Annotated in this window: 91 protein-coding genes, 10 tRNA genes, 3 other RNA genes, 19 pseudogenes and 1 riboswitch (2 of these 124 cut by a window edge); of the genes and pseudogenes, 73 read left to right on the top strand and 50 right to left on the bottom strand. The window is 51.9% G+C overall.

The annotated features are described in order from the left end of the window. Nucleotides 1-267: the start of an amino acid ABC transporter substrate-binding protein gene (locus KQP84_RS16575; protein WP_215847355.1), read on the bottom strand. 630 nt of this gene lie to the left of the window's left edge; the window shows 267 of its 897 coding nt (coding positions 1-267); the start codon lies at nt 265-267; the stop codon falls past the left edge of the window. Between the two features lie 139 nt (nt 268-406). Here KQP84_RS16575 and KQP84_RS16570 point away from each other — a divergent pair, with 139 nt between their 5' ends. Beyond that, nucleotides 407-706, top strand: coding sequence for a hypothetical protein (locus KQP84_RS16570; protein WP_215847354.1), 300 nt, complete (start codon nt 407-409; stop codon nt 704-706). Between the two features lie 7 nt (nt 707-713). Here the strand turns inward: KQP84_RS16570 and lnt are convergent. The 5 genes and pseudogenes from lnt to miaB form a co-directional block, all read right to left on the bottom strand. Further along, a pseudogene (gene lnt / locus KQP84_RS16565) lies at nt 714-2,236 on the bottom strand (apolipoprotein N-acyltransferase). A gap of 4 nt (nt 2,237-2,240) precedes the next feature. Further along, nucleotides 2,241-3,120 (bottom strand): annotated as a pseudogene (corC, locus tag KQP84_RS16560) (CNNM family magnesium/cobalt transport protein CorC). Between the two features lie 81 nt (nt 3,121-3,201). Further along, a complete protein-coding gene (ybeY, locus tag KQP84_RS16555; RefSeq protein WP_215847353.1) occupies nt 3,202-3,675 on the bottom strand; it encodes an rRNA maturation RNase YbeY in 474 nt (157 codons plus the stop codon). Then, the gene (locus KQP84_RS16550) at nt 3,672-4,733 is read right to left on the bottom strand and encodes a PhoH family protein (RefSeq protein ID WP_215847352.1); all 1,062 of its coding nucleotides are present in this window, start codon (nt 4,731-4,733) and stop codon (nt 3,672-3,674) included. The genes ybeY and KQP84_RS16550 overlap by 4 nt, the downstream gene beginning before the upstream one ends. A 209-nt stretch (nt 4,734-4,942) precedes the next feature. Next, entirely contained in the window at nt 4,943-6,367 is a 1,425-nt protein-coding gene (miaB, locus tag KQP84_RS16545; RefSeq protein WP_215847351.1) for a tRNA (N6-isopentenyl adenosine(37)-C2)-methylthiotransferase MiaB, read from the bottom strand. A 175-nt stretch (nt 6,368-6,542) separates the two neighbouring features. Between miaB and ubiF the strand changes: the two genes are divergently transcribed. Next, on the top strand, nt 6,543-7,715 hold the full coding sequence (gene ubiF, locus KQP84_RS16540) for a 3-demethoxyubiquinol 3-hydroxylase (protein WP_215847350.1): 1,173 nt from the start codon (nt 6,543-6,545) through the stop codon (nt 7,713-7,715). Between the two features lie 222 nt (nt 7,716-7,937). Here ubiF and KQP84_RS16535 read toward each other — a convergent pair. The 12 genes and pseudogenes from KQP84_RS16535 to nagB form a co-directional block, all read right to left on the bottom strand. Then, a tRNA-Gln gene (locus KQP84_RS16535) sits at nt 7,938-8,012 on the bottom strand. Nucleotides 8,013-8,038: 26 nt separating this feature from the next. Beyond that, nucleotides 8,039-8,113, bottom strand: a tRNA-Gln gene (locus tag KQP84_RS16530). 6 nt (nt 8,114-8,119) lie between these two features. Beyond that, a tRNA-Met gene (locus KQP84_RS16525) sits at nt 8,120-8,196 on the bottom strand. 37 nt (nt 8,197-8,233) lie between these two features. Next, nucleotides 8,234-8,308 (bottom strand) — tRNA-Gln (locus KQP84_RS16520). A gap of 35 nt (nt 8,309-8,343) precedes the next feature. Then, nucleotides 8,344-8,418: transfer RNA gene (locus tag KQP84_RS16515), tRNA-Gln, on the bottom strand. A 23-nt stretch (nt 8,419-8,441) separates the two neighbouring features. Beyond that, nucleotides 8,442-8,526 (bottom strand) — tRNA-Leu (locus KQP84_RS16510). 8 nt (nt 8,527-8,534) lie between these two features. Continuing rightward, a tRNA-Met gene (locus KQP84_RS16505) sits at nt 8,535-8,611 on the bottom strand. A gap of 216 nt (nt 8,612-8,827) precedes the next feature. Next, nucleotides 8,828-10,494, bottom strand: a pseudogene (asnB, locus tag KQP84_RS16500) (asparagine synthase B). Nucleotides 10,495-10,798: 304 nt separating this feature from the next. Continuing rightward, a complete protein-coding gene (locus KQP84_RS16495; RefSeq protein WP_215847349.1) occupies nt 10,799-11,551 on the bottom strand; it encodes an HAD-IIA family hydrolase in 753 nt (250 codons plus the stop codon). Between the two features lie 41 nt (nt 11,552-11,592). Continuing rightward, nucleotides 11,593-12,813 carry a DNA-binding transcriptional regulator NagC gene (gene nagC, locus KQP84_RS16490; protein WP_215847348.1) on the bottom strand — a complete coding sequence of 407 codons (1,221 nt, stop codon included), beginning with the start codon at nt 12,811-12,813 and terminating at the stop codon, nt 11,593-11,595. Between the two features lie 7 nt (nt 12,814-12,820). After that, entirely contained in the window at nt 12,821-13,969 is a 1,149-nt protein-coding gene (gene nagA / locus KQP84_RS16485) for an N-acetylglucosamine-6-phosphate deacetylase (protein ID WP_215847347.1), read from the bottom strand. A gap of 63 nt (nt 13,970-14,032) precedes the next feature. Next, on the bottom strand, nt 14,033-14,833 hold the full coding sequence (gene nagB / locus KQP84_RS16480; protein ID WP_215847346.1) for a glucosamine-6-phosphate deaminase: 801 nt from the start codon (nt 14,831-14,833) through the stop codon (nt 14,033-14,035). Between the two features lie 334 nt (nt 14,834-15,167). Between nagB and nagE the strand changes: the two genes are divergently transcribed. The 3 genes from nagE to KQP84_RS16465 all read left to right on the top strand — a co-directional run bounded on the left by nagE (nt 15,168) and on the right by KQP84_RS16465 (nt 19,649). After that, entirely contained in the window at nt 15,168-17,198 is a 2,031-nt protein-coding gene (gene nagE, locus KQP84_RS16475) for an N-acetylglucosamine-specific PTS transporter subunit IIBC (protein ID WP_215847345.1), read from the top strand. 153 nt (nt 17,199-17,351) lie between these two features. Next, nucleotides 17,352-19,019 carry a glutamine--tRNA ligase gene (gene glnS, locus KQP84_RS16470; RefSeq protein ID WP_215847344.1) on the top strand — a complete coding sequence of 556 codons (1,668 nt, stop codon included), beginning with the start codon at nt 17,352-17,354 and terminating at the stop codon, nt 19,017-19,019. Nucleotides 19,020-19,253: 234 nt separating this feature from the next. Next, a complete protein-coding gene (locus KQP84_RS16465; protein WP_215847343.1) occupies nt 19,254-19,649 on the top strand; it encodes a hypothetical protein in 396 nt (131 codons plus the stop codon). Between the two features lie 58 nt (nt 19,650-19,707). Here the strand turns inward: KQP84_RS16465 and fur are convergent, their stop codons facing one another. From fur to ybfF, 4 genes are all read right to left on the bottom strand, one after another. After that, nucleotides 19,708-20,151 (bottom strand): ferric iron uptake transcriptional regulator, encoded by a 444-nt coding sequence (fur, locus tag KQP84_RS16460; RefSeq protein ID WP_215847342.1) that lies wholly within the window; start codon nt 20,149-20,151, stop codon nt 19,708-19,710. 349 nt (nt 20,152-20,500) lie between these two features. Further along, nucleotides 20,501-21,031: a flavodoxin FldA gene (fldA, locus tag KQP84_RS16455; RefSeq protein WP_215847341.1), complete on the bottom strand. Its 531-nt coding sequence runs from the start codon at nt 21,029-21,031 to the stop codon at nt 20,501-20,503. A 135-nt stretch (nt 21,032-21,166) separates the two neighbouring features. Beyond that, nucleotides 21,167-21,442, bottom strand: a complete 276-nt coding sequence (gene ybfE, locus KQP84_RS16450; protein ID WP_215847340.1) for a LexA regulated protein — start codon at nt 21,440-21,442, stop codon at nt 21,167-21,169. 138 nt (nt 21,443-21,580) lie between these two features. Then, the gene (ybfF, locus tag KQP84_RS16445) at nt 21,581-22,372 is read right to left on the bottom strand and encodes an esterase (RefSeq protein ID WP_215847339.1); all 792 of its coding nucleotides are present in this window, start codon (nt 22,370-22,372) and stop codon (nt 21,581-21,583) included. Between the two features lie 251 nt (nt 22,373-22,623). Here ybfF and seqA point away from each other — a divergent pair, with 251 nt between their 5' ends. Continuing rightward, entirely contained in the window at nt 22,624-23,172 is a 549-nt protein-coding gene (gene seqA / locus KQP84_RS16440) for a replication initiation negative regulator SeqA (RefSeq protein ID WP_215847338.1), read from the top strand. A gap of 25 nt (nt 23,173-23,197) precedes the next feature. Beyond that, nucleotides 23,198-24,838, top strand: a complete 1,641-nt coding sequence (gene pgm, locus KQP84_RS16435) for a phosphoglucomutase (alpha-D-glucose-1,6-bisphosphate-dependent) (RefSeq protein ID WP_215847337.1) — start codon at nt 23,198-23,200, stop codon at nt 24,836-24,838. 38 nt (nt 24,839-24,876) lie between these two features. On the opposite strand, the gene kdpE is transcribed toward pgm, so the two are convergent. After that, nucleotides 24,877-25,551: a two-component system response regulator KdpE gene (gene kdpE / locus KQP84_RS16430; RefSeq protein WP_215847336.1), complete on the bottom strand. Its 675-nt coding sequence runs from the start codon at nt 25,549-25,551 to the stop codon at nt 24,877-24,879. A 260-nt stretch (nt 25,552-25,811) separates the two neighbouring features. Between kdpE and KQP84_RS16425 the strand changes: the two genes are divergently transcribed. The 11 genes and pseudogenes from KQP84_RS16425 (at nt 25,812) to nei (ending at nt 35,045) form a co-directional block, all read left to right on the top strand. Further along, nucleotides 25,812-26,012 carry a YbfA family protein gene (locus KQP84_RS16425; protein ID WP_215847335.1) on the top strand — a complete coding sequence of 67 codons (201 nt, stop codon included), beginning with the start codon at nt 25,812-25,814 and terminating at the stop codon, nt 26,010-26,012. A gap of 154 nt (nt 26,013-26,166) precedes the next feature. Next, a complete protein-coding gene (locus tag KQP84_RS16420; RefSeq protein WP_215847334.1) occupies nt 26,167-27,123 on the top strand; it encodes a YbgA family protein in 957 nt (318 codons plus the stop codon). Between the two features lie 12 nt (nt 27,124-27,135). Further along, a pseudogene (gene phrB, locus KQP84_RS16415) lies at nt 27,136-28,561 on the top strand (deoxyribodipyrimidine photo-lyase). Nucleotides 28,562-28,579: 18 nt separating this feature from the next. Further along, entirely contained in the window at nt 28,580-29,323 is a 744-nt protein-coding gene (locus KQP84_RS16410) for a type 2 GTP cyclohydrolase I (protein WP_215847333.1), read from the top strand. 158 nt (nt 29,324-29,481) lie between these two features. Continuing rightward, nucleotides 29,482-30,137 (top strand): annotated as a pseudogene (gene pxpB, locus KQP84_RS16405) (5-oxoprolinase subunit PxpB). Further along, the gene (gene pxpC, locus KQP84_RS16400; RefSeq protein ID WP_215847332.1) at nt 30,131-31,063 is read left to right on the top strand and encodes a 5-oxoprolinase subunit PxpC; all 933 of its coding nucleotides are present in this window, start codon (nt 30,131-30,133) and stop codon (nt 31,061-31,063) included. Before pxpB ends, pxpC begins: the two are co-directional and overlap by 7 nt. Then, nucleotides 31,053-31,790, top strand: coding sequence for a 5-oxoprolinase subunit PxpA (gene pxpA / locus KQP84_RS16395; RefSeq protein ID WP_215847331.1), 738 nt, complete (start codon nt 31,053-31,055; stop codon nt 31,788-31,790). The genes pxpC and pxpA overlap by 11 nt, the downstream gene beginning before the upstream one ends. A gap of 56 nt (nt 31,791-31,846) precedes the next feature. After that, nucleotides 31,847-32,575, top strand: a complete 729-nt coding sequence (locus KQP84_RS16390; RefSeq protein ID WP_215847330.1) for a DUF969 domain-containing protein — start codon at nt 31,847-31,849, stop codon at nt 32,573-32,575. Then, a pseudogene (locus KQP84_RS16385) lies at nt 32,575-33,524 on the top strand (DUF979 domain-containing protein); the annotation flags it as partial. The gene KQP84_RS16390 and the pseudogene KQP84_RS16385, both read left to right, overlap by 1 nt. Nucleotides 33,525-33,597: 73 nt before the next feature. Further along, on the top strand, nt 33,598-34,245 hold the full coding sequence (gene pcp, locus KQP84_RS16380; protein ID WP_215847329.1) for a pyroglutamyl-peptidase I: 648 nt from the start codon (nt 33,598-33,600) through the stop codon (nt 34,243-34,245). 11 nt (nt 34,246-34,256) lie between these two features. After that, nucleotides 34,257-35,045, top strand: a complete 789-nt coding sequence (gene nei, locus KQP84_RS16375) for an endonuclease VIII (RefSeq protein WP_215847328.1) — start codon at nt 34,257-34,259, stop codon at nt 35,043-35,045. 58 nt (nt 35,046-35,103) lie between these two features. On the opposite strand, the gene KQP84_RS16370 is transcribed toward nei, so the two are convergent. Continuing rightward, on the bottom strand, nt 35,104-36,387 hold the full coding sequence (locus KQP84_RS16370) for a citrate synthase (protein ID WP_215847327.1): 1,284 nt from the start codon (nt 36,385-36,387) through the stop codon (nt 35,104-35,106). Nucleotides 36,388-37,019: 632 nt separating this feature from the next. On the opposite strand from KQP84_RS16370, the gene sdhC reads away from it, so the two are divergent. The 26 genes and pseudogenes from sdhC (at nt 37,020) to KQP84_RS16245 (ending at nt 57,257) form a co-directional block, all read left to right on the top strand. Further along, on the top strand, nt 37,020-37,409 hold the full coding sequence (gene sdhC, locus KQP84_RS16365) for a succinate dehydrogenase cytochrome b556 subunit (protein WP_215847326.1): 390 nt from the start codon (nt 37,020-37,022) through the stop codon (nt 37,407-37,409). Beyond that, complete coding sequence (sdhD, locus tag KQP84_RS16360; protein ID WP_215847325.1) at nt 37,403-37,750, top strand: succinate dehydrogenase membrane anchor subunit; 348 nt, start codon at nt 37,403-37,405, stop codon at nt 37,748-37,750. The genes sdhC and sdhD overlap by 7 nt, the downstream gene beginning before the upstream one ends. Next, nucleotides 37,751-39,517 (top strand): succinate dehydrogenase flavoprotein subunit, encoded by a 1,767-nt coding sequence (gene sdhA, locus KQP84_RS16355; RefSeq protein ID WP_215847324.1) that lies wholly within the window; start codon nt 37,751-37,753, stop codon nt 39,515-39,517. 17 nt (nt 39,518-39,534) lie between these two features. Next, a complete protein-coding gene (locus KQP84_RS16350; protein WP_215847323.1) occupies nt 39,535-40,251 on the top strand; it encodes a succinate dehydrogenase iron-sulfur subunit in 717 nt (238 codons plus the stop codon). A 206-nt stretch (nt 40,252-40,457) separates the two neighbouring features. Continuing rightward, nucleotides 40,458-43,264 (top strand): annotated as a pseudogene (gene sucA, locus KQP84_RS16345) (2-oxoglutarate dehydrogenase E1 component). Between the two features lie 15 nt (nt 43,265-43,279). Further along, nucleotides 43,280-44,500 carry a 2-oxoglutarate dehydrogenase complex dihydrolipoyllysine-residue succinyltransferase gene (gene odhB, locus KQP84_RS16340; RefSeq protein WP_215847322.1) on the top strand — a complete coding sequence of 407 codons (1,221 nt, stop codon included), beginning with the start codon at nt 43,280-43,282 and terminating at the stop codon, nt 44,498-44,500. Nucleotides 44,501-44,568: 68 nt separating this feature from the next. Continuing rightward, nucleotides 44,569-45,735, top strand: a complete 1,167-nt coding sequence (gene sucC, locus KQP84_RS16335; protein WP_215847321.1) for an ADP-forming succinate--CoA ligase subunit beta — start codon at nt 44,569-44,571, stop codon at nt 45,733-45,735. Continuing rightward, nucleotides 45,735-46,610 (top strand): succinate--CoA ligase subunit alpha, encoded by an 876-nt coding sequence (sucD, locus tag KQP84_RS16330; protein ID WP_215847320.1) that lies wholly within the window; start codon nt 45,735-45,737, stop codon nt 46,608-46,610. The genes sucC and sucD overlap by 1 nt, the downstream gene beginning before the upstream one ends. Before the next feature lie 612 nt (nt 46,611-47,222). Continuing rightward, nucleotides 47,223-48,794, top strand: a complete 1,572-nt coding sequence (gene cydA, locus KQP84_RS16325; RefSeq protein WP_215847319.1) for a cytochrome ubiquinol oxidase subunit I — start codon at nt 47,223-47,225, stop codon at nt 48,792-48,794. Nucleotides 48,795-48,805: 11 nt separating this feature from the next. Next, a pseudogene (gene cydB, locus KQP84_RS16320) lies at nt 48,806-49,880 on the top strand (cytochrome d ubiquinol oxidase subunit II); the annotation flags it as partial. A 78-nt stretch (nt 49,881-49,958) separates the two neighbouring features. Continuing rightward, a complete protein-coding gene (gene cydX / locus KQP84_RS16315; RefSeq protein WP_215847318.1) occupies nt 49,959-50,072 on the top strand; it encodes a cytochrome bd-I oxidase subunit CydX in 114 nt (37 codons plus the stop codon). A 32-nt stretch (nt 50,073-50,104) separates the two neighbouring features. Beyond that, a pseudogene (locus KQP84_RS16310) lies at nt 50,105-50,342 on the top strand (cyd operon YbgE family protein). Further along, nucleotides 50,285-50,413: a hypothetical protein gene (locus KQP84_RS25810; protein WP_256449298.1), complete on the top strand. Its 129-nt coding sequence runs from the start codon at nt 50,285-50,287 to the stop codon at nt 50,411-50,413. The pseudogene KQP84_RS16310 and the gene KQP84_RS25810 overlap by 58 nt, the downstream one beginning before the upstream one ends. Before the next feature lie 125 nt (nt 50,414-50,538). After that, a complete protein-coding gene (gene ybgC, locus KQP84_RS16305; RefSeq protein WP_215847317.1) occupies nt 50,539-50,943 on the top strand; it encodes a tol-pal system-associated acyl-CoA thioesterase in 405 nt (134 codons plus the stop codon). Next, the gene (tolQ, locus tag KQP84_RS16300; RefSeq protein ID WP_215847316.1) at nt 50,940-51,626 is read left to right on the top strand and encodes a Tol-Pal system protein TolQ; all 687 of its coding nucleotides are present in this window, start codon (nt 50,940-50,942) and stop codon (nt 51,624-51,626) included. The genes ybgC and tolQ overlap by 4 nt, the downstream gene beginning before the upstream one ends. Before the next feature lie 13 nt (nt 51,627-51,639). Further along, nucleotides 51,640-52,071, top strand: a complete 432-nt coding sequence (gene tolR / locus KQP84_RS16295) for a colicin uptake protein TolR (RefSeq protein WP_215848318.1) — start codon at nt 51,640-51,642, stop codon at nt 52,069-52,071. 27 nt (nt 52,072-52,098) lie between these two features. After that, nucleotides 52,099-53,400, top strand: coding sequence for a cell envelope integrity protein TolA (gene tolA, locus KQP84_RS16290; protein WP_215847315.1), 1,302 nt, complete (start codon nt 52,099-52,101; stop codon nt 53,398-53,400). Nucleotides 53,401-53,515: 115 nt separating this feature from the next. After that, nucleotides 53,516-54,811, top strand: a complete 1,296-nt coding sequence (gene tolB / locus KQP84_RS16285) for a Tol-Pal system beta propeller repeat protein TolB (RefSeq protein WP_215847314.1) — start codon at nt 53,516-53,518, stop codon at nt 54,809-54,811. A gap of 51 nt (nt 54,812-54,862) precedes the next feature. Then, a complete protein-coding gene (pal, locus tag KQP84_RS16280; protein ID WP_215847313.1) occupies nt 54,863-55,384 on the top strand; it encodes a peptidoglycan-associated lipoprotein Pal in 522 nt (173 codons plus the stop codon). Between the two features lie 9 nt (nt 55,385-55,393). Next, nucleotides 55,394-56,194 (top strand): cell division protein CpoB, encoded by an 801-nt coding sequence (gene cpoB / locus KQP84_RS16275; protein ID WP_215847312.1) that lies wholly within the window; start codon nt 55,394-55,396, stop codon nt 56,192-56,194. Nucleotides 56,195-56,358: 164 nt separating this feature from the next. Beyond that, nucleotides 56,359-56,434: transfer RNA gene (locus tag KQP84_RS16270), tRNA-Lys, on the top strand. Between the two features lie 57 nt (nt 56,435-56,491). Next, nucleotides 56,492-56,567 (top strand) — tRNA-Lys (locus KQP84_RS16265). A 72-nt stretch (nt 56,568-56,639) separates the two neighbouring features. Next, nucleotides 56,640-56,715: transfer RNA gene (locus KQP84_RS16260), tRNA-Lys, on the top strand. A 44-nt stretch (nt 56,716-56,759) separates the two neighbouring features. After that, nucleotides 56,760-56,896, top strand: a non-coding RNA gene (locus KQP84_RS16255) — RtT sRNA. A gap of 44 nt (nt 56,897-56,940) precedes the next feature. Next, nucleotides 56,941-57,077: non-coding RNA, RtT sRNA (locus KQP84_RS16250), on the top strand. A 43-nt stretch (nt 57,078-57,120) separates the two neighbouring features. Further along, nucleotides 57,121-57,257, top strand: a non-coding RNA gene (locus KQP84_RS16245) — RtT sRNA. Nucleotides 57,258-57,339: 82 nt separating this feature from the next. Here the strand turns inward: KQP84_RS16245 and KQP84_RS16240 are convergent. Continuing rightward, nucleotides 57,340-58,788 (bottom strand): AlkA N-terminal domain-containing protein, encoded by a 1,449-nt coding sequence (locus KQP84_RS16240; RefSeq protein ID WP_215847311.1) that lies wholly within the window; start codon nt 58,786-58,788, stop codon nt 57,340-57,342. 159 nt (nt 58,789-58,947) lie between these two features. On the opposite strand from KQP84_RS16240, the gene KQP84_RS16235 reads away from it, so the two are divergent. The 3 genes from KQP84_RS16235 (at nt 58,948) to pnuC (ending at nt 61,397) form a co-directional block, all read left to right on the top strand. After that, a complete protein-coding gene (locus tag KQP84_RS16235) occupies nt 58,948-59,433 on the top strand; it encodes a methylated-DNA--[protein]-cysteine S-methyltransferase (RefSeq protein ID WP_215847310.1) in 486 nt (161 codons plus the stop codon). 154 nt (nt 59,434-59,587) lie between these two features. Next, entirely contained in the window at nt 59,588-60,649 is a 1,062-nt protein-coding gene (gene nadA, locus KQP84_RS16230) for a quinolinate synthase NadA (RefSeq protein WP_215847309.1), read from the top strand. 25 nt (nt 60,650-60,674) lie between these two features. Continuing rightward, the gene (gene pnuC, locus KQP84_RS16225; protein ID WP_215847308.1) at nt 60,675-61,397 is read left to right on the top strand and encodes a nicotinamide riboside transporter PnuC; all 723 of its coding nucleotides are present in this window, start codon (nt 60,675-60,677) and stop codon (nt 61,395-61,397) included. On the opposite strand, the gene zitB is transcribed toward pnuC, so the two are convergent. From zitB to KQP84_RS16205, 4 genes and pseudogenes are all read right to left on the bottom strand, one after another. After that, nucleotides 61,391-62,350 (bottom strand): CDF family zinc transporter ZitB, encoded by a 960-nt coding sequence (gene zitB / locus KQP84_RS16220; protein ID WP_215847307.1) that lies wholly within the window; start codon nt 62,348-62,350, stop codon nt 61,391-61,393. The genes pnuC and zitB overlap by 7 nt on opposite strands. Further along, nucleotides 62,328-65,400, bottom strand: a pseudogene (locus tag KQP84_RS16215) (ATP-binding protein). The gene zitB and the pseudogene KQP84_RS16215 overlap by 23 nt, the downstream one beginning before the upstream one ends. Further along, complete coding sequence (locus KQP84_RS16210) at nt 65,382-65,963, bottom strand: response regulator transcription factor (RefSeq protein WP_215847306.1); 582 nt, start codon at nt 65,961-65,963, stop codon at nt 65,382-65,384. The pseudogene KQP84_RS16215 and the gene KQP84_RS16210 overlap by 19 nt, the downstream one beginning before the upstream one ends. 92 nt (nt 65,964-66,055) lie before the next feature. After that, nucleotides 66,056-66,418, bottom strand: coding sequence for a YbgS-like family protein (locus KQP84_RS16205; RefSeq protein WP_215847305.1), 363 nt, complete (start codon nt 66,416-66,418; stop codon nt 66,056-66,058). Nucleotides 66,419-66,711: 293 nt separating this feature from the next. Here KQP84_RS16205 and aroG point away from each other — a divergent pair, with 293 nt between their 5' ends. Continuing rightward, nucleotides 66,712-67,764: a 3-deoxy-7-phosphoheptulonate synthase AroG gene (gene aroG, locus KQP84_RS16200; RefSeq protein WP_215847304.1), complete on the top strand. Its 1,053-nt coding sequence runs from the start codon at nt 66,712-66,714 to the stop codon at nt 67,762-67,764. 62 nt (nt 67,765-67,826) lie between these two features. Here the strand turns inward: aroG and gpmA are convergent, their stop codons facing one another. From gpmA to modE, 6 genes are all read right to left on the bottom strand, one after another. After that, on the bottom strand, nt 67,827-68,579 hold the full coding sequence (gpmA, locus tag KQP84_RS16195; RefSeq protein ID WP_215847303.1) for a 2,3-diphosphoglycerate-dependent phosphoglycerate mutase: 753 nt from the start codon (nt 68,577-68,579) through the stop codon (nt 67,827-67,829). Nucleotides 68,580-68,732: 153 nt separating this feature from the next. Continuing rightward, nucleotides 68,733-69,767, bottom strand: a complete 1,035-nt coding sequence (gene galM / locus KQP84_RS16190; RefSeq protein WP_215847302.1) for a galactose-1-epimerase — start codon at nt 69,765-69,767, stop codon at nt 68,733-68,735. Then, on the bottom strand, nt 69,761-70,933 hold the full coding sequence (gene galK, locus KQP84_RS16185) for a galactokinase (RefSeq protein ID WP_215847301.1): 1,173 nt from the start codon (nt 70,931-70,933) through the stop codon (nt 69,761-69,763). Before galK ends, galM begins: the two co-directional genes overlap by 7 nt. Further along, on the bottom strand, nt 70,905-71,951 hold the full coding sequence (gene galT / locus KQP84_RS16180; RefSeq protein ID WP_215847300.1) for a galactose-1-phosphate uridylyltransferase: 1,047 nt from the start codon (nt 71,949-71,951) through the stop codon (nt 70,905-70,907). Before galT ends, galK begins: the two co-directional genes overlap by 29 nt. A 249-nt stretch (nt 71,952-72,200) precedes the next feature. After that, nucleotides 72,201-73,673: a molybdate ABC transporter ATP-binding protein ModF gene (gene modF, locus KQP84_RS16175; protein ID WP_215847299.1), complete on the bottom strand. Its 1,473-nt coding sequence runs from the start codon at nt 73,671-73,673 to the stop codon at nt 72,201-72,203. 91 nt (nt 73,674-73,764) lie between these two features. Next, nucleotides 73,765-74,547 carry a molybdenum-dependent transcriptional regulator gene (gene modE, locus KQP84_RS16170; RefSeq protein WP_215847298.1) on the bottom strand — a complete coding sequence of 261 codons (783 nt, stop codon included), beginning with the start codon at nt 74,545-74,547 and terminating at the stop codon, nt 73,765-73,767. Nucleotides 74,548-74,686: 139 nt separating this feature from the next. Between modE and KQP84_RS16165 the strand changes: the two genes are divergently transcribed. The 4 genes and pseudogenes from KQP84_RS16165 (at nt 74,687) to modC (ending at nt 77,500) form a co-directional block, all read left to right on the top strand. Continuing rightward, on the top strand, nt 74,687-74,842 hold the full coding sequence (locus KQP84_RS16165; protein WP_215847297.1) for an AcrZ family multidrug efflux pump-associated protein: 156 nt from the start codon (nt 74,687-74,689) through the stop codon (nt 74,840-74,842). 81 nt (nt 74,843-74,923) lie between these two features. Then, nucleotides 74,924-75,756, top strand: a pseudogene (modA, locus tag KQP84_RS16160) (molybdate ABC transporter substrate-binding protein). Next, on the top strand, nt 75,753-76,442 hold the full coding sequence (gene modB / locus KQP84_RS16155) for a molybdate ABC transporter permease subunit (protein ID WP_215847296.1): 690 nt from the start codon (nt 75,753-75,755) through the stop codon (nt 76,440-76,442). The pseudogene modA and the gene modB overlap by 4 nt, the downstream one beginning before the upstream one ends. Next, a complete protein-coding gene (gene modC, locus KQP84_RS16150) occupies nt 76,442-77,500 on the top strand; it encodes a molybdenum ABC transporter ATP-binding protein ModC (RefSeq protein ID WP_215847295.1) in 1,059 nt (352 codons plus the stop codon). The genes modB and modC overlap by 1 nt, the downstream gene beginning before the upstream one ends. Here the strand turns inward: modC and KQP84_RS16145 are convergent, their stop codons facing one another. Next, nucleotides 77,501-78,319, bottom strand: coding sequence for a pyridoxal phosphatase (locus tag KQP84_RS16145; protein WP_215847294.1), 819 nt, complete (start codon nt 78,317-78,319; stop codon nt 77,501-77,503). Between the two features lie 152 nt (nt 78,320-78,471). Between KQP84_RS16145 and pgl the strand changes: the two are divergent. After that, nucleotides 78,472-79,472 (top strand): annotated as a pseudogene (gene pgl, locus KQP84_RS16140) (6-phosphogluconolactonase). 181 nt (nt 79,473-79,653) lie between these two features. Here the strand turns inward: pgl and KQP84_RS16135 are convergent. Together KQP84_RS16135 and bioA are read right to left on the bottom strand one after the other, a co-directional pair. Beyond that, nucleotides 79,654-80,130 carry a kinase inhibitor gene (locus KQP84_RS16135; protein WP_215847293.1) on the bottom strand — a complete coding sequence of 159 codons (477 nt, stop codon included), beginning with the start codon at nt 80,128-80,130 and terminating at the stop codon, nt 79,654-79,656. A 75-nt stretch (nt 80,131-80,205) separates the two neighbouring features. Next, nucleotides 80,206-81,496: pseudogene (gene bioA, locus KQP84_RS16130) on the bottom strand (adenosylmethionine--8-amino-7-oxononanoate transaminase). 85 nt (nt 81,497-81,581) lie between these two features. On the opposite strand from bioA, the gene bioB reads away from it, so the two are divergent. From bioB to bioD, 4 genes and pseudogenes are all read left to right on the top strand, one after another. Next, on the top strand, nt 81,582-82,613 hold the full coding sequence (gene bioB, locus KQP84_RS16125) for a biotin synthase BioB (protein WP_215847292.1): 1,032 nt from the start codon (nt 81,582-81,584) through the stop codon (nt 82,611-82,613). Beyond that, nucleotides 82,613-83,765, top strand: a pseudogene (gene bioF / locus KQP84_RS16120) (8-amino-7-oxononanoate synthase). The gene bioB and the pseudogene bioF overlap by 1 nt, the downstream one beginning before the upstream one ends. Further along, the gene (bioC, locus tag KQP84_RS16115) at nt 83,746-84,501 is read left to right on the top strand and encodes a malonyl-ACP O-methyltransferase BioC (RefSeq protein ID WP_215847291.1); all 756 of its coding nucleotides are present in this window, start codon (nt 83,746-83,748) and stop codon (nt 84,499-84,501) included. The pseudogene bioF and the gene bioC overlap by 20 nt, the downstream one beginning before the upstream one ends. Then, nucleotides 84,498-85,169: a dethiobiotin synthase gene (bioD, locus tag KQP84_RS16110; RefSeq protein WP_215847290.1), complete on the top strand. Its 672-nt coding sequence runs from the start codon at nt 84,498-84,500 to the stop codon at nt 85,167-85,169. The genes bioC and bioD overlap by 4 nt, the downstream gene beginning before the upstream one ends. Before the next feature lies 1 nt (nt 85,170). Here bioD and KQP84_RS16105 read toward each other — a convergent pair whose 3' ends face one another. Further along, nucleotides 85,171-85,893, bottom strand: a complete 723-nt coding sequence (locus tag KQP84_RS16105) for an ABC transporter ATP-binding protein (RefSeq protein ID WP_215847289.1) — start codon at nt 85,891-85,893, stop codon at nt 85,171-85,173. 897 nt (nt 85,894-86,790) lie between these two features. On the opposite strand from KQP84_RS16105, the gene uvrB reads away from it, so the two are divergent. Beyond that, nucleotides 86,791-88,812, top strand: coding sequence for an excinuclease ABC subunit UvrB (uvrB, locus tag KQP84_RS16100; protein WP_215847288.1), 2,022 nt, complete (start codon nt 86,791-86,793; stop codon nt 88,810-88,812). A gap of 1 nt (nt 88,813) precedes the next feature. Here uvrB and KQP84_RS16095 read toward each other — a convergent pair whose 3' ends face one another. Then, nucleotides 88,814-89,719 carry a gluconeogenesis factor YvcK family protein gene (locus KQP84_RS16095; RefSeq protein ID WP_215847287.1) on the bottom strand — a complete coding sequence of 302 codons (906 nt, stop codon included), beginning with the start codon at nt 89,717-89,719 and terminating at the stop codon, nt 88,814-88,816. A gap of 206 nt (nt 89,720-89,925) precedes the next feature. After that, nucleotides 89,926-90,060: riboswitch (molybdenum cofactor riboswitch) on the top strand. Between KQP84_RS16095 and moaA the strand changes: the two are divergent. From moaA to moaE, 5 genes and pseudogenes are all read left to right on the top strand, one after another. Further along, nucleotides 90,050-91,035, top strand: a pseudogene (gene moaA, locus KQP84_RS16090) (GTP 3',8-cyclase MoaA). It overlaps the preceding riboswitch by 11 nt. Before the next feature lie 13 nt (nt 91,036-91,048). Continuing rightward, nucleotides 91,049-91,564: a molybdenum cofactor biosynthesis protein B gene (gene moaB / locus KQP84_RS16085; protein ID WP_215847285.1), complete on the top strand. Its 516-nt coding sequence runs from the start codon at nt 91,049-91,051 to the stop codon at nt 91,562-91,564. 2 nt (nt 91,565-91,566) lie between these two features. Further along, entirely contained in the window at nt 91,567-92,049 is a 483-nt protein-coding gene (gene moaC / locus KQP84_RS16080; protein WP_215847284.1) for a cyclic pyranopterin monophosphate synthase MoaC, read from the top strand. Beyond that, nucleotides 92,046-92,291, top strand: a complete 246-nt coding sequence (gene moaD, locus KQP84_RS16075) for a molybdopterin synthase sulfur carrier subunit (protein WP_215847283.1) — start codon at nt 92,046-92,048, stop codon at nt 92,289-92,291. The genes moaC and moaD overlap by 4 nt, the downstream gene beginning before the upstream one ends. Continuing rightward, a complete protein-coding gene (gene moaE, locus KQP84_RS16070) occupies nt 92,292-92,744 on the top strand; it encodes a molybdopterin synthase catalytic subunit MoaE (protein WP_215847282.1) in 453 nt (150 codons plus the stop codon). It begins immediately after the preceding gene. 10 nt (nt 92,745-92,754) lie between these two features. On the opposite strand, the pseudogene KQP84_RS16065 reads toward moaE, so the two are convergent. Beyond that, nucleotides 92,755-93,522, bottom strand: a pseudogene (locus KQP84_RS16065) (OBAP family protein); the annotation flags it as partial. Between the two features lie 111 nt (nt 93,523-93,633). Here KQP84_RS16065 and KQP84_RS16060 point away from each other — a divergent pair. Further along, nucleotides 93,634-94,728, top strand: coding sequence for a DUF1615 domain-containing protein (locus tag KQP84_RS16060; RefSeq protein ID WP_215847281.1), 1,095 nt, complete (start codon nt 93,634-93,636; stop codon nt 94,726-94,728). Nucleotides 94,729-94,824: 96 nt separating this feature from the next. Beyond that, the gene (locus tag KQP84_RS16055; RefSeq protein WP_215847280.1) at nt 94,825-95,532 is read left to right on the top strand and encodes a Bax inhibitor-1/YccA family protein; all 708 of its coding nucleotides are present in this window, start codon (nt 94,825-94,827) and stop codon (nt 95,530-95,532) included. Between the two features lie 194 nt (nt 95,533-95,726). On the opposite strand, the pseudogene KQP84_RS16050 reads toward KQP84_RS16055, so the two are convergent. The 3 genes and pseudogenes from KQP84_RS16050 to KQP84_RS16040 all read right to left on the bottom strand — a co-directional run bounded on the left by KQP84_RS16050 (nt 95,727) and on the right by KQP84_RS16040 (nt 98,696). Continuing rightward, nucleotides 95,727-96,694, bottom strand: a pseudogene (locus KQP84_RS16050) (lysylphosphatidylglycerol synthase domain-containing protein). Beyond that, the gene (gene clsB / locus KQP84_RS16045; protein WP_215847279.1) at nt 96,694-97,938 is read right to left on the bottom strand and encodes a cardiolipin synthase ClsB; all 1,245 of its coding nucleotides are present in this window, start codon (nt 97,936-97,938) and stop codon (nt 96,694-96,696) included. The pseudogene KQP84_RS16050 and the gene clsB overlap by 1 nt, the downstream one beginning before the upstream one ends. Beyond that, a complete protein-coding gene (locus tag KQP84_RS16040; RefSeq protein WP_215847278.1) occupies nt 97,935-98,696 on the bottom strand; it encodes an endonuclease/exonuclease/phosphatase family protein in 762 nt (253 codons plus the stop codon). Before KQP84_RS16040 ends, clsB begins: the two co-directional genes overlap by 4 nt. Before the next feature lie 180 nt (nt 98,697-98,876). Between KQP84_RS16040 and KQP84_RS16035 the strand changes: the two genes are divergently transcribed. The 4 genes from KQP84_RS16035 (at nt 98,877) to KQP84_RS16020 (ending at nt 103,134) form a co-directional block, all read left to right on the top strand. Beyond that, entirely contained in the window at nt 98,877-99,269 is a 393-nt protein-coding gene (locus tag KQP84_RS16035) for a YbhQ family protein (protein ID WP_215847277.1), read from the top strand. A gap of 279 nt (nt 99,270-99,548) precedes the next feature. Next, nucleotides 99,549-100,916, top strand: coding sequence for an ATP-dependent RNA helicase RhlE (rhlE, locus tag KQP84_RS16030; protein ID WP_215847276.1), 1,368 nt, complete (start codon nt 99,549-99,551; stop codon nt 100,914-100,916). Nucleotides 100,917-100,919: 3 nt separating this feature from the next. Beyond that, entirely contained in the window at nt 100,920-101,870 is a 951-nt protein-coding gene (gene dusC / locus KQP84_RS16025) for a tRNA dihydrouridine(16) synthase DusC (RefSeq protein ID WP_215847275.1), read from the top strand. 73 nt (nt 101,871-101,943) lie between these two features. Then, a complete protein-coding gene (locus KQP84_RS16020; protein WP_215847274.1) occupies nt 101,944-103,134 on the top strand; it encodes an MFS transporter in 1,191 nt (396 codons plus the stop codon). 36 nt (nt 103,135-103,170) lie between these two features. On the opposite strand, the pseudogene KQP84_RS16015 reads toward KQP84_RS16020, so the two are convergent. The 5 genes and pseudogenes from KQP84_RS16015 to KQP84_RS15995 form a co-directional block, all read right to left on the bottom strand. Further along, nucleotides 103,171-104,770 (bottom strand): annotated as a pseudogene (locus KQP84_RS16015) (inorganic phosphate transporter). 119 nt (nt 104,771-104,889) lie between these two features. Further along, the gene (locus tag KQP84_RS16010; RefSeq protein WP_215848317.1) at nt 104,890-107,001 is read right to left on the bottom strand and encodes a peptidase domain-containing ABC transporter; all 2,112 of its coding nucleotides are present in this window, start codon (nt 106,999-107,001) and stop codon (nt 104,890-104,892) included. After that, nucleotides 107,001-108,263, bottom strand: a complete 1,263-nt coding sequence (locus KQP84_RS16005) for an HlyD family secretion protein (RefSeq protein ID WP_215847273.1) — start codon at nt 108,261-108,263, stop codon at nt 107,001-107,003. The genes KQP84_RS16010 and KQP84_RS16005 overlap by 1 nt, the downstream gene beginning before the upstream one ends. A gap of 149 nt (nt 108,264-108,412) precedes the next feature. Beyond that, a complete protein-coding gene (locus KQP84_RS16000; protein WP_215847272.1) occupies nt 108,413-109,504 on the bottom strand; it encodes a L,D-transpeptidase family protein in 1,092 nt (363 codons plus the stop codon). A 197-nt stretch (nt 109,505-109,701) separates the two neighbouring features. Continuing rightward, nucleotides 109,702-111,516: a glycoside hydrolase family 15 protein gene (locus KQP84_RS15995; protein ID WP_215847271.1), complete on the bottom strand. Its 1,815-nt coding sequence runs from the start codon at nt 111,514-111,516 to the stop codon at nt 109,702-109,704. 116 nt (nt 111,517-111,632) lie between these two features. Between KQP84_RS15995 and KQP84_RS15990 the strand changes: the two genes are divergently transcribed. Further along, nucleotides 111,633-112,406, top strand: a complete 774-nt coding sequence (locus KQP84_RS15990) for an SDR family oxidoreductase (RefSeq protein WP_215847270.1) — start codon at nt 111,633-111,635, stop codon at nt 112,404-112,406. Here KQP84_RS15990 and KQP84_RS15985 read toward each other — a convergent pair. Further along, nucleotides 112,400-112,984 carry a DedA family protein gene (locus tag KQP84_RS15985; protein ID WP_215847269.1) on the bottom strand — a complete coding sequence of 195 codons (585 nt, stop codon included), beginning with the start codon at nt 112,982-112,984 and terminating at the stop codon, nt 112,400-112,402. The two genes, KQP84_RS15990 and KQP84_RS15985, sit on opposite strands and share 7 nt — an antisense overlap. A gap of 212 nt (nt 112,985-113,196) precedes the next feature. Between KQP84_RS15985 and KQP84_RS15980 the strand changes: the two genes are divergently transcribed. From KQP84_RS15980 to KQP84_RS15970, 3 genes and pseudogenes are all read left to right on the top strand, one after another. Then, nucleotides 113,197-113,784, top strand: coding sequence for a Yip1 family protein (locus KQP84_RS15980; protein WP_215847268.1), 588 nt, complete (start codon nt 113,197-113,199; stop codon nt 113,782-113,784). Between the two features lie 177 nt (nt 113,785-113,961). Continuing rightward, nucleotides 113,962-114,908: pseudogene (gene pbpG, locus KQP84_RS15975) on the top strand (D-alanyl-D-alanine endopeptidase). 136 nt (nt 114,909-115,044) lie between these two features. Further along, on the top strand, nt 115,045-115,343 hold the 5' portion of the coding sequence (locus tag KQP84_RS15970; protein ID WP_215847267.1) for a DUF3772 domain-containing protein. It continues 2,143 nt past the right edge of the window; 299 of the gene's 2,442 nt are visible here — the first part of the coding sequence; it begins with the start codon at nt 115,045-115,047; the stop codon falls past the right edge of the window.

The raw sequence follows: 115,343 nt of genomic DNA, 5'->3' as shown, positions 1-115,343 counted from the left end.
GATAGGGATCATTTTGACCTGCAGGTCAGGCTTGTTCAGCTTCGCTTTGATGGCTTCTACAATGGCGTTGGAATAAGCCTGAGAATAACCGACGACTTTTTGCTGGTTGTCATAGTAAGAAAAGGGAACTGATGATTCACGGTGCCCGACGACAATGACATCATTGTCATTAATCTTTTTCAGGGTGCCGCTGAGATCTTCCGCTTGGGCCGCTCCAGCTGCTGCGCTTAACAGCAGAAGAGATAATGCCACTTTGCGTATCTGCATGTTCCAACTCCTTCGTATGGAAATTGCACAGAATTTATCCTGTGCTGATTATGATGTTGTGTGTATTTTCTGCTGCTTTTCTGGTCATCCCACAGCGCAAGCGCGCTCAGAATAGTCACTAACATAGCGGATTGTTAACGTGATGAAACAAAAAAGTTTCTTTTTTGCGAGGCGATTCGCACCAAAAAAGGCAAAAACACATCCGTGCGCGATAGCGGTGCGCGGGATTGATTTCTTTTGGTGCAGACGGCCTGACAACGCGTCATCAAATGGTATGTCTGCGAAAACTCCTGAGTTAAATAGCAATCATCGTGCCAGAAAGCGCGATCGAGTAGATGAGGATGCAGAGATGTTGGTAGCGGAGGGTGACGAAAAGAGGTGGGATACAGAGATTATGAGAAGAAAAAACGGCGAAGGAGCCTTCGCCGTTTTGCGTTGAGATAAACCTAACGCCGACGGCGGATAACAGCAATAAGCGCCGCTAAGGCCGTTAATATCCAGACTGGCCAAACGCCAGCGCGTGCATAAGGTGTTTCACCGGTAGTGGGCGTGACTTTTTCAGTTAATACGCCGCGGGTAAACTGCGACAGCATCTTCTCAACATCGCCATTGGCATTCACTACTGCGGTCACGCCATTATTGGTGCTACGTAACAGCGGGCGGCCTAATTCCAATGCACGCATTCGCGCCATCTGGAAATGCTGCCACGGGCCTATTGAGTGCCCAAACCATGCGTCATTGGATACCGTTAACAGGAAATCAGTATCGGGACGTAAATTGGCGCGTACCTGTTCGCCCAGCACAATTTCATAGCAAATCGCGCTAGTAAGGTGGTAGCCCGCCACGCTCAGTTGCGGTTGAATATAGGCACCGCGACTGAAAGAGGACATTGGCAGATCAAAGAACGGCGCCAGCGGGCGGAGTAAATCAGCCAGCGGCACGAATTCGCCAAAGGGAACCAAATGGTTTTTTGATAACGATTGGCGCTGAAGTAGTTATAAGGCTGTTCTCCACCCAACGCGATTACTGTGTTGTAGTCGTGGTAGCGGTTCTGCTCCAGACGTGAATCAACGATGCCGGTAATCAATGCGCTGCCACGCTGGTGTAATTCATCATCAAGTGAACGCAAAAACGCTTGCTGGTTGCTTTCTAAATCAGTGATAGCAGACTCAGGCCAAATAATGATCGGCGCTTTGCCCATCAGCGGCTGACTCAGGCTGGTATAAACGCGTAGCGTATTCAGTAATTGCTGAGGATCCCACTTCATCGACTGCGGGATATTACCTTGTACTAAAGCCACTTCAACGCTGCGCTGAGGCATCGGTTGAACCCACTGGATGTAGCGTAGAGGCCAAGGCAGTGCCAGTAATATCAAGCCGGCGATCAGGCTTTTACCGCTGCGTTGTTGCAGAGCATGCACCAGCAGGCCAGCAATAATCATCAGCAGGAAGGTCAGCGTTTCTACCCCCGCCAGCGGAGCAAGCCCTTTCAGCGGACCATCAATCTGGCTGTAACCAAATTGCAGCCAAGGGAAGCCAGTTAGCACCCAACCGCGTAAGAACTCAGTGATTTGCCACAATGCTGGTGCGGCTAGCGCCAGACGCCACAATGTAGCGCGCGGCCAAAATCGATTGAGCAAACCTGCAAATAATGCGGGGTAGATAGCTAAATAGGCGGCCAGCAGAACCACCAAGAAAATATTCACCGGTCCTGGCATGCCACCAAAGGTCGCGATGCTGACGTAAACCCAGTTTATGCCGCTACCAAACAGACCAAAACCCCAAACGAAGCCGATGACTGTAGCCTGCGGGCTGGTTCGATTGAGCGTCAGGAGCTGCAGGCCACACAGCGAAAGCAGCGCAGCAGGCCAAAAATCATAAGGGGAAAAGGCGAGGGTGCCAAAGGCACCCATAATTAAAGCCAGCAGAAGGCGTACCCGCTGACGCGAGTAGAGAGAGGCTAAAACCATAAACTTATTCGTCATCCAAGTGAGGTAGCGGCGAATTTTCCGGAATTGTTACGTGAACCTGGATGATACGGCGGCTGTCAGCCATCGCGACTTTGAAATGGTAACCATCAATGTCAATACTTTCCCCACGTGCGGGAAGGTGGCCGAATCCCTGCATCACCAGTCCACCGATGGTGTCGACTTCATCATCGCTGAACTGCGTGGCAAACACCTCGTTAAAATCTTCTATTGGCGTCAATGCACGCACAGTGAAGGTTTGACGGTTTAGCTGGCGAATATCACGATCTTCTTCTTCGTCATACTCGTCTTCAATCTCACCCACGATCAACTCAAGAATGTCTTCAATGGTGACTAAACCTGAAACACCACCAAACTCATCGATGACAATCGCCATGTGATAACGCTGCGAGCGAAATTCTTTCAGCATGCGGTCAACGCGCTTACTCTCAGGCACCACAACCGCAGGACGCAGCACTTTTTCCATGCTGAACGGTTCTGATTCACTGCTCATAAATGGCAGCAAATCTTTTGCCATTAAGATGCCTTCGACATGATCTTTGTCTTCGCTGATTACTGGAAAACGCGAATGCGCGGATTCGATAATAAGCTCAAGGCACTCTTCGAGGTTCTGATTGCGTTTGAGAGTGATCATTTGCGAGCGTGGAATCATGATGTCACGCACGCGCTGTTCTGCAATGTCCAATACACCTTCGAGCATGTCGCGGGTATCCTGATCGATCAGGTCTTTATGATTAGAATCGCGGATCAGCTCCAGCAGTTCGTCACGGCTTTTTGGTTCACCGTGAAACAGTTGGTTGATCAACAGGGAAAAAATCCCTTTTACTACTGGGTGCATCGCTGTTTTGAGAATGGTCATCGCTCATGGCGGTTTTTGTCGATCTCTCTGATAAGAAAATAAAACTGTCAGCGTTAGTGCTAACAGCAGGATGACCTGAACCAAAGGCTCAAGCGTCTTCTTTCTCCGAAATGTACGGATCGGGATACCCAAGAGCAAGCATTATCTCGGTCTCGATTCCTTCCATTTCTTCGGCTTCTTCGTCTTCAATGTGGTCATAGCCCAACAAATGCAGCGTACCGTGTACCACCATATGCGCCCAATGCGCTTCAACAGTTTTGCCTTGTTCAGCAGCCTCTTGCTCGACAACCTGACGACAAATAATCAGATCGCCAAGCAGCGGCAATTCAATACCAGGTGGGGCTTCAAACGGAAATGACAGCACATTGGTCGGCTTATCTTTACCGCGATAAGTCAGATTAAGCTCATGACTTTCTGCTTCATCAACCAGACGAATAGTGACTTCACTTTCTGGTTGAAAGGGCATAACCGCCGCTTCCAGCCAACGCTGGAACTGTGCTTCTTCCGGCAAGCCCGTGGTGTGCTCGCAGGCGAGTTGAAGATCAAGGATTACCGAACTCATTTGCTCTCCTGCGCGGCAACATGCGCCGCCAGCGCTTCACGTTTACGCTCTTCAGCCTGTTGATCGCGACGTTTTTGATCGGCTTCTTCCCAGGCTTCATAGGCGACAACGATGCGTGCGACCACGGGATGACGGACAACGTCTTCGCTATGGAAGAAGTTGAAACTGATCTCTTCCACTTCTGAAAGCACCTCAATTGCGTGGCGCAGGCCAGATTTGGTGTGACGCGGCAAGTCTATCTGCGTGACGTCGCCGGTAATCACCGCTTTTGAATTAAAGCCGATACGCGTCAGGAACATTTTCATCTGTTCGATGGTGGTGTTCTGGCTCTCATCCAGGATGATGAACGCATCATTGAGCGTACGGCCACGCATGTAAGCCAGCGGCGCGACTTCGATAACGTTGCGCTCCATCAGCTTTTCAACGCGTTCAAAGCCCAGCATCTCAAACAGCGCGTCATAAAGAGGGCGCAGGTAAGGATCAACTTTCTGGCTGAGATCGCCTGGCAGGAAACCCAGTTTTTCACCCGCTTCCACGGCGGGGCGCGTCAGCAGAATACGACGGATTTCCTGACGCTCCAGCGCGTCAACTGCCGCAGCCACCGCCAGATAGGTTTTACCGGTACCCGCCGGGCCGACACCGAAGGTGATGTCATGGTCGAGGATATTCGCGATGTACTGCGCCTGATTAGGCGTACGCGGCTTAATGACGCCACGTTTCGTTTTGATGTTCACCGCTTTGCCAAAATCAGGCACGCTTTCTGCGGTTTGTTCCAGTACACGACTCTCTTTGATCGCCAGGTGAATTTTTTCTGGCTCGATATCGGGGATATCACCGCGAACGGGGGCCGTGTCAACGTAGAGCGTTTTAAGGATATCTGCCGCCGCGTTCACGCACAGCGCGCGTCCAACTAACTTGAAGGCATTGTCACGGCGATTGATTTCGATGCCCAAACGACGTTCCAGTTGTTTAATATTGTCATCAAATGGACCACACAGGCTCATCAGACGGCGGTTATCGGCCGGTTCAAGGGCGATTTCACGAGTTTCGATATTCAAACGAATCCTTTGGGTCACTGAGGGCCAGTTGAAATGGGTGTTTGACGCACCGTTTGGCTTAAACGAATGCACCATAACGAAATTATTTATGTCGTAAAGCCTGGACGCAAGCTTCAGAAAAGATATTTGGGCGGCTCTTTCAGAAACCAAGTGCAACAAACTGAATTTGGCGGCAGCACTGCGCGCGCTGCCGCAAAGTAAAGCAGGGATCAAGGCTGGAAAGTACCTACGCCGATTTCGTTCTCTTTACGCGTACGCGCAATGACCGACGCCGGGCTTTCAACAACGCGTAGACCCATCTCATCCTCAGTGCGGACCAGTTTGCCACGCAGCGAATTGGTATAGACGTCGACAATCTCGACATCGACAAATTTGCCTATCATCTCTGGCGAGCATTCGAAGTTAACCACGCGGTTGTTTTCAGTGCGTCCCGTCAGTTCCATCACGTTCTTACGCGAGATGCCTTCAACCAGAATGCGTTGCACGCTGCCCAGCATACGGCGGCTAATGGCCAGTGCCTGCTGGTTAATACGATCTTGCAGAATCCACAGACGCTGCTTTTTCTCTTCTTCGCTGACGTCATCGGGCAAGTCCGCTGCTGGCGTGCCGGGACGTGCAGAATAAATAAAGCTATAGCTCATGTCGAAGTTGATGTCGCCAATCAGCTTCATGGTCTGCTCGAAGTCCTGCTGCGTTTCGCCAGGGAAGCCGATGATAAAGTCAGAGCTAATCTCAATCTCCGGGCGTGCCGCGCGCAGCTTACGGATAATCGCTTTGTACTCCAGTGCGGTATGCGCACGTTTCATCAGTGTCAGAATACGATCAGCACCGCTTTGCACCGGCAAATGCAGGAAGCTCACCAGTTCCGGTGTATCGCGATAAACCTCGATGATGTCATCGGTAAATTCGATGGGATGGCTGGTGGTGAAGCGAATACGGTCAATGCCGTCGATAGCAGCAACCAGACGCAATAACTCTGCAAAAGTGCAGACATCACCATCAAAGGCTGCGCCACGATAGGCGTTAACATTTTGACCCAGCAGGTTGACCTCGCGAACACCTTGCGCAGCCAGTTGGGCAATTTCCAACAAAATGTCGTCGCTCGGACGGCTTACTTCCTCGCCGCGGGTATAAGGCACCACACAGAAAGTACAATATTTATTGCAGCCTTCCATGATGGAAACGAAGGCGGTTGGGCCTTCTGCACGCGGTTCTGGCAGACGATCAAATTTCTCAATTTCAGGAAAGCTGATATCAACAACCGGGCTTTTGCTTCCGCGTACGGTGTTAATCATTTCCGGCAGGCGATGCAGGGTTTGTGGACCAAATACGATATCCACGCAAGGCGCACGCTGGCGAATATGATCCCCTTCCTGCGACGCTACGCAACCGCCGACGCCGATGATCAAATCAGGGTTGCGCTCTTTTAATTTTTTCCAGCGGCCCAACTGGTGGAAAACCTTCTCCTGCGCTTTCTCTCGGATAGAGCAGGTGTTAAGCAGCAGGATATCCGCCTCTTCAGCTTCCTCAGTCAGCGTGTAGCCATGCGTACTGTTCAGCAGGTCAGACATCTTAGATGAATCGTACTCATTCATCTGACATCCCCAGGTTTTGATATGCAGTTTTTTTGTCATCGAACTAGCCATTGATTCAGAGCAGTGAAGTGCAGGGCGCGTATTGTAATGCTTTGATGCTGTTGTGACCAGCCTAAGGGCTTTTCTGATCGTGCCGGATTTTTTCCGGTACACTTTGCTTAATCGGTCCCGCTCGCTGCTGAAGCTGGCGGAGAAAAGTAAAAGGATATGAGCAATGCAGGATAATCAGTTTGATGTCGTGGTGGTCGGCGGTGGCATGGTCGGAGCAGCACTGGCTTGCGGATTGGCGCTGGAAAAATTTCGCGTAGCAGTGATTGAGCGCGCGGAGCCGGCACCGTTTGTGGCTGACAGCGAGCCTGATATTCGTATTTCTGCTATTGGTTCTTCTTCTGTAGCCATGCTAAAGCAGCTTGATGTCTGGTCACGTATTGAGGCCATGCGCTGTGCGCCGTATCGCAAGTTAGAAACCTGGGAATGGCAAACCGCGCAGGTCAATTTTGATGCGGTGTCGCTGGGATTGCCAGAATTAGGTTTTATGGTGGAAAACGGTGTTTTGCAGCGGGCTTTATGGGAGCGGATGCAGCAGCTGGAGGTTACGCTGATCTCACCGGCAACGTTAGAACATCTACAAGAAGAAAATGGTGGCTGGCGGCTGAATCTCGATAATAGCCAAACTTTGCATGCGCGTTTGGTGGTGGGCGCAGATGGTGCCAATTCGCAGGTGCGGCAGATGTCGGGCATTGGTATTCATGGCTGGAGTTATGCGCAGTCATGTTTATTGATTGGTGTAACTTGTGAACACCCAGCAGGCGATACAACATGGCAGCACTTTACTCCACAAGGCCCACGTGCTTTTTTGCCGCTCTATGGTAATCATGCTTCGCTGGTTTGGTATGACTCGCCAACGCGCATTCGTCAATTACAGACGATGGCACTGCCACAGCTAGAAAAAGAGATTGCTGCCCATTTCCCTGCGCGTTTAGGCCGCTTTAAAGCGCACGCTGCAGGCGGTTTTCCGCTGGTACGCCGTCATGCTTCTCGCTATGTTCTACCGGGGTTAGCGTTGGTAGGTGATGCAGCACATACCATTAATCCGCTAGCAGGACAGGGCGTAAACCTTGGTTATCGCGATATTGACGCCTTAATTGATGTGTTGAGCGAATCGCGCAGTCAGGCAGAAGATTGGGCCTCTGAACGTGTGCTGTTACGTTATCAACGACAACGACGCAACGATAATTTGTTGATGCAAAGCGGCATGGATCTGTTCTATTTCGCCTTTAGCAATCACCTGCCACCGCTTAAATTTATACGTAACCTTGGGTTGATCGCTGCAGAGCATTCTGGCGTGTTAAAACGTCAGGCGCTGCGTTATGCATTAGGGCTGTAATGACAACGAAATAATGGGTGGATCTGCGTAGAGGATGAAACGCGTTGAAATCTGGCGCCTCTGGATATACGAACATTACACTTCTGAATTTTAATGTTCAGGGTGTAGAGGCGTTTTTTGATATGTCGATGCTGTGCGGTAAGTGTGCGCGGGGCTATTGAAAGGTGAACTGCAACAGACAGAAACAATAAAGCCCGCAAAAGCGGGCTTTATTATGCAATTTGGCTGGGGTGCAGGGATTCGAACCCCGGAATGCTGGTATCAGAAACCAGTGCCTTACCGCTTGGCGACACCCCAATTATGGGAATCAAATTGTCTTTATATGGCTGGGGTGCAGGGATTCGAACCCCGGAATGCTGGTATCAGAAACCAGTGCCTTACCGCTTGGCGACACCCCAATAAAATGGTGGCTACGACGGGAATCGAACCTGTGACCCCAGCATTATGAGTGCTGTGCTCTAACCAGCTGAGCTACGTAGCCTAATTTTATTGCGTTTATTGCTTTGCTTTTTCGAAGATGGCTGGGATACCTGGATTCGAACCAGGGAATGCCGGTATCAAAAACCGGTGCCTTACCGCTTGGCGATATCCCATTCGTCGACTCGCAACCACGAGAAACTTCGAAAATTGGCTGGGGTACCTGGATTCGAACCAGGGAATGCCGGCATCAAAAGCCGGTGCCTTACCGCTTGGCGATACCCCATCCACGCTTGCCGAATCATGAAATGGTGCGGGAGGCGAGACTTGAACTCGCACACCTTGCGGCGCCAGAACCTAAATCTGGTGCGTCTACCAATTTCGCCACTCCCGCAAAAAAGATGGTGGCTACGACGGGAATCGAACCTGTGACCCCAGCATTATGAGTGCTGTGCTCTAACCAGCTGAGCTACGTAGCCATCTTTTTTCGCGCAACCTTCATCGGCGTTGCGGGGCGCATTATGCGGAGTTGACCAGACAGCGTCAACAATTTTTTTGTCGTTTTTTACCTTAAAGCGCCTGTTTGTTTGGCTTATAACCAGGCTGATGGTTTATTCGGCAATTATTCAGTATTTACAAGGCGAATGGCAAAAAAATGGGCCACAAAGGGCCCATTTTCAAATCAATTATCTTGCTTATTTATAAGCAGATTGATGCACACCAACCGCACGACCTGAAGGATCGTCCATTGATTTAAACGCTTCATCCCACTCAATCGCTTTTGCAGAAGAGCAGGCTACAGAAGGTCCGCCTGGTACACATTCAGCAGCGCTTGGCAGCGGGAACAGCTCTTCGAAGATTTCACGATAGAGATAGGCTTCTTTAGAGTTTGGCGTGTTATAAGGGAAACGGAAGTGCGCCGTCGCCAGCTGCTGATCGCTGATTTGCTTCGCAGCAACTTCTTTCAAACTGTCAATCCAGCTGTAGCCCACGCCATCTGAGAACTGCTCTTTCTGGCGCCACGCCACGCTTTCCGGCAAGTAAGAAGAGAAGCATTCACGCAAAATGTGTTTTTCCATCTTACCGTTGCTGCCACACAGCTTATCTTTCGGGTTGATGCGCATGGCGACATCAAGGAATTTCTTATCCAGGAAGGGGACACGCGCTTCCACGCCCCATGCAGACATGGCTTTGTTAGCACGTGCGCAGTCGAACATATGCAGTGCCAGCAATTTGCGGACGTTCTCTTCATGGAACTCTTTCGCGTTCGGCGCTTTATGGAAGTAGAGATAACCGCCAAAGACTTCATCCGCACCTTCACCCGACAGCACCATTTTAATGCCCATCGCTTTGATCTTACGTGACATCAGATACATCGGCGTAGACGCGCGGATAGTGGTGACATCGTAAGTTTCAATGTGGTAAATCACATCGCGGATAGCATCCAAACCTTCCTGCACGGTGAAATGAATTTCATGGTGCACGGTACCCAGATGTTCGGCCACAGCTTTCGCTGCTTTCAGATCCGGTGAACCTTCAAGACCCACGGCAAAAGAGTGCAGCTGTGGCCACCACGCATCGCTCTTATCCTGATCTTCAACACGTTTTGCTGCATAACGTTTGGTCACTGCAGAAATAATGGAAGAGTCGAGGCCACCAGAAAGCAACACGCCGTAAGGAACGTCAGACATCAAATGGCTTTTCACTGACTCTTCCAGTGCGTGTTTCAGGCCCGCAGCATCGGTTTCGTTATGCTCAACGTTTTTATATTCCATCCAGTCACGCTGCCAGTAACGGCGGATTTCTCCGTCAGTGCTGGAAAGATAGCTTCCCGGCGGGAATTCTTTGATAGAGCGACAAACCGGCACCAGCGCTTTCATTTCAGACGCGACATACAGGTTGCCGTGCTCATCATTACCCATATACAGCGGAATGATACCGATGTGATCGCGGCCAATCAGGTAGGTGTTTTTAACGCTGTCATACAGGATGAATGCGAACATGCCTTCCAAATCATCCAGGAAGTCGACGCCTTTTTCCTGATAAAGCGCCAGGATCACTTCACAGTCAGACCCGGTCTGGAACTGATAGCGATCGCTTAATTCTGCACGCAGCGCCTGATGGTTATAGATTTCACCGTTAACAGCCAGCACGTGAGTGTGGTCGGCGTTATACAGCGGCTGTGCGCCGTTATTGACGTCGACAATTGAGAGGCGTTCATGCGAAAGAATCGCGTGGTCATCCGCATAGACACCTGACCAATCTGGTCCGCGATGACGCATTAAACGTGAACATTCCAGCGCTTTTTGCGCAGCTCAACAGGATCGGTTTTAAGATCCAGCACACCAAAAATTGAACACATAACTGACTCCTGAGCTTACCTAACGGCGATGTTATCTTTTGTGTTTGCAGCAGCCTGTCGCTGCCTGATGCATAAGAAAATGCGCTATTTCATGCATCCAATGCAAGAGGAATCATGATTTACTGATAAAAAGATTGTTGGTAATGCGATATATTTGATGATTCATCAATAAAATCACCATTTAATTGATGAATCGATAATTAAATAACGTAATTGGTCGTTATTTAATCACGGGTGTGGCGGTTTTCAGCAAGAAAAGATGACGCACCGCACATTCTTATCGCTGCGTCATAAGAAGAATGAATCAGAACAGGTCGATATCGGCCACAGAAGGATAAATCCAGTCTGGACGGAAAGGCATGGCATCAATATCACTCAAGGTTGAAACACCAGAAAGCACCAGTATCGTTTCAAGTCCCGCCTGAAAGCCTGCCAGAATATCGGTACGCAAATTATCTCCGACAATCACCGTCTCTTCGGAGTGAGCCTGCATTTTATTAAGTGCAGCACGCATGATATAGGGGCTTGGCTTACCCACGTAGAAAGGGCGGCGGCCAGAAATCTTCTCAATGCCTGCGCAAAGCGCGCCACAGGCCGGGACAAATCCTCGTGCATGCGTATCTGGATTGGTTGCAATAAAGCGTGCGCCACTGGCAACAAAAAAAGCGGCTTTATGCATCATATCCCAGTTGAACGAACGGGTTTCACCCACGATAACAAAATCGGGATTGACGTCAGTGATCGTGAATCCCGCTTTATAAAGCTCATGAATCAACGCACCTTCACCGATAACGTAGGCTTTTTTGCCTTCCTGACGACGCAAGAAATCTGCAGTGGCCATTGCTGAGGTATAAAAAACCGAATCCGGTACATCAATACCTGCCGAGGCAAAGCGGTTAGCCAAATCCTGACCGGTTTGTGAGGGATAATTGGTGAGTACCACCAGCGGCATCTCTTTTTGCACGATGCGTTGTAAAAACTCTTTAGCGCCGGGCACAGCGGTATTGTCGTGCATCAGCACGCCGTCGATATCACAGATTACGTTTTTAATTGTCATAGTTTCGTTCCGATGCAGCCCGCCAGATTGGCAGGCTCGACTTAGTCTTCGAGAAGATGTTGCAGCAGGATGCCATTGAGCATGGCACGTTTTGCCAGCGCAAAAGCGCCAATGGCAGATTGGTGATCCAACTGTGAGCGCACCACCGGTAAATTTTTGCGAAACGCTTTAAGTGCTTGAGTATTGATACACCCCTCAATCGCGGGCAGCAGCACTTTCTCCGCATCGGTGATTTCACCTGCCAGCACCACTTTTTGCGGATTAAACAGGTTAATCGCAATCGCGATAGCTTTGCCTAAATAGCGGCCGACATATTCGATCACTTCACATGCCAGCGCATCACCCTGATTTGCAGCTTTGCAAATCTGAGGCATGCAGCAATCATCTTGCGTCAATACGCTGGGATAGCCTTGACTCAATAAATGGCGTACGCGATTTTCGATCGCGCCATTTGCAGCAATGGTTTCCAGACAGCCGAAATTACCGCAATGGCAGCGCTCGCCCAAAGGATCGACCTGAATATGGCCAATCTCGCCGACATTGCCATTGCTACCCAGAAAGATGTGTCCATTAGCGATGATGCCTGCGCCAGTGCCACGGTGTAAACGCACCAGAATAGAGTCAGCACAATCACGACTTGCACCGAAATAGTGCTCAGCAAGCGCCAGGCTACGAATATCGTGGCCGACAAAACTGGTCACGTTGAAGCGTTTTTTCAGGCTGGCAACCAGAGGCCAATGGCTGACTGAAATATGCGGCATATAGCGAATCACGCCGTTTATAGGATCAACTAAGCCGGGGAGAATCACCGATATTGCAATCAGCTCACGGATTTTACGCTGGTGGAGTTCAATAAAGGCGGCGACGGCATTCAGCAGCGCGTGCTCCAACGTTTCTTGTGTACGTTCCGGCAACGCATAATCTTCTTGAGCCAGTGATTTCCCGCTGAGATCAAACAGCGTTAGCGTGGCGTCGTTACGGCCCAAACGCACGCCAATGGTATGAAAGTTGCGGGTTTCAGTGATGATGGAAATCGCGCGGCGCCCGCCGGTGGACGCCTGTTGGTCCACCTCTTTAATCAGGCCGCGCTCAATCAGTTGGCGGGTAATTTTTGTGACGCTGGCGGGCGCAAGCTGACTCAATTCGGCAATTTGAATGCGCGAAATCGGCCCTTGTTGATCGATTAGCCGATAAACGGCCGCGCTATTGAGTTGTTTGACAAGATCGACATTTCCTATTTGTGTCTGGCCGCCAGTGGTCATTCAGTGCTTACTCGCTCAGGACGTCGTCTCCATTGACAAACGTCTTAGTGATTTTAAAGTCGCGTGTAAACACAGTCAGGTTTGCGATTTTTCCTGCTTCGATCGTGCCCAACTGTTTTTCCACGCCCATTGCCCGTGCAGGATAAAGTGTCGCCATACGCAACGCCTCATCCAATGCAATGCCGACATGTTCGACGCTATTTCGCACGGCATCAATCATGGTTAATGCTGAACCACTCAGCGTGCCATTCTCATCCACGCACAGGCCGTTACGATAGTATATTGTTTTACCTGCAAAAATAAATTTATCGATGTCTGCGCCAGCCGGTGCGGTGGCATCGGACACTAACACCAGTTTGTCGCCTTTAATCCGTTTTGCATTACGCACATTAGCGTAATGAACATGTAAACCATCGGCAATAATGCCGCAGTATACATCAGGCGAATCAAACAGCGCACCGATAAGACCAGGCTCACGACCAGCAAAAGCAGGCATGGCATTATAGAGATGCGTCGCAAAGGTCACACCCGCTGAAAAACCTGTTTTGGCTTCTTCATAGGTCGCGTTTGAGTGGCCAGCAGAGACAATAATACCCGCATCAGTCAGTTGACGAATGACATCGCTACCGGCGTTTTCTGGTGCCAAAGTCACTTTGGTGATGACGTCTGCGTTATCACACAGGAATTGCACCATTTCAGGATCGGGCAAACGGATCAGCGCAGGATTATGGGTGCCTTTTTTCGCCGTGCTTAACCACGGACCTTCAAGATGCAATCCCAGCGCCTGATGCTGATGCTTGTTTAGATAAGCACGCATGGTTTCAATGGCGCGCTTCATCAACGCATCGCTGCTGGTAATCAAGGTAGGAAGGTAGCTGGTACAACCCGATTTTTCATTGGCGCGCTGCATAATTTCCAGCGTTTGAATGCTGAGCGCATCAATGTCGTCATTAAACTGCACGCCGCCGCAACCATTCAGTTGTAGATCGATAAAACCGGGAGCGATGATGGCACCTGAGACATCGCGCTGCTCAATATCTGCGGGCAGCGCCTCGTGAGAGCAAACACGCTCAATCTTACCCTCAGCAATAACCACTGCGTGGTTGTCCAAAATCTCATGGCCGCTGTAAATACGACCGTTAACTAATGCATACATCTTTCTTCTCCCGGCTAGGCCTGCTTTGATTTAAGGGCAACAGCAGACATCTACAACGTAGTCTTAAACACCTTTCATATTTTCCGCTTCCATCTCGCGGAAATATTTAACCGTTTTCACTTTTAATTCCATCGTGGAGGGCTCATCACAAACCACAACGGATTTTGCATGCAGTTGCAGACAGCTAATGGTCCACATGTGGTTAACGTTGCCTTCAACTGCCGCTTGCAGCGCCTGCGCTTTGACATGGCCCGTCACTAAAATCATGACTTCTTCGGCATCCAGTAACGTGCCAACACCAACAGTCAGGGCGTATTTTGGCACCTGATCAACATCGCCGTTGAAGAAGCGTGAATTGGCAACGCGCGTATCGTGTGTCAGCGTTTTGATACGCGTGCGGGAAGTCAAAGAAGAGGCTGGTTCGTTAAAGGCAATGTGTCCGTCGTTGCCGACGCCGCCCATAAACAGATGAATTTTACCCAGCGCACGAATTTTCTCTTCATACTGGCGACATTCTGCGTCAATGTCAGGCGCATTGCCATTCAGAAGGTTGATGTTTTCTGTTTGTATATCAACGTGATCGAAAAAGTTACGGTACATGAAACTGTGATAGCTTTCTGGGTGCTCTTTCGGTAAGCCAACATATTCGTCCATGTTGAACGTCACTACGTGCTTGAAACTAACCTGGCCCGATTTATGCATCTCAATAAGATGTTTATACGCTTCTAGCGGCGTTCCGCCGGTAGGTAAGCCGAGAACGAAAGGGCGATCGGCGCTTGGATTAAAGGCATTGATGCGGTTGACGATATGACGTGCAGCCCACTTGCCTACTTGAGTCGGCGTGGCTAAAGGAATCAGTCTCATGTTTCACCTCAATATTAAAGAATTGGGAAAGGTTAGACGCTGTACCGTTGTGCTAATAATCAGCCTAAACTGATTACGCGTTATCGCCATGGTAATTCTGCGCCTTGATATTTTGGATCATAAAATAAGTTTGGCGTGATAGCCAGACGCAGCTGCATCGAGAGACGTTTTTTGGTGATAAAAATCACAGAAAGCGCGGTTTTAATTTGCGAGGCGAATTAATTTATCATTACACTCGCAGCGTGACCAAAAGTGTTATTACAGATCTTTGTTGCTGACAAAAAAGAGTAAGTGGCAACAAAGCAATAAGCGTGTCTCATAGGGGGAAGGGCAAATGTTAGGTTATTTACAGAAGGTTGGCCGCGCACTCATGGTGCCGGTAGCAACCCTGCCAGCGGCAGCGATATTAATGGGGGTTGGTTACTGGCTTGATCCTGACAGCTGGGGCGCAAGTAATGCGCTAGCAGCGTTGTTGATCAAATCGGGTGCTGCCATTATCGAAAATATGTCTGTGCTGTTCGCGATTGGTGTGGCGTACGGCATGTCGAAAGATAAAGATGGTGCAGCCGCTCTGACCGGTTTTGTCGGTTTCCTCGTCGTTACCACGCTTTGTTCACCCGCTGCGGTAGCAATGATTCAGAAAATGCCCGTGGAACAAGTTCCCGCTGCATTTGGCAAAATAAATAACCAGTTTGTCGGCATTCTTGTCGGTATCTTATCGGCCGAAGTCTATAACCGCTTCAGCCATGTTGAGTTGCCTAAAGCCCTTTCTTTCTTCAGCGGTCGTCGTCTGGTGCCCATTCTGGTCTCCTTCCTGATGATTCTGGTCGCGTTCATTTTAATGTACATCTGGCCGATTATTTTTGGTGGCCTGGTCAGCTTTGGTGAGCACATACAAAAACTTGGCTCGATCGGTGCAGGGGTTTACGCCTTCTTTAACCGCTTATTGATTCCGGTTGGCCTGCATCACGCATTGAACTCGGTTTTCTGGTTTGATGTTGCAGGCATTAACGATATCCCTAAATTCCTTGGCGGTGCGCAATCTCTGGCTGATGGCAGCGCAACAGTGGGTATCACAGGTCGCTATCAAGCGGGCTTCTTCCCGATCATGATGTTCGGCTTGCCGGGCGCCGCGCTGGCAATTTTTCACTGTGCACGCCCAGAGAACCGCGCCAAAGTTGGCGGGATCATGCTGGCAGCTGCGTTTGCAGCCTTCTTTACCGGAATTACCGAACCGTTGGAATTCTCCTTCATGTTTGTGGCGCCGGTACTGTTTTTCATCCATGCCGTATTAACCGGTATTTCTGTTTTCATCGCCGCGAGCATGCATTGGATTGCGGGCTTTGGTTTCAGTGCCGGTTTAGTGGATATGGTGCTTTCAACCCGTAACCCATTAGCCACTCACTGGTACATGCTGATCCCACAAGGCCTGGTCTTCTTTGCCCTTTACTACGTGGTATTCCGCTTCACTATCCTGAAGTTCAACCTGATGACGCCTGGCCGTGAATTAGCCGTTGCGGGTGATGAGACGGATGGCTACGACGTTAACGTTGATAAAACGGGCGATGGCGAAAACGCGACGGAGTCTCTGGCACGCCGCTATATCGGTGCGATCGGCGGTTCTGAAAACCTGACAGCTATCGATGCGTGTATTACGCGTCTACGTTTAAATGTGAAAGATTCTGCACAAATTAATGAAGGTGTGGCTAAACGTCTTGGCGCATCGGGCGTGATTCGTTTGAATAAGCAAAGCGTACAAATCATTGTAGGGACGCAAGCTGAAAGCATTGCTTCTGCGATGAAACGCGTGCTGACCAAAGGTCCGGTGGCTGCCGCAGCGAGTAATAGTAGTGCGCCAGCGGCAACAGAGGCTAAGCCGCAAGCCGTATTGAACAGCGATAAAAAAGTCATTGCCACACTGGTCTCACCAGTCAGCGGTGAGGTTGTGGCTCTGGATGCAGTGCCGGATGAAGCTTTCGCTAGCAAAGCCGTTGGCGAAGGTTTAGCGATCAAGCCTACCGATAAGCGGGTGGTTGCGCCGATTGCGGGAACCATTGTGAAGATCTTCACCACCAATCATGCGTTCTGCCTTGAAACGGATAATGGCGTTGAAATCGTGGTGCATATGGGCCTGGACACCGTGGCATTAGGTGGTAAAGGTTTCACACGCTTAGTCGAAGAGGGCGCAACGGTCGTTGCTGGCCAGCCGGTGCTGGAAATGGATCTTGAATTCCTTAATGCCAATGCACGATCCATGATCAGTCCTGTTGTGGTAAGCAACAGTGATGATTTTGGCGGTTTGAATCTGTTAGCCAGCGGACAGGTGATTGCCGGCGAAACCCGACTGTATGAAGTAATAGGTTAATTACTCCGCGACACAACCCCAAAGGCAGGAAGCGATTCCTGCCTTTTTGTTTTAAACGCTTAACAAACGGTTGTTTCCCTACGACGCTTTGTGGATCATACTCCGATACTTCGTGGTACAAATCACCCGCTATTCGTATTGAGGATTTTTGTAATGAGTGAGGCTGAAGCCCGCCCAACTAACTTTATTCGTCAAATCATTGACGAAGATTTGGCGAGCGGCAAGCACAGCAGCGTGCATACCCGTTTTCCGCCAGAGCCTAATGGTTATCTGCATATTGGTCATGCAAAATCGATTTGTCTGAACTTCGGTATTGCTCAAGATTACCAGGGTCAATGCAACCTGCGTTTCGACGACACCAATCCGGTCAAAGAGGATGTGGAGTTCGTTGAATCCATCATGCGTGATGTGCAATGGCTGGGCTTTGAGTGGAGTGGCGAAGTTTGTTATTCCTCAAACTATTTTGATCAGCTTTATCACTATGCGGTCGAACTCATCAATAAAGGCCTGGCCTATGTGGATGAACTCACGCCTGAAGAGATTCGTGAGTACCGTGGCACCTTAACGGCGCCGGGTAAAAACAGTCCTTACCGCGATCGTACCCCAGAAGAGAACCTGGCACTGTTTGAAAAAATGCGTGCGGGTGGATTTGAGGAAGGTAAAGCCTGCCTGCGCGCTAAAATCGATATGGCATCTAACTTCATTGTGATGCGCGATCCTGTGCTGTATCGCATTAAGTTTGCTGAACATCATCAGACGGGCAATAAGTGGTGCATCTATCCGATGTATGACTTTACCCACTGCATTTCCGATGCGCTGGAAGGCATTACCCATTCGCTGTGTACGCTGGAATTCCAGGATAACCGTCGTTTGTATGACTGGGTTTTGGATAACATTACTATTCCAGTTCATCCACGTCAGTACGAGTTTTCACGTCTGAATCTGGAATATGCAGTGATGTCGAAGCGTAAGCTGACGCAATTAGTCAGTGAAAAGCATGTAGAAGGCTGGGACGATCCGCGCATGCTGACCGTTTCAGGCCTGCGTCGTCGCGGTTACACGGCGGGCTCTATTCGTGAGTTCTGCCGTCGTATTGGCGTGACCAAACAAGACAATATCGTTGAGATGGCTTCGCTGGAATCGTGTATTCGTGACGATCTGAATGAAAATGCACCTCGTGCTATGGCGGTGTTGGATCCTTTAAAAGTGGTGATTGAGAATTTGCCTGCGGGCCATAACGAAATTATCACTATGCCAAATCATCCAAACAAGCCAGAAATGGGCACGCGCGAAGCTCCGTTTAGCCGTGAAATTTGGATCGATCGTGCTGACTTCCGAGAAGAGGCGAACAAGCAGTACAAGCGTTTGGTGCTGGGTAAAGAAGTACGCCTGCGTAATGCTTATGTGATTCGCGCTGAGCGTGTAGCAAAGGATGAAGACGGCAATATCACTTGCATTTATTGCACGTGCGATGTGGACACGTTAAGTAAAGATCCTGCTGATGGCCGCAAAGTTAAAGGCGTGATTCATTGGGTTTCTGCTGAGCATGCGCTACCTGCCGAATTCCGACTTTACGACCGTTTGTTCAGCGTACCGAATCCTGGTGCAGCAGAAGATTTTCTTGCTGCCATCAACCCAAATTCGTTGGAAATAAAACACGGTTTTGTCGAACCAGGCCTACGAAATGCTGAAGTGACCTCACCTTATCAGTTTGAGCGTGAAGGATATTTCTGTGCTGACAGCGTGTACTCAAAGCCTTCACAGCTAGTGTTTAACCGCACTGTGGGATTGCGTGATACCTGGGCAAAAATCGGCGATTAAAAATTTCGATTACCGACACGATAAAAAAACAAAAGGGCGATTAATCGCCCTTTTTTATTACTGCGATTCCTGTCAATACAACCAGATATGCTGCTTTACATCAAATTGACCCTGCAAGCATATCTGGGAGAAATCTTAGTTTAGTAAAATTAATCAATTACAAGGTGTGAATTGATTTTTTCAGGTAGGCTAAGCGCTCTCAAGCGTTGCTATGCGGGTTACAAAAGGAAAAAAATGACCGTTCTCGCCCAGGAAGCTAAACACAGTGTCGTAGTTTTACATCAACTAATTGAACGTATTTTCAATAATACAGCGACAGCGGATGATAGCTTTCATCTTCTGCTTTCGCACTTTCATCCCGACTTTTGTATGGTGACGCCGCAAGGAAGGCAGCTGAATTTAAACGAAACTGAAGCGCTTTTTCTTCAACTACAAGGTCAGCGTGAAGGGATGCGTATTGCGACCAGTGAACATGTGGTGATTTCTGAGCAAGAAAATGAAGTCATCATTCAATATCGAGAACTGCAAATGATGAACGGTCAAAATCAGAGCCGTATTTCACTGGCGATTTTAGATTGCAGCACCTCTATTCCGCGTTGGCGCTACTTGCAGGAAACGCTCGTAGCCTGAGATCCAGACGCAAAAAAGCCGGTTATAAACCGGCTTTTTCATATCAGTGCATAGCAACTTACTTGTCGTGAAGCGTTTCGTCTTCGCGACAATCACCCAGTGAGCAGTGACCGTAAAGATACAAGCTATGGTTGGATAATTTAATGCCATGGCGGGTAGCGATTTCATGCTGGCGCGTTTCAATCGACTCATCGCTGAACTCAATCACTTTGCCACAATCCAGGCAAATCAGGTGATCGTGGTGATGCTGTTGCGTCAATTCAAAAACAGACTTGCCGCCTTCAAAGTTATGACGGGTTACAATGCCAGCATCATCAAACTGGTTTAATACGCGATAAACCGTTGCCAGACCAATCTCTTCGCCCATATCAATCAGGCGTTTGTATAAATCTTCCGCGCTGACGTGATGGCATTCAGGTTCCTGAAGCACTTCCAGAATTTTAAGTCTGGGCAGCGTGACTTTCAGGCCAGCCTTCTTTAATGCGGTATTGTTGTCAGTCATGCGGATTTTGTCCTGTTACTTTAATCACTTTTGTGGCGCTTGGCCTTGAATGTCGATCTACACCCATTCTCATTTGCGTCTCATTATAGAACCGAAGCAACGAAATGAAAACCGAGTGAAATGCTGGAAATCACCATTAGCTGTGAGGAATTTACCGAGCCGGGGAGGATTTCTACAGAGGTCTGTTAACATTTCGTTCAGCCTCATCTCATATCCAGAGAAATAAGCGGATGACCGATAGGGGTATTCTACAGATTAAACGAAGAAAGTTAAAAAAATGTGGCTATTATTTCTATAGGAATTTCCACTGATTCGATGTGAGCCAGCGCCCACATCGAATCAGTAAGCATTAAGCTTCGATAATCTCTTTGAGCTGTAGCTCATCAAAAATCTGCTTAACCCATTTTTCAACGCGTTCGTTGGTCAATTCTGGCTGGCGATCTTCATCAATCGCTAAACCCAAGAAGTTTTTATCATCGGCCAAGCCTTTGGAGGCTTCAAAGTGATAGCCTTCAGTCGGCCAGTGTCCAACAATCACTGCGCCATTAGGTTCGATAATGTCACGAATGGTGCCCATCGCGTCACAGAAATACTCTGCGTAATCTTCCTGATCGCCACAACCAAACAACGCGACTAATTTGCCGTTGAAGTCGATCTCTTCCAGCGTTGGGAAGAAATCATCCCAGTCGCACTGCGCTTCGCCGTAATACCAGGTTGGGATGCCCAGCAGCAAGATATCAAACGCTGCCAGATCTTCTTTGGTGCTTTTCGCGATGTCATGCACTTCCGCAACGTCTTTACCCAGCTGTTTCTGGATCATTTTTGCAATGTTTTCGGTGTTGCCGGTATCGCTGCCAAAGAAGATGCCTACGAGTGCCATGGGTAAAATAACCTCTTAAATCCTGATGATGAGATGTGTGCTAAAACAGCACATTTCTGCGAATAATAGCAGACGTGACAAAAGCGCGGAACTTGTAAAGCCGTGACATTTGTTTTTGCGTGCGTTTTGCTCGTGTCAGTCTAGTTTGAGTTGTTGCAGCAACATTTGTTCAATCAATTCGCTGCGACTGAGATTGCGCTGTTCCGCCAGCGTATTAAGTGCTTCAACGGCTTCACTGTTCATTTTAAGCTCGACACGGCGTAACCCGCGCCCTTTGTCACGTTTCAGTTGATTGCGTTTATTTATACGCAGCTGTTCATCGCGCGAAAGCGGACTGGTTTTAGGGCGACCGGGACGACGCTCCTCAGCAAACAGATCAAGCGTGGTGCGGTCAGTGTGTTCTTTTGCCATGGCTTAGTGAAACTGAATGGGCGCGAGCGGCGTTTACGCTGCGCAGATTATAAATTATTGGCCCTTACCGCGGCAGAAATAGCCGTCGGCAAATTTTTAGCGCGCCATCATACTCCACGCTAACCGCGTACGCCAATCCTAAACTTTCACCGCCAGGTAATTGCTTTTAAAGCGCAAAAACCGACGAACACTGCGTAAAACGGCATCAGGTTTCTCAGCATGCACCCAATGTCCCGCTCCGCTAATCACATGTGCATGAGCTGCCGGGAACTGTTTCAGTAAAGCATCGCGATACTGATTATCCAGATAGGCAGAATCACCGCCGCGAATGAATAACGCAGGATGTGGCCAAGCCGGAATATCTTTCCAGCCAGAAATGGTCGCGTAATTGTCCCACAGTACCGGCACGTTAAAACGCCATTCTCCATCCTGAAAAGATTTGAGAATGAACTGAATCACGCCTTCTTCATTGATCACGTTGCGCATAACATTAGCCGCTGCACTGCGCAGCTTAACGCCAGATTCTGTGACCGCCCGGATAGCAGCAAAAATTTCATCGTGACGACGGGTTTGATAATCAACCGGAGCGATATCAATCATAACTAACTGTTCAATGCGTTCGGGAGCCAGTGCGCTCATCGTCATGGCTATTTTGCCGCCCATAGAGTGACCTATGACAGAAACGCGATCGATACCATGCGCATCCAGCGTGTCAAACATATCCTGCGCCATTACAGCGTAGTTCATCTCCTCAGAGCGCGGCGACATGCCATGATTACGGACATCAACCTGGATGAGAGGACGATCATCCTTTAATCCACGCGCCAGCACGCCAAGGTTATCAAGGCTGCCAAAAAGTCCATGAATAAGCAGGATGGGCCGGGAATCAACAGTAGATTGTTCAGTTTGCAGACGGGCGTTCAAAATCATGGCAAAGTTCTTAAGTTTGAGACCTAAGCTTAGGTTATCATGGATTCACCTTTTCAGGCGCGCCGGTTCCAGCGGCATTAGGACATATTCTGACTTTTGCCCATAAACCGTTTGAATGCTAACAGCCCGCCTGAATTTAACTTTATAATCCTGATGTTAGAATCCGCTCACATTTCGAATTGCCAAACTTTGCTAAGGGCTTTTCAGGTAATGCATGGTTCTGTCATGAGTAAAAAACCGTACGGAATAAGATGAAAACGATCGAAGTTGACGAAGAGCTCTACCGTTATATTGCCAGCCATACGCAACATATTGGCGAAAGCGCATCAGATATTCTGCGTCGCATGCTGAAGTTTACTGCCGGTCAAACGGCACCTGCAGCGGCTGCGCCAAACGCGGCGAAGCCAGACGTGCATGACGCGCAAGCTGCGCGTGTAGAATCGCGCCCGCAAGATCGCGTGCGCGCCATGCGTGAGCTAATGCTTTCTGATGAGTATGCGGAGCAGAAGCGAGCGGTTAATCGCTTTATGCTGATTTTGTCAACACTCTATCGTCTTGATACCGAAGCGTTTGCCGAGGCAACTGCCTCGCTGCAAGGCCGTACTCGCGTTTACTTTGCGGGCGATGAGCACACGCTGTTGCAGAATGGCACCCACACGAAGCCAAAGCACGTTCCTGGCACGCCGTACTGGGTGATCACCAATACCAATACTGGTCGCAAATGCAGCATGGTCGAACACATCATGCTATCAATGCAGTTCCCGCCGGAACTGACAGAGAAAGTTTGCGGCACCATTTAAACTGAAGCGTCAGGGAGAAGCGCCAATGGCCAATCACCCCCGTGCCGGGCAGCCTGCCCAGCAGAGCGATTTGATTAACGTTGCACAATTAACATCACAGTATTATGTCCTGAAGCCTGATGTGGCGAACCCGGAACATGCGGTGAAATTTGGCACATCTGGCCATCGCGGTAGCGCAGGGCGTCAAAGCTTCAATGAGCTGCACATTTTGGCTATCGCGCAGGCGATTGCTGAAGAGCGCAAAAAGAATGGCATTACTGGCCCATGCTACGTAGGTAAAGATACCCACGCGCTGTCAGAACCCGCTATTTTGTCGGTGCTGGAAGTGCTGGCGGCCAACGGCGTTGACGTTATTGTTCAGCAGGATAATGGCTATACGCCAACGCCTGCGATCTCCAACGCAATTCTTGAACATAATAAGTCTGGCGGCGCGCTGGCTGATGGCATTGTTATTACGCCATCCCATAACCCGCCTGAAGATGGCGGCATCAAGTACAACCCACCAAACGGTGGACCAGCTGATACCAATGTCACCAAAGTGGTGGAAGATCGTGCAAATCAGCTGATCAAAAATGGCTTGAAAGAAGTCAAACGTCTGCCGCTGGATGAAGCGCTGGCAAGCGGCCATATTGTAGAAAAAGATCTGATCCAGCCATACGTCGAAGGGTTAGCGCAGGTTATCGACTTTGCCGCAATCCAGAAAGCAGGATTGAAAATTGGTGTCGATCCACTTGGCGGCTCCGGTATGGCTTACTGGCAGCGCATTGCAGAGCACTACAAGTTAGATCTTACCATCGTTAACGATGCTATCGATCAAACCTTCCGCTTTATGCATCTTGATAAAGATGGCGTGGTGCGTATGGATTGCTCGTCCGAGTGCGCAATGGCGGGCCTGTTGGCTTACCGCGACAAATTCGATTTAGCATTTGGTAACGATCCTGATTACGATCGCCACGGTATCGTTACGCCTGCGGGCTTGATGAATCCAAACCATTATCTGGCGGTAGCGATTAACTATTTGTTCCAGAATCGTCCGCAATGGGGCAAAGAAGTTGCCGTAGGCAAAACGCTGGTTTCCAGTGCGATGATCGACCGTGTTGTTAATGACATTGGTCGTAAACTGGTAGAAGTACCGGTTGGTTTCAAATGGTTTGTGGATGGTCTTTTCGACGGCAGCTTCGGTTTTGGCGGCGAAGAGAGCGCGGGTGCATCCTTCCTGCGCTTCGATGGTACGCCATGGTCAACGGACAAAGACGGCATCATTATGTGCTTGCTGGCCGCTGAAATTACGGCTGTGACCGGTAAGAACCCGCAGCAACATTATGATGAGCTGGCTCAGCGCTTTGGTGCGCCAAGCTACAACCGCTTGCAGGCTTCTGCTACATCGGCACAGAAAGCGGCGCTCTCTAAGCTGTCGCCAGAAATGGTGAGTGCAGACACGCTGGCGGGTGATCCGATCACCGCACGGTTGACTGCAGCGCCTGGTAACGGTGCCTCAATTGGTGGTCTGAAAGTGATGACGGAAAACGGCTGGTTTGCAGCGCGTCCTTCTGGCACTGAAGACGCCTATAAAATCTACTGTGAAAGCTTCCTTGGTGCCGAACATCGCGCACAGATCGAGAAAGAAGCAGTAGAAATCGTCAGCGAAGTGCTGAAAAACGCCTGATAAAGGTGTAATGAAAAAGGCGCCGCTGGCGCCTTTTTTTATGGCATAAATCGATAACCAATCCCGGTTTCGGTGAGCAAATGCAGCGGCTGAGTCGGGTTGCCCTCCAGCTTTTGCCGCAGATGTCCCATATAGATACGCAAATAATGGCTGTGTTCGACCGCGTTCGGCCCCCATACCTGACTAAGCAATTGACGCTGAGTCATCACCTTGCCCGCGTTGTTCAGCAAAACGCCCAGTAAACGAAACTCTATCGGAGTGAGATGAATCTCTTCGCCTGCACGAATCACGCGACGTGCAGCAAGGTCAACGGTCACGTCTGCAAACGCCACTTTAGGCTCAGGATTAATGCCGCTAAAACGACGTAAGGCCACCCGCACTCGCGCCTGTAACTCGCCAATCCCAAAGGGCTTGGTCAGGTAATCATCCGCACCGGCATCCAGCGCATCGATTTTATCTTGTTCATCACTGCGCGCCGATAGCACAATCACCGGAATGGTGCTCCATTGCCGTAGTTCACGGATAAACGTGTTCCCATCACCATCAGGCAAACCCAAATCGAGAATCACCACATCCGGCTTGCGTGTGGCGGCCTCAATCAGGCCACGTTGCAGGGTGTCCGCATCAAACACTTTTAAGGCTTCGCCTTCTAATGCCAGTCGAACGAAACGACGTATTTCTTTTTCATCTTCAATGATCAAAACCGTAGCCACGTGCAACCTGCCATCAAATCAACATTTACTCGCTACTTTAACAACAAATGATCAGCGCGTCCGTGAATGTTCAATTGAGAAAATAACCACTAAAGAAACAACGCCATTACAAGTGTGTAACTTACTTACGGCGTGCATTCTTAAAAGCGATAAATTTGGTCTGGAGGGTGGTCGGATGAGTAGTAAAATTACACAGCTGGGCGTAATATTAGAGTCAGATCACATTTACTCACTTATTACGCTTAAAAAGGAGGCAAACGATGTATCCCGCTTATTCACGCAACAAAATTATTTTGCGTCGTGCCTTGGTGATTTTACTCGGCGTTATGGCGTTACCGATCATGCTTTTCCGTAAAGATCGCGCCCGTTTTTACAGTTATCTGCATCGCGTGTGGTGTAAAACCAGCGCTAAACCCGTTTGGTTGGCGCAGTCAGAAGCGGCAGGAGGAATTTTTTGGTAATTTACCCATCCAAATAGTCAGCCCGGTCATTTTACCGGGCTTTTTTTAAGCATTATCCTCTCAGAATTTCTCTAAACTTAACCTTCAATCCCTTACAGCCAAATAATTTTCAGCTACACTTAAACCTCTACAAGATTTCAGAGGTTGTACAAGTATGAGTGAGAAAATTCCAGTTGGGATCAGTGCTTGCCTGCTTGGCGATACCGTCAGATTTGATGGTGGTCACAAGCGATTAACCTTCGCAACGGAACAGCTCACGCCGTTTGTGCGCTTCGAACCTGTTTGTCCAGAAATGGCGATTGGTCTTCCCACGCCACGTCCAGCATTACGTTTAGTAAAGCAAGAAGACGATGATCTGCATCTCTGCTTCAGCAAAGATGGGGGAGAAGAGGTTACGCAGGAAATGCGCACATGGTCTGAACAGCGGGTGAAAGCAATGCATCATCTGTGTGGCTACATTCTGTGTGCTAAGTCCCCGAGTTGTGGCATGGAACGCGTGCGCGTTTACGAGCCTGAATCCAACAACAACCGCAAAGCGGGAACCGGCATTTTTACCGAGTTTCTGCGTAGAGAGATGCCTTGGCTGCCACTTGAAGAGGATGGACGTCTACACGATCCTGCATTGCGCGAAAACTTTGTAGGACGTATTTGTGCGTTGCACGAATTCAATCAAATGTGGAAGTCAGGTTTGACGCGTGCGCGTCTCATTGCGTACCACAGCCGTTATAAACTGCTGCTTTTAGCGCATTCTCAAGAAAAGTATCGCGAGCTAGGGCCTTTTGTCGCGTCAATGAGCCAGTGGGATTCGCTGGAAGCGTTCGCTTTTGAGTATCGCAATCGCCTGATGGAACTGATGTCGCATCCTGCATCACGGCGTAATCACACCAACGTATTAATGCATGCTCAAGGCTATTTCCGTCGCCAGCTCAGCTCGCCACAGCGGCAGGAACTGGCAACCTTGATTGACCATTATCGTCAGGGCACACAGCCGTTGCTGGTTCCTATCACCATTCTTAAGCACTACATGGCGGAATATCCGCATCCATGGCTGGCTCAACAGCGCTACTTTGATCCCTATCCCGAAGCGCTGCGCCTGCGTTATGGGCAATAATTCGGACCTGATATGACCACCCATTTAGTTTGGCTGCGTAATGATTTGCGCATTAACGATAATCTGGCTTTGCACGCGGCATGTCGCGACAGCAAAGCCAAGGTGATTGCGCTGTACATTGCTACACCGAAACAGTGGCAGCAGCATGATATGGCACCGAAGCAGGCTGCTTTTATTTATCAAAGCTTGCTGCTGCTACAAGAGACATTAGCCGATCGCGGTATCGAACTTTATTATCATCAATGTACTGACTTCAATGCGTCTGTTGACTACCTCACAACATTCTGTGAGCAACATAAAATTGATAACCTTTTCTATAACTACCAATACGAATTCAATGAGCGGCAGCGTGATGCGAAAGTTGAAAAACAGTTAGATGAGAACGGCGTAATTTGTCAGGGTTTTGATGACAGCGTGCTGTTGGCACCCGGCAGCGTTCAAACCGGTGATCGCAGCATGTACAAGGTATTTACGCCGTTTAGCAAAGCTTTTGTCCGTCGGCTGCATCAAGGCTTGCCGGAATGTGTTCCAGCGCCGAGAGCACGTGACGGCGCGCCATTAAGAATTCACAAAAAATCCCCCCTTTAGTTATCAAGCAGCTGACTTTGATCAGGCTCTTTTCCCTCCCGGTGAAGCCGCTGCGCTGAGGCAGTTACGCCATTTCGCCACTCAACCGATTCTGGATTATTCATCCGCACGGGATATGCCTGCCGTTGATGGCACAAGCCGCTTGTCGGTTTATCTGGCAACCGGCGTGCTTTCGCCGCGTCAGTGTTTACATCGGGTTCTGAAAGAACATCCTGCGGCATTGGATGATAATCGCGTTTTTGTCTGGCTTAATGAGTTGATCTGGCGTGATTTTTATCGGCACTTGATGGTGGCTTATCCCGCGTTGTGCAAGCATCAGCCCTTTATTCAGTGGACACATAACGTTGAATGGCAGCAAAACGATGAACACTTCACTGCATGGAAAGAGGGCAGAACAGGATATCCGATTGTTGATGCTGCTATGCGGCAAATGAATGATATTGGGTGGATGCACAATCGTTTACGCATGATCACCGCCAGCTTCCTGGTAAAAGATTTGCTTCTCCACTGGCATGGCGGTGAGCGTTATTTCATGCAGCAGTTAATTGACGGTGATTTGGCTGCCAATAACGGCGGTTGGCAATGGGCGGCGTCAACCGGCACCGATGCTGCACCCTATTTTCGTATATTTAATCCGACAACGCAGGGCGAGCGCTTCGATAAGCAAGGTGAATTTATTCGCCACTACTTGCCTGAGCTCAGTGACGTGCCAGACAGCGATATTCACCAACCGCACGCTTGGGCGAAGAAACACAACAAGGTACTCGATTATCCGGCACCAATCGTGGAACATAAGGAGGCACGTAAAAAGACATTAGACGCCTTTGAGCGCGCAAAAAATGCGGCTTGAGGCGGCAAGGGAGCCGAAATGAATCACTACGAATTAGAGCAAATCGTCAATCAGCAGCTGGATACACACAGCTTCAGCGATTACGCACCCAACGGATTACAGGTTGAAGGCCGCGCCGAAGTCAAAACCATCGTTACCGGGGTTACTGCCTGTCAGGCATTAGTGGATGAAGCCGTAAAGCGTAACGCCGATGCGATTCTGGTTCATCACGGTTATTTTTGGAAAAATGAACCGGCGGTAATTAAAGGCATGAAGCGTAATCGCCTGCGTGCGCTGCTGGCTAACGATATTAATTTATATGGCTGGCATCTGCCGCTGGATGCGCATGCAACGCTGGGTAACAACGCACAGCTGGCGCAGTTACTGGATATTGATGTACGCGGTGAAGTGATGCCACTGGTGTTTTGGGGCGAATTAAAAACGCCGCTGACCGGGGAAGAACTGACTCAGCGCATTGCCCAGAAACTGGGGCGTGAACCGCTGCACTGTGGCGATAACGCACCCGCGAAAATCCGTCGTGTTGCGTGGTGCAGCGGCGGCGGCCAAGGCTTTATCGACAGCGCCGCCGACTTCGGCGTTGATGCCTATATCACCGGTGAAGTCTCCGAGCAGACTATTCACAGCGCCCGTGAGCAAGGTTTGCATTTCTTTGCAGCAGGCCATCACGCGACTGAACGCGCGGGCATTAAAGCGTTGGGCGAATGGCTGGCTGAAAACCACGGCCTCGACGTCACTTTCATCGATATTCCTAATCCCGCCTAAGCACTTCACGGGTCCTGCACTTTCGCGCAGGACCTAAATCTATTGACACATCTCTGTCACTTTCGCATAACTGTCTGCTTTATACCGATAAGCAAATGCCTGCAACGCGCGCCTGAAGATTTCTGCGCGCGTAATTTTAGGTGAAATGGAGGTGGGTGTTGCAACGAGCACGTTGTTATTTGTTGGGCGAACGCGCGGCTGTGCTGGAACTGGAGCCGCCGATTTCATTGGTTAGCCAACAGCGCATTTGGGGATTGAATCAACGGCTGCAAGCGCATGAAGAAGTGCTTGAAGTGATACCTGGGATGAACAACATCACCATTTTGTTACGCGATCCACAACATAAAGCGCTGGATGCTATTGAGCGCTTACAGCGCTGGTGGGAAGAGAGTGAAGCGCAGTTGCCAGAATCACGTCAGGTTGACATTCCGGTGATCTATGGCGGTGAAAGCGGGCCCGATCTCAACGTGGTGGCTGAACAGGCCAACATGACGCCGCAGCAAGTGGTTGAGCTGCACAGCAGCAGTGATTACGTGGTCTATTTTATCGGCTTCCAGCCTGGCTTTCCCTATTTGGGCGGATTAGATCAGCGTTTGCACACGCCACGTCGTGCAGAACCGCGCGTGCTGGTTCCGGCAGGATCGGTGGGCATTGGCGGTAGCCAAACTGGCGTTTATCCGCTCGCCAGCCCCGGTGGCTGGCAACTGATTGGACAAACACGCGTTGCGCTGTTTGATCCAAAAATCAACCACCAACCTTGTTACGTCCCGGCGATACGGTACGGTTTGTGCCGCAAAAGGAGGGCGTATGCTAAGAATTCTTCGTGCCGGGCTGGCAACCAGCATTCAAGACAGCGGTCGTAACGGCTGGCGACAATATGGTATCAGCGTCAGCGGCGTGCTCGACCATCCAGCGATGGTCACCGCGAACCTGCTGGTGGGTAATGCGCCTGACAGCGCGGTGCTGGAAATTGTGCTCGGTCAGTTCAAAGCTGAATTCACGCGTGAGGGCTGGTTTGCCTTAACGGGCGCAGGTTGTCATGCTGAACTGGATGGCAAAGCGGTGTGGACCGGCTGGCGTTTGCCAGTGAAGAAGGGCCAGGTTTTATCACTGTCGATGCCGGTTCGCGGCATGCGCAGCTATTTGTCTGTTAATGGCGGTTTTGAGCTACCGGAAGTATTAGGTTCAAGCAGCACCGATCTCAAGGCGGGGTTTGGCGGTTGGCAAGGGCGTAAACTGGAAGATGGTGACCGCCTGCCGCTGGGCAAACCAACTCGCCAGTTTGATAAGAAAGCCGGTGTGCGCCAAATCTTATGGGGTAATCGTATTCGCGCCTTGCCGGGGCCGGAGTATCATGAGTTCAGCCGCGAGGCGCAGCAGGCTTTTTGGCGTACCGCATGGAAACTCAGTCCGCAAAGTAACCGCATGGGTTATCGCCTGCAGGGCCGACAGCTCAACCGCGAAACCCCACGTGAGCTGTTATCGCACGGTTTGGTACCCGGTGTGATTCAAGTACCGCCTAATGGTCAGCCGATCGTTCTAATGGCAGATGCACAAACTACGGGCGGTTATCCGCGCATCGCCTGCGTGATTGAAGCCGATCTTTATCATCTGGCACAGATTCGTTTAGGTGATCCAATCCACTTCATTCACTGCACTTTGCCAGAAGCAATACAGGCGCGTGAACATCAGCAACGCGCGTTAGACCAAATGGTGTGGGGACTCGCTCATGAAAATTGATTTAAACGCCGATTTGGGTGAAGGCAGCGGCAGCGATCGCGCACTGCTGCAATTAGTCAGTTCAGCCAATATCGCCTGCGGCTTTCACGCGGGTGATGCACAAACCATGCTGCAGTCAGTGCGCTGGGCAAAAGAGTTTGGCGTCGCCATTGGCGCACATCCCAGCTTTCCCGATCGCGAAAACTTTGGTCGCACCGCGATGCAGCTTCCACCTGAAACGGTCTATGCCCAGATGATTTATCAAATTGGCGCATTGAAAAGCCTGGCGGAGAGCGAAGGGCAAAAATTGGTGCACGTTAAACCGCACGGCATGCTCTACAACCAAGCCGCAGCGGATGCTGTGTTGGCAAAGGCTATAGCGCAGGCGATTAAAGCGGTGGATGCTAATTTGATCGTCGTTGGTCTTGCCAATAGCGAATTAATTCGCGCAGGCCTTGATTGCGGATTACGTACCCGTGAAGAAGTTTTTGCCGATCGCGGCTATCTCAATAGCGGTGCATTAGTGCCACGCGGTCAACCGGGCGCGCTGATCGAAGATGAAACCCAGGCGATTGAACAAACGCTGGCAATGGTGCAACAAGGCAAAGTGAAAAGCATCAGCGGCGAATGGGTTGCGGTGAATGCACAAACCGTTTGTCTGCACGGCGATGGCGCGCATGCGTTGCAGTTTGCTCAGCGCCTGCGTGATGTTTTTGCGACACATCAGGTTGCCGTGAATAGCCTTTAAATTGTTGACTGTTAGCCCGGCAATGCGCCGGGTTTTTTATCTCATAAGGGGAAAATATGGACAGCGTGGTGAACCTTTGGCCGCTGCTCGGCATTGCCGCCATCGTGGTAGGCTTTTTATTACGTTTTAATCCGGTGTTGGTGGTGATTGTTGCGGGTTTCGTGACCGGTATCGCTGCGATGATGCCGATTGCTGACATCCTGGAAAAGCTGGGCGCAGGCTTTTTAAATACGCGAAATCTGCCGCTGATTCTGTTGTTACCGCTGGCAGTGATCGGCCTGCTGGAGCGCCACGGTTTGAAAGAGCGCGCGCAAGCGTGGATTGCTCAGATCAAAACCGCGACCGCCGGTCGCTTGCTGATCGTCTATCTGCTGGTGCGTGAAATCACCGCCGCGCTGGGATTAACCAGCCTGGGTGGCCATCCACAGATGGTGCGTCCGCTATTAGCACCAATGGCTGAAGGCGCTACCGAGAACCGTTATGGTGAGGTTTCACCTGAGGTTCGTCATCGTCTGCGCGCGATGTCAGCGGCAACGGATAACGTAGGTTTATTCTTTGGCGAAGATATTTTTGTGGCTTTCGGTGCCATTATCTTCATGCACAACTTCATGCAAGAGTCGGCAGGCATTCAGACCGAGCCCTTGCACATTGCGCTGTGGGGTATTCCAACAGCGATTGCTGCCTTCCTAATCCACTCAGCACGTCTGGTTCGCTTGGATCGCAAACTGTCACGTGAATTACAGACGCTGAATAGCCAGGCATTGAAAGCCAAGGAGGGCCAATAATGTTTCAGCAACAATATTTGATGTGGCTGGCAGGCATTATCCTGCTGGTTGTGGCGGTACTTTCCTGGCGTGACAGCGCCAACCCGCGTCGTTTTACCACCGGTTTGTTCTGGGCGCTGTACGGCTTGATTTTTCTGGTCGGTGATTGGACCACGCATTTAATGACGCAATTGATGGGAACGCCGGAAGTCGGCACACGTACGCTGCATATTGTAGTGGGTGTTGCGGTGGTGGTGATGGCGCTCATCGCAGGTTTAGGCGGTGTAAAATTAGGCCGCTATCATCAACGTAGTGACGAAGAAAAAAGGTCAGCGCAAAACGTTTGCACAACAAACTGTTTCTGCCTGCGCTAGCCATTCCGGTAATCACCGTGGTCGGTGTCTTAGCGTTTAACCATATCCCGGGTTTGCAAGACGCGGTATTTGGTCCCGGCAATCATTCCACTCTGGTGACGCTGTTTTCAATGATGGTTGGGTGTTTGGTGGGGTGGCTGGTGGCGTTGAAAATGACCCACGAGAAACCTGTGCAGTCGATGCAGGAAACGCGCCGACTGCTTGATGCCATCGGCTGGGCATTCATCCTGCCGCAAATATTGGCGACGCTGGGATTATTGTTCACTACGGCAGGCGTCGGCAGCGCGATTTCACACCTTACGGAAACCTATTTAGCGGTCGATAATCGCTTTATTGCGGTTGCGGTTTATGCTGTCGGCATGGCGCTGTTGACCATGATCATGGGCAACGCGTTTGCTGCCTTCCCGATTATTACCGCAGGCGTAGGGATCCCCATTCTTGTCTTGCAGCATGGCGGTAATCCAGCAGTGATGGCGGCGATTGGCATGTTCTCTGGCTATTGCGGTACGTTGATGACACCGATGGCCGCTAACTTCAACATCGTGCCTGCGGCATTGCTTGAGCTACCAGACCGTAACGCGGTCATCAAGGCTCAGGTGCCAACCGGTGTGCTACTGTTAATCGTTAACGTCTTTTTGCTCTATTTTCTGATGTTCCTGTGAGGAAAGAATGAAAACTGTATTGATGACCGCGTTCGAACCTTTTGGTGGGGAAGATGTTAATCCTTCATGGGAAGCGGTACGGGCGCTGGAAGGCAAGCAAATTGCTGGCGCAACCATTGTTACGCGCCAATTGCCGGTAGTGTTCAGCGAAGTGTTGAACGTACTTAATCAGGCGCTGGACGAGATTAAACCTGACGCGATTATTTCGGTAGGGCAGGCGGGCGGACGTAGCGACATTACCGTCGAGCGGATTGGCATTAATGTGGATGATGCGCGCATTCCCGATAACGCCGGTAAACAACCGGTGGATGAAGCGATTGTGCAGGATGGCCCAGCGGCCTATTTCTCACGCTTGCCGATCAAAGCCATTGTCGCGGCGGTGCGTGAAGCGGGCATTCCCGCGTCGGTATCACAAACTGCGGGCACCTTTACCTGTAACCGGGTGATGTATGGTTTGCTGCATTGGCTGCAAACCCAAGGCAGTTCAGCGCGGGGCGGTTTTATTCATATCCCTTATCTGCCAGAGCAGGCGGCACAGCATCCTGGCGCACCGAGTATGTCTTCGGCTAACGTGATTCAGGCGCTGGAAATTGCCGTTCGCGTCACGTTAGAGATAAAAGAGGATTTGAAAGTCGTGGGTGGAGCAACGCACTAATAGGCGGATAAATGCCAGAAGGACCGGAGATCCGCCGTGTGGCGGATCAGCTTGAAACAGCCATTGTCGGGCAACCGTTAACGGATGTCTGGTTTGCCTTTCCTGAGCTGAAAACCTACGAACCGTCGCTGCTCGGTGAGCAGGTACAGGCGATTGAAACGCGGGGTAAAGCGCTGCTGACGCATTTCAGCAATGGCTTAACGCTTTACAGTCACAATCAGCTTTATGGCGTCTGGCGTATTGTCTTACCTGAAAGCCAGCCAGAAACGAAACGGCAACTGCGGGTTCGATTGGCTACCGCCGAGCATGCGATTTTGCTCTATAGCGCGTCAGATATTGAACTGCTAAATGCGGATATGCTCGCCAGCCATCCCTTTTTGAATCGCATTGGCCCGGATGTGCTCGACAGCACGTTGACGGTGGAAGAAGTCAAACAACGGCTACTTTCACCGCGCTTCAGCCGCCGACAGTTCAGTGGATTGTTACTGGATCAAGCCTTTCTTGCCGGGTTAGGTAACTACCTTCGGGTTGAAGTTTTGTGGTTAGCAGAACTGTTGCCGCAGCATCGGGCACAATCGTTAAGCGAAGCACAGCTGACAGCATTCAGCGAGGCGCTGTTATCGGTACCACGGCACGCTTATCGCATGCGAGGAACGATGAAAAAATATCACTCTGAAGCGGCTTTTCGCTTCGAAGTGTTTCATCGGCAGGGCAAGAAATGTCGGCGTTGCGGAACACTGATTGAAAAGGGAACGCTCTCGTCCAGACCCTTTTACTGGTGTCCGGGCTGTCAGGTTTAGCCTGAACGCGTCATAAAAAAAGCGGGGAAATCCCCGCTTTTTTACTGTTTAAAAGAAATTATTTTTCCAGCTGCGAGTTAAATTCGCGTTCAGTGTAACCGGTGTAAAGCTGACGCGGACGCGCAATTTTCATGCCTTCGTCGTGCATCTCTTTCCAGTGAGCAATCCAGCCAACAGTACGCGCCATGGCGAAGATCACGGTAAACATTGAAGATGGAATACCCATCGCTTTCAGAATAATACCGGAGTAGAAGTCCACGTTTGGATAGAGTTTGCGCTCGATAAAGTACGGGTCGTTCAGCGCAATGTGCTCCAGCTCCATCGCCACTTCCAGCAGATCATCTTTCATACCCAGTTCATTCAAGACTTCATGACAGGTTTCACGCATCACAGTTGCGCGTGGGTCATAGTTTTTGTAAACACGATGACCAAAGCCCATCAGACGGAAAGAGTCATTCTTATCTTTCGCACGACGAACGAACTCAGGAATATGCTCAACGGTGCTGATCTCTTCCAGCATACGCAGACACGCTTCGTTAGCCCCGCCATGAGCAGGCCCCCACAACGATGCGATACCCGCCGCGATACAGGCAAAGGGGTTAGCGCCAGACGAACCGGCAGTACGCACGGTGGACGTTGAGGCGTTTTGCTCATGATCAGCATGCAGAATGAGAATGCGGTCCATTGCGCGTTCCAGTACAGGATTGACCTTGTACTCTTCGCATGGCGTTGCAAACATCATATGCAGGAAGTTCCCAGCATATGACAGGTCATTGCGTGGATAAACAAACGGTTGGCCGATCGAATATTTGTAGCACATCGCTGCCATGGTCGGCATTTTCGACAGCAGACGGAAAGCGGCAATTTCACGATGACGCTCAATATTAACATCCAGTGAATCGTGATAAAACGCGGCCAGCGCGCCAGTCACACCGCACATTACCGCCATCGGATGCGAATCGCGACGGAAGCCGTGGAACAGGCGGTTAATTTGTTCGTGAATCATGGTGTGGCGAGTAACCGTGGTGCGGAACTCGTCAAACTGCTGCTTCGTCGGTGCTTCGCCATTCAACAGGATGTAGCACACTTCCAGATAATTCGAATGGGTAGCCAACTGATCAATCGGGAAACCACGGTGCAGCAGAATACCTTCGTCACCATCGATAAAGGTAATTTTGGATTCGCATGACGCTGTAGAAGTGAAACCCGGATCGAAGGTGAATAAGCCGTTTGAGCCAAGGGTACGGACATCAACGACATCCTGGCCTAAGGTGCCTTCCAGCACGTCCAGTTCAAAAGACGTATCATCTTGTAGGGTTAGCGTCACTTTTTTATCTGTCATTTTCGTCTCCATAGCGCCTTATGTAGGTAAGGATCTTTAGACACCTGAAAAGCGTTCATGTTGCGGGTGGCAAAACTTCACAATTTCACTCTGCGTTCATAAGTCTGGTGCAGGGTACAGAGTGAGAGGCATGTTCCCGTCAGGAACCGTAAAGCCATGACATGCTGCATATCGAGGTTGTTAAAGATCCGGTCTGGACATAACTTCTTGGTAACCAATAACCTGATGCTTGTTGTGGCTCACGCTCGCAATGTTACATAACTTGAGCTTAGGGGAAAGTGTATCCCCATAACTTTTGTGCATCATAGGAGTTTATTGGGTTAGTTTGTAACTGAATTGTTTAACTATTGTCAAATCAGATAATTAAATTTGTATCAAATGTGAAAATCGTGAGTAAGATCACTGTTCAACCGAAATGTTCCCAAAGTGTTTGTAGGGGAATTGTAATCAGATTGTGATCCTCCTATACTTCGCCGAGGTCTCCGGAATTCCCTGACACCAGGAGCCACCCAGCGTTTCTACCGCGTCATTTAACACTGGATGTTGCTTTTTTGGTGACGGTTAAAGTCTGAACACGTCGCGTGATCCGACTCCGCCTCAGGACCGGAGGAAGCAAAATAAAAAAGAGCTGTGTGGGCAAAACCGTGAAAAAACAAAGACCTGTCAACTTGGATCTCTCGACGATCCGGTTTCCCGTTACTGCAATATCGTCTATTCTCCACCGCGTTACTGGCGTAATTACCTTGGTTGCGCTTGCCATTCTGCTGTGGTTACTGGGCTTGTCTCTCTCCTCTCCGGAAGGTTTCCAACACGCTGCAACCATCATGGATGGCTTCTTCGCGAAGTTCATTATGTGGGGCATTTTAACGGCGTTGGCTTACCATGCGGTGAGCGGGATTCGTCATATGTTGATGGATTTTGGTTATCTGGCTGAGACCCTGCAAGCAGGCTCGCGCTCGGCTGAGGTGGCAATTGGTATTACTGTCGTGCTTTCAATTTTGGCTGGAGTCCTCGTATGGTAAGCAATGCATCCGCGTTGGGTCGCAACGGCATTCAGGACTGGCTGCTGCTGCGGGCTTCTGCAATTCTCATTACGCTTTACATCCTCTATATACTCGGCTTTGTAGTGATGACAGACACGCTGACTTATGACATCTGGCGTGGATTCTTCGCTTCGGCCTTTACCAAAGTATTCACCCTGCTGACGCTGTTTTCCATTCTGATCCACGGTTGGATTGGCATGTGGCAAGTGTTAACTGATTACGTTAAATCAGTAGCGCAGCGTCTGGTGTTGCAATTGGTGGTCGTGGTGACGTTGTTGTCCTATGCGATTTATGGGTTTGTTGTGGTGTGGGGTGTGTAAATGAGTTTGCCAATCAGAGAGTTTGATGCCGTGGTGATCGGTGCAGGCGGCGCAGGAATGCGAGCCGCATTGCAAATCTCCCAAGCAGGCCAGAGCTGTGCCTTGCTATCTAAAGTTTTCCCGACCCGTTCCCATACCGTATCTGCGCAAGGCGGCATCACCGTCGCGCTGGGTAACACCCATGAAGATAACTGGGAATGGCATATGTACGACACCGTCAAAGGTTCCGATTATATCGGTGACCAGGACGCGATTGAATATATGTGTAAAACCGGACCTGAAGCGATTCTGGAACTGGAACACATGGGTTTACCGTTCTCGCGTCTTGAAGATGGTCGTGTCTATCAACGTCCGTTTGGCGGCCAGTCGAAGAATTTCGGTGGCGAACAAGCGGCACGTACTGCTGCCGCCGCTGACCGTACCGGTCATGCGCTGCTGCACACGCTTTACCAACAGAACCTGAAAAACAAAACCACCATCTTCTCTGAGTGGTATGCACTGGATTTGGTTAAAAATGAAGATGGCGCAGTTGTCGGTTGTACCGCAATCTGCATTGAAACGGGTGAAACCGTTTACTTCAAAGCCAAAGCTACTGTGCTGGCAACCGGTGGCGCGGGCCGTATTTATCAGTCAACCACCAATGCCCACATCAACACTGGCGACGGTGTCGGCATGGCGCTGCGCGCAGGCGTGCCGGTTCAGGATATGGAAATGTGGCAGTTCCACCCAACCGGTATTGCCGGTGCGGGTGTATTAGTGACAGAAGGTTGTCGTGGTGAAGGCGGATATCTGCTGAACAAACACGGCGAACGCTTTATGGAACGTTATGCACCTAACGCCAAAGACCTTGCGGGTCGTGATGTAGTGGCACGTTCGATGATGATTGAAATTCGTGAAGGCCGCGGCTGTGATGGTCCTTGGGGCCCACACCTTAAGCTAAAACTCGATCATTTAGGTAAAGACGTTCTTGAATCACGTCTGCCAGGCATTCTTGAGCTGTCTCGTACGTTTGCTCACGCGGATCCGGTTAAAGAACCGATCCCAGTGATCCCAACTTGCCACTATATGATGGGCGGTATTCCGACCAAAGTAACGGGCCAGGCGCTGCGCGTGAACGAGCAGGGCGAAGATGTGGTCATTCCAGGCCTGTTTGCCGTGGGTGAAATCGCCTGCGTATCCGTGCATGGCGCTAACCGCCTCGGTGGAAACTCACTGCTCGACTTAGTGGTATTTGGTCGCGCAGCCGGTTTGCATCTGCTGGAGTCGATTGCCGAGCAGGGCGAGCTGCGTGATGCCTCTTTGGAAGAGATTGATGCAGCTATGGCGCGCTTCAATCGTTGGGAAAACAACACCACTGGCGAAGATCCGGTTGAGATTCGCAAGGCGCTGCAGCGCTGCATGCAGAACAATTTCTCGGTGTTCCGCGAAGGTGATGCGATGAAAGAAGGGCTTGCTGAGCTGAAAGTGATCCGTGAACGCCTGAAATCAGCGCGTTTGGATGACCGCTCACCAGACTTTAATACTCAACGTATTGAGTGCCTGGAGCTGGATAACCTGATGGAAACCGCTTACGCCACCGCAGTGGCAGCAAACTATCGCACCGAAAGTCGCGGTGCGCACAGTCGCTTCGACTACCCGGATCGTGATGATGAAAACTGGCTGTGCCACAGTCTTTATATCCCGCAAACCGAGAGCATGACGCGCCGTGAGGTGAACATGCAGCCGAAACTGCGCGCGGCGTTCCCGCCGAAAGTGCGTACTTATTAATTTGCGGAGAGACGATCATGAGACTCGAATTTTCAATTTATCGCTACAATCCAGATGTCGATGACAAGCCGCGCATGCAGGAATACAGCCTCGAAGCGGAAGATGGTCGCGACATGATGCTGTTGGACGCGTTAATCCGTTTGAAAGAAAAAGATCCTACTCTGGCTTTTCGCCGCTCATGCCGTGAAGGCGTGTGTGGTTCTGACGGCCTGAACATGAACGGCAAAAATGGCCTGGCTTGCATCACGCCGGTATCGGCGTTGGGCAACGGTAAAAAAACCATTGTTATTCGCCCACTGCCGGGTCTGCCGGTTGTCCGCGACCTGGTTGTGGACATGAGTCAGTTTTATGCGCAATATGAGAAAATTAAACCTTTCTTATTGAATAATGGGGAAAATCCGCCGGCGCGTGAGCATTTACAGTCGCCGGCAGAACGTGAGCATCTGGATGGATTATACGAATGTATTCTCTGCGCCTGCTGCTCAACGTCTTGCCCATCATTCTGGTGGAATCCAGACAAATTTATTGGACCTGCCGGCCTGTTGGCAGCCTACCGCTTCCTGATTGACAGCCGCGACACCGAAACCGATGCGCGTCTCGACAATCTTAATGATGCTTTCAGTGTTTTCCGCTGTCACAGCATCATGAACTGTGTGAGCGTATGTCCTAAAGGATTGAACCCGACACGCGCTATCGGCCATATAAAGTCGATGCTGCTGCAACGCGGAGCATAAGTATTTTTATCGTCCGGGAACCTCAGGTTCCCGGCGATTTACGGAAGCCTCTGTAAACGTGGTCGTGTACTACGTTTACAAAGGTTCCCTTACGGGCCGGGCGCGCGCTGCGCACAGTGCTCGTATCGCTGAACTCACTACGGCAAACCGCGTAAGCGGCAACAAATGAAACCTCAAAAAAGCATAACAATGCTTAAGGGATCACAATGCAGAACAGCGCGATGAAACCCTGGCTGGACTCTTCCTGGCTGGCCGGCGCGAATCAGTCTTACATAGAGCAGCTCTATGAGGATTTCCTGACCGATCCTGACTCTGTCGATGCAGTGTGGCGCACGATGTTCCAACAGCTCCCAGGCACCGGCGTGAAACCAGAACAGTTTCACTCCACCACGCGCGAGTATTTCCGTCGCCTGGCGAAAGATGCATCTCGTTACACCTCCTCAGTTTCCGATCCAGCAACAAACTCCAAACAAGTGAAAGTGTTGCAGTTGATAAACGCGTTTCGTTTTCGCGGTCATCAGCATGCTAATCTTGATCCGCTCGGCCTGTGGAAACAGGATCGTGTCTCCGATCTCGATCCCGCTTTTCACGATCTGACCGACGCCGATTTTCAGGAAAGCTTTAACGTAGGTTCTTTTGCCGGTGGCAAAGAAACCATGAAGCTGGCCGATCTGTTCGACGCGCTGAACCAGACCTATTGCGGCTCCATTGGTGCAGAATATATGCACATCAATAACACCGACGAGAAACGCTGGATTCAGCAGCGTCTTGAGTCAGTGGTGGGCCAGGCCTCCTTCAGCAACGAAGAGAAAAAGGTTTCCTGAAAGAGCTGACTGCGGCAGAGGGGATGGAAAAATACCTCGGCGCAAAATTCCCAGGTGCTAAACGCTTCTCGCTAGAAGGCGGCGATGCGTTAGTTCCGATGCTGCGCGAGATGATTCGTCACGCGGGCAAAAGCGGCACGCGTGAAGTGGTGCTGGGTATGGCGCACCGTGGTCGTCTCAACGTACTGATTAACGTACTGGGTAAGAAGCCGCAGGATCTGTTTGACGAATTCGCGGGTAAACACAAAGAACACCTCGGCACCGGTGATGTGAAGTACCACATGGGCTTCTCATCAGACGTTGAAACCGAAGGCGGCTTAGTGCACCTGGCGTTGGCGTTTAACCCATCTCACCTTGAGATCGTGAGTCCTGTGGTGATGGGTTCAGTTCGTGCGCGTCTGGATCGTCTCTCCGAGCCAAGCAGCAATAAAGTGTTGCCAATCACTATTCATGGCGATGCGGCAATTATCGGCCAAGGCGTGGTGCAGGAAACCCTGAACATGTCTCAGGCGCGTGGCTACGAAGTGGGCGGTACCGTTCGCATCGTGATCAACAACCAGGTTGGCTTCACCACCTCCAATCCGAAAGATGCCCGCTCAACGCCTTATTGCACCGACATCGGTAAAATGGTGTTGGCCCCGATTTTCCACGTCAATGCTGATGATCCAGAAGCCGTCGCCTTTATTACGCGTCTGGCGTTGGATTATCGCAATACCTTCAAACGTGATGTCTTCATTGATCTGGTGTGCTATCGCCGTCATGGTCACAACGAAGCGGATGAGCCAAGCGCCACGCAGCCGTTGATGTACCAGAAAATCAAAAAGCATCCGACCCCGCGTAAAATTTATGCCGATCGCCTTGAAAGCGAAGGCGTTGCTACGCAAGAAGATGCCACCGAAATGGTGAATCTTTACCGTGATGCGCTGGATGAAGGTGAATGCGTGGTGCCGGAATGGCGTCCAATGAGCCTGCACTCCTTTACCTGGTCGCCGTATCTTAACCACGAGTGGGATGAAGCTTATCCGGCACAGGTGGATAAGAAACGCCTGCAAGAACTGGCGCGTCGTATCAGCCAGATCCCAGAAGAAGTGGAAGTTCAGTCGCGCGTTACCAAGATCTACAACGATCGCAAAGAGATGGCCGAAGGCAATAAAGCCTTTGACTGGGGCGGCGCTGAGAACCTGGCTTACGCCACGCTGGTTGATGAAGGCATTCCGGTTCGCTTATCTGGTGAAGATACTGGCCGCGGCACTTTCTTCCATCGCCATGCGGTAATTCATAACCAAGCTAACGGCTCAACCTATACGCCGCTGCATCATGTGCACAGCGGTCAGGGACAGTTCAAAGTTTGGGATTCAGTGTTATCCGAAGAAGCGGTATTGGCCTTTGAATATGGTTATGCCACCGCTGAGCCACGCATCCTGACCATTTGGGAAGCGCAGTTCGGTGACTTCGCCAACGGCGCACAGGTTGTTATCGATCAGTTCATTAGCTCCGGCGAGCAGAAATGGGGCCGCATGTGTGGTCTGGTGATGCTGTTGCCGCACGGCTATGAAGGTCAAGGCCCGGAACACTCATCTGCCCGACTGGAACGTTATCTGCAACTCTGTGCTGAGCAGAACATGCAGGTTTGCGTTCCGTCAACGCCTGCGCAGGTTTACCACATGCTGCGTCGTCAGGCGCTGCGCGGTATGCGCCGTCCGCTGATCGTTATGTCACCGAAATCGCTGCTGCGTCATCCGCTGGCTATTTCAACACTGGATGAATTAGCAGAAGGCAGCTTCCAACCGGCAATTGGCGAAATCGATGCGCTCGATCCGAAAGGCGTTAAACGCGTCGTGATGTGTGCCGGTAAAGTTTATTACGATCTGCTGGAGCAGCGTCGTAAAAACGAGCAGACCGATGTCGCGATTCTGCGTATCGAGCAGCTTTATCCGTTCCCGCATCAGGCAGTACAAGAAATTTTGAAAGCGTATTCCCATGTGCAGGATTTTGTCTGGTGTCAGGAGGAGCCCCTGAACCAAGGCGCTTGGTATTGCAGTCAGCATCATTTCCGCGAAGTCGTACCCTTTGGTGCAACTCTGCGTTATGCAGGCCGCCCGGCATCCGCTTCACCGGCCGTGGGTTACATGTCCGTACACCAAAAACAGCAGCAAGACCTGGTTAATGACGCGCTGAACGTTGATTAATTAAAAGGAAAGATAATGAGTAGCGTAGATATTCTCGTTCCCGACCTGCCTGAATCCGTTGCCGATGCCTCCGTGGCAACCTGGCACAAGAAACCAGGCGATGCCGTCACTCGTGATGAAGTGCTGGTAGAGATCGAAACTGACAAAGTGGTACTGGAAGTGCCTGCTTCCGCCGATGGCGTTCTCGAAGCTGTACTGGAAGACGAAGGCGCAACCGTGACCTCGCGCCAGATTCTGGGGCGTTTGAAAGAGGGCAACAGTGCCGGTAAAGAAACCAGTGCCAAAGCTGACAGCAAAGAGTCCACACCGGCTCAGCGTCAGACCGCCTCACTGGAAGAAGAGAGCAATGACGCGCTCAGCCCGGCGATTCGTCGCCTGATCGCGGAACACAATTTAGATGCCTCGCAGATCAAAGGCAGCGGTGTGGGTGGTCGTCTGACACGTGAAGATGTTGAAAAACATCTGGCGAAGAAACCGGAAACCGCAAAAGCTGCTGCACCTGCTGCTGAAGCGGCCCCGCAGCAAGCTGTGGCTAATCGCAGCGAAAAACGCGTTCCGATGACGCGTCTGCGTAAGCGTGTTGCAGAGCGTCTGCTGGAAGCGAAAAACAGCACCGCGATGCTGACAACGTTCAACGAAGTGAACATGAAGCCGATCATGGATCTGCGCAAGCAGTACGGCGACGCCTTCGAGAAACGCCACGGTGTGCGTCTGGGCTTCATGTCCTTCTACATCAAAGCGGTTGTTGAAGCGCTGAAACGCTATCCAGAAGTAAATGCTTCAATTGATGGCGAAGATGTGGTTTACCACAATTACTTCGACGTCAGCATTGCGGTATCTACGCCGCGTGGTCTGGTAACGCCAGTACTGCGTGATGTTGATGCATTGAGCATGGCTGACATCGAGAAGAAAATTAAAGAGCTGGCTGTAAAAGGCCGTGACGGCAAGCTGACTGTAGATGATCTGACTGGCGGTAACTTTACCATTACCAACGGCGGCGTCTTCGGCTCGCTGATGTCCACCCCGATCATCAACCCACCACAGAGCGCGATTTTGGGCATGCATGCCATCAAAGATCGTCCGATGGCGGTAAATGGTCAGGTTGTGGTATTGCCAATGATGTATCTGGCGCTCTCCTACGATCACCGTCTGATTGATGGCCGCGAATCTGTTGGCTATCTGGTTGCGGTGAAAGAGATGCTGGAAGATCCGGCACGTCTGCTGCTGGACGTCTGATTTTCATCGGGCGCGCTACGGCGCGCCCAACCTTATTACTCTTTTCAGACCTGAATGGATAGAACATCATGAACTTACACGAATACCAGGCGAAACAGCTGTTTGCACGGTATGGCATGCCGGCACCAACGGGTTACGCCTGTACTACACCACGTGAAGCGGAAGAAGCAGCGTCTAAAATTGGCGCAGGACCGTGGGTAGTTAAATGTCAGGTTCATGCCGGTGGCCGCGGTAAAGCGGGCGGTGTGAAGTTGGTTAACAGTAAAGAAGAGATTCGTGCGTTTGCTGAACATTGGCTCGGCAAGCGTCTGGTAACTTACCAAACTGACGCTCACGGTCAGCCGGTAAACCAGATTTTGGTTGAAGCAGCAACAGACATTGATCAAGAGCTTTATTTGGGTGCCGTGGTTGACCGCGCAACCCGCAGCGTGATCTTCATGGCATCGACTGAAGGTGGCGTGGAAATCGAGAAAGTGGCGGAAGAAACCCCACACTTGATTCACAAAATGGCGCTTGATCCGTTAACCGGGCCACTGCCATATCAAGGTCGTGAGCTGGCGTTCAAACTGGGTTTGAGCGGCAAGCAAGTGAGCCAGTTCACCAAAATCTTTATGGGTCTGGCGAATCTGTTCCTGGAACGCGATCTGGCGATGGTTGAGATCAACCCACTGGTGATCACCAAACAAGGCGATCTGATCTGCCTGGATGGTAAATTGGGCGCTGATGGCAATGCACTGTTCCGTCAGCCTGAGCTGCGCGAAATGCGTGACCCAAGTCAGGAAGATCCACGTGAAGCACATGCTACGCAGTGGGAACTGAACTATGTTGCGCTGGAAGGTAACATCGGCTGTATGGTTAACGGTGCGGGCCTGGCAATGGGCACCATGGACATCGTTAAACACCACGGCGGTCAACCTGCTAACTTCCTTGATGTTGGCGGCGGCGCAACCAAAGAACGCGTTACCGAAGCCTTCAAAATCATCCTGTCTGACGATGCGGTTAAAGCCGTGTTCGTTAATATCTTCGGCGGCATTGTGCGCTGTGACCTGATTGCCGACGGCATCATTGGCGCAGTGGCTGAAGTGGGTGTGAACGTGCCAGTGGTGGTACGTCTGGAAGGTAACAACGCCGAGCTGGGCGCGCAGAAACTGGCGGACAGCGGTCTGAACATCATTGCAGCAACCAGCCTGACAGACGCGGCACAGCGTGTTGTTGCTGCTGCGGAGGGTAAATAATGTCCATTTTGATCGACAAAAACACCAAAGTTATCTGCCAGGGATTCACCGGCGGACAGGGCACATTCCACTCTGAGCAGGCGTTGGCTTATGGTACGCAACTGGTTGGCGGCGTAACGCCAGGCAAAGGCGGCACCACGCATCTCGGTTTACCGGTGTTTAACACTGTACGCGAAGCGGTTGAAGCCACGGGCGCAACTGCCACCGTGATCTACGTTCCAGCTCCGTTCTGTAAAGACGGTATCCTGGAAGCGATCGACGCGGGCATCAAACTGATCATCACCATCACTGAAGGTATCCCAACGCTGGATATGCTGACCGTGAAAGTGAAGCTGGATCAAGCTGGCGTACGCATGATCGGACCAAACTGTCCGGGCGTGATTACTCCAGGCGAATGTAAGATCGGTATCATGCCTGGCCACATTCATCAGCCAGGCCGCGTGGGCATTGTTTCACGTTCCGGTACGCTGACTTATGAAGCGGTTAAGCAGACCACCGACATCGGTTATGGCCAGTCGACTTGCGTCGGTATCGGCGGTGACCCAATCCCAGGTTCTAACTTCATCGACATCTTGAAAATGTTCCAGGATGATCCGCAGACTGAAGCGATCGTGATGATCGGTGAAATCGGCGGCAGTGCAGAAGAAGAAGCGGCTGCATTTATCAAAGAGCATATCACCAAGCCAGTTGTAGGTTATATCGCGGGTGTGACAGCGCCTAAAGGTAAACGTATGGGCCACGCAGGTGCCATCATTGCTGGCGGTAAAGGAACGGCGGATGAGAAATTTGCCGCGCTGGAAGCAGCTGGCGTGAAAACCGTTCGCAGCCTGGCTGACATCGGCGACGCCGTCAAAGCGGTTCTGCCAGCGAAATAAACTTTAATTTTCGCGACATCAAGCCACCTTCGGGTGGCTTTTTTTGCCTTTTTAAGTTGCCCGTCAAAACAGGCGCTTGATAAATGCAACCGCATGTTATTCACCTTTCCTATTTCAATGCGCCATTAATTTTGTGCGGTTTTCATAGAGAAAACGGGCGTTAATAAAAAGGGTTAAAAGTAATACGTTTCCAAATAAATCCAATAATTACTGACACTTTTTTAACAACCAGATTACCTGACACTATTCGGAAATGTAATGCGTTAATCCAGATCAATTATTGGCGACTTATAAAAAAGTTTATTGCTGGAAAAGCGCAACGTTAAAGGCTTAAATTGCGCTGCATCAATCCAGCCTTTTATAAAAAGATTCAAACATTTGCTGAAATATGGGGTGCTATCAAATTCCCCCACTTTTCTCACATCCGTTTAAATAATCGGCCTGTATTGACGCTTTTCAGGGTTTATAAGTCTCGTTATTCGCCTTTATCAGGCAGCACTTTTACCTGTTCTGCCAATTACAAAACTGGAATTAATAATCAGTCGTTCCTGACTCTTATTTAGTGCCTTTTTACGCGGCTAAAAAGGGGTATGCGAGGAGCAAGGAGTCATTATGCTAGATATCGTCGAGCTGTCGCGTTTACAGTTTGCTTTGACGGCGATGTACCATTTCTTGTTTGTCCCTTTAACGCTGGGTATGGCGTTTCTGCTGGCAATCATGGAAACGGTCTACGTTCTCAGTGGTAAACAAATCTATAAAGATATGACCAAGTTCTGGGGCAAGTTGTTTGGTATCAACTTTGCGCTCGGGGTGGCGACCGGTCTGACCATGGAGTTTCAGTTCGGGACTAACTGGTCCTACTATTCACACTATGTTGGCGATATTTTCAGGGCGCCGCTGGCCATTGAAGGTTTGATGGCATTCTTTCTGGAATCTACTTTCGTCGGCTTGTTCTTCTTTGGCTGGGATCGGCTAAGCAAAGTGCAACATCTGGCGGTCACCTGGCTCGTGGCGCTGGGATCAAACATGTCCGCCCTGTGGATCCTCGTCGCGAATGGCTGGATGCAGAATCCAATCGCCTCCGAGTTTAATTTTGAAACCATGCGCATGGAGATGCTGAGCTTCTCTGAGCTGGTATTGAATCCGGTTGCGCAGGTGAAATTCGTACATACCGTGGCGGCAGGCTATACCGCAGGCGCGATGTTCATTATGGGGATCAGCGCATGGTATCTGCTGAAAGGGCGCGATACGGCTTTTGCTAAGCGATCGTTCGCTATTGCGGCGAGCTTTGGTATGGCGGCGATATTATCCGTGATCGTATTGGGTGATGAGTCCGGGTACGAAATGGGTGACGTACAGAAAACCAAACTGGCGGCCATTGAAGCAGAATGGGAAACCCAGCCAGCGCCAGCAGCCTTTACACTGTTTGGCTTGCCTGATCAGGAAACGCAAGAAAACAAATACGCGATTCAAATTCCCTATTTGCTTGGGCTTATCGCTACACGTTCGGTGGACACGCCGGTAACCGGCCTGAAAGAGTTGCTGGTGCAACATGAAGTCCGCATTCGCAACGGCATGAAAGCCTACGCCTTGCTGAATGAGCTACGCGGCGGAAGTCAGGACCCAGCAGTACGCGAAGCCTTCAATAACAGTAAACAGGATCTGGGTTATGGCCTGCTGCTGAAGCGCTATACCGAAAACGTCGCGAATGCGACAGAAGCGCAAATTCAGAAAGCGACGCAAGATTCGATTCCACGCGTTGCGCCACTCTATTTCTCCTTCCGCATCATGGTACTCAGCGGCGTGCTCTTGTTAGGCATTATCGGGCTGTCGTTCTGGAGTGTGATTCGTAATCGCATCGGCAAAAATCGTTGGCTGTTGAAAGCGGCGCTGTATGGCATTCCGCTGCCTTGGATTGCGATCGAAGCCGGTTGGTTTGTCGCAGAATATGGGCGTCAGCCTTGGGCAATTGGTGAAGTGTTGCCAACGGCAGTCGCGAATTCCTCTCTGACCGTCGGCGATCTTTTGTTCTCAATGATTTTGATTTGCGGTCTGTACACACTGTTCCTGGTGGCCGAAATGTATTTGATGTTCAAGTTTGCGCGACTAGGGCCAAGCAGCCTGAAAACCGGACGTTATCACCATGAAGAAATGACAACTCTTTCTCAGCCGGTGCGTGGATAAGGAGAACAACCATGTTTGATTACGAAGTTCTACGCTTTGTCTGGTGGCTGCTGATTGGCATCTTGCTGATTGGATTCGCTGTTGCCGACGGCTTTGATATGGGCGTGGGCATGTTAACGCGGGTGTTAGGCCGCACTGATACTGAACGGCGCATCATGATTAACAGCATTGCCCCCATTGGGATGGCAACCAGGTTTGGTTGATCACTGCAGGCGGCGCGCTGTTTGCTGCCTGGCCGATGGTCTATGCCGCTGCGTTTTCTGGTTTCTATGTCGCGATGATCCTGGTGCTGGCGTCGTTGTTCTTCCGGCCGGTAGGTTTTGATTACCGTTCGAAAATAGAAGATATGCGCTGGCGTGGTATGTGGGATTGGGGCATTTTCATCGGCAGTTTTGTACCGCCGTTGGTGATTGGTGTGGCTTTCGGCAATCTGCTGCAAGGCGTGCCGTTCCATGCAGATGAATATCTGCGCCTGTTTTATACCGGTAATTTCTTCCAGCTACTTAATCCGTTCGGCCTGTTGGCGGGTGTGATCAGTGTGGCAATGATTCTGGTGCAAGGTGCCACTTACTTGCAAATGCGCACCACCGGTGAACTGCATGTACGCTCACGCGCTGCTGCGCAGATAGCCGCGCTGGTGATGATTGTCTGTTTCGTGCTCGCCGGCCTGTGGGTGAAATACGGTATCGACGGCTATGTAGTGAAGAGCCTCATCGATCATCATGCAGCGTCTAATCCGTTGGGTAAAACAGTGGTGCGCGAAGCGGGGCGTGGATGGTTAACTTTGAAAGCATGCCGACGTTGTGGTTGTTCCCATTACTGGGCGTGTTGCTGCCTCTGTTGACGATTATTTGTTCACGCCTTGAGAAAGGTGCATGGGCATTTATCTTCTCCTCGCTGACATTAGCGTGCGTGATCATGACTGCAGGTATTGCGATGTTCCCGTTCATTATGCCTTCCAGCACGGTGCCGGACATCAGCCTAACCCTTTGGGATGCCACATCCAGCTTGCTGACACTGAAAATTATGACTTTCGCCGCGGCCATTTTTGTTCCGTTGATCCTCGCGTATACCGCCTGGTGTTACTACAAAATGTTTGGTCGCATTACCAAAGAACACATCGAGAGCAACACGCACTCGCTGTATTGAGTAAGGAGACGACGCATGTGGTATTTTGCCTGGATTCTCGGCACGCTGCTGGCTTGCGCCTTTGGAATCATCACCGCGCTGGCGATTGAGCATATAGAAGAGCGTGCTGCAGAAGACGATCACGCCTGATGTGCCAGCTGAGTCGGACGTTATAGCGTCTAATAGACAAGGGCCCGTTTCGGGCCCTTTCTTGAATACTGGCTTTGCTGTTAGCCGGATGTGTGAGGTGGGCGCCTTCGCGCTTCGCAGCAGGTGCCCATCATGAGGCACGTTTTTTTGATGATTTGGGCGGTTTGCACGGTGGTTAATCACGGTATCGATTTTCGTCCCAGCCAAACCCGTTGGCAGGCGCTATTTTCACCCTTACCGGCATGGGTTATATCATTCCTTTCCTTTTAGCCCATTTATCGCTGGCTTTTCTAAGCAAAATCGAGGCTGGCGGTGATTATTTGTCAGCATTTGGTCAATAAACCTCCCTTAAATAGTTCCGATTGTTACGGACTGATAATTATTTTCTCTTGGCTCTGGACACCCATTCCAAACCCGAATTGTCTTGCGTATAGTAGCAACGTTTAAAACGAGGCCGGGATGTAGAGTGAGTACAACGCTGTTTCGCTGGCCGGTTCGGGTCTACTACGAAGACACCGATGCCGGTGGTGTGGTTTATCACGCCAGCTATATCGCTTTTTATGAACGAGCACGTACCGAAATGTTGCGTCAGCATCATTTCAATCAGCAGGTGCTGTTAGAACAGCAGATTGCTTTTGTGGTGCGGCGTATGACGGTGGACTATCTTTCGGCGGCACGTCTTGATGATCTTCTTGAAATTCAAAGTGAAGTGACTTCAATGACGCGAGCGACGATGACGTTCACGCAACGTATCGTGAATGCAGAAGGTAAAGTGCTCAATGAAGCAGAAGTCCTGATTGCCTGCATAAACCCACATCTAATGAAGCCGATTGCGCTTCCCAAGTCTATTGTCGCGGAGTTCAAGCAGTGACTGACATGAACATTCTTGATTTGTTCCTGAAGGCGAGCCTTCTGGTCAAACTTATCATGTTGATTTTGATCGGCTTTTCGATTGCCTCTTGGGCGATCATCATTCAGCGTACACGTATTTTGAACGCGGCGGGGCGCGAAGCAGAAGCGTTTGAAGATAAATTCTGGTCCGGTATTGAGCTTTCTCGCCTGTATCAGGAAAGTCAGGGTCGCCGTGATGAACTCTCTGGATCCGAGCAAATTTTTTATTCGGGTTTCAAAGAGTTTGCGCGCCTGCATCGGGTAAATAGTCATGCACCTGAAGCGGTCATTGAAGGGGCTGGTCGTGCTATGCGTATTTCTATGAACCGTGAATTAGAGTCGCTGGAAAATCACATTCCTTTCCTGGGTACCGTGGGTTCAATCAGCCCTTATATCGGCCTGTTTGGGACTGTTTGGGGGATCATGCATGCCTTTATCGCCTTGGGTGCGGTGAAGCAGGCAACCCTGCAAATGGTTGCGCCGGGTATCGCAGAAGCGTTGATCGCTACAGCAATCGGCTTGTTCGCTGCAATTCCTGCGGTGATGGCTTTTAACCGACTCAATCAGCGCGTCAACAAACTGGAGCAGAACTACGACAACTTTATGGAAGAGTTCACCGCCATCCTGCATCGCCAGGCATTCTCCAGCGAAAGCGCTAAGTAAATAGAGGTTAATGATGGCCAGAGTGCGTGGTCGCGGTGGTCGCCGCGAACTGAAGTCGGAAATCAACATTGTTCCGCTGCTGGACGTCCTGCTGGTGCTGCTGCTGATTTTTATGGCGACGGCACCCATTATTACCCAGAGCGTGGAAGTGGATTTACCGGATGCAACGGATTCGAAAACCGTCTCCAGCGATGATAATCCGCCCGTAATTGTTGAAGTGTCAGGCGTCGGTCAATACAGCCTCGTGGTGGATCACGATCGCATGGAACAATTGCCGCCTGAGCAGGTGATCAGTGAAGCGCAGCGTCGACTGGAATCCAATCCAAAGACCGTGTTTTTGATCGGGGGTGCGAAAGAAGTGCCTTACGACGAAATCATCAAAGCGCTTAATTTGCTGCACCAAGCGGGTGTTAAATCTGTCGGTTTGATGACGCAGCCGATTTAAAATCGAACCGTTTTTTGGGAACCGAGAGTGTCGAAGGCAACCGAGCAAAACGAGAAGTTAAAGCGCGCGATAATTGTATCGGTGGTTCTGCATATCGTGCTGATCGCGCTGCTGATATGGAGCTCATTCAATGAGCACATTGAAGCCAGCGGCGGTGGTGGCGGCAGCGATATCGATGCAGTAATGGTCGATCCTGGTGCGGTAGTGGAACAGTTCAACCGACAGCAAAATCAGCAAAGCGACAGCCAACGTGCTGAGCAGCAGCGTAAAAAACAGTCGCAGCAGCAGGCTGAAGAGCTTCAGCAGAAGCAGGCCGCCGAGCAGCAGCGTTTGAAAGAGTTAGAGAAAGAGCGTTTGCAAGCGCAGGAAACAGCAAAGGAACAGGCTAAACAGCAGGCTGAGCAGCAGAAAGCGGCTGAGTCTGCGGCTAAGCAAGCTCAGGAGCAGCAAAAAGCTGCCGAAGCCGCTGCCGCCAAAGCGAAAGCCGATGCTAAAGCACAGGCAGATGCTCAGGCCAAAGCGGCCGCAGACGCTAAACAGAAAGCTGAAGAGCAGGCTAAGGAAGCGGCCGCCGACGTTAAAAAACAGGCTGATCAACAGGCGAAAGCCGCTGCTGCTGCTGCCGCGAAGGAAAAAGCGGTTGAGGAAGCAAAAGCCGCCGCTGCTGCTAAAGCGAAGTCTGATGCGGAGGCGAAAGCCAAAGCAACTGCGGATGCAAAAGCGAAAGCTGCGCAGGAGGCCAAAGAAAAAGCGGCTGAAGAAGCCAGGGAAGCTAAAGCTCAGGCTGCTGAAGAGGCTAAAGAAAAAGCCGCAACAGAAGCCAAAGCGAAAGCGGCAGCTGATGCAAAAGCCGATGCCGCAGCGAAAGCCAAAGCGGATGCCGCTGCTAAAGCGAAAGCGGCAGCTGACGCCAAGAAGAAAGCCGCTGCAGAAGCCGCAAAGAATGACAGCGATGTTGATGATTTATTAGGTGGCTTAACTTCAGGTAAGAATGCACCGAAAAGTGGCGCTTCAGGCGGCGCAGCGGGGCAGGGGAATCAGAAGAAAGCCGGTGCTTCAGGTGCAGAAGTGAACGCCTATTTGGGTCAAATCACCAGTGCAATTCAGAGCCGTTTCTATGATGCGGATCTGTATCGCGGAAAGAGCTGTGACTTACGTATTAAACTTGCGCCAGATGGCTTGTTGATTGACGTTAAGGCAGAAGGCGGTGATCCCGCATTATGCCAGGCTGCAATCGCAGCGGCGAAGCAAGCACGCATTCCAAAACCGCCTTCACCCGCGGTATATGAAGTGTTTAAAAACGCACCTATGCGTTTTAGGCCGCAATAATGCAGTAACTTATGGCAGGTTGATCTAAGGTTAGCTTGCCGTATTTTAGTTGTACTCATGGTTTCCAGGAACAGTGCCAATTATCGTGGACTGAGGTTCAGATAAGGGAGAGAAAATGAAGCAAGCACTTCGCGTATCGTTAAGCTTTTTTCTATTACTGTGGGCAGCTGTGCTGCATGCAGAAGTTCGCATTGAGATCACCCAAGGCGTCAATACTGCGCGTCCAATTGGTGTGGTTCCGTTTAAATGGGCTGGCGCTGGCGCTGCACCGGAAGATATCGGTGGTATCGTCGCAGCAGACTTGCGTAACAGCGGTAAATTTAATCCGCTTGATCGTTCACGTCTTCCACAGCAGCCAACCAGCGCGCAGGAAGTGCAGCCAGCTGCATGGAGCGCATTAGGTATTGATGCCGTTGTCGTCGGTCAGGTTCAATCTAACCCAGATGGCAGCTATCAAGTTTCTTATCAGTTGGTCGATACCGGTGCTGCACCGGGAACCGTGCTGGCTCAGAACTCTTACAAAATCACTAAGCAGTGGCTGCGTTATGCGGCTCATACCGCCAGTGATGAAACGTTCCAGAAGCTGACCGGTATCAAAGGTGCCTTCCGTACGCGTATCGCCTATGTCGTACAGACGAATGGCGGCCAGTTCCCCTATGAGCTGCGCGTAGCGGATTACGATGGCTACAACCAGTTTGTTGTGCATCGTTCACCACAGCCGCTGATGTCGCCAGCCTGGTCTCCAGACGGCAGCAAAGTTGCTTACGTGACCTTTGAAAGTGGTAAATCAGCGCTGGTAGTACAGACGCTCTCTAACGGTGCAATCCGTCAGGTTGCTTCTTATCCACGTCACAACGGTGCGCCAGCGTTCTCTCCTGATGGTTCTAAGCTCGCTTTCGCCTTGTCGAAAACCGGCAGCCTTAACCTGTATGTGATGGATTTAGCGTCTGGTCAGACACGTCAAGTGACCGATGGTCGCTACAACAGCACCGAGCCTACCTGGTTCCCGGATAGCCAGACGCTGGCTTATACCTCCGATCAGGCGGGTGCACCACAAATTTACAAGATTGGCGTTAATGGCGGAGCGCCGCAGCGTATTACCTGGGAAGGTGGACAGAACCAGGATGCGGACGTCGCTACTGATGGCAAATCTATGGTGATGATTAGCACCAACGGTGGTGCTCAACACGTCGCCAAACAAGATCTGGAAACGGGAGCCGTTCAAACGTTAACGGACACGTTCCTGGATGAAACGCCGAGCCTGGCACCGAACGGCACGATGGTAATCTATAGCTCTACTCAGGGGATGGGTTCCGTGTTGCAGTTGGTTTCAACCGACGGACGTTTCAAAGCGCGTCTTCCGGCTACTGATGGACAGGTCAAATTTCCTGCCTGGTCGCCGTATCTGTAATGCCTGATAAAACAGGCATCACAAACAATAAACAATAACGGGATTTAAGAAATGCAACTGAACAAAGTGCTGAAGGGTTTACTGCTGGCTCTGCCGGTTTTGGCTGTAGCGGCTTGTAGCTCACACAAAAACAACAATAACGATCAGACCGGCATGGGCGGCGCTGATGGTGCTTACGGTGCTGGCGCAAACGGCAGCGGCAACATGTCTTCTGACGAGCAAGCGCGTCTGCAGATGCAACAGCTGCAGCAGAACAACATCGTGTACTTCGGCCTGGACAAATATGACGTTCAGTCTGATTACGCTCAGATGCTGGATCAGCACGCTTCTTTCCTGCGTAGCAACCCATCATACAAAGTGACCATCGAAGGTCATGCGGATGAGCGCGGTACGCCGGAATACAACATCGCCCTGGGCGAGCGTCGGGCTAGCGCCGTTAAAATGTACCTGCAAGGTAAAGGCGTTTCTGCTGACCAAATGTCTATCGTTTCTTACGGTAAAGAGAAGCCAGCCGTCTTAGGTCATGACGAATCAGCTTATTCTAAAAACCGTCGTGCAGTTCTGGTCTACTAAGAGAATCACATGGTTAGTAACTTCAGACGTCATCTAATGAGTCTGTCGTTACTGATTGGCGTAGCGGTCCCTTGGGCCGCTAATGCCCAAGCGTCAATCAGTAGCGTTGGCTCCGGCTCGGTCGAAGACCGTGTCACCACTCTTGAACGAATCTCGAATGCTCAGGCTCAGCTTCTGCAACAACTGCAGCAGCAAATGAGCGACAATCAAAGCGATATTGACTCGCTGCGTGGGCAAATCCAGCAAAACACCTATCAGTTGAACCAAGTTGTTGAACGTCAGAAACAGATCTATCAACAGATCGACAGTCTGAGCAGCAATAGCAATGGCGGGCAACAGGCGGCGGCTGGTGATGCGAACGCTGATTCTGCTGCCGCAGCTAGCACAGGCGCTGATACGGGCGCAGCGGCCTCTACAGGCGCGCCTGTACAAAGCGGTGATGCTAATAGCGATTACAATGCTGCGGTTGCGTTGATTCTTGAGAAAAAACAGTACGACCAGGCAATTACCGCGCTTCAGGCATGGGTAAAGCGTTACCCTGATTCCACCTATCAGCCTAACGCCAATTATTGGCTAGGCCAGTTGTTTTACAACAAAGGGAAAAAGGACGACGCCGCTTATTATTACGCCACCGTGGTAAAGAATTATCCAAAATCACCTAAGGCTTCAGAAGCGTTGCTTAAGGTTGGCGTCATCATGCAAGAGAAAAACGACACGGCAAAAGCCAAAGCCGTTTTCCAGCAGGTGATCAAACTTTATCCGAACACCGAATCGGCTAAACAAGCACAAAAACGTCTTTCTGGATTGTAATTGTTGCAGGTCAGACCGGATATCGTTTGATTTCTGGTCTTGCCGAATGAAAGGTGAGCAATCAAACCCTTTTAAAGAAAAAGGGTTGTGCTACCTCGGTAAATCAGTAATATATGCCGCCGTTGCCGGGACACATTGCAGATGTGTCTGGTAAGCCTGAAGATGGGTCGTTAGCTCAGTTGGTAGAGCAGTTGACTTTTAATCAATTGGTCGCAGGTTCGAATCCTGCACGACCCACCATCTTCTCCGGACATGTTCCTTAAGAGATGACTTCAGCATTGCTTCACAACCTTAGATGGGTCGTTAGCTCAGTTGGTAGAGCAGTTGACTTTTAATCAATTGGTCGCAGGTTCGAATCCTGCACGACCCACCATCTAATAAACAAACTGTGTTTGTTTTGAATGATAATTTGAAACGGATTGTTTGAGCGGTTGTAAGCGACATCGGGTCGTTAGCTCAGTTGGTAGAGCAGTTGACTTTTAATCAATTGGTCGCAGGTTCGAATCCTGCACGACCCACCAATTCAGAGAAAAGCGCCTTTCAGGCGCTTTTTTCGTTTCTGCTGCACAGCTCTCAAACGTGCAGGATGAGGACCTGCAGCAGGTTCGACTGAATCGCCGGGAGCGATTCAGGCTGATGCGTCAGCATCACCCGCAGGGCGAGGCCCCGGAAGGGCCGAGGCATATCCTGCACGACCCACCAATTCAGAGAAAAGCGCCTTTCAGGCGCTTTTTTCGTTTCTGCTGCACAGCTCTCAAACGTGCAGGATGAGAACCTGCAGCAGGTTCGACTGAATCGCCGGGAGCGATTCAAGCTGATGCGTCAGCATCATCCGCAGGGCGAGGCCCCGGAAGGGCCGAGGCATATCCTGCACGACCCACCAATTCAGAGAAAAGCGCCTTTCAGGCGCTTTTTCGTTTCTGCTGCACAGGACTCAAACGTGCAGGATGAGAACTTGCAGCAGGTTCGACTGAATCGCCGGGAGCGATTCAGGCTGATGCGTCAGCATCACCCGCAGGGCGAGGCCCCGGAAGGGCCGAGGCATATCCTGCACGACCCACCAATTCAGAGAAAAGCGCCTTTCAGGCGCTTTTTTCGTTTTTTCTGTAAGAGAAAACGAGACCGTTAAAAAGGAACGATCCCATTTACGACAAGCTCTTCCAAATATGCATCACCGCATAACTGCGCCAAGGCCGCCATTGCTGTGAACGCTCTTCCGCAACCCGAGGTGTCAGACCGCCCAGGTTATTACGAATCGCGATATCCTCTTTCGGAAAGGCATCGGGCCAGCGTAACGCGCGCATGGCAATATAGTTTGCTGTCCAAGGACCAATACCTGGCAGGCTCACCAGCAGCGCCATGATTTCTTCTGGTGTCAACGTTGCGTTGAACCTTAAAGTCCCGGTCATACAGGCGTTAGCGAAGGCGAGAATGGCTTTAGCACGCGCGCTGACAATCCCCAGGCTGGCAATGTCATCTATTGTGGCAACGGCAACGGGTTGTGACTGAGCAGAATAGCGGGACAAATCGGCAAAAGGCGTTACGCATGGCTCACCAAAAGCTTGAGCAAAGCGGCTGCTCAAGGTCGTTGCGGCTTTTACCGTGATCTGCTGGCCTAATATTGCTCTGACGCCTAACTCAAAGCCGTCAAAGGCACCCGGAACGCGCAAACCGGGAAAACGGTTGATGCTATCAATCAGCAAAGGATCCTGCCGCAGATGAGCTGCAATCAGCAGCGGCTGCGCATTCAAATCAAACAAGTCACGTAACCTACGCAGCAGGGCAGGTAATACAGGCGTTAATGACGTCGTGAACTCAACCAGTAGAGCATTTTTCGCCGGCAGATGAGAAACGCTGATCCAGCCGCGATATTTTCCCAATGCCACCGTGCGGCGATAAATATTACCTTCAACCGCCTCGACCTCTTTCATTAGCCGTAATTGCAAAAAAGTGAGCATCGCTTGCCAGTCGTAAGGCGGCCGATAACTGAGACGTAACGTTGCGGTATCGCCAGAATGGCGTTGGGCAGGTTGAGTAACCTCTTTGCGTAACGCACTCGGCGTCATGCGGTAGCGCGTCTGAAACACATCATTGAATCGGCGCAGGCTACTAAAACCGCTGGCGTAAGCGACATCAATGATGGGCAAACGGGTTTCAGTCAGGAGCTGTTTGGCTAACAGCATCCGGCGCGTCTGCTTTAGCTCTAACGGCGAAACACCCAGCTCTTGCTGAACGATGCGCCTTAACTGACGCGAACTCAGACCAAACTCAGCCGCTATTTCATCCAGGCCGCCATGTTCTTCAAGCAAACCTTCTTCAATGCGCTGAACCAAACGATCGGCTACGCGATGGGAATTATCCACGGGTGCATTACCAGGCGCGAGCTCAGGCCGACAGCGCAAACAGGGACGAAAATGCGCTTTCTCAGCTGCCTCTGCGCTGGCAAAGAACAAACAATTTTTTTGCATGGGTGCCTTCACCGGACAGACCGGACGACAATAAATGCCGGTTGAGGTCACACCAACAAAAAAAACACCATCAAAACGCGTATCTCGCGAGGTTAGCGCCTGGTAAGCCATATCATGATTGAGCATGAACGTCTCCGACAAATAAAACGCAGTTTACCTCCGCAATCCTGTAGCAAACTGGCTGTTTTCGGACAGCACTACAGTTTATCGTGATGACCGAAAACAGCCAGTTTGCTGAGATAAAAGTGCGATAATGCATGGCATAACATTGGCGGGAGAAAAACCATGTACTACTACAAATCTGTTGTAACGCCGGTTGGCGAACTCAAGCTGGTTGCCAGCGATCACGGGCTGGCGGCCATATTATGGCAAAACGACGATCCTAAACGCGTACGCCTGGCGCCGCTGGAACGCAACGATCACCATCCCGTGTTGTGTGAAGCGCAAACTCAGTTGCTGGAATATTTTGCCGGCACGCGCCAACGCTTCACGTTAGCACTCGATTTCACTGGCACAGAGTTTCAAAAGAAAGTGTGGCAGGCGCTGGTGGCGATTCCGTTTGGTGAAACGCGCAGCTATCGTCAGATTGCCGAGCAAATCGGCCATCCCGCCGCTATGCGTGCCGTGGGTGCAGCAAACGGTAAAAACCCCATTTCTATTATCGCGCCATGTCACCGGGTCATTGGCGCAAACGGCAAGCTAACCGGTTTTGCGGGCGGGCTCGACGTTAAAGCATTTCTGTTGCAACTTGAAACCCCGGCAAGCGCGTAGCGTCTCGCATTGTTAAAAACATGAACACAAAAAGCACGACACTCAGGGGCTTTTCCGCTATCGTGTTTAGCATATAAAACACGAGGGCGGAATGAGCGCCATTAGTCGTCTTAAAAGGCGATTATCGTTAATTTCATAAAACGAGAGCTGTGTCATGAGTGTAATGTTCGATCCTGAGAGCGCCATTTACCCATTCCCGCCCAAACCTGCCCGTTTAAGCGATGATGAAAAATCTTTCTATCGCGAAAAAATCAAAACGTTACTCAAGGCCCGCAATGCGGTGATGGTGGCGCATTACTATACCGATCCTGAAATCCAGGCGCTGGCTGAAGAAACCGGCGGTTGTGTTTCCGATTCACTTGAAATGGCTCGTTTCGGCAGTAATCATTCAGCCACCACGCTGCTGGTAGCGGGTGTGCGTTTTATGGGTGAAACAGCAAAGATCCTTAGCCCGGAAAAAACCGTCTTAATGCCCACTTTAGAGGCGGAATGTTCGCTGGATCTGGGTTGCCCCATTGAGGAGTTCAATGCCTTCTGCGATGCGCATCCTGACCGGACTGTTGTGGTATACGCCAATACGTCAGCGGCAGTAAAAGCGCGCGCTGACTGGGTTGTTACCTCAAGCATTGCGGTAGAACTGATTGAACACCTTGATAGCTTGGGTGAGAAAATCATTTGGGCACCCGATCGTCATTTGGGCCGCTATGTCACACAAAAGTCGGGTGCTGATGTGCTGTGCTGGCAAGGTGCTTGTATCGTACATGACGAATTCAAAACCCAGGCGCTGCAGCGCATGAAAGCGCTCTATCCTGATGCAGCGGTTTTGGTTCATCCCGAATCACCTCAGGCCATTGTTGATTTGGCTGATGCCGTTGGCTCGACCAGCCAGCTGATTCAGGCGGCGAAAAGCCTGCCGCATCCACAAATGATTGTCGCAACCGATCGCGGTATTTTTTACAAGATGCAGCAAGCTGTGCCGGATAAAGAGTTGCTGGAAGCGCCGACTGCAGGTGAGGGCGCAACCTGCCGCAGCTGTGCGCACTGTCCGTGGATGGCGATGAACGGCCTCAAAGCCATAGCGGAAAGCCTGGAATTTGGTGGGAAAACCCATGAAATCCATGTTGATGCTGGATTACGAGAAGCGGCATTGCTGCCGTTAAATCGCATGCTATCCTTTGCAGCGGAACTCAAACTTAAAGTGAAAGGAAACGCCTGATGCGTCTCTTTCACAGGTGCCCGCTATGGATTTCTTAAGCACACAAAATATTCTGGTTCATATTCCTTTGGGCGCCGGTGGCTACGATCTTTCATGGATCGAAGCTATCGGCACGCTGGCGGGCTTGCTGTGTATTTGGTTCGCCAGCCTGGAAAAAATCATCAACTATCCTTTTGGACTGATCAACGTCACGCTGTTTGCGGTGATCTTTTTTCAAATCCAACTCTATGCGAGCCTGCTGTTGCAGCTGTTTTTCTTCGTTGCTAACGTTTACGGCTGGTATGCCTGGAGCCGACAAACGTCGGATAATCAGGCTGCGCTTAAAATTCGCTGGCTGCCATTGAACAAAGCGCTGCTTTGGGGAGCGGTCTGCGTTATCGCCATTGGCTTGATGACGCTGTATATCAACCCGGTATTCGCCGTGTTGACGCACGCAGCGGTGAGCTTGATGAATGGGTTAGGCGTGGCGGTGGACATGCCTGAATTGCAGCCGGATGCTTTCCCGTTTTGGGATTCCTGCATGATGGTGTTGTCGATCGTGGCGATGATTTTAATGACGCGTAAATACGTTGAAAACTGGCTGCTGTGGGTCATCATCAACGTTATCAGCGTGATGATTTTCGCTCGTCAGGGCGTCTACGCCATGTCGCTGGAGTATATGATTTTGACGCTGATTGCTTTGAACGGTTCGCGAATGTGGATCAAAAGCGCGCGTGAGCAGGGCTCACGCGCGTTGTCGAATCAGTGAGGGTGGGCGTGTTCACCATGTTGATGATGGTGATGCTCGGCAGTTGAAGCGCTGCTAAGCCCGAGGTCACAATCATGACCGGCGCACGGCTGATATTCCATTTGTACCGTCGCGTGGGCAATCTGGTAGTGCTGGTGCAAATAGTGATGAATACGTTGCAGCAGCGCATCATGATCGTAAGGTGGAATCACCTGCACGTGCAGCGTTAATACCGGTTTTTCGCCAACCTGCCACAAATGAACGTGATGAACATTGCGTACTTCGGCAATGTTCAAGGTCAGGTCGCGTGCAAGCTTGTTGGTGTCTACTGAACTCGGCGCACCTTCTAACAATTCATGCAAACTTTCCCGCAGCAACGCCCATGCGCTGCGCAATACCAGCAGTGACACCAGCAGGGATAATATCGGGTCGATGGGCATCCAGCCGGTCAGCATAATAATGACTGCCGCGACAATTGCGCCTACCGAACCCAGCAAATCACCCATCACGTGCAGCGCTGCCGCTCGTACATTTAAATTTTTCTCTTCACTACCATGATGCAGCAACCAAAACGACAGCAGGTTGGCGAAGAGCCCAGCAATAGCAATCCCCAGCATCAGGCCGCCGGTTACTGGCTGCGGTTGATAAAAGCGGCGTATCGCTTCCCAAACAATTAATGCCGTGATCACCAGCAGCGCAATAGCATTGACGAAAGCCGCCAACGTTGTAAGTCGTAGCAAGCCAAACGTGTGGCGCGCGTTGGGTTTGCGTCGAGCGAACTGAACTGCCAGCAGTGCCATCAACAGTGCGGCGGCATCGGTTAACATGTGGCCGGCATCCGCCAGCAGCGCCAGCGAGCCAGACATCCATCCGCCAATCACCTCGGCGAACATGAAGACGGTTGTAACAGCAAAGGCCGCAGCGAGGCGTTTGCGATTGCTGTCTTGCCCGCTATGTGAGTGCGTGTGAGCCATAAGAATCCAGTTTTTTCAGTAACCTGTTGGTTAATGATATCAGCAAATCCCACTCCTCAGACACGTCCTGGTGCTGTTTTGCTTTTTCGGCCAACTGCTGGCTCAGCGCTGCGCCTTCGCTTAAACCCATTAACAGCCAGCTTCCTTTCATCCGATGTGCGGTTTCTGCCAACAGCGACCAATTAGTGGCTTCCCGTGCGGCTATTAACTGCGTCAGATCCGTGGTCAACGTGTCACGTAATGTGTGACTTAAGCGCGTCAGAAATTTCTCATTCTGCTGCGCCAACTGCCACAAGTTTTCATCTACAGCCGTGAGCGGGTCGTTTTGCAAGGTTTGAAGGAGTGCGGCGATATCTTGCAGTTGAACCGGTTTGATCAGCACCCTTTCATTATCCTGTAGCATGACATTCAGCATTTGTGCATCAGCTGAACAAAGGACACGCAACGGCTGACGTTTGCGCTGGCGGTCACGTCGGCGTAGCAGGCGAAGCAACTGCATGCCATTTGGACGCGGCATCATTTGGTCAATGAACAGTAAATCATAAGGCTGCTGGGCATCAGCTAACAGCAAGGCGCGGCCTTGCTCAAAGCAGTCCGCCTGGATAGCAAAGCGGGCCAGCTGCTGCTGCATAACCATCAGGTTGGCAGGATGATCGTCCACGATAGCGACGCGCAAATGAGGATAAAGCGGCAACGCATCTTCATCACTGATTTCAGGAGCATCACACAGGATCAAAGGCAGCGTGACAATGACTTGGGTTCCCACGCCAGGTTCTGAATTAACGCTGATCTCACCGCCCATGCGCAGCACGATTTCACGGCAGATAAATAACCCTAAGCCGCTGCCCTGAACCGATACTGATTTGCCGGACGGCGCCTGATACCAAGGATCAAATAACTTTTGCTGCTCTTGCAGTGGAATGCCGCTGCCGCTATCGCTGACGGTGAAAATAAGCGCATCGTTGGCGGCCAGCGTCAGGCAAATTTCGCCGTGGCGGGTGAATTTCAGCGCATTGGTCATCAGGTTATTCACCACCTGCTGCAAACGATCGGCATCGATCAATACAGCCGGCGGCAAAGGGTGAGCGCGTTAAACGTTAAGGTCGGGCCATCCCGGTGCATCAGTGGATGATAATAGTGCTGCTGCTGCGTTAGCCATTGCGCCAACACCAGCGGACGCGGAGCAAGGCTAAAGCTGTTGCTTTCAATGCGCGCGTGATCCTGCAAATCATTTAGCAGGGTCATTAGCGATTGGGCACTGCTGTGCAGTAACCGGAGATTAGGATTAGGATGCTGCTGCTTTTCTAGTTCGAGCAAGCCAAGAATCGCCTGCATCGGCGTGCGTAATTCATGGCTAACGGTCGCCAGGAACTGGCTCTTCATGGCATTGGCGTGCTCAGCCTGCTCACGCTGCTGACGATCGCGGCGCTGTTGCCAGTAACGGCGCACCAGCAACAGCAGTAAAACGATAATCGCCACACCCGCGCCGACAAGTACCATCAGCGGCAAGGAACGCATCGCCATAACGCTACCTGGCTGTGGTGGTGTGGACCATCTGTCACGCATCTGGCTTTGCGTATCGGCGGGGATTTGCTGCAACGCGCGATCAAGCAGGGCGCGCAAAACCCCTGATTCGGCGTAACACCTAACGCAATCGGCCAGGCGATGTCGCTGGCGGCAAAGGCAAGGTGAATCTTGCTGTCATCGCGACTGGCAATACGCCAGCGTGCCGACAGCACATTATCAACGATGGCATCTGTCTGCCCGGCAGAGAGCGCATCATACAAACTGGCGCGATCGGCAAACGTCTGCGCCTGCATGTCAGCAGGGAGCAGTTGAGACGCTAAATCGTCCTGTAAAATTCCTATTCGCTTACCTCGCAGATCGCTCCAGTGGGCTGGGGCAGCATCGCGGAGGGTATAAATTCCCCATAACGCGCGCCAAACCGGCAGGCTGGCGCTTTGCATCGCTTCACCGTTTAACGGCTGCATTAATTGCAGCATCGCCTGCTGCTGAGTCATCAAAGCGGCAGCCTGCTGCGGATTAGTAACCCAGCGCGGTTCAAAGCGCAGACCCGTACTTTGCGCCACCGCTTTTAACAGATCGATACCGTAACCCCGCGCGGTGCCGTTGCTGTCGCGGTAGCTCCACGGATAGTTGTCCCGTTCGGCAGCATAATAAATGACCGGATGTGCGTGTATCCAACTGCGCTCCGCCGCGCTAAGCATCAGCGTTTGCGTATCCTGATAACGTGGCAGCGGCGTGCTCCAGCGATTTTGCAATGAACTCATTAATTCAGCCGGTAGCTGACGCAAACTTTGGTTGAGCCAATTCACCATCGCTGGATCGCGAGCGAAGGCGCGAAGGTTGAGCTGACCGGTTTCGATGCCTGAGGCGATTTGATAAATCTGCCCTTGTTGTAGCTGACTCAGCAGGAATCCGGCGCTGGTTTCATCTGCTACCACATAATCATTTTGCTGATTGAATAACGTATACAGCGCCTGCAGATCGCTGCTGTAGGTTCGCCATTGGTGACGTGCAGCCAATGTTTCAGGTAACTGCGCCAGCGTTGATTCGCTGATGGCTAACTGGGCGTTTTGACTGTTGAACATCACGGCGCGCTGATTCTGCTGATTGCGATAAATACGCAGCGGACTGCTGAACCAGTTATCACTGCTTAAGGTGCCAGAGGGCAGTGGCGGCGTTAACATGCCCAGCGCGAAATCGATTTTTTCCTGTTGTAGCGCCTGTAACAAGGCGGCCTGCGTTGCGAACTGAGTCAGGGTGAATTGCGCACCGGTAAGCTGACGCAGCGCAGCAAGGTAATCGGCATCAATGCCGTAAAGATCGTTGCCCACCCGCATCGTCCAGGGTGCATTGTTATCCTCAAGAATCCCTACACGAAGCATCTTGCCCTGCATGGTTTCAGCGGCTTTAACCGGCATCATCATCGGCAAATTGACGCTGCTCACCGGACGTAAATTGGCCTGCGTGAACGTTGTAATCAGCAGGAGAGTGAACAGCCAGTATTTCACTGCTGCGCCTTCCATAAATCAGCCAATTCGACCACTGAACGCGTGCCGGTTTTTTCCAGGATATTCTTTTTATGGGTGCTTACGGTTTTGTTGCTGATATGGAGTTGTTCGGCGATTTGCAAATTAGAGAGGCCGCTGGCAAGCAAGGCGAGAACCTGACGTTCTTTGGTAGTAAGCGGCAACTCTGGCGCATCACAGGTAGCAGGAAAAGCCGACTGTCCGCCCAATATCGCCAGAATGGCGCTAAGCAACTGCTCCATGCGCTGACTCTTCACAACATAGCCTGCGGCTCCCAGTGCTTGAGCACGGCGCACATAATGGCTGGTTTGCTGGCCGGAATAGATCAATACCGGACAATTCGGCAGATGTACTTTCAAGCGACGTAGTATTTCCAGCCCATCGTCATCGGGTAAACCGATATCCAAGACGATAATATCGAGCGGTTGCTGTAAAAAAGGACGCGCATTTTTCTCGCTGCTGGCTGAAAACAAGCGAATGGGAAAAGGGGCTTTGGTGAGCGCAGCTTCCAACGCCACTTCAACTAATGGATGATCGTCAATGAGTAGCAAAGAAGCCATGAAAATGTCCCTGTTAATTTCACAGGCTCAGCATAGCGGAAGTACAGAAGGGATAATATAAAGGAGAGCGAATGCTCTCCTTTAACAATGAATTACTGCGAAGTCCCGTCGGTTTTGGTGTTTACGTCACCACCACCTTCTTTAGTCTGGACTTTTTTATTGATGTTCGGGCATTTGCCATCTTTGCACTGGCTGTTCTGGTCAATATCATTAGCAGACATACCGCTGCTGCTGGTGCTGCTGCCAGAAGCGGCAGAATTGGTATTGACGCCAGAGTTGTTGATTTTGCTGTTATCAACTTTGTTAGGTGGCAGATTTTCATTTGCGCCACCTGCTGCTGCGCCTGCATCAGCGGCCTGGTTCGCTGTACCGTTATTGCTGCTCGCCGCCATTGCCGCGCCGCTGCCCAGTGTCATTGCTGCCGTCAAAAAGATAATTGCAAACTTATTCATCATTATGCTCCTGTTAATTAATGACAGTTGCTTGTCTCAAATCTTCTGCTGCAGATTTGGAGTAAAAGTCTCTCGGGCGAAATAAAGTTTCACCGTTTGGCTTATTAGCAAATATTAATTTTGTAAGCAGCCAGTTCCTCAGTGCTTACAAGTAAAAAGCTTAGTTGATGACCTGATAAATGCAAATTTCACGCGCACATTTTAACCTGAACGGTAATTTACAGCCCTAGCACAACGGGCTACATTGTTCGGGTTGTGCCCGGCGCGCGCTGGGCCTGAAATAATATGGAATATGTATGAATTACCAGAACGATGATTTACGCATCAAAGAGATTAAAGAGCTGTTACCCCCTGTTGCGCTGCTTGAAAAATTCCCGGCCACAGATAACGCGGCGAGAACCGTTTCGCAGGCGCGTCAGGCGATTCATCAGATCCTGCAAAGTCAGGATGATCGCCTGCTGGTGGTGATTGGCCCTTGCTCTATCCATGATACCGAAGCGGCCAAAGAGTATGCGTCACGCTTGTTGAGCCTGCGTGAAGAGCTGAAAGGCGAGCTGGAAATTGTGATGCGCGTCTATTTTGAAAAGCCGCGCACGACGGTGGGCTGGAAGGGATTGATTAACGATCCCTATATGGACGGCAGCTTCCAGTTAAATGATGGATTACGCATGGCGCGTAAGCTTCTGCTGGATATTAACGACAGCGGTTTACCAGCAGCGGGTGAATTTTTAGATATGATCACCCCGCAATACGTTGCTGACCTGATGAGCTGGGGCGCAATTGGCGCGCGCACTACCGAATCTCAGGTTCACCGTGAACTGGCGTCGGGATTATCTTGCCCGGTTGGTTTCAAAAACGGCACCGATGGCACCATCAAAGTGGCGATTGATGCCATTAACGCTGCCGGTTCGCCGCACTGTTTCCTGTCGGTGACCAAATATGGTCATTCTGCGATTGTGGAAACCAGCGGCAACGCTGACTGCCACATCATTCTGCGTGGCGGCAAAGAGCCTAACTACAGCGCACATCACGTTAGCGCAGTTAAGTCAGGCCTGGAAAAAGCCGGTTTGCCTCAACAGGTGATGATCGATTTCAGCCATGCTAACAGCAGCAAGCAGTATCAAAAGCAGATGCTGGTGGCGGATGATGTATCACAGCAAATTATCGCGGGCGAGCAGGGTATTGTCGGCGTAATGATTGAAAGTCATCTGGTGGAAGGGAATCAAAATCTGGAAAGCGGTGAGCCGCTGGTGTACGGCAAAAGCGTGACGGATGCCTGCATTGGTTGGGACGACACCGATAAAGTGTTGCGCCAGTTAGCGGCGGCGGTAAAACAGCGTCGCGGTTAATATTCCGCAGGCAATAAAAAAGGCCAGACTCGCGTCTGGCCTTTTTGCGTTTCAGCCTCAGCTTACTTCGCTTTACCTTGGTTTGCCACGGCGGCTGCTTTCGCAGCGATTTCGTCGGCATCGCCCAGATAGTAACGTTTCAGTGGTTTGAAGTTTTCATCGAACTCATACACCAACGGCACGCCAGTTGGGATGTTCAGTTCCAGAATCTCGTCTTCACTCAGATTGTCGAGATACTTCACCAGTGCACGCAGTGAGTTACCGTGTGCAGCAACGATCACTTTCTCACCGCTTTTGATGCGCGGCAGAATGCTTTCATTCCAGTACGGGATCACACGATCAATGGTCAGCGCCAGGCTTTCGGTGGTTGGCAGCTGCTCGGCAGTCAATGATGCGTAACGTGGATCGTGCCCTGGGAAACGCTCATCGCTGCGATCCAGCTCTGGCGGGGTTACCGCGAAGCCACGACGCCACTGTTTAACTTGCTCGTCGCCATATTTAGCGGCGGTTTCCGCTTTATCCAGACCTTGCAGTGCACCGTAGTGACGCTCGTTCAGGCGCCAGGATTTTTCAACAGGCAGCCAGGCTTGATCCAGTTCATCAAGAACATTCCACAGCGTGTGGATAGCGCGTTTCAGCACAGAGGTATAAGCAAAATCAAAGACGAAACCTTCTTTCTTCAGCAGCTGACCGGCTGCTTTGGCTTCAGTGCGACCTTTGTCAGAAAGATCCACGTCGTACCATCCGGTAAAGCGGTTTTCGTTGTTCCACTGGCTTTCGCCGTGTCGCACCAGAACCAGCTTAGTTACGGCCATAGCTTAACTCCTTAATACTTAATGTTTCTATGATAATGGAAACCTGCTGCTGCCAGCCCGACGAGCGGCGCATTGATAGCGCCATACCATAACGGAAAACAGCGCAACGCGTAAGCCCGAGCATTACGCGTTGCGCGTTTTTCATCCGGCAACTCAGCGCGGCGTGAAGCGATAACGCGTTATCGATTCCCAGCGATCGCCCGGTTGCAGCCAGCAATCGGCTTGCGGCCATTCAGGATGATTGGGCGAGTCAGGCAAAAATTCGCTCTCCAGCGCAATACCCTGGAAAGCAGTATAGCTTTCTTGTTCGCGCGCGCGCGTACCCTCAAGATAGTTGCCGGAGTACAACTGCAGTGCTGGCGCGGACGTCGTCACGCTAAGCTCCAGCTTGCCATCTGCTGACCACAACGTTGCGGCAGGCTGATTGGCGTCGCCAGCGCTGTTGAGCAGAAACGCATGGTCATACCCTTTCACCGCTTTTTGATCGTCGTCGGCGAGGAAGTCCTGCAACAGGGTTTTAGCCTGACGAAAATCGAAACTGGTGCCTGCTACCGCTTTCAGCGGCGCATTGGGAATACCCGCGCTGTCGACCGGCAAGTAACGGTCGGCGTGCAGTTGTAAGCGATGCTGACGCGCATCGCCATGATGCGCGTCAAGATTAAAGTAAGCGTGGTTGGTCAGGTTAACCGGACAAGCCTGATCGCAACGGGCTTCATAGCGGATCGACACACAGTTATCATCGTCGAGCTGAAAACGTACATCGGCAATCAAATTGCCCGGATAGCCCTGATCGCCATCAGGTGAATCGATACGATAGTGCACTTCGCTGTCGGATTGACTGACAATCTGCCAGCGACGTTTATCAAACCCTTCCGGGCCGCCATGCAACTGGTGTTCACCTTGATTTGCCTGCAGTTGGCGATCAAGCGTTGTCAGTTTGGCGTGGGCGATGCGGTTAGCATAACGGCCAACCGTGGCACCCAGATAAGCATCCTGATGCAAATAGTCGGACGGCGTAGCGCAGCCGAGCAGCGTTTCACGCACGCAGCCATCCTGCATTGGCACACGTGCGGAAAGCCAGGTTGCGCCCCAATCCATAAAAGTTGCGATCATGCCGTTGGCATTACGCAGCACGGTAATACGCCATGGCTGACCATCGGGTGCGTGAGATTGCACATCACTTAGCATTGGCCCGCTCCTTCAGACGCTTTACAGACGTAGAACGTCTCTTTGATACCGGTTTTTGCTTCGTACTGCTCCGCTACTGCGGCTTTGACTTGATCAACTAAATCCAATGGCATCAACGCCACGATGCAGCCACCAAAGCCGCCGCCGGTCATACGTACGCCGCCACGTTCGCCGATTTCTGCTTTTACGATCTCAACCAGCGCATCGATAGGCGGCACGGTGATTTCAAAATCGTCACGCATCGAAGCATGTGATTCAGCCATCAGCTCACCCATGCGTTTCAGGTCGCCCTGCGTCAATGCATCGGCGGCTTCCAGCGTACGGGCATTTTCCGTCAGCACGTGGCGCACGCGTTTGGCCACTTGCGGATCCAGTTTTGATTCGGCCGCGTCGAATTGCGCTAACTCAACATCACGCAGCGCCTGCTTCTCAAAGAAGCGCGCGCCGGTTTCACACTGTTCACGACGCGTGTTGTATTCGCTTCCCACCAGGCTGCGGCGGAAGTTGGAGTTGATGATCACCACGGCGATATCTTCCGGCATGGAAACCGGGCGCGTGCCGAGCGTGCGGCAATCCAGCAACATGGCGTGATCTTTCTGGCCTAGCGCGGAAATCAGCTGATCCATAATGCCGCAGTTGCAGCCTACGAACTGGTTTTCCGCTTCCTGGCCATTCACTGCAATAGCAGCACCATCCAGCGGTAGCGCATAAAGTTGTTGCAGCACGGTGCCCACCGCCACTTCCAGTGATGCGGAGGAGCTGAGGCCTGCACCCTGCGGCACATTGCCGCTGATCACCATATCCACGCCGCCAAAATCCGCGTGACGTTTTTGCAGATGCTTTATCACGCCGCGCACGTAGTTGGCCCACATCGGTTCTTGCACGCTAACAATCGGCTCATCCAGTGAGAAGGTGTCTTGCGCATTGTCGTAATCCACGGCAATGACGCGTACCTGGCGATCATCACGCTTGGCGCAGGCAATAACTGTTTGATAATCGATGGCGCAGGGCAGCACAAAACCGTCATTGTAATCGGTATGCTCGCCGATCAAGTTTACGCGGCCTGGCGCTTGAATGGTGTGCGTTGGCGCATAGCCGAAACTGTCAGAGAAAACCTGATGCGTGGTGTTTTTAAACTCATTGTTGTGCCTCGCGGAAGTGTACATCGCTAACAGAACGCAGCCGTTCAGCCGCCTGTTCTGCGGTTAGATCACGTTGGGTCTCGGCCAGCATTTCATATCCGACCATGAATTTACGTACCGTTGCTGAACGCAGCAGCGGTGGATAGAAGTGTGCGTGCAGCTGCCAGTGATCGTTGGCTTCGCCGTTGAATGGCGCGCCGTGCCAGCCCATGGAATAGGGGAAAGAGCACTGGAACAGGTTGTCGTAGCGGCTGGTTAGCTGCTTTATCGCTAAGGCCAAATCTTTGCGCTGGGCATCCGTCAAATCGGTCAAACGCTTGATGTGTGCTTTAGGCAGCAGCAGCGTTTCGAAAGGCCATGCCGCCCACCAGGGAACAACGGCCAGCCAGTGCTCGGTTTCTACCACAGTGCGGCTGCCATCTTTCTGTTCACGGGCGGTGTAATCAACCAGCATTGGCGAGCCGTTTTTAGCGAAATAGTCGCGTTGATTATCATCTTCACGCTGCGCTTCATTAGGCAGAAAGCTGTTAGCCCAAACCTGACCATGCGGATGAGGATTAGAGCAGCCCATTGCCGCGCCTTTGTTTTCGAACACCTGCACCCACGGATAATGTTGTCCGAGATCGGCAGTTTGTTCTTGCCAGGTGCGCACCACGATTTCGAGCGCGTTGAGTGACATTTCCGGCAGCGTTTTGCTGTGATCGGGAGAAAAGCAGATCACCCGGCTGGTGCCGCGCGCGCTTTCACAACGCATCAGAATATCGTCGCTGGCGGGCGCATCCGGTGTGTCAGTCATCAATGCAGCAAAATCGTTAGTGAAGACGTAAGTGCCGGTGTAATCGGGATTCTTATCGCCGGTAATGCGCGTATTGCCAGCGCAAAGAAAGCAGTCGGGATCGTGCGTCGGTAAAGTATTGGTAGCAGGTGTTTCTTGCGCACCCTGCCACGGGCGTTTAGCACGATGGGGAGAAACCAGAATCCACTGATCAATCAGCGGATTATAACGGCGATGTGGATGATCGACCGGGTTGAATTTTTCCATGTTTAATCCTGGTAAGCGTCAAAAGCCGGTAAGGCATCGTTAAAAAGTAGCACATTGGCACGGGCGAAAGCGTGATCAAGTCTGAATAAATGGTATCGTTTACACAAGCTGACTATTCTCATTTTGTGGCTTTGTGCGAAGCTAATCACCTTAAAAGCGCAACATAAATGGTAGCGGTTACATCATAAGATGAAAAAAACGCCGACAATGCGGCGTTTACTGAAACGGATGCAAGCGATGGAGGCAAAATTAGCGCAGCGTTTCCTGCACATAATCGTAGCCGCCTTCACGAGCCACAAAGCTTAAGCGGTGGGTGATGCAGTGCGGCGCATCCTCTGCGTGATGCGAAACGAACAGCAACTGGGTTCGTCCCTCGCCAATCAGCACATCGACAAAGCGGCGTACCAGCTGACGATTGATAGGGTCCAGTCCTTGCAGCGGCTCATCAAGAATCAGCAGCGTGGGGTGCTTCACCAAGGCGCGTGCAATCAACACTAAACGCTGCTGGCCCCACGACAAACTGTGGAAAGGCGCATCGCCAAGGGCATTATCCATGCCCAGCAGCGCCAGCCATTGGCGAGCCAGCGCCATCTGGCGATCCGATACCGCTTGATACAAGCCAATCGAATCAAAAAAGCCAGACAAAATCACGGTTCGCACGTTCACGCTAACGCGATAATCCAAATGCAGGCTGCTACTGACGTAGCCAATGTGCTGTTTGATATCCCAAATGGTTTCTCCGCTGCCGCGACGCATGCCAAACAGCGTTAAATCATTGCTGTAGCCTTGCGGATGATCGCCGGTCACCAGGCTCAGTAGCGTTGATTTACCTGCACCGTTTGGCCCCACAATCTGCCAGTGTTCGCCTGATTCAACTTGCCAGTTCAACCCGTTAATCACTGGCTGATCGTTATAGGATACGACGCCGTTACGCAAAACTACTCGCGGCGGATCATCGGCCAGCGGCGGCAGCTGATCGGGCGCGTCCGCTTCCGGTAGCGCCATGCCTTGTAGCTGCTCGCTGTGTGCCAGTTGCGCCACCAGCGCTTCAGCCAGAATAGTTTCACGCGCGCCCACATGGGTCAGCGTACATTCTGCCAATACGCCAATCTGCTGGACATAATCAGGAATATCGTCGAAGCGATTAAGCACCAGCACCAACGTGAAGCCCGGCTGCTGCAAGCTTTGCAGCGTTTTGGTCAGGCTGGCGCGAGACGCCACATCCAGCCCGTCAAACGGTTCGTCCAGAATTAACAGATCAGGCTGCTTCATCAGTGCCTGACACAGCAACGTTTTTCGCGTTTCGCCCGTTGAGAGATATTTAAAACGGCGTGACAGCAGATAACTAATGCCGAATTGCTCTGCCAGATGCGCACAACGCGCGGCATCGTTGACTTCATCCTGAATGATTTCAGCCGCGGTGCGGCCGGTATCGTCTTCACCTTCGCTGAGCAGATCGGTGTTATTACGCAGCCATTCATCAGAAACCAGCTTCTGAAGTTGCTCCAGCGACAGACGCGTCGGGCGTTGATAAGTCGTGCTGAACGTCCCTTTTAGCGGAGAGAGTTCACCGGAAAGCGCGCGCGCCAGAGATGACTTGCCGCTGCCGTTAGCACCGACAAAGGCCCAGCTTTCACCGCTGTGAAGGTGCACATCATTCAGGGTCAGAATTCGGGTGTCGCTAAGACGAAACGTGCCTTGCGAAATTTGCAATGAAGCCATGATCTGTTCCATTTTATGCATCGAGTTACTGAGTTGTAACCACTGGCTGCGATGAAGTCAAATCACGCCCTTAAAACGCGGTAGCAATTAACTAAAGTAACGTCGCCACGATGGCGTGCTCGGCGTTGAAACTGGCGGTAACCGGATCGCCTGGCTGGAAGTTTTGCTGCTGCACTTCAGCATTCGGTAATGTGGCGCACAAGGTTTCACCGCTGGCTAACGTCATTAAAATTTCGCTGACCTGCTCGCCCGGTTCGATCGCGCTAATCTGCGCGACCAGCTGATTATCCTCTTTGCCTGGCTGATGATTAACCCGAATCCACGGCGCTTTGATCAGCAATAAAACCTCTTTGCCTTCTGCAAGCTGTAAGCGTTGTGCGCTGCGTTGGGTTAACGCCACGCTGAGCTGAGTTTTGCCATCGGCTAATAAAACAGTCAGATGCTGTACGACCTGCTGAGCATCGTTGGCGATGACCTTGCCAAACAGCTGATTACGCGCGCTAGTTTGCAGTGAAAAGCGCGCAATTGCCGCCAGTAAACTGTCGAGCGGCAGCGAATCTTGCTGCAACGCGTCGAAGGCTTTCTGCTGAATTTGCTCCATTAACTGAAACAGCTGGATCAGCCGCTCGCCGTAACGCGTCAGGCTGGCGCCACCGCCGCCTTTACCGCCCGTTGCGCGCTCAACCAGCGTCTCATCCGCCAGCTGATTCATTTCATTGATCGCATCCCAGGCGCTTTTGTAGCTGATGCCCGCCAGCTTAGCGCCCTGGCTGATCGAGCCGGTTTGCTGAACCCGTTTTAACAGTTCAATGCGACGCGGATCGGCAAAAAGTTTCTGCTGTAATCGAATATGAAGGGAAAGTTCGGCTTGCATGGCAGCTCCGGGGAAAGATAACGTAAGCAATTCAGCGATGATAGCGGCGTTTCGCTCGTAAAGTAAAAGCACGAAAAGGGCTGCGCAATTTTTCCTGAACCGTTACAATCTCTTTTTTGATCGCAAAGTGAGACTCTCCATGTTGGAATTGCTAAAAAGCCTCGCCGTGGCGGTGATAATGGTGCCAATCGTGATGGCCTTGATGTTGGGTCTGATTTATGGCCTGGGTGAAGTGTTTAACGTCATCTCAAAATTTGGTCATCGCGAAAAGTCTTCATCCCGCTCGCACAATTAATCCCCACAACGCCCGCCAACGCTGCGGGCGTTGTTGTTTCTTACTCATCCTCAACCTTCTCTATTTCCTGCCGATAATTTCATGACACTCCGAGAACTGGCGTTGTATTATCGCCTATACAACGAATCACTGGAGAATAAAAATGTCTGTTTCACTCACCCAATGGGGTATGGCTGCTGTTTTAAGTGCATCGGTTGCTGGACAGGCCGTGGCGGCAGAAAAAATCACGGTGTTTGCCGCCGCCTCGCTGACCAATGCATTGCAAGATATTGCCACGCAGTATCAGAAAAAAGTGGGGTTGAAGTGGTGTCATCTTTTGCATCCTCCTCAACGCTGGCGCGCCAGATTGAGCAGGGCGCACCCGCCGATCTGTTTATCTCCGCCGATCAACAATGGATGGATGATGCAGTCGCGAAAAAAGCATGATCGACACCACCCGCTTCACGTTGTTAGGCAACGATTTGGTGCTGGTGGCACCGCGAAACGCCTCAGCGAAAGCTGTCACCATCAATGCGCAAACAGACTGGAAAAGTTTGCTAAAGGGCGAGCGTTTAGCGGTGGGCGATCCCGATCATGTTCCAGCCGGTATTTACGCTAAAGAAGCCCTGCAAAAATTGGGTGCCTGGGAATCGCTGTCACCTGTTTTGGCCCGATCTAACAACGTGCGTGCTGCGCTGGCGCTGGTTGAACGAAACGAAACGCCGTACGGCATCGTCTACGGTTCCGATGCTGTCGCTAGCAACAAAGTGCAGGTAGTAGGGACTTTCCCTGAGTCGAGCCATAAAGCAGTAGAATATCCAATGGCGATCGTTAAGGATCACGACGGCAAGGCCGTAAATGATTTTTATGATTATTTAAAAGGGCCGGAAGCGGCTACCGTGTTTAAACATTACGGATTCACACCGAAGACATGATACTTAGCGATCTCGAATGGCAGGCGGTGATGCTCAGCCTAAAAGTTTCTGGCATTGCCGTGCTCTGCAGCCTGCCATTTGGCATCTTGATGGCCTGGATTCTGGTACGTTGCCGGTTTCCAGGCAAAACCCTGCTTGATAGTCTGATTCACCTACCGCTGGTGCTGCCGCCGGTTGTGGTCGGTTATCTGTTGTTGATTGGTTTGGGCCGCCGCGGTTTTATCGGTGAAAAACTCTATGACTGGTTTGGTTTTAGCTTCGCCTTTAGCTGGCGAGGAGCCGCACTGGCGTCCGCTGTGATCGCCTTTCCGCTGATGGTGCGGGCGATTCGTCTGGCGCTGGAAGCGGTTGATATCCGACTGGAGCAAGCAGCACGCACGCTGGGCGCCGGGCGCTGGCGGGTATTTTTTACCATCACCTTACCGCTGACCTTGCCCGGTATTATTGTCGGCACCGTGCTGGCCTTTGCGCGTTCGCTCGGCGAATTTGGCGCAACCATCACCTTCGTTTCAAATATTCCCGGCGAAACACGCACCATTCCGCTGGCGATGTATACCCTGATTGAAACGCCCGGCGCAGAAGGCGCAGCAGCACGATTGTGCGTGATTGCCATTGTCTTGGCGCTGGCGTCGTTGTTGATGTCGGAATGGCTGGCCCGCTGGGGCCGTAAGCGCATGGGGGCTTAATGCTGTCACTTAATTTTTCTCAGCAGCTGGGCGATCATCTGCTTGAGGTCAACGCGCAGATTCCGGCCAAAGGTATTACCGCGATTTTTGGTGTGTCAGGCGCGGGCAAAACCTCGCTGATCAACGCCATTGGTGGATTAACCCAGCCACAGCGCGGTTATATTCACCTTAATAATCGCGTCTTGTTCGATACAGAAAAACAGATCGCTTTGCCACCTGAAAAACGCCGCATTGGCTACGTATTTCAGGATGCTCGCCTGTTTCCGCATTACCGGGTGCGGGGCAATCTGCAATATGGCATGTCATCAAAAATGAAAGCACATTTTGACTCGCTAGTGTCGCTGCTCGGGTTGGAAACGCTGTTAACACGTTTCCCTCTGTCGCTTTCTGGTGGCGAAAAGCAGCGAGTGGCGATTGGCCGAGCGTTGCTGAGTGCGCCCGACATTTTGCTGATGGATGAGCCGCTGGCGTCGCTGGATCTGCCGCGTAAGCGCGAGCTGATGCCTTATTTGCAAAAGCTGGCGAAGCAGGTTGAGATCCCGCTGCTGTATGTGTCGCACAGCCTCGAAGAGATTTTGCAATTAGCTGATAATGTCCTGGTGCTGGACAGTGGAAAGGTTAAAGCGTTTGGCACGCTAGAGCGCGTCTGGAGCAGCAGCGCGATGCGGCCGTGGCTGCCAATGAATGAACTCACCAGCGTTTTGCGCGTACAGGTACTGGAGCAGCATCCCGATTACCCCATGACGGCGTTATCATTGGGCGATCAACACATCTGGGTTAGCCGGGTGAACCAGCCGGTAAAAACGCCGCTGCGTATCCGTATCGCATCAGCTGACGTTTCACTGGCGCTGCAACCGCCGCACAACACCTCCATCCGCAATATATTGCCGGCGCAGGTGGTGGAGTTAATTGAAGTTGGCGATCAGATAGAAGTGAAGCTGCGCATCGGTATCAGCGAACTGTGGGCGCGCATCTCGCCTTGGGCGCGAGATGAGCTGGGCATCCGGCCAGAACAATGGCTGTATGCCCAGATTAAAAGCGTCTCAGTGACGCCCTGATTACAGCACTTCCTGGTAGATGGTGTCGGCAATGCCCGTTTCGAGATTGGTGCCGATCACCTTCTTCGCCCGGATCTTAATCGCTTCATCGGCGTTGCCCATCGCTACGCCCAAGCCAACCGTTTCCAGCATGCTGAGATCGTTATAGTTATCGCCAAACGCGATCACCTCACTCATGCTCAGACCCAGCGACTCAACCCATTGCGCCAGACGCTTGCCTTTGCTGTTGCCGCCACGGGCAATATCGACCTGATCGTGCCATGACCACTCACAAGCCAGACCTAATTCCGCTTCTACTTTCTCTGCAAACAGTTCCAGTGCAACGGTGTCTTCGTGCGACAAGGCGAATTTCCAGATTGATTCCGCTTCGCGTGCCGCTTGTGCCAAATCGGGTACGTGTTTAAACAGTGGACGCTGATGCGGCGGCAACGATTCGGCCCAGTTTAGGGTGCGAGTAACGTGGCCAGTGGGCGTTTGGTACAACATCGCATCATCCATATACAGCAAACCGTGAATCTTTTGCTCATCTAACATGTCAATAACACGCAGCGCCTGCTGTTTATCCAGCGGGTCGGCGGCTAACACTTTTTTCGCCTGATAATCATAAAGGTAAGTGCCGTTACAGCAGATGGCGGGCGTATCCAGTTCCAGCGCCTGATAGAAAGGATGAATAGCACAATGATGACGACCCGTAACGATGGCGACTTTAACGCCTGCTTCACGGGCACGTTTTAGCGCTTCGATGGACTGCGGCAGAATGGTTTTTGCTGGCGTTAACAGCGTGCCGTCGAGGTCGAGGGCGATTACACGATAGCTCATTAATCCTTCCGTCTGTATGCGTTAGCGAGGCGTCAAGTCTACATTGCTGGCGGCCCGGAGACAAAAAACAAGGCACAAATGATTCCAGCGTAGGGGGAAAACGCGCTAAAGTGACCCACTGAAGATTAGCAGGCAGCGTAAAAGGAGAATACATGAAACAAGTTGTCTATACCGCCAGTCCCGAGAGTCAGCAGATTCACGTCTGGCAGTTAAATGAAGAGGGCGTATTGACTCTGCTTCAGGTGACGGATGTCGCCGGTCAGGTTCAGCCAATGGTGGTGAGTCCAAAAAAGATTTTCTCTATGTTGGCGTACGGCCTAATTTCCGCGTTTTAGCCTTCCGCATTGCGGCTGACGGTACGTTGACCGAAGCGGGGCAGGCACCTTTGCCGGGCAGTCCAACCCATATTTCAACCGATCGCGCAGGCAATTTCCTGTTTTGCGGCTCGTACAATGACGAATGCGTTAGCGTTAGCCCCATTAATGCAGAGGGCATTCCTCAGGCACCTTCCCAGGTGATTAACGGCCTGGCCGGTTGCCACTCCGCCAATATCGATAATGCCAACCAAACGCTGTTTGTTCCTGCGCTGAAACAGGATCGCATTTGCCTGTTTGAACTGGGTGAAGAAGGTCAGCTAACGCCACGTAAGCAGGCGCAAGTCACCACGGTGGAAGGCGCAGGTCCACGTCATATGGTGTTCCATCCCAATGGCAATTACGCCTATTGTGTCAATGAGTTGGATAGCACAGTGGATGTCTGGGCACTGAATAATGCACACGGTGAAGTTGCCCGCGTGCAAACTGTCGATTTGATGCCGCCAGGCTTCAATGGTACGCGCTGGGCTGCAGATATTCATTTAACCCCTAACGGCAAATACCTTTATGCCTGCGATCGCACCAGCAGTACGCTGGCGATATTTAGCGTGAGTGAAGATGGTGCAATCCTGGCGGTTGAAGGCTTCCAACCGACTGAAACGCAACCACGCGGTTTTAATATCGATAACAGCGGCAAATATTTGGTCGCGGCAGGACAGAAATCTCACCATATCGAAATTTACAGCATTACCGAACCACAAGGTTTGCTGAAACCGTTAAGTCGTTATGCTGTAGGCCAAGGCCCAATGTGGGTTGTGATTCATCAGCTTGATGCTTAATTGATTGATAAAGCCCGCTTTCAAAGCGGGCTTTTTTAAGTCATGTTATCAGGCGCCAACAGGGCCTGGTCATCTTGTCTGACACCTTTGATAAACGAAAAAAGCGGGATGAAATCCTGCATCATATTTGCCTGCAAGTCTCATCCCGCTTTATTGCTTTAACTGTCAGCCTGACAACGCCTTACGAATAAATCACCGTAATGGTTGCGCTAGCCAGCGCATGAAAATGCACATTAAAGCCGACCATGGCACCGCTCGCCCCTTCATCGACCTCGAGCTTGTCCACGTCCAAAGCATGTACGCTGAAAATATAACGATGACTTTCGCCCTGCGGCGGTGCTGCGCCACCGTAACCGGCCTGACCGAAATCGGTACGCGTTTGAATAGCACCCGTTGGTAAGGCCGCTACACCCGAGCCTGCGCCTTGTGGCAGCGAAGTTGTGCTGGCAGGAATATTAGCGACTCCCCAATGCCACCAGCCAGAACCGGTTGGCGCATCAGGATCGTAGCAGGTCACTACGAAGCTTTTGGTGCCTTCGGGCGCATCTTCCCACGCGAGATGGGGTGACACGTTCTCGCCTTGATAACCCATGCCATTGAAGACATGCTTCTCTGGCATTTTGTCGCCGTCATTGAAATCCTGGCTAAATACTCGCATTACATCTCCTTTGGTTGTCGAGGAATCACGCTTCATCTTAACCAAAAGCGCAACACTTTCAGAGCGTAGGCTGCTTTATGACTTAAAATGCAGAGGATGCTCAAGCGCAGCGCCAATCGATTGAACCAATTTTTTCAACGCGGCTGGCGCAATGATGTAAGGCGGCATCAGATAAATCAGGCGCCCAAATGGACGGATCCACACGCCTTGCGAAACGAAAAAGTGCTGCAAAGCGGCCATATTCACAGGGGAATGCGTCTCCACCACGCCAATGGCACCCAACACACGAACCTCCGCAACCTGCGGCGAAGCGCGCAGCGGCAGCAGCTGCTCACGCAGTTGCTGTTCGATAGTAGCCACCTGCGTTTGCCAGTCACCTTCCTGCAAAAGCGTCAGACTTTCCACCGCCACCGCACAGGCAAGCGGATTGCCCATAAAGGTTGGCCCATGCATAAAGCAACCCGCCGGGCTGCGGCTGATGGTGTCGGCCACTTCCCGCGTGGTGAGCGTTGCGGCTAGCGTCAGGGTGCCGCCGGTCAGCGCTTTGCCAACACACAAGATATCTGGCGCAATCCCGGCATGTTCACAGGCAAAAAGTTTACCGGTACGACCAAAGCCGGTCGCGATTTCATCCGCTATCAGCAACACGCCATAGCGATCGCAACATTCACGCACACGTTGCAAATAGCGTGGATGATAGAAGCGCATCCCCTGCACCCTGCACGATAGGTTCAAGAATGACAGCGGCTAACTGGTGATGATGTTGTTCCATTAGGCGGGCAAAATCATCAAAGTCACGCTCATCCCAGATGTCATCAAATCCACAAGCCGGAGCGGCAGCGAAGAGATGCTCAGGCAGATAACCGCGCCACAAACTGTGCATGGAGTTATCGGGATCGCAGACCGACATCGCAGCAGACGTATCGCCGTGATAACCGCGCTTCAACGTCAAAAATGTTTGCCGCGTTTCACCACGGCCCAGCCAGTATTGCAGCGCCATTTTCATCGACACTTCTACGGCAACTGAACCGGAATCGGCAAGGAACACACACTCCAGCGCGGCGGGCGTCATCTCAACCAGTTTGCGGCATAACGCAACGGCTGAAGGGTGCGTAATGCCACCAAACATCACATGCGACATTTGCGTCATTTGCTGCTGCAGCGCCTGATTCAGGCGAGGATGGTTATAGCCGTGAATGGCGGCCCACCACGACGACATGCCATCCACTAGCTGACGGCCATCCGCCAGTTGCAGTTGATAACCTTGCGCCGCCACCACCGGATAACAGGGCAACGGATCCAGCATTGAAGTGTAAGGATGCCAAATATGCTGACGGTCAAACTCAATGTCGCTTTGGGTGAACATGGGTATTGTAAACCAAAAATAAAAAATATAGTTTACAAGTATAACCACGTTAATCGTCGGGATGACACCCTTTTTGGAGCAAGCAATGGCACAACGTTGGACAATCGCGCAGGCACAAGCGCTGTTTGATAAACCTTTTCTCGAGTTAATGTTTGAAGCGCAGCAGGTGCATCGTCAGCACTTTGACCCGCGCCAGGTGCAGGTCAGCACCTTGTTATCTATCAAAACCGGCGCCTGCCCGGAAGATTGCAAATATTGTCCGCAAAGCGCGCGCTACAAAACCGGCCTTGAGTCGGAACGCCTGATGGAAGTGGACGACGTATTGATTTCTGCCCGCAAAGCCAAAGCGGCGGGTTCAAGCCGTTTTTGCATGGGCGCAGCGTGGAAAAACCCCAACGATCGCGACATGCCTTACCTCGAAAAAATGGTTGAAGGCGTCAAGGCGATGGGCATGGAAACCTGCATGACGCTTGGTACGCTCAGCGAGGCGCAAGCACAGCGTCTGGCTGGGGCTGGATTAGATTTTTACAACCACAATCTCGACACTTCACCCGAATTCTACGGCAGCATCATCACCACGCGCAGCTATCAGGAACGTCTCGATACGCTGGGCAAAGTGCGTGACGCGGGCATTAAAGTTTGCTCCGGCGGCATTGTCGGATTAGGCGAAACGATTAACGATCGTGCGGGTTTGCTGGTGCAGCTGGCGAATTTACCTACGCCACCAGAAAGCGTGCCCATCAACATGCTGGTGAAAGTGAAAGGCACGCCGATGGCCGATAACGATGATGTTGAGCCGTTTGATTTTATCCGCACCATTGCGGTGGCGCGCATCATGATGCCGAGCTCGCATGTGCGTCTTTCTGCCGGTCGTGAACAGATGAGTGAGCAAACGCAGGCGATGTGTTTTATGGCTGGCGCGAACTCCATTTTCTATGGCTGCAAACTGTTGACCACGCCAAACCCAGAAGAAGACAAAGACATGCTGCTGTTTCGCAAACTGGGCCTGAACCCGGAGCATACGCACACGCAAAATGGCGATAATGAACAGCAGCAGCAGTTAAGCGAGCAGCTATTCAATGCTGACACCGAACAGTTTTACAACGCGGCGGTGTAATGAGTTGGCAGCATCGTATTACGCAGGCGCTGGCGCAGCGGCAAGCCGCTGATGGCTGGCGTCAGCGGCATATCACTGAAGAGAACCACACTCGCTCGCTGACGCTAGCGGGCAAGCGCTATCGCCATTTTTCCAGTAACGATTATCTCGGATTGAGCCAGCATCCGGCGGTAATCGCGGGCTGGCAGCGAGGCGCTGACCTGGCAGGCGCAGGCGCGGGCGCATCCAGTCACGTTACCGGTTTTAACCGTCTGCACGCCGATTTAGAGGCGCAGCTCGCAGACTGGCTGGGCTACTCGCGCGCGCTGCTGTTTATCTCTGGTTTCGCCGCTAATCAGGCGGTGATCCATCTGCTGGCGGAAAAAACGACCGTATCCTTGCCGACAAACTGGCGCATGCGTCGCTGCTTGACGCCGCAAGCCACAGTCCGGCGCAGCTGCGGCGTTTCAGCCATAACGATTCGCACAGCCTCGCAACGCGCTTAGCGGTGCCATGTGAAGGTGAAACGCTGGTCGTGACCGAAGGCATTTTCAGCATGGATGGCGACAGCGCCCCTTGCGCGATATTGCCAATCAGACTCGCCGCGCTGAAGGATGGCTGCTGGTGGATGATGCGCATGGGATTGGCGTGGTAGGAGAGCAAGGGCGCGGCAGCTGCTGGCAGCAAGCCGTGAAGCCAGAGCTGCTGGTAGTGACGTTTGGTAAAGCCTTTGGCGTCAGCGGCGCAGCGCTGCTGTGTGATGACGCTATCGCCGACTATTTTCTGCAATTCTCACGTCACCTGATTTACTCAACCGCCATGCCACCCGCGCAAGCTTGCGCGTTGCAGGCGGCGCTGCAGCAGATTCAACAGGGCGATGCATTACGTCAGCGGCTTTACGCCAACGTTCAACGTTTTCGTGCTGGTGCCGCTTCATTGCCCTGGAAGCTCATGCAATCAGAAAGTGCCATCCAGCCGTTGATTGTTGGCGGCAACGCCGAGGCGATGGCGTTATCAAAAACGTTGGCTGATGCTGGTTGCTGGGTTAGCGCGATTCGACCACCGACCGTGCCGCCAGGCACCGCGCGCTTGCGTATTACCTTGACTGCGGCGCACACGCCGGAAGATATCGATCTGTTACTGGAGGCGCTGCATGACGCTGCAGGTAGATAAACGCGCCGTGGCTCGCGCCTTTGGGCGTGCTGCGCTGCATTACGATCGCCACGCCGAGCTACAACGTTTAAGCGGCGACGCCTTGCTGGCACTAGCCCCGGCGCAAACCGGTGACAAGCTGTTAGATGCAGGATGTGGAACGGGCTGGTATAGCCGCACCTGGCGGCAGCGCGGCAAGCAGGTCACGGCGCTGGATTTGTCACCACAAATGCTGCAACAGGCGCGCGCGAATAACGTAGCGCAACACTATTTAGCGGGCGATATTGATGCTTTACCTTTCGCCAATGCCAGCATGGACGTGGTGTGGAGCAATTTAGTGGTGCAGTGGAGTGACAATTTGCGTGCAGCGCTGCACCAGTTCAAACGCGTTTTACGCCCTGAAGGCTGCTTGCTGTTTTCCACGTTGAGCGCGGGATCGCTGCATGAGGTGCATCAAGCGTGGTCGCACATTGATGATGTTGCCCACGCTAACCGCTTCCTGAGTGAGCAGGAGATTACCGCCGCCTGCGTTGAGCAGGGATTACATTGTCAGGCGCAGGTGATCACAATGCATTTCCCTGATGCGCTTAGCGCGATGCGTTCATTAAAAGGCATCGGTGCAACGCATCTGCATGCAGGGCGAGAAGGCCATTTATTAACCCGTCAGCGTCTGGCACAGCTAGAAAAACACTGGCCACAAGACGCGCAGGGATTTCGCATGAGTTACCATTTGATGTATGGAGTAAGCCCATCATGAAACGCTGGTTTATCACTGGCACCGACACTGAAGTTGGTAAAACGGTTGCCAGCAGCGCATTGCTGCAGGCCGCGAACAGCGCAGGTTATCGTACTGCGGGCTACAAACCGGTGGCCTCGGGCTGTGAAATCACCGCTGAAGGCGTTCGCAACAGCGATGCACTGGCTTTACAGCGCTATAGCAGCGTGACGTTGGATTATCAGCAGATCAATCCGCTGGCGTTTGTCGAACCCACTTCACCGCATATCATCAGCGCAGACGAGGGACGGCCCATTGAATTCAGCACCTTATCGGCTGGACTGCGCGATCTGGAACCGTTGGCAGAATGGATTTTGATCGAAGGCGCGGGCGGTTGGTATACGCCGCTGTCAGAACGCGAAACTTACGCCGATTGGGTAACGTCGGAACAGTTACCGGTGATTTTAGTCGTCGGCGTGAAACTGGGCTGTATCAACCACGCAATGCTGACAGCCGATGCCATTCAGGCGCGCGGACTGCGTCTGGCGGGCTGGATCGCCAACACCGTCGTACCGCCAGGAAAACGCCATCAGGAATACCTTGCCACCCTAAAACAGCGCTTACCGGCACCGTGCCTCGGTGAAATTCCCTATCTCATCGACATCGCTCAACACGCTGATTGCGGCGCTTATTTGACCCTGCCTGAGTAAATTACGCTACCGTCAGCCATTTGTTGACGGTACTGTCATCCAGCTGGGCGACTTTTCCTTGCGCCACATTGCGTCCGCGATGCAGCAGGAAAAAGTAATCGGCTACACGTCGAATCAGTGACACGCGCTGCTCCAGCAGCAATATGGTCATGCCGTAATCCAAATTGAGGCGGCGAATCAAATTGCCCATTTCCTCTTCGAGCCAAGGCGACATACCGTCGCTGGGTTCATCCAGAATCAAAAGCTTAGGCTGTAAAACCAGTGCGCGTGCCAGCGCAAGCTGCTGTTGCTGATCGATGGGAAGATCGCCGCTGCGCTGTTGGCGTAAGGAATAAAGTGCCGGAAAGAGGTCGAAAACCATTTCCGGAATGGCGCGATGGCGATCCGTCTGCGCCGCGCCAGCCAACAGGCCAATCAATAAATTATCTTCAACACTCATCTGCGTAAAAATATGGCGACCTTGCGGCACGTAACCGATCCCTCTGCGCGCACGCTGTTCAGCCGGCTGCAGTAGAAGATTCTCCGGCGGCGCGCCATTCTCCTGCCAAAATATTGAGCCGCTGTTGATCGGCAGCTTACCCATGATGCAGTTAACTAACGTGGTTTTGCCCATGCCGGGACGACCCAAAACACCGGTGCAGGTGCCGGGCGGCAGATCGAGATCCACATCCCACAAGATGTGGTTTTGACCGTAAAACTGATTCACCGAACGTAAACTCAGCATCTGACACACTCCTTCCAGATAATTAGCCTGAATGCTTCCGCTCTTTGTCGTCTGGCAAACAAGTCATCAACGATGGCGTTAACGCCATTGCCGCACAGTGCGCCGGTTGGCGCGGTGATACGTACTGGAATGAGTACTGCAATTACCAGGCCAAATTCCTAAAAAAGCGTAATTTAGCGTACTGGACGGGAAAAAGCGCAGCAAAATATGAGCAATGCTTAACAATTGCTCGGGGTGATAAAAGGCATGCACATTAACGGTGCGGAATGCTTAACGTTGCTGGTGCATCTGTACATTTAGAAGGCATTGAGTCTGATTAAGAATGGCCCTTAACCCGCGCTTCGAATGCATAATTTTTACGCTAAGGCTCCAAAAGCATAGTTAATACATGAGAGAAAGTGGTGAAATTAAATCGAAAAAAATATTTTTAGCAGGGAACTAATGCGGGAAAAATTATACACAGCCTATGGCGATTGGGCTGCCCTCAGTTATCCACCATTCCTGTGGATAACCTTGTGCATTAGCTCATGAAAACAGGTTAGAAGCGAGGAAATACGCGGCTTGCTTACATTGTGATGAGAAACTGGGCTTTTCTGCATAAACAATATAAATCAATGAATTAGTAAAAAACAAGCCTAAGGATTATCTGCCAGTTCATCAAACTGTAATTTTATGACGCTCTATTGACAAATGTTAAAATCAAGCTCTGCTTGGGGATAACCTTGCGCAACAAGAATTAACGTTGCGGGCTATCAATCTTGTTAATACGGCGCAGCGGGGTTCTCCATAACTGTGCACCATTACTGTTTTTATATCCAGTATTTATTTCTGGCAAATTCACCATAGCAGAGTAAAATGATTGCCTGCCCGCCGACTTCTTCAGCAGGAACCGCATTCATGAGTAAAGCCTTTAAATTGAACTCCGCTTTCAAACCTTCTGGCGATCAGCCCGAAGCGATTCGCCGTCTGGAAGAGGGGCTTGAGGATGGATTGGCCCATCAAACGCTGTTAGGCGTAACCGGCTCGGGGAAAACGTTCACCGTGGCCAACGTCATTGCCGATCTCAATCGTCCCACCATGGTGCTGGCACCTAACAAAACGCTGGCGGCGCAGCTGTATGGTGAAATGAAAGAGTTCTTCCCCGATAACGCCGTGGAATTCTTCGTCTCTTATTACGATTACTATCAGCCAGAAGCTTATGTTCCCAGCTCCGATACCTTTATTGAAAAGGACGCCTCGGTAAACGAACACATTGAGCAGATGCGTCTCTCCGCGACCAAAGCGCTGTTGGAACGCCGCGATGTCATTGTGGTGGCGTCGGTGTCAGCCATTTATGGTTTAGGCGATCCTGATCTCTATTTAAAAATGATGCTGCATCTGACGCGTGGCATGATCATCGATCAGCGCAGCATTTTGCGTCGCCTGTCAGAGCTGCAATATGCACGTAACGATCAAGCTTTCCAGCGCGGTACGTTCCGCGTGCGCGGCGAAGTGATCGACATCTTCCCCGCAGAGTCGGATGACATTGCGTTGCGTGTAGAGCTGTTTGATGAAGAGGTAGAGCGGCTGTCACTGTTTGATCCGCTGACCGGCCAAGTGGAATCGGTGATCCCGCGCTTCACGATTTACCCTAAAACGCACTACGTCACCCCACGCGAACGTATTGTGCAGGCGATGGAAGAGATCAAAGTCGAGCTGGCCGATCGTCGGAAAAATTTGCTGGAAAACAACAAACTGTTGGAAGAACAGCGCATTACGCAGCGTACTCAATTTGATCTCGAGATGATGGGTGAACTGGGTTATTGCTCTGGTATCGAAAACTACTCGCGCTATCTTTCGGGACGCGGGCCAGGCGAAGCGCCACCGACACTTTTTGATTACTTACCGGCAGATGGCCTGCTGGTGGTGGATGAATCACACGTTACCATTCCGCAAATTGGCGGTATGTATAAGGGCGACCGGGCGCGTAAAGAGACGTTAGTGGAATACGGTTTCCGTCTGCCGTCGGCGCTGGATAACCGCCCAATGAAGTTTGAAGAGTTTGAGTCGCTGGCGCCCCAGACGATTTATGTTTCGGCGACGCCGGGTAAATATGAGCTGGAAAAATCGGGCACTGAAGTGATCGATCAGTTGGTGCGCCCTACCGGGTTACTGGATCCGATCCTCGAAGTACGTCCCGTTGGGACACAGGTTGACGATTTGTTATCAGAAATCCGTCAGCGCGTGGCGGTTAAAGAGCGTGTGCTGGTGACGGTGTTAACCAAACGCATGGCGGAAGATCTCACCGAATACCTCGAAGAGCACGGTGAAAGGGTGCGTTATCTCCACTCGGACATCGATACGGTTGAACGTATGGAGATCATCCGTGATTTGCGTCTGGGCGAGTTTGATGTGCTGGTCGGTATCAACCTGCTTCGTGAAGGCCTGGATATGCCAGAAGTGTCGCTGGTGGCGATTCTGGACGCCGATAAAGAGGGGTTCCTGCGTTCTGAACGCTCGCTGATTCAGACTATAGGACGTGCGGCGCGTAACATTAACGGCAAAGCAATTCTCTACGGCGATAAAATCACGCCATCAATGGCGCGGGCTATTGAGGAAACCGAGCGCCGCCGCGAGAAGCAGCGACTGTACAACGAGGAAAATGGCATTGTGCCGCAGGGCCTGAATAAGAAGATTACCGATATTCTGGAACTGGGTAACAACGTGGCGAAAGTGCGCGGCAAAGGTAAGTCGACCCGCAAAGGCGCCGCTGATGCCGAAGCTGATTACCTGTCATTGACGCCACAGGCGTTGCAGAAAAAGATTCATGAACTGGAAGGGCAGATGCAGCAGCATGCGCAGAACCTGGAGTTCGAACAGGCAGCCAACGTGCGCGATCAGCTGCATGAACTGCGCACGCTGTTTATTGCGGCATCGTAGCTCAGTTAAATCCCTGAATCGCGTGTTCCAACGCAACGCGTAACAGCTGGCGGTCGTGACGATATTTAATGTCGGCGGCTTCCAGCGGTTCACGCACGATCAACCGATTTTCGACGTTGCTGATATCCGCGGCTGGGCTCACCACAATGGCATCGATTACTCGCTTGCCAATGTAGCGCTCCATCATTTCTAACTTATCAGCGACGGTCAGATTAGCGGCTGCGGGGCTAAGTTCTCGTCCCAGGTTGCCGATAAACACCATGGTGGCTGGCGTGCGGCGCAACGCCTGTGCCATCTCATCCATTAACAAAATTGGCATCAGACTGGTATAGAAACTGCCGGGACCAATCAGGATCAGATCAGCTTCAGCAATGGCTTCCAACGCTTCACGCGTGGGTTGCACGTTGGGATGCAGCATCATCTCTTGCGGCGGTTGCTTCATCTCATCAATATCGGTTTCGCCGTAAACCATGTTGCCTTCGCTATCGAGCGCCACTAAATCAACCGGCTGCTCGGACATCGGAATGAGAAAAGCATCAACCTTCAATAAATTGCGAATGATATTGATGGCTTCTAACGGGCGAACGCTAAGGTGATCCAGCGCTCTCAACATCAAATTACCTAAATTGTGTCCCGCCAGTTCGCCATTGCCAGAAAAGCGGTATTCAAACATGGCTGAAGCGACACTGGGTTCAGCAATGAGCTGGTTTAAACAGTTGCGCATGTCGCCCCATGCAATGCCGCCTTCTGAGCGACGAATACGTCCGGTTGATCCGCCGTTATCGGTGGTGGTGACAATGCCGGTCAGGCGAGAACCGAGCGGTGACAGCGCTGACATCACGCGTCCCAATCCATGTCCGCCGCCTAAAGCCACGACGCGATCGAGATCGGCCAGTGTTCGATTCATACTTCTCCTTAAAACGCGCCCAGATTATGGCTCTTTTAAGCACAAATCCGGGCAGGGATGACATACAGCAAATTCTGCGGCGTATTTTAACGTATCCTGCTGCGAAAATGCGGTGAAAATTCGCTATATCATCAAATATATAGCGAAAACAGCCGGTGGAATCGTGTGAAATTTCGCGCTACCATCACACTAACCGCGTTGATCATAAGGTCAACGTACACTCTAGCCTGAGTGCCTAAGTCGCAAGATAGGGGATTCAGGCCGTAGCCTTCGCGCTGCCAGGGTGCAGAAAGAAATGACTGCATCTCCCGAATTTGGAAAGGTGTCCAGGTGTCACAATTTACTGATGCATTTGAGCGCAAGTTTTACTACTTGCGCTTATCGGTCACGGATGTGTGTAACTTCCGTTGTACCTATTGTCTGCCGGACGGCTACAAACCGCACGGCATCCGCAACAAAAGTTTTCTCTCGCTGGATGAAATTCGCCGCGTTACGCGTGCGTTTGCCGCTGCAGGCACTGAAAAAGTGCGTCTGACAGGCGGCGAGCCCTCGCTGCGCCGCGATTTCACGGACATCATTGCTGCAGTGCGTGAAAACGCCTCGATACGCCATATTGCGGTTACTACCAATGGTTATCGCCTGGCGCGCGACGTCAAACAGTGGCGCGACGCCGGTTTGACCGCGCTCAACGTCAGCCTCGACAGCCTGGATGCCCGCCAGTTTCATGCTATTACCGGCCAGGATAAGTTTCATCAGGTCATGGCAGGCATTGATGCCGCCTTTGACGCTGGCTTTCAGCAGGTCAAAGTCAACAGCGTGCTAATGCGCGATATCAACAGTCATAATCTGATGACCTTCCTGGAGTGGATTCGTACCCGTCCAATTCAACTGCGTTTCATCGAACTGATGGAAACGGGCGAAGGCGGCGCGCTTTTCCGCCAGCAACACGTTTCCGGCGAAGTGATTCGCGATCAGTTGATCGCGCAGGGTTGGCAGCGCCGCTTAAGCGGGCGCAGCGATGGCCCGGCGCAGGTGTTTTATCACCCTGATTACCTCGGTGAGATCGGTTTGATCATGCCTTATTCCAAAGATTTTTGTGCCAGCTGCAACCGTCTGCGCGTCTCTGCACAGGGTAATCTGCATCTTTGCTTGTTCGGCGACGGCGGCCTTCCGCTGCGCGATTTGCTCGCTTCGGATGATCAGCAACAGGAACTGCAGGCGCGCATCGCCAGCAGTCTGGGTAAGAAAAACAGACACATTTTCTGCATCAGGGCAATACGGGTATTACGCAGAACCTGTCCTACATTGGCGGATAATTAAGGAGCAATCATGGGTAAACCAACCAGCGAATTCCAACCGGTGCAAATTGCGCTGCTCACCGTTTCGGACAGCCGCGAAGCCAGTAATGACACTTCCGGTGATTATCTGCGTGAAGCTGCCCGCGAAGCCGGACACAGCGTGATTGACCACGCCATCGTCCCCGACAATCTCTACCGCATTCGCGCCATCGTCTCACGCTGGATTGCCAGTGAAGATATTCAGGTGGTGATTATCAATGGTGGCACCGGTTTCAATCTGAAGAACAGCACGCCAGAAGCGCTGCTGCCGCTGTTTGACCGTGAAATTAGTGGATTCGGTGAGTTGTTCCGCATGATTTCCTATGAAGAAATTGGCGGTTCTACGCTGCAATCAAGGGCTGTTGCTGGCCTGGCTAATCAAACGCTGATTTTCGCCGTGCCTGGCTCAACCAATGCTTGCCGCAGCGCGTGGGAACGCATTATTGCCGATCAGCTGGATGCGCGTACGCGTCCGTGTAATTTCGTTTCACATTTGAAGAAACTGTAAGCATGTCACAACTCACACACATAAACGCCGCAGGCGAAGCGCACATGGTTGATGTCTCAGCCAAAGCGGAAACAGTGCGCGAAGCACAGGCTGAAGCGCTGGTGCTGATGAAGCCCGAAACGCTGCAAATGATTGTTGAAGGCAGCCACCACAAAGGTGATGTTTTTGCTACTGCACGCATAGCGGGCATTCAGGCCGCTAAGCGTACCTGGGAGCTGATACCGCTTTGCCATCCGCTGATGTTGAGCAAGGTTGAAGTCAATTTGGTTGCAGAGCCAGAATTCAATCGCGTGCGCATTACCTCGCTGTGCCGTTTGAGCGGTAAAACCGGCGTTGAGATGGAAGCGTTGACCGCTGCTTCGGTGGCGGCGCTGACCATTTACGACATGTGCAAAGCGGTGCAGAAGGATATCGTTATCGATCAACTGCGCTTACTGAGTAAAAGCGGCGGTAAATCGGGTGACTTTCAGGCAGGTGAAGCATGATCAAAGTGCTGTTTTTTGCCCAAGTGCGCGAGTTAACCGGCACCAGCGAACTTGAGATAACAACCGAATATCCCGATGTCGCAGCATTACGCAGCGCGTTGGCAGAACAGGGCGACCGCTGGGCGCTGGCGTTAGAGTCCGGCAAGCTGCTGGCTGCGGTCAATCAAACCCTGGTGCCAATGACGCATCCGCTGCGTGCGGGCGATGAAGTGGCCTTCTTTCCACCGGTAACGGGAGGATAGATGGAAACGCAAATTCGTGTTGGCCATGCGCCTTTTGACATGGCTGAAGAGTATCGCTGGCTGGCGGCACGTCACGAAGATGGCGCGGTAGTGACGTTCACCGGCAAAGTGCGCAATCACAATTTAGGGGACAACGTTGCGGCGTTGACGCTGGAGCATTATCCCGGCATGACCGAGAAAGCATTGCAGGAAATTGTCGATGATGCGCGCCAGCGCTGGCCGTTACAGCGTGTAACGGTGATACATCGTATTGGAGAGCTGTTTCCCGGCGATGAAATCGTGTTTGTCGGCGTTACCAGCGCACACCGCAGCAGCGCCTTTGCCGCTGCGGAGTTTGTGATGGATTACTTAAAAACCCGTGCGCCGTTTTGGAAGCGCGAAGCCACCGATGACGGCGATCGCTGGGTGGATGCGCGTGACAGCGATCATCAGTCAGCCCAGCGCTGGGATTAAGGTTTTTAAGCTGCTCGGCGGGCGCGAAGTGCGTTTCGCCATGGGCATGCTCACCGCCGCCGGTAACACGCTTCAACTGAATAACCTGACCTTGTTCCCAGGCATTCGCACCGGGTACCACGGGATGCGTCACAATATCGGCGCGCTCAGCACGGATTTTTTTACTGTCCACATCAAAGCGCTTGTCGCGATCGGCCAACAGACGAGAATCGAGTTGGCCGTCAGCCGTAAAGCCCATCATCAACGCCGGAATGCCCATCGGTAAGTTTTTATCGCGATCGGTGTGCCAGGTATGCCAGGTTTTCCCGTAGGTATTAGCGATGCGTTTCATCAACGCATGATCGGCCGTAGCCGGTAAACCTGGCGCAATCAATGAACCCGATTTCACTTCATATTGATGGCTGTGCCACAGCTTCTTCTCTTCCGGTGGTAGCGTTTTATACAGCCGCTCGCTGATAATGTATTCCACGCCCATGAGTTTTGCGTCGCGTGTATTGCCGTCGTAAATCACCGCCTGCATCACATCTTCGTTTAACACCGTAACGTAGTGATGCGCTTCCATCTGACCATTTTGATCACCATTGTAAAAATGAAACCCATCAAGGTAGGCGCTGATAGCGTCAATAGGCGGGCGGGATTGCAAGGCATCCGCGCCGGTTTCCAGCACTTTAAGGGAAGGGGATGTAGGGGCGCCCGGCGCGTTGACGTTGGCCGGAGAATTATTGCCGCCACAACCGACTAATAACAGGGTAAGCGCAGCGAGAGGTAAGATTTTCAACATGTTCCATCCTTTTAACCTTAAAAAGATAAAAGTAGTTCAGAAAATCGCACCTGCCGTCTATTGCGTTGCAATGATAAGGTAGTCGTTTGGTTTCTTCCGAGGACAGGTATGTCATCTCCATCTCTTTTGCAACGGCTGACGCTGGTTGCTGTGTTGGTGCTGGCGGGTTGTAGCACTAAAAAAGAACCGCAAGCGCCGGTTCGCCAACCCGCTGATGTTAAGGCACAAATTCAAAAGCTCCTGCCCGCACAGGTGAGCAATAAAGCGGGTTGGGCTGATGACATTTACACCTCATTTCGTACTCAACAGATTGATCCCAGCGCCAGTAATTTGTGCTCAGTGATTGCCGTTGCCGCTCAGGAATCCAATTTCAGTGCTGAAGCGGCGGTATCAGGCTTACCTAAAATTGCCTGGGGCGAAATTGATCGCCGCGCCGCTAAAGTGCATGTTCCGGCGTTTGTCGTGCGGACGGCGCTGATGATTAAATCATCCAACGGCGAAAGCTACGCTGCACGACTGGATAAAGTACGCAGTGAAAAAGAGTTGAGCGCTATTTTTGATGATTTCATTGATATGGTGCCGATGGGGCAAAAACTGTTTGGCAACCTCAATCCGATTCATACTGGCGGACCGATGCAGGTCAGCATCGACTTTGCCGAAGCGCATGCCAAAGGGTATCCGTGGCCGGTTGACGGCTCCATTCGTCGCGAAGTCTTTACCCGCCACGGCGGCATGTATTTCGGCATCATGCATCTGCTGGGTTATCCGGCGGATTACAGTCAGCCGCTTTATCGCTTTGCTGATTTCAACGCGGGATGGTACGCGAGTCGTAACGCTGCTTTCCAGGCTGCCGTAGCACGCGCAACGGGTATGAAACTGGCGCTGGATGGCGATTTAATTCTTTACGGTTCTGAAAAAGCGGGCTCCACTGAATTAGCCGTGCGGACGCTGGCGAAGCGGATTGATATGAGTAACAGCGAAATTCGCGATGATTTAGAAAAAGGTGAAAAGGCAGATTTTAGCGACAGCGATCTCTGGAAACAGGTGTTCACGCTGGCCGATAAAATGGCAGGCCGTCGCGTGCCGCGTGAAATGTTGCCAGGCATCAAGCTGGAAAGCCCTAAAATTACCCGTAATCTCACCACGGCGTGGTTTGCACAGCGTGTCGATAGCCGCTATCAGCAGTGCATGTCGCGCCGTTAACGTCTGCGTTGTGGCACAGTTGAGCTGAGCTGTGCCACACTTAGCGAGGCCCCATTTCGCGGGGTGTGTCCAAATCCGATTAACAAGAGGTGCATCATGGACCGATATCCACGTAATGATTCAATTGTTCAGCCTGCAACCCGCGGGCTGCAGGCCTATATGGCGCAGGTTTATGGCTGGATGACGTGCGGATTGCTGCTTACCGCGTTTGTCTCCTGGTTTGCTGCGCGTACGCCAGCGTTGATGGAGCTGGTGTTTGCTAACCGCATCACCTTCTTTGGCTTGATCATCGCGCAGCTGGCACTGGTATTTTTCCTGTCTGGCATGGTTCATCGCTTGAGCGGCGCGGTCGCAACCGGCCTGTTTATGCTCTATTCGGCGCTAACCGGTTTGACGATGGCGAGTATTTTCCTGGTTTATACCTATTCGTCGATTGCCAGTACCTTCTTTGTCACCGCCGGCATGTTTGGCGCGATGAGCTTCTACGGCTACACCACCAAACGCGACCTCAGCGGTTTTGGTAGTTTGCTGTTTATGGCGTTGATCGGCATCGTATTAGCATCGCTGGTAAACTTCTGGCTGAAAAGCCCGGCGTTGATGTGGGCGATTACCTACATTGGTGTGGTGGTGTTTGTGGGATTAACCGCCTATGACACACAGAAATTGAAAAACATCGGTGAGCAGATTGATGTGCGTGATACAGAAAACCTGCGTCGTTATTCAATCATGGGCGCGCTGACCTTGTATCTCGACTTCATCAACCTGTTCCTGATGCTGCTGAGAATTTTTGGCAACCGCCGCTGATTTTTGCAGAGAGTGTTAATTTCGGTTTGACGTTGATTGTTTCCCATCCCGACCTTCCCCCGTGTTACTAGGGGAAGGAGACGCTGCCCCATGCGCGTAACGCGCATTTATGCAGGCTGCGAGCTAACATAAGGCAGCGTCTTCCTCCCCCATGCATGGGGGAGGAGCGAGGTGGGGGATAGCCAGCACAATCATCACGATGAATTCTGCAACTTCTTCTCATTCTTCTCGCGAAGATGCTTCGCCCGGCTTTCAAGCAACAGATAAAGCACCAGCGCCAGCAGCAGCGGCAAAATAAAGTAGAGCACGCGATAAGCCAGCAGCGCGGCAATAATAGCGCCATGCGTGGTGTGTTGACCGCTCAATAACGCCAGGAACACCGCCTCAAGCACGCCAATGCCTGCAGGAATATGAATAATCACGCCTGCGATACTGCTGATTAACAATACGCCCAGCACCATCGGATAACCGACATCCCGGCCCAGCAGCAGCCAAATGATGGTGCCCATTACCATCCAGTTGGCACAGGAAACCACAAACTGTAGCACCGCCATGCGCAGCGATGGCAGTTGCAATGTCTGGCCTTTGATTGTCCAGCGACGGCGTTTGGAAAAGGCGCAGGCCCAAAGATAAATCAGCACTAACACCAGTAAAACGGCACCAATCAACCGCAGCGTTGTTTCACCAATAAACCAGCCTTCGGGGATCGACACCATGCCCGCCGTGAACACGATGCCTGCCAGCAAAATGTAACCCAGCCAGTTGGTGGCGATGCTAATCGAGAAAATACGCGTAATGGTGCCGCTGTCTAAACCCAAACGTGAATAAAGGCGATAGCGCATCGCCACACCGCCCACCCAAGTGCTCAGCGTCAAATTAAACGCATAACAGATGAATGAGACCAGCATCACCTGGCGCTTCGCCAGCTTATGACCACAGTAGGCGCGACCAATCAAATCATAACAACCGTAAGTGAGATAACTCACCACGACCAAACCGGCAGCGATTAACACCACAAAACGGTTATAATTAACGATCACTTCATAGACATCTTCCCAGTTCACTTTACGTGCGTAGACCACCAACAGCACAATCACCGCAATAAAGAAGAGCCCGGTCAGTATTTTTTCGCCAGTTGCCAGCGCGGATGCTTTTTCGCCATCAGGACTTCGCTCCTTCGTTATCTGTTTCAACCCGATCTTGCGTCTCCATCGACGGTTGCACCGGCGGATCAACTTGAGCCAGAAGTGGCGTATGGGCAGGTAGCCAACCGGCAATGGCCGGGAAATGGCGCAGGAAGTGGAACACAATCACGCCCTTGGTGAGATTCCACCAGTTGCGTGGCGGCAATTTATCGTCCTGTACGCGCTGGCAATCTTCCGCCAGCAAATGCTCCAGATTATCGCGCAGCGTCTGGTTAAACTGGCGATCGTGAATGATTAAGTTCGCTTCCAGATTGAGTGACAAACTCAGCGGATCAAGATTACTCGAGCCGAGCGTTGACCATTGCTGATCCTTTACGGCGATCTTGCCGTGCAGCGGACGGCGGATATATTCATAAACTTCAACGCCTGCATCCACCAGATAGTTGTAAAGCATCTCCGCGCCCACTTTCACAATCGGCATATCCGGTGCACCTTGTACAATCAGCCTGACACGCACGCCACGCTGGGCCGCATTACGCATCTCGCGCAGTAAGCGGTAGCCAGGGAAGAAGTAGGCGTTGGCAATGATCACATCCTCTTTGGCGTCACGTAGCATGTCGAGATAGTGCATTTCGATGTCGTCGCGGTGATCGTCGTTATCGCGGTAAACAAACAACACCTGTGCATCACCCGGCGTGGCATTTTTTGCCGGACGATGCGAGCGTGAACCCCACCAGCGACGCGTGGTTTGTTCGCTGCCCATGGCGCTTTCCACATAACGGGTAATATCCGCTACCACCGGGCCTTTCACTTCCACCGCATAATCCTGCTTGGCTTCGGGGCCATAATCGGTGTTGTGTTCAGCGGAAAAATTGATGCCCCCAACGAAAGCGATCACATCATCAATCACCACGATTTTACGGTGTAACCGACGGAAGACGTTGGTGCGCATACCCATTACCAGCGGGCGCGGATCGTAGTAAATAAAGCGCACGCCCGCGCCGGTCAGGCTGTTAACAAACGCATCGGAGAGATCGGGCGAGCCGTAGCCGTCCACCATCACTTCGATTTTTACGCCGCGTTTAGCCGCTGCCAGTAATTCACGGTGCAGCGCTTTGCCCACCTCATCTTCAAACAGAATAAATGTTTCAAGCATGAGCGTGCGCTCGGCACGCTGAATAGCGCCGAATACGCGAGGGAAAAATTCGTCGCCGTTTTCCAGCAGACGCAGCTTATTACCGTCTTGCCAATGAAAATTCATAGATGAATCTCCACGGCTAGCGGTGCGTGATCGGAAAGATGTGACCAGGGTTTGCGCGGAAGCAACCAGGGATGACTCACGGTTGCATTGCGCACGTAAATGCGATCCAGGCGTAACACTGGGAAGCGTGCCGGGAAGGTGCGTGCTGGGCGACCCGTTGTCATACTGAACACCTCCTTCAGACCTGCGCCATGTTTTAAGATTTTATTGGCACGATGCTGCCAGTCGTTAAAGTCACCCGCCACCACCAGCGGTGCGTCCGCTGGCAGCGAAGCGATCATCTCGCACATCATCTTCATTTGTGCGTGGCGATGCGCCTCTTTTAACCCCAAATGCACGCAAATAACGTGCAGCGTGCCGTGCGGTTCTGGCAGGGCAACTTTGCAGTGCAACATGCCGCGGTTTTCACTGCCGGCAACGGAGATGTCCCGGTTTTCATATTCAAGAATCGGGAAGCGGGATAAAACGGCGTTGCCATGATGTCCTTCGGGATAAACCGCATTGCGCCCGTAGGCGAAATCGTTCCACATGGTATCGGCAAGAAATTCGTAATGAGGTGTGTCTGGCCAGTTTTCATGGTGTAAAGGGTGGATGTCATGCGTACCCATTACCTCTTGCAAGAAGACCACATCGGCTGACGTTGCACGTACAGCTTCACGCAGTTCCGGCAGGATAAAGCGGCGGTTGAAAGGGGCGAAACCCTTGTGTGTATTGATCGTCAGGACTTTAAATGAAAATCCTTGCTTGTTTTGTGGCATACTCGCGACGCACTCCTTTTCATCATCAATTGGATCAAAGTGTAGTCTTTGTCACAAACAGATGGTGAAGAAGGGCGATATTTAGGGCGTTATCCGAAATTTGCTTTACATTGAGGAAACACGTCACCGGCCTTTGCCGGTTGCACTTGGGCGACCTCTGAGGTTCGCCAGGAGAAGAAAATGAAATGGTCTAATCGTATTCAAATTACCACGGGTCAAACGTATGCGCATATCGCGCTGCACCTGTTGATAATTGTGGCGCTGGTCTGGGGCTGGAAACACAGAGCACTGGTTGAAGTGTGCAGTACCCTGGTGGCGGCTTATGTGGCGGTATTTATCGCCATGCTGGTCACGCAGCGTAGTGCTCGTTTACGCACTTTGGGTGATTACCTTGAAGAAGCGACCACAACTTACTACTTTGGCGCGGCAATGATGACGCTGTTCCTGGTGTCCCGCATTTTCCATAACAATCTGCTGTTGGCCTGTCTGGGCCTGGTGATGTTAGTGGGACCGGCGTTGGTGTCGCTGCTGGCGAAAGAGCCGACGCGGCGCATCGAGAAAAAACGTAGCTAAGTTAAAGGCCACCGCAAGGTGGCCTTTTTGTTTCCGCTCTCATCGTTGCTGTTTTAATCACGTTTGCCACTCTTTCATCTCACCTCACCGAAAAACCCATTCAGCAATTTCTGTCAGGAAATGTGAGCTACCTCGCGCCTTTGTATTAAAGCTGCTACACTCGCCCGCTTACGCATCGTAGTTTGCGCCCTTTTCACGCGTCAGCACCAGCTGGCGTCACTATCCCTCTGAAAACTACACCGTGAATCACGGTCAGAGCGGACCGGAGTACAACACTTAATGTCTTTTGACTCTCTCGGCCTGAGTGCCGATATTTTGCGCGCGGTCGCTGAACAAGGCTACAGCGAACCCACTCCTATTCAGCGCCAGGCGATTCCTGTAGTGCTGTCAGGCCGCGATCTGCTGGCAAGTGCCCAGACCGGCACCGGCAAAACGGCCGGGTTTACGTTGCCGTTATTGCAAAAGCTCAGTGCTAAAGCAGGCGCCGTGCGTGGCCGTCGTCCGGTTCGCGCCCTGATTTTGACCCCAACCCGTGAACTGGCCGCACAGGTTGGTGAAAACGTTAGCGAATACAGCAAGTATTTGCCGCTGCGTTCGCTGGTGGTATTTGGCGGCGTGAGCATTAATCCACAGATGTTGAAGCTGCGTGGCGGCGTCGATATCCTGGTTGCTACGCCAGGCCGTCTGCTGGATCTGGTCCATCAGAACGCGGTTGACCTGTCACAGGTTGAAGTGCTGGTACTGGACGAAGCAGACCGCATGCTGGATATGGGCTTCATCCACGACATTCGTCGCGTGTTGGCAAAACTGCCCGCCAAGCGTCAAAACTTGCTGTTCTCTGCCACCTTCTCTGACGAGATCAAAGGCCTGGCGGAAAAACTGCTGCATAATCCAGAAGAGGTTGCCGTGGCGCGCCGCAACACGGCGTCTGAACAGGTTTCTCAGCAAGTTTATTTTGTTGATAAGAAGCGTAAGCGCGAACTGCTGTCCCAGCTGATCGGCGAAGGCAACTGGCAGCAGGTGTTGGTCTTTACCCGTACCAAACACGGTGCTAACCATTTGGCTGAACTGCTCGGCAAAGATGGCATCACAGCCGCAGCGATTCACGGTAACAAAAGTCAGGGCGCGCGTACTCGTGCACTGGCTGACTTCAAATCGGGTGGCATTCGTGTGCTAGTGGCAACAGACATCGCTGCGCGTGGCCTGGATATTGAAGAGCTGCCGCACGTCGTTAACTACGAGCTGCCAAACGTTGCTGAAGATTACGTACACCGTATCGGCCGTACCGGTCGTGCAGCCGCAACCGGTGCCGCACTGTCGCTGGTCTGCGTAGATGAGCACAAACTGCTGCGTGATATTGAGCGTATGCTGAAGCGTGAAATTCCACGCGTAGCGATGGCTGGTTACGAGCCCGATCCAAGCATTAAAGCTGAACCGATCCAGAATGGTCGCCAGCAGCAGCAAACGCGCGGCGGCGGCGGTGGTCGTGGTCGCGGCCCAGGCGGTTCATCTTCTTCAGCGCCTCGCTCTTCGGGTGACAAACGTGCACCACAGCCGCGTCGTCAGGGTCCAGCGTCTACCACGCATGGCGATAAGCCTGCGCGTCCACGTCGTCCTGCCGCTGCGAAGCGTACCGGGAACGTCTAAGCGATGAGGGTTTTACTGGCGCCGATGGAAGGCGTGCTTGATTCGCTGGTTCGCCAGTTGCTGTCGGAAGTGAACGACTACGATTTATGCATCACTGAGTTTTTGCGCGTAGTTGATCAGTTGCTGCCGGTAAAATCCTTTTATCGTCTTTGCCCCGAGCTGCAAAATGCCAGCCGCACGCCATCCGGCACGCGGGTGCGTTTGCAGCTGCTGGGGCAATATCCTGAATGGCTCGCTGAGAATGCCGCACGTGCGGCAGAACTCGGTTCCTGGGGCGTTGACCTCAACTGCGGTTGTCCTTCCAAATTAGTGAACGGCAGCGGTGGCGGAGCCACATTACTCAAAGATCCCGAACTGATTTATCGCGGTGCTAAAGCGATGCGTGAAGCCGTTCCCGCAGACTTGCCGGTGACGGTAAAAGTGCGCCTTGGCTGGGATTCCAGTGCGCGCAGCATGGAAATTGCTGATGCAGTGCAACAGGCTGGAGCCAGCGAGCTGGCGGTGCACGGTCGTACCAAAGAGGACGGTTATCGCGCCGAAGCGATCAACTGGCAGGCGATTGGCGAAATACGTCAGCGACTGCGCATTCCTGTTATCGCCAACGGTGAAATTTGGGACTGGCAAAGCGCGCAAGACTGCTTACGAATAACGGGTTGTGATGCGGTAATGCTGGGGCGCGGTGCGCTCAATGTGCCCAATCTGAGCCGGGTTGTGAAATATAACGAAGCGCCAATGCCGTGGCCGGATGTCGTTGCGTTGCTGCAAAAATATACCCGCCTGGAAAAGCAGGGCGACACCGGACTTTATCATGTCGCACGCATCAAACAGTGGCTCGGCTACCTGCGCAAAGCTTATCGCGAAGCGGATGGATTATTCAGCGAAATCCGTGCGTTAAAAACCTCGAGTGACATTGCTTTAGCGATTGATCGTCATGCGGCTGTTCACGGCTTGTGATAAAAAAGCAGGCGACTGGTTAGCATGCTAAGGGTATGATGGACGATATTTCCACCTCTATTAAAAGCCTGCTATGTCTGACGTCGCTGTATTGAGTAACAGCCAACTCAACAAACGTATTCTCTCCGTCATCATCTTCACCTTCTTTTGTTACCTTTCTGTCGGTCTGCCGCTGGCGGTGCTGCCCGGTTTTGTTAAAAATCAGCTGGGGTTTAGCGCGTTTATCGCCGGATTAATCATCAGTTTGCAATACTTTGCGACCTTACTCAGCCGTCCGCAATCGGGCATTCTTGCCGATCGCCTCGGGCCAAAACGCGTGGTGATGCTGGGATTGATCTGCTGTGGCATGAGCGGCGTGCTTACCATTCTGGCAGCGCTTATGAGTCATTCACCGATGCTCAGTTTGGGCCTGCTGGCGCTGGGGCGCTTGTTCCTTGGCGTAGGTGAAAGCTTCAGCAGCACCGGTTCAACTTTGTGGGGCATGAACGTCGTTGGGCCATTGCAAACGGCGCGCGTTATCTCATGGAATGGTGTTGCAACCTATCTGGCCATGGCAATTGGTGCTCCGCTGGGTGTGATGCTCAATAATTGGTTTGGCATGAGCGGTTTTGCCGGATTGATTGCCTTAATGGGCATTGGCGGTTATTTGCTGGCGAGCAGTAAACCTGCGGTTAGCGTGAGCGTCGGTGAACGTACGCCTTTCCATCGCGTCTTTTCGCGTGTCTGGTTATACGGCATGGCGCTGGGTTTTGGCACCATCGGTTTTGGTGTTATCGCCACCTTTATTACGCTCTATTTTGCCAGCCGCGACTGGAGTGGCGCGGCTTTGGCGCTGTCGGTATTCAGCCTGGGTTTTGTGATGGTGCGTTTGGGTTTTGGCCGTTACATCACGCGTTTTGGCGGCTTAAAGGTGTCGCTCGGCTCTTTTCTGCTGGAATGTTTGGGCTTGATTATCATCTGGCAAGCCGACAGTGCAATGGTCGTAGGGTTCGGCGCCTTTCTTACCGGCTGCGGCTTCTCGTTGATCTTCCCGGCTCTGGGCGTTGAAGCCGTAAAACAGGTTCAGCGGCAGGATCAGGGTGCTGCATTGGGTACCTATTCAGCTTTTCTGGATTTAGGGCTGGGATTAACCGGTCCGGTGGCGGGATTGTTTATCAGCCATTGGGGCATGCAATCAGTCTATCTGGCAGCCGCAATGATGGTGCTGGGTGCAATGCTGATGACGTTACGGCTGCATTTGCAACGTTCGCGTCAGAGCCAATAAGCGTTGCGCGGTATTATGCCGCGCAACGTCATTTGATTAAAAATGGATAAACAGCGCATAAAGCAGGGCTGAAAGTAGAATAGAAACCGGCAGCGTTAATATCCAGGCGACGGCAAGGTTGCGCAATGTGGACATTTGCAAACCTGAGCGGTTCGCAGCCATGGTGCCGGCAACGCCCGAAGAGAGAACATGGGTAGTTGAAACCGGCAGGCCAAAGCCGTCGGCAGCACCAATCGTCATCATTGCCACTAATTCGGCGCTGGCACCTTGCGCGTAGGTAAGATGAGTTTTACCAATGCGCTCTCCCACCGTAACGACAATTCGTCGCCATCCCACCATGGTTCCCAGCCCCAGCGCGATCGCCACCACCACTTTTACCCACATCGGAATAAAGCGCGTTGCGCTGTCCAGCTCATGCTTCATCGCTGTTAAATTGCGAGCGGTCTCTTCCGGCAATTTGGCTTCAGCGGTTTGCAAATGCTTGATCGATTCTGATGCCAGATACATCTGGTTGCGAGTATTGGAAACAGACTGAGCCGGGATATTTTCCATTGAGCCATAACGACGAATCTGGTCGCCGATATCACTTAGCGTCATTGCCAGCGCGGGCAGAACGTTTGGATTCAAGGTGCTGCTGCGCACGAATTCGGTGAGCACCTCACGCGAGGGGGCAGCGGATTAGCGGCGGGTTGAATTTGCAGCAGTTGCTGTTCCGTCACCTGGGTTAATGCCGCCACGCGCGGAATTTGATCGGGGGCAGCGAGCGGTTAAGCGCATAAGCGATCGGCATGGTGCCGACCAGGATCAGCATGATCAATCCCATGCCTTTTTGCCCATCATTTGATCCATGCGCAAACGAAACACCGGTACAGGTCAGGATCAACATACCGCGGATCCAGACTGGCGGTGGCTGATCGTTTGCCGGTGCCTGATAAAGCTGACGATTGCGGATCAACATCTTCATCGCCCACAGCAACAGGGCGGCACAAACGAAGCCCACAATCGGCGAAAGCAGCAGTGAATAACCCACTTTTAATGCCTGATCCCAATCGACACCACTCAAACCGCTGCGACCGTGCAGCAAGGCATTCGCCACACCTACGCCAATAATCGATCCGATCAGCGTGTGGGATGAGGAAGAAGGAAGGCCAAAATACCAGGTGCCTAGATTCCAGATAATTGCTGAGAACAGCAGCGCGTAAACCATGGCAAAGCCGCTGCCGCTGGCGGCTTGTAAAATCAACTCAACCGGCAGCAATGAAATAATACCGAATGCCACCACGCCGCTAGAGAGCAGCACGCCAAGAAAATTGCAAATGCCTGACCAGACCACCGCAACGCCCGGTGTCAGCGAGTGCGTGTAAATCACCGTCGCCACCGCATTGGCGGTGTCATGGAAGCCGTTGACGAATTCGAAACCAAGCGCAATTAGCAGCGCTAAACCCAGCAGCAGAAAGGGCACGTAGCTGGTCACTGGCGCACCGGTTTCTTCGACATCATGAAATAAATTCAGACCGGCAAAGGCCAAACCTGATACCAGCAGAATGAGAAACAGCGGCTTCGAATATCGGTTGCCTTTGCTGTCGAAATTAGGACGCCCTCGGTTTATTGGGGAAGAGACACTGTTTTCACTCATGGCATACCTCGGCTTTCAGGTTGCAGATGCCATTTCGCACCCGGTATTTGCAGTGTGATACGCGCGTTGTATGACAGAAAAATGATCGGGTTCGATTCTGGGCTTAACAGTGCATGGGGTTACGGCGTGTCTGTATTCACCCAAGGCAACAGTTGGCCCTGCTGCAATATCAGCACCCGATCGGCGCTGGCGAGGGTTTCAGGCCGATGCGCGATCAGCAACACCGGTAAATGTAAATCGCGCAGCACGTTGGCGATCAGGCGTTCGTTTTCGCTGTCGAGCTGGCTGGTGGCTTCATCAAGAATCAACAAACGCGGCCGTTTGTAAAGCGCCCGTGCTAGCAGTAAGCGCTGACGCTGGCCGCCAGAGAGCGCGCCGCCGAGTTCGCCTAATAAGGTCTGATATCCCATCGGTAAGTGCTGAATGTGATCGTCAATCTGTGCCTGAATTGCGCAGTGTTGCGCCCATTCTCGATCGGCGGGTTGGCTAAACAGCGTAATGTTTTCCAGAATCGATCCGCTAAATAGTCGATCCTCCTGTAACACGCAGCCAACGTTTTGCCGCACGTTAGCGCAATGCTGCGCGCTGAGCCGCTGACCCAATAAGATAATTTCGCCGCTTTCTAATGGATGTAGCCCCAGCAGCAGTTTAGCCAGCGTGGTTTTACCGCAGCCTGAGGGGCCGGTAATCGCCACTATTTCATTGGCACCCAAGGTAAATGTGGCGTTATCCAACAACCATGGCGCGTTGGGGTGATAACGGAAGCGGAGTTGATGCGCCTCGATAACGTGCGCAGATGACGTAACGAGAGGCTCAGGCCGCAGATTAGCGGCGGCCTCCAGCGGCGCCAGCACAATATCGGCCAGCCGCTCGCGATAGACGCCAACCTGTAACCAGCTAAACAAGCTGTCGGTGAGGTTGCTGATGCTGCTGGAGAAGCGACCCTGAAAGCTGAGCCACGCCACCAGCATCCCAACAGTGAAACGATCCTCCAGCACTTCGGTTGCGCCCAGCCATAACACCAGCGCGGCGCTCAGGCTCAACAAGGCAATTTCAATGACACCAAACAGCATCGACAGCTTTTGCTCAGCCAGTTCGGCATTGCGTCGGGCAATATTAAGCTGCAGCCAGGCACTCTCTCGCGCCGACATAGCCGCATTGATACGCAGGCTCAGCACGCCTTGCAGCGTTTCAAGAAAATGGCTGTTTTCACGCGTTGCAGCTTGCCAACTTTGCTCGGTCGCCTGACGAAACGGGCGATAGGCCACCAGCCGCAGCAAAAAATAGAGCAGGGCGCTGACGAGTGCGATAGCACTCAACTTTATGCTGTAGCTCATCATCATGGCTAACAGCGTGAGAACCAAAAGGGCATCAAGCAGCGCGCTGAGTAGCGTGTTGGTCAAGGTGCTTTGCAACGTATTTACCGCATCAAAACGCGCGCTGATCCCGCCGGTATCACGCTTTTCATACCAAGCGATCGGTAAACGCAGTAGATGATGAAATACGTTCTGGCTCCACTGCACGTTGAGCGACAGCGACAGCGATAAAATCGCCCATTGCCGTAGCAGACCGAGCAGCGTTTGCACCGCGACTAGCAGCAATAGCGCCAATGTAATCAGCGTCAACAAACTGCTGTCACGCGCTACCAGCACATCATCAATGACCATTTGGTTCAGCAACGGTGCGCCCAAGGCGAAGACTTCAAGGACGCAGGCAAAACAAAAAATGCGTGCCAATGCGGGGATCAAGCCATGACATTGCCCCAACAACTGACGTAAGCCGATGTCACGGCGCTGATCCTGCGGCACAAACGCCGGACGCGGTGTTAACGCCAGCGCAATACCCGTAAAATGGCGGTTCACTGCCGCCCAGCTTTGTGTTGTGCGGCCAGCCGCGGGATCGTGAATCACAATCCCGTGGCGTGAGACTTTTACCAGCACCACGAAATGTTGGTTATCCCAGTGCAGAATCGCCGGGCACGATAACTGCCGCAGCTGATCCATCTCCAGTCGCAGCGCACGCCCTTGCAGTTCACAGGCTTCGGCACAAGCCAATAGTTCATTCAGGCGCATGCCTTGAGAGGAGGGCGAAAAGCGGTTGCGCAGGCTGGCAAGATCGCAGCGTTGACCGAAGTGGTCGAGTACCATTGCAAGGCAGGCCAGCCCACATTCCGCTGATTCAGTTTGCATGATCAGCGGCATACGCCGCCGCCAGCGAATCTCATAGCGCATCACAAATTACCCCGCAACGCCCAAAGCGGCTCTAACAGCCATTCCCACAAATAGCGCTGCTCAAGCTCAACTGCACCGCTTAATGTCATGCCGGGGCGCAGCGGCTCGTCGCGTCCGTAGGCGCGCAGCGTGGCGCTATCCAACGCGACCACGATGCGATAATGCGCCTCGCTGCGCTGCCAGGTGGCCAGCTGGCGCGGCAAGACATCGCCGGCTTGCAGGCTCACCAGCGTCATGGTTTGCACTTTGCCCCACTGAATACCGAATTTCTCATGGGGGAATGCATTAAGCCGCAATCCTACACGCTGACCGGGCTGGATAAATCCCACCGCGCTGCTCGGGGCGTAAAGCTCTGCCTGTAGCTGTGCATCAGCGGGCAATAACGTCAGCAGGCGTTCACCGGCGCGCACACTTTCACCGGCTTTCACCAGCAAGGCCGCTACTTGACCGGCAACCGGCGCCCGAATATGGCTTTCGCCCTGAGCCGCCAGCGCTAACTGCTGTTGTTGGAGTAACGCTTGTTGGCCCAGCAGCGTTTCGCGACGGATGGCAAACTGCTGGTTTTGTTGAAGTTGGCTGGTATCAAGCTGAATAAGTTCGCGCTCCAGCCGCTGCTTTTGCTGATGCAACTGCGTTTCTGCCAGCTGCGCTTCATTGAGGATCAGCTGCTGCTGTTCGCGTTCACGGGTTGAAACGAACTGATGCTGATGGAGTTGCTGAAAGCGCGTGGCATCGCGTTTCAATAGTGCTGATCTCTGCCTGGCAAGGGTTAGCGTATGGTCAGCGCTGACCCTCTCCGCTAACAACTGCTGACGATGCAGTTCGCTGTGCTGCTGTTGCAACTGCATCAACGTCTGTTCCTGCATAAGTTGCTGCACCAGGTGCTGTAACTGACGCGCTAACGAATCACGCTGCGCCTGTAAATTGTCGTCGCCTATCCCTTGTAATGATGACGTACTGAGTTGCAACAGCGTGGCATCTGGCGAGACAGTCTCTCCTTCATGAAACATCAGGCGCTGCACATAGCCATCGCGCGGGCTGGTGATGTGAAACAGTCCGGCAGCAGGCAAAATAATGCCCTGAAGCTGCGCTTTACGCGTATAGCTGCCAAAAGCCAGAAACAAGATGAGCAACAGCAAGAGGAGTAAAGAGATCGCAGCAAGCAGCGTGAGATTACCCTGAACCGGCAACACCAGCGTGCCTTGCAGCGTAGGCTGCTGCTGGCTATCGATAAATCCCTGTCGAAAAAGTGGCGTCGCCATCCGGCTCTCCTGAGCGGGTTAATTGCGGGCGATTATTCGACGAGAACGCAGCAGAATCAATATCGATTCATCTAACAAAGGGCGGGAAATCAGCGCGATGGCAATAAAAAAGCCAGCGCAAGCGCTGGCTTTTTTGAACCACTCAACAATTACGAATTGTCGTTGCTGGTAGCAGCAGGCTGTGATTGTGCCGGCTGAGCAGCGTTGGGATCCGTGACGTTAGCGCCTTGTGAAGTCATTGGCGTCATTGGCTCTTCTTTTGGCTGCGCGTCCTGCGTTTCAGGTACGTCAACCGGTGCAGTTTGAATGCTGTTTTCTACACCGTTAACTTTTACCGGCATGCCGGTACGTGCTTGAATCGCGTTATTGACGGCATCCTGATTCACGCTGCCTTCAACCAACACTTTACTTACCGCCTGAGTCAGCGTAATCGGCACCAGTTCGCGCGAGTTGAACTGCTCTTCAGTGGTAGAAAGTGGATTGTGCACCTCGATATAACGTGAACCGTCCGCCTCAACCGTGGCTTTCACGGGTTGATCAACGAACTGAACGCGTGTTCCGACGGGCACATTCTGGAACAGCCACTTGATGTCATCAGCACGTAAACGTACGCAACCATGGCTTACGCGCAGGCCAATGCCGAAGTTGGCATTGGTGCCGTGAATCGCATACAGACGACCAATATAGAGCGCATATAAGCCCATTGGATTATCTGGACCCGCCGGGAAGACTTCTGGCAGGTTTTCACCGCGTGAAGCATATTCCGCATGCATCGCTTTAGTTGGGGTCCAGGTTGGACCATCTTTTTTGCGCTGTACGGTGGTTGTCCAGTTAATCGGCGTATCTTTGCCCAACTCACCAATACCAATTGGCAACACAACGACCGTTTTGGTGCCTTTCGGGTAGTAATAGAGACGCATTTCCGCGCTGTTAATCACAATGCCTTCACGCGGCGCGTCGGGCAGGATCAACTGCTGTGGGATAATGATTTTACGGCCAGCCTGAGGCAGATAAACATCCACACCCGGGTTGGCTTCCAGCATATTGCTGAGACCCATTTGATACTGCGCCGCAAAAGCTTCCAGCGGCAATTTGCTGTCCTGTGGAACGGTAATTTCGATATTTTCCCCGGTCAGACGGCTATTTGCCGCAGGCAAGGGGTAAACCACAGCGAAGGCGGACTGGCTGAAAGCAGCCAGAGCCAAAGCGATTGAAGCGAACGCGCGAATGCTCATTTTCATATTTTACAAGTCGTTATCGCCATGTTTCAGGCTTGTCAGTGTATCGAACCCATGCTGGTCAAGGTGACCTGCTGCGCATTATATGTTCATTGATCTCAAGTTGTGAATCGGGATTTTAACCGTCTTACTACTCTTTACGTAACTTACCGTGTTATCCAGACGATTTTTTCCGCCATTTTAGACGAAACAGGCCTGTTTTAGGGCTGCCACAACGTGATTTCACCGCTGAGTTTCCGATTCAAGAAAAAAGCGGCACTGATCAACGCCAGATGCGTCAGTGCCTGTGGAAAATTGCCCAACGCGTGTCCACGGCTATCGAACTCTTCCGCATACAGCCCAAGCGGGCTGGCATAGCTGAGCAGCTTTTCAAATTCAAAATGGGCTTCCTGAATACGGCCGGCGCGCGCCAGACATTCCACATACCAGAACGAACACGCACCAAATGATCCTTCGCCACCTTTCAATCCATCAGCCGGGGTTTGGTGAATATTGTAGCGACGAACCATGCCATCGCTGACCAGCTGTGATTTGATCGCGTCCAGCGTCGCCAGCCAGTCTGGATCGGTGGCGCCGACAAAGCGCACCAGCGGCATCAACAGCATAGAAGCATCAAGATATTCGCCGTTGCGGGTTGAGACAAAATGACCGCGCTCGCTGTTAAAGAAGTTTTGCCAGATATCTTCGCGGATCTCGCGGCGTACCCGATCCCAACGTTCATAAGGCATGGGTAGCGAGCGCTTCATACCCAGACGCAGCGCACGATCCATCGCGACCCAGCACATTAGCCGTGAATGCAGGAAATGCTCCGGCTCGCCGCGCATCTCCCAAATCCCCGCATCGGGTTGATTCCAGTTATCGCACAGGCGATCAATCATCTGCGAAACGTGACGCCAGCCGCGCTGAGAAATGGCTTCGCCATATTTGTTGGCGAGATAAACGGCGTCCATTAATTCACCATAAATATCCAGCTGGGTTTGTTGCCAGGCATCATTACCGATGCGCACCGGGCGTGAGTCGCCATAGCCAGAAAGATTGAGTAGCTCCATTTCATGCAGTTCGGTGCCGCTGTCGAGTCGATACATCACCTGCAAGCGCATTTCATCGTGATGGCTATTCTCCACACATCGACCCACCCATCGGGTGAAATGCTTGGCTTCATCCACATAGCCGAGACGCATCAGGGCATACATGCTGAAAGACGCATCACGGATCCAGGACGCGCGATAATCCCAGTTGCGCTCGCCGCCTAACTCTTCCGGCAGGCCAAACGTGGCAGCAGCAGCGATCGAGCCGTGTTGATATGAGGTGAGTAATTTCAATGCCAGCGCCGAGCGCTGCACCATTTCCTGCCAGCGGCCATGATAATTACTTTTGTTGCTCCAGCGGCACCAGAATTCCAGTGTTTCCTGAAAGCAGTGTTCGGTTTTGATCGCTTCGATATGTGAATCGTTGACGCTACCAAATTCAAATTCGGCATGCTCGCCCGCCTTGAGCGTAAAACTGGCGGTGGCGGCGTGCGCTTCCAGCGTCATGACGACCGTTGCCGCCAGGCGCAGAGAAGGCTGGCCTTCGGCATGAAAATCAATGCAGCCGCGCTGGGCTTCGGCATGGGTTTGTGCGCGAGCGTAATCATGGCGCGGCGAACAGCGCATCGTAAAGTGCGCACTGCCACGCACCATTTTTAGCCGCCGAATGATACGCGGTAATTTGTCGCGATCGTCGCAAATCGGCATGTAATCGGTAATTTCCGCCACGCCGTCGTCACCTAACCAGCGCGTTTGCAGAATATTGGTATCAGGAAGATAAAGCTGCTGACGGCGGGCATCTGGCCAGTCGGGTGCAAGAGAAAACAGGCCGCTGTCATCGCCATCAAGTAAAGCTGTAAAAACCGAAGGGCTGTCGAGTTCTGGCCAGCAGAGATAGTCAATGGTGCCGTCATTAGCGACCAGTGCGCAGGTGCGCAAATCGCCAATAACGCCGTGATCCTCAATTTTGCGTTTTACGGTGCTCATCCCTTTCTCCCGGTCGTGGTCAACTTTAACTATAGACAAGAGACACAGCGCGGTCTCGCTTGGGCACAGAAGGATAAGTTCTATACTTCTGGGACATACACGTGAAGGAGGCAACAATGACGGCACAACACACCAAAGTCGCAATCATTACCGCATCAGATTCTGGCATCGGCAGCCGCTGCGCTGAAATGCTGGCGGAACAGGGATTTGATATTGGTATTACCTGGCGCTCAGATGACAAGGGCGCGCACGAAACCGCACAGCGCGTCCGTGATAAAGGCCAACGTGCAGAAGTTATTCACCTCGATCTCTCTGATCCGCAAAAGGGAGGTGAATCATTGCAACAGTTGATCGATAAGTTTGGCCGTATTGATGTGCTGGTCAACAATGCTGGCGTGAATATCAAAGCCGATTTTCTTGATGTGAAATTTGAAGACTGGCGCAAAGTCTTTAGCGTGAACGTTGAAGGTGCATTCGTTTGTAGCCAGATTGCCGCACGTAAGATGGTGGAGCAGGGTGATGGTGGCCGTATCGTCAATATTAGCTCAGTTCACGAACACACGCCGCTGCCAGGTTCGGTGGCTTATACCTCATCAAAACATGCCATTGGCGGCTTGACCAAGTCCATGGCGCTGAGTCTGTTGCCGCATAATATTTTGGTGAATGCCGTTGCGCCTGGCGCGATTGCCACGCCGATGAACGAGATGAGCGATGCCGATGCGCATCAGATAAAAATGCCGGAAATTCCAGCAGGCCGACCCGGCGATACCCATGAAATTGCCAGTCTGGTGGCGTGGTTATGCTCAGAATGGGCAACCTACACCACCGGGCAGTCATTTATTGTGGATGGCGGATTCATGCTAGCGAATCCGCAGTTTAAAGGTTACTGATCGGCATCGGCACGTTTGGTGTGCCATCGGCGGATCACCCAGCGCAGCAGCAGGGCAAATACAATCGCACCGACCAGCCAAAGCAGGTGCTTTAAGTGCTGGTCGAGTTTGTGTAGCCAAGGCGCAATAATGCCGCCCGCAAAATAGCCCAGTGTGACAAAGATCAGTGCCCAGATGGCTGCGCCCACTATGTTAAGGAGAAAGAACTTCATCGGATTAAGGCGGCTGGCACCGATAATAATCGGGCCGATTAAGCGAAAGCCATACATAAAGCGCACACCAATCACAAACAGGCTGGGGCGACGTTTAATCAAACGGTTCGCTTTAACAATTTTGTCCTGATGCTTTTTGATGCGGCGCAAAATTTGCGTACCGTAGCGTCGTCCCAGCCAATAAAGCAATTGATCGCCGACGATACCGCCCGCCATCGCAGCCAGCACCACGCCGCCAAAATGCAGTAAGCCCTCATGTGCCGACACGCCACCGAGTAATGTAAATGTTTCCCCTTCAGCAATGCAGCCAATGAAAAGTGCCAAATAACCGTATTGGGTAATTAATCCGTTGATATCAAAATGCAAAACAGACCTCCCTGTTATGAGAATTAGACTTTCAGTCTATACGCTAACGGCGTTTCCTTCCGCCCAGCAAAGGGCCTCTACTGCTTTTAGCGATGAATTATTGAGCAAGTACCACAGAAATTGCTGTGACGCTTATACTTGAGAAGAAGCTGCCCTTAGGACAAGTCTGAAGTTGAGAGGAGGGCGGCCCATCGCATCAGAGGAGTGACTGTATGAATCATGTCTGGGGCCTTCTGGCGCATCCTAATCAGGAAATGCGCGATATTAAACAAGAGAACGAAAGCGTTTCGCACCATTACACCCACCATGTTCTGTTAATGGCTGCAATTCCGGTAATTTGCGCTTTTATCGGCACGACACAGTTGGGTTGGAATCTGGGCGAAGGGCAATATATTCAACTTAACCTGCTGACCGGGATTGGACTCGGCATTGTATTTTATTTGATTATTCTCGGTGGCGTGGCCGTTATGGGTCGGGTCATTCACTGGATGGCGCGTAATTACCCGCAGCGTCCCAGCACGCAACGCTGTACGGTGTTTGCCGGTTATGTCGCTACACCGCTGTTTCTGAGTGGGCTGGTGGCGCTTTATCCGCTGGTGTGGCTGTGTGTCTTGGCGGGTGCGCTGGCCTTGGTCTACACCGGTTATCTGCTCTATGTCGGTATTCCGTTGTTCCTGAATATCGATCGTGAAGAGAGCCTGCGTTTCTCGGGATCAACCCTGGCGATTGGTGTGCTGGTATTTGAAGTGTTACTGGCGATGACTGTTGTTTTATGGGGTTATGGACCTCGACTGTTTTAATCCTGCGACTGCCGCCGCTCTGGCGGCAGTTTTATTTTTAACGCTCGGAAACACTCTCACCAGGAAAATTCTCAAGCTTCAGAGTATGATGCTGCTGCCAGCCCGCGCTCTGACAGGTTTGAAGCGGGCGGCCTGTGTTTGACACAGCGCACAATCTCAACCGGGTTTTTTCTTACGATGCCTGCAAAAATTCGTTTTTCTCTACTGTCGCTGGCGCTGCTCTTTTCCGGGCAGGTGCTTTCTCTTCCAGCGCAGGCGGCGACGTCGCTGTCGCAACTGGCACCGATTGCTCAGCCGCAAATCGCGTCTGGCAGTGCAATGATTGTTGATCTCAATACAAATAAAGTCCTGTTTTCCAGTCATCCCGATCGCGTGCGATCCATTGCATCCATCACGAAGTTGATGACGGCAATGGTGGTGCTGGATGCCCATTTACCGATGAACGAAATGCTGACGGTGGATGTGAGCCAGACGCCAGAAATGCGTGGCGTCTTTTCTCGCGTTAAACTCAACAGCCAAATTAGTCGCCGCAACATGCTGCTGTTGGCATTGATGTCTTCAGAGAACCGCGCGGCGGCCAGCCTCGCGCATGCTTATCCGGGCGGTTACAACGCCTTTATCCGCGCCATGAATGCCAAAGCGCGAGCGCTTGGCATGACCCACACGCGCTACGTTGAGCCCACAGGTTTATCGGTTCGCAACGTCTCCAGCGCAGAAGATTTGATCAAGCTGCTAAAAGCCACGCGTGAATATCCACTACTGGGCCAGCTCAGCACCACTAAAGAAGAGACGGCGGTGTTTGCTCATCCGAGTTATGCGCTGCCTTTCCGCAATACTAATCATCTGGTTTACAAACAGGGTTGGCACATTCAGTTAACCAAAACCGGTTACACCGATGAGGCGGGGCATTGTCTGGTGATGCGCACCATGATCAACAATCGTCCAGTGGCGCTGGTGGTTTTGGATGCATTTGGCAAATACACCCATTTTGCTGATGCAAATCGCCTTCGCGACTGGCTTGAAACCGGCAAAGCTGCGCCAGTCCCGGCTGCTGCACTGGCCTATAAAAACAAAAAGCGGGTCAGGTGGCCAGTAACGCTGCCAGCAGTTCCGAAGTTGAGTAAAAATAAGCGGTGCTCACCTCGGTGAGCACCCTCAGAATTAACCTGCATTCCTATAGTCTCAACTCTCGCAAAGCCCTACACTACGCGCGACTGGCGAGGGAAGATCGCCTGATTACTGTGCTGGAATCCCATTCTCATGTTTAAGTTAAAATCCTTTTTTGCGCTGTTAATGCTGGCTCTGGTGGCTTTTGCGCCTGCGCTTAGCCTGGCAGCGGACGATGCGGTTAGCGCCGCTCAGGAACAAGACGAGCAACCCAAGGTTAACGCTGCGGTTGAATTGCCGAAAATGCAAAAAATCCTCGACAAGATCAAAGGTCAGGTGTCGGGGGAAACCAGTGAAAGCAAACTCAATCAGCTGAATGAGATGGCGCTTGAACTGTCGGGCAGCGCCGATACGCTGGGTCAGGCGTTGTTGCCGGATCGTCAGCAACTTGA

It is taken from the genome of Candidatus Pantoea bituminis, from assembly GCF_018842675.1.
Taxonomy (GTDB): Bacteria; Pseudomonadota; Gammaproteobacteria; order Enterobacterales; family Enterobacteriaceae; genus Pantoea; species Pantoea phytostimulans.
The sequence above is the reverse complement of the archived record's forward strand: the minus strand, read 5'-3'. Positions and strand labels throughout refer to the sequence as shown.

Excerpts from the sequence above, each read along its gene's own strand:
- ybeY (WP_215847353.1), bottom strand. The coding sequence starts at position 3,675 with ATGAGTTCGGTAATCCTTGATCTTCAACTCGCCTGCGAGCACACCACG.
- miaB (WP_215847351.1), bottom strand. The coding sequence starts at position 6,367 with ATGACAAAAAAACTGCATATCAAAACCTGGGGATGTCAGATGAATGAG.
- ubiF (WP_215847350.1), top strand. The coding sequence starts at position 6,543 with ATGCAGGATAATCAGTTTGATGTCGTGGTGGTCGGCGGTGGCATGGTC.
- KQP84_RS16495 (WP_215847349.1), bottom strand. The coding sequence starts at position 11,551 with ATGACAATTAAAAACGTAATCTGTGATATCGACGGCGTGCTGATGCAC.
- nagC (WP_215847348.1), bottom strand. The coding sequence starts at position 12,813 with ATGACCACTGGCGGCCAGACACAAATAGGAAATGTCGATCTTGTCAAA.
- nagA (WP_215847347.1), bottom strand. The coding sequence starts at position 13,969 with ATGTATGCATTAGTTAACGGTCGTATTTACAGCGGCCATGAGATTTTG.
- nagB (WP_215847346.1), bottom strand. The coding sequence starts at position 14,833 with ATGAGACTGATTCCTTTAGCCACGCCGACTCAAGTAGGCAAGTGGGCT.
- nagE (WP_215847345.1), top strand. The coding sequence starts at position 15,168 with ATGTTAGGTTATTTACAGAAGGTTGGCCGCGCACTCATGGTGCCGGTA.
- glnS (WP_215847344.1), top strand. The coding sequence starts at position 17,352 with ATGAGTGAGGCTGAAGCCCGCCCAACTAACTTTATTCGTCAAATCATT.
- KQP84_RS16465 (WP_215847343.1), top strand. The coding sequence starts at position 19,254 with ATGACCGTTCTCGCCCAGGAAGCTAAACACAGTGTCGTAGTTTTACAT.
- fur (WP_215847342.1), bottom strand. The coding sequence starts at position 20,151 with ATGACTGACAACAATACCGCATTAAAGAAGGCTGGCCTGAAAGTCACG.
- fldA (WP_215847341.1), bottom strand. The coding sequence starts at position 21,031 with ATGGCACTCGTAGGCATCTTCTTTGGCAGCGATACCGGCAACACCGAA.
- ybfE (WP_215847340.1), bottom strand. The coding sequence starts at position 21,442 with ATGGCAAAAGAACACACTGACCGCACCACGCTTGATCTGTTTGCTGAG.
- ybfF (WP_215847339.1), bottom strand. The coding sequence starts at position 22,372 with ATGATTTTGAACGCCCGTCTGCAAACTGAACAATCTACTGTTGATTCC.
- seqA (WP_215847338.1), top strand. The coding sequence starts at position 22,624 with ATGAAAACGATCGAAGTTGACGAAGAGCTCTACCGTTATATTGCCAGC.
- pgm (WP_215847337.1), top strand. The coding sequence starts at position 23,198 with ATGGCCAATCACCCCCGTGCCGGGCAGCCTGCCCAGCAGAGCGATTTG.
- KQP84_RS16425 (WP_215847335.1), top strand. The coding sequence starts at position 25,812 with ATGTATCCCGCTTATTCACGCAACAAAATTATTTTGCGTCGTGCCTTG.
- KQP84_RS16420 (WP_215847334.1), top strand. The coding sequence starts at position 26,167 with ATGAGTGAGAAAATTCCAGTTGGGATCAGTGCTTGCCTGCTTGGCGAT.
- KQP84_RS16410 (WP_215847333.1), top strand. The coding sequence starts at position 28,580 with ATGAATCACTACGAATTAGAGCAAATCGTCAATCAGCAGCTGGATACA.
- pxpC (WP_215847332.1), top strand. The coding sequence starts at position 30,131 with ATGCTAAGAATTCTTCGTGCCGGGCTGGCAACCAGCATTCAAGACAGC.
- pxpA (WP_215847331.1), top strand. The coding sequence starts at position 31,053 with ATGAAAATTGATTTAAACGCCGATTTGGGTGAAGGCAGCGGCAGCGAT.
- KQP84_RS16390 (WP_215847330.1), top strand. The coding sequence starts at position 31,847 with ATGGACAGCGTGGTGAACCTTTGGCCGCTGCTCGGCATTGCCGCCATC.
- pcp (WP_215847329.1), top strand. The coding sequence starts at position 33,598 with ATGAAAACTGTATTGATGACCGCGTTCGAACCTTTTGGTGGGGAAGAT.
- nei (WP_215847328.1), top strand. The coding sequence starts at position 34,257 with ATGCCAGAAGGACCGGAGATCCGCCGTGTGGCGGATCAGCTTGAAACA.
- KQP84_RS16370 (WP_215847327.1), bottom strand. The coding sequence starts at position 36,387 with ATGACAGATAAAAAAGTGACGCTAACCCTACAAGATGATACGTCTTTT.
- sdhD (WP_215847325.1), top strand. The coding sequence starts at position 37,403 with ATGGTAAGCAATGCATCCGCGTTGGGTCGCAACGGCATTCAGGACTGG.
- sdhA (WP_215847324.1), top strand. The coding sequence starts at position 37,751 with ATGAGTTTGCCAATCAGAGAGTTTGATGCCGTGGTGATCGGTGCAGGC.
- KQP84_RS16350 (WP_215847323.1), top strand. The coding sequence starts at position 39,535 with ATGAGACTCGAATTTTCAATTTATCGCTACAATCCAGATGTCGATGAC.
- odhB (WP_215847322.1), top strand. The coding sequence starts at position 43,280 with ATGAGTAGCGTAGATATTCTCGTTCCCGACCTGCCTGAATCCGTTGCC.
- sucC (WP_215847321.1), top strand. The coding sequence starts at position 44,569 with ATGAACTTACACGAATACCAGGCGAAACAGCTGTTTGCACGGTATGGC.
- sucD (WP_215847320.1), top strand. The coding sequence starts at position 45,735 with ATGTCCATTTTGATCGACAAAAACACCAAAGTTATCTGCCAGGGATTC.
- cydA (WP_215847319.1), top strand. The coding sequence starts at position 47,223 with ATGCTAGATATCGTCGAGCTGTCGCGTTTACAGTTTGCTTTGACGGCG.
- cydX (WP_215847318.1), top strand. The coding sequence starts at position 49,959 with ATGTGGTATTTTGCCTGGATTCTCGGCACGCTGCTGGCTTGCGCCTTT.
- tolR (WP_215848318.1), top strand. The coding sequence starts at position 51,640 with ATGGCCAGAGTGCGTGGTCGCGGTGGTCGCCGCGAACTGAAGTCGGAA.
- tolB (WP_215847314.1), top strand. The coding sequence starts at position 53,516 with ATGAAGCAAGCACTTCGCGTATCGTTAAGCTTTTTTCTATTACTGTGG.
- pal (WP_215847313.1), top strand. The coding sequence starts at position 54,863 with ATGCAACTGAACAAAGTGCTGAAGGGTTTACTGCTGGCTCTGCCGGTT.
- cpoB (WP_215847312.1), top strand. The coding sequence starts at position 55,394 with ATGGTTAGTAACTTCAGACGTCATCTAATGAGTCTGTCGTTACTGATT.
- KQP84_RS16240 (WP_215847311.1), bottom strand. The coding sequence starts at position 58,788 with ATGCTCAATCATGATATGGCTTACCAGGCGCTAACCTCGCGAGATACG.
- KQP84_RS16235 (WP_215847310.1), top strand. The coding sequence starts at position 58,948 with ATGTACTACTACAAATCTGTTGTAACGCCGGTTGGCGAACTCAAGCTG.
- nadA (WP_215847309.1), top strand. The coding sequence starts at position 59,588 with ATGAGTGTAATGTTCGATCCTGAGAGCGCCATTTACCCATTCCCGCCC.
- pnuC (WP_215847308.1), top strand. The coding sequence starts at position 60,675 with ATGGATTTCTTAAGCACACAAAATATTCTGGTTCATATTCCTTTGGGC.
- zitB (WP_215847307.1), bottom strand. The coding sequence starts at position 62,350 with ATGGCTCACACGCACTCACATAGCGGGCAAGACAGCAATCGCAAACGC.
- KQP84_RS16210 (WP_215847306.1), bottom strand. The coding sequence starts at position 65,963 with ATGGCTTCTTTGCTACTCATTGACGATCATCCATTAGTTGAAGTGGCG.
- KQP84_RS16205 (WP_215847305.1), bottom strand. The coding sequence starts at position 66,418 with ATGATGAATAAGTTTGCAATTATCTTTTTGACGGCAGCAATGACACTG.
- aroG (WP_215847304.1), top strand. The coding sequence starts at position 66,712 with ATGAATTACCAGAACGATGATTTACGCATCAAAGAGATTAAAGAGCTG.
- gpmA (WP_215847303.1), bottom strand. The coding sequence starts at position 68,579 with ATGGCCGTAACTAAGCTGGTTCTGGTGCGACACGGCGAAAGCCAGTGG.
- galM (WP_215847302.1), bottom strand. The coding sequence starts at position 69,767 with ATGCTAAGTGATGTGCAATCTCACGCACCCGATGGTCAGCCATGGCGT.
- galK (WP_215847301.1), bottom strand. The coding sequence starts at position 70,933 with ATGTACACTTCCGCGAGGCACAACAATGAGTTTAAAAACACCACGCAT.
- galT (WP_215847300.1), bottom strand. The coding sequence starts at position 71,951 with ATGGAAAAATTCAACCCGGTCGATCATCCACATCGCCGTTATAATCCG.
- modF (WP_215847299.1), bottom strand. The coding sequence starts at position 73,673 with ATGGCTTCATTGCAAATTTCGCAAGGCACGTTTCGTCTTAGCGACACC.
- modE (WP_215847298.1), bottom strand. The coding sequence starts at position 74,547 with ATGCAAGCCGAACTTTCCCTTCATATTCGATTACAGCAGAAACTTTTT.
- KQP84_RS16165 (WP_215847297.1), top strand. The coding sequence starts at position 74,687 with ATGTTGGAATTGCTAAAAAGCCTCGCCGTGGCGGTGATAATGGTGCCA.
- modB (WP_215847296.1), top strand. The coding sequence starts at position 75,753 with ATGATACTTAGCGATCTCGAATGGCAGGCGGTGATGCTCAGCCTAAAA.
- modC (WP_215847295.1), top strand. The coding sequence starts at position 76,442 with ATGCTGTCACTTAATTTTTCTCAGCAGCTGGGCGATCATCTGCTTGAG.
- KQP84_RS16145 (WP_215847294.1), bottom strand. The coding sequence starts at position 78,319 with ATGAGCTATCGTGTAATCGCCCTCGACCTCGACGGCACGCTGTTAACG.
- KQP84_RS16135 (WP_215847293.1), bottom strand. The coding sequence starts at position 80,130 with ATGCGAGTATTTAGCCAGGATTTCAATGACGGCGACAAAATGCCAGAG.
- bioB (WP_215847292.1), top strand. The coding sequence starts at position 81,582 with ATGGCACAACGTTGGACAATCGCGCAGGCACAAGCGCTGTTTGATAAA.
- bioC (WP_215847291.1), top strand. The coding sequence starts at position 83,746 with ATGACGCTGCAGGTAGATAAACGCGCCGTGGCTCGCGCCTTTGGGCGT.
- bioD (WP_215847290.1), top strand. The coding sequence starts at position 84,498 with ATGAAACGCTGGTTTATCACTGGCACCGACACTGAAGTTGGTAAAACG.
- KQP84_RS16105 (WP_215847289.1), bottom strand. The coding sequence starts at position 85,893 with ATGCTGAGTTTACGTTCGGTGAATCAGTTTTACGGTCAAAACCACATC.
- uvrB (WP_215847288.1), top strand. The coding sequence starts at position 86,791 with ATGAGTAAAGCCTTTAAATTGAACTCCGCTTTCAAACCTTCTGGCGAT.
- KQP84_RS16095 (WP_215847287.1), bottom strand. The coding sequence starts at position 89,719 with ATGAATCGAACACTGGCCGATCTCGATCGCGTCGTGGCTTTAGGCGGC.
- moaB (WP_215847285.1), top strand. The coding sequence starts at position 91,049 with ATGGGTAAACCAACCAGCGAATTCCAACCGGTGCAAATTGCGCTGCTC.
- moaC (WP_215847284.1), top strand. The coding sequence starts at position 91,567 with ATGTCACAACTCACACACATAAACGCCGCAGGCGAAGCGCACATGGTT.
- moaD (WP_215847283.1), top strand. The coding sequence starts at position 92,046 with ATGATCAAAGTGCTGTTTTTTGCCCAAGTGCGCGAGTTAACCGGCACC.
- moaE (WP_215847282.1), top strand. The coding sequence starts at position 92,292 with ATGGAAACGCAAATTCGTGTTGGCCATGCGCCTTTTGACATGGCTGAA.
- KQP84_RS16060 (WP_215847281.1), top strand. The coding sequence starts at position 93,634 with ATGTCATCTCCATCTCTTTTGCAACGGCTGACGCTGGTTGCTGTGTTG.
- KQP84_RS16055 (WP_215847280.1), top strand. The coding sequence starts at position 94,825 with ATGGACCGATATCCACGTAATGATTCAATTGTTCAGCCTGCAACCCGC.
- clsB (WP_215847279.1), bottom strand. The coding sequence starts at position 97,938 with ATGAATTTTCATTGGCAAGACGGTAATAAGCTGCGTCTGCTGGAAAAC.
- KQP84_RS16040 (WP_215847278.1), bottom strand. The coding sequence starts at position 98,696 with ATGCCACAAAACAAGCAAGGATTTTCATTTAAAGTCCTGACGATCAAT.
- KQP84_RS16035 (WP_215847277.1), top strand. The coding sequence starts at position 98,877 with ATGAAATGGTCTAATCGTATTCAAATTACCACGGGTCAAACGTATGCG.
- rhlE (WP_215847276.1), top strand. The coding sequence starts at position 99,549 with ATGTCTTTTGACTCTCTCGGCCTGAGTGCCGATATTTTGCGCGCGGTC.
- dusC (WP_215847275.1), top strand. The coding sequence starts at position 100,920 with ATGAGGGTTTTACTGGCGCCGATGGAAGGCGTGCTTGATTCGCTGGTT.
- KQP84_RS16020 (WP_215847274.1), top strand. The coding sequence starts at position 101,944 with ATGTCTGACGTCGCTGTATTGAGTAACAGCCAACTCAACAAACGTATT.
- KQP84_RS16010 (WP_215848317.1), bottom strand. The coding sequence starts at position 107,001 with ATGCGCTATGAGATTCGCTGGCGGCGGCGTATGCCGCTGATCATGCAA.
- KQP84_RS16005 (WP_215847273.1), bottom strand. The coding sequence starts at position 108,263 with ATGGCGACGCCACTTTTTCGACAGGGATTTATCGATAGCCAGCAGCAG.
- KQP84_RS16000 (WP_215847272.1), bottom strand. The coding sequence starts at position 109,504 with ATGAAAATGAGCATTCGCGCGTTCGCTTCAATCGCTTTGGCTCTGGCT.
- KQP84_RS15995 (WP_215847271.1), bottom strand. The coding sequence starts at position 111,516 with ATGAGCACCGTAAAACGCAAAATTGAGGATCACGGCGTTATTGGCGAT.
- KQP84_RS15990 (WP_215847270.1), top strand. The coding sequence starts at position 111,633 with ATGACGGCACAACACACCAAAGTCGCAATCATTACCGCATCAGATTCT.
- KQP84_RS15980 (WP_215847268.1), top strand. The coding sequence starts at position 113,197 with ATGAATCATGTCTGGGGCCTTCTGGCGCATCCTAATCAGGAAATGCGC.